This window comes from Klebsiella sp. ZJOU C1 (assembly GCF_035620215.1).
Lineage (GTDB): Bacteria > Pseudomonadota > Gammaproteobacteria > Enterobacterales > Enterobacteriaceae > Klebsiella > Klebsiella variicola.
In genome coordinates, this window is the sequence record NZ_CP141644.1 from 5,307,682 (window position 1) to 5,420,894 (window position 113,213).

Here is a 113,213-nt window from a genome sequence, read left to right on the forward strand (position 1 = left end):
GATTTTCGCCATCATCGCCGCTGCGAAGAACAGCAGCGCGGTGATAAATTCCGGCAGCAGCGACGTCGCCCAGAGCACAATGGTGACGCCGACAATCAATGAAGGAAGGAACAGCGGGTGGGTAAGCCAGAGCGACATGCCTGTCTCCTGTCGTTTTTTTCAGCAAGAATACGACGACAGGTAAGACAGGTAAACGCCAGAACTAGTGGTTTGCGTTAAGGATGGCGCAACGATGATCCTGAATTTCTTCCGCTGAAGCCCGGTTCAGGGTCAGCAGGTTACGCTCCGTCGCCAGCAGCACCAGCGAGCCGTCGCTCTGCTGCGCCATCGCCAGCGCAAAGCGTCCCATATGTTCGCGCGCCTCCGGCACCTCTTCCGCCAGCATCAGGAACGGGCTGCGCTGGGCCAGTTCGGCCTCCGTCACCCGGCGCGCCAGGTATTCATGGCCCTGAAGCCCGCCCGGCAGCGGCAGCCAGCGGCTGCTGACCGCCGCCGCATCCTTATCTAACTGCGCGCGCACATCGGGGCGCAGGCAGGAGATATGAATATGGAAATGGTTTTGCGTGCGTCCGCTGCGCGAGTTAATCGCCAGCGATATCGCGTTATCGGGAACCGGCGCGCCGTGACGCTGACTCATGATTTCTCGTCCCTGCCAGGCCTGCCAGAAGAAGTTCGGCGTCAACGGGTCCAGCAGCAGCGGGCTTTCGGTGCCGTTAATGCGGTAGGTCGGCATCAGCAAATACTGCAGCGGGCCGTTACGGTCTTTAAACAGCACATAGCCGCCCTTGAGGTTCACTTCCGCGCACGGCGACGGGTTTTGCTGCTGTTGCTGATGGGGTACGCACTGCTGCAGGACAATCTTGCGTAATGCGTCCGGGTTGCCGGAGTGCAGCCAGTAGTAGCCGCCCGCCAGCGCCGCGAGGATCGCCACCAGCAGCGCCAGCAAAAAGTATCTTACTCTTCTCATTTTCATTCCCTGTTAAGCCTGAAGCGGAAGAGTAACGTAATTTGATGACTAAATGAAAACAGATGGCGGGCGGGGCGTTATCCCGGGTGGCGGCTGACGCCTTACCCGGGCTACGGACGGTGCAAATAGTAGCCCGGCTAAGCGCAGAGAAAGCCGGGGATTCCCCGGGTCGCGGCGTTCCGCCTTACCCGGGCTACCAGACGAAGCAGAACTGTAGCCCTGCTAAGCGTAGCGCAAGCAGGGCCAAGAGGATTAACGCTGGCTAATCTGGTCGAAGGTGCCGCCGTTGGAGAAGTGCTCTTTCTGCGCTTTCGTCCAGCCGCCGAACTCCTGATCGATAGTAAACAGCTTCAGTTTCGGGAACTCGTTAGCATATTTCTTCGCCACATTCGGATCGCGCGGGCGGTAGAAGTTCTTCGCCGCAATCTCCTGGCCTTCCGGCGAGTAGAGATACTTCAGGTACGCTTCCGCCACCTGGCGCGTGCCTTTTTTATCCACCACTTTGTCGACCACAGAGACGGTCGGCTCAGCCAGAATCGACTCACTCGGGGTCACGATTTCAAACTTGTCTTTGCCCAGTTCGTTGGTCGCCAGCAGCGCTTCGTTTTCCCAGGCAATCAGCACATCGCCGATGCCGCGTTCTACGAAGGTATTGGTCGAACCACGCGCGCCGGAGTCCAGCACTTCCACGTTTTTATACAGCGCCTTGACGAATTCCTGGGCTTTGGCCTGGTCGCCGTGATTCTGATGCAGAGCATAGCCCCAGGCTGCCAGATAGTTCCAGCGGGCGCCGCCGGAGCTTTTCGGGTTCGGGGTAATGACCGACACGCCCGGTTTGATCAGGTCGTTCCAGTCATGGATCTGTTTCGGGTTGCCCTTGCGGACGAGGAACACGATGGTTGAGGTATACGGTGCGGAGTTATCCGGCAGGCGTTTCAGCCAGTTTTTATCGATACGGCCGCGTTCAGCAATGGCGTCTACGTCGTAGGCCAGCGCCAGTGTGACCACATCCGCTTCAATACCGTTAATCACTGAGGTCGCCTGTTTGCCAGAACCACCGTGCGACTGGCGGATCACCACGTTGTCGCCGGTCTCCTGCTTCCAGTGCGCGCTAAACGCTTTGTTGTACTGTTCGTACAGCTCGCGCGTTGGATCATAAGAAACGTTTAAAAGCTGAATGTCTTTTGCCAGAACGCTGGCGGATGCCAGCAACAGAGTTAACCCTACGCCCCACTTATTCATCGCACCGCTCTCTTTATGTGTGTTGTGATGGGCTAAGCGTGCCAGAAAGCGATTCAATGATTAAAGAATAAAAAAAGATTGGCTATAACTTGTGGATATAAAGAGGTGAATAAGGATTGCCCCCTCCCGGGCGGGAGAGGGCGCGAAGCGATTAGACTTCTTCCATACGGCCCAGCAGCGCCTGCAGGCGATCCTGCCAGCCCTGCTGTTGCTCTTTCAGCTGGCTGTTTTCGCGCTCCAGCTCTTCACGACCATGCTGCGCGCTCTGAACTTCCTGAACCAGGGTGTTGTTCTTTTCTTTCAGCTCTTCGATTTCCATCTGCAACAGAGTGATGGTATCAATCGCCTGCTGAACTTTAGATTCTAATTTCTCAAACACTTCTAATGACATCGTCATACCTCTCCTGAACTTGCAAGGCGTTGATAGAAACTCGTGTTTCGTATACGCGGTCCCGCCTTAACGAAAATTAGCGCACATAGCGGTGTTATCGTCGATTGTATGAATCCCCGCCGCCCCTGTCCAGCGGCAAGCCGCGCAGATTGCGGTTTGCAACACTTTTCAGTCTTTACCTGGTGCTTTCAGCGCAGTTCGCTCGTACTTCATGAGTCATTGTTAATTTTATGGTTAACAAAATGCGAGGTGAAACGCTCCGGCACCGGTCTCAATGCGCGCGGATGGCGCGAAAACGCTCATTTTCTTGACGCGGTACACACATTTGAAGTTCGATATTTCTCGTTTTTGCTCGTTAACGATAAATTAACACTATGCCTACATGGCAATATGGTCGTCTGTGACCACCCTACATACAATAATCATCACCACGCTTCAGGATTCGATTATGAGCCAAACATCAACCTTAAAAGGCCAGTGCATCGCAGAGTTCCTCGGTACCGGGTTGTTGATCTTTTTCGGCGTTGGGTGCGTGGCTGCGCTCAAGGTCGCGGGAGCCAGCTTCGGGCAATGGGAAATCAGCATCATCTGGGGTCTGGGCGTCGCCATGGCGATCTACCTGACCGCTGGGGTCTCCGGTGCGCACCTTAACCCTGCGGTAACTATCGCACTCTGGCTGTTCGCCTGCTTCGATGGCCGCAAAGTGGTCCCTTTTATCATTTCGCAATTCGCTGGCGCCTTTTGCGCTGCGGCATTAGTTTACGGGCTTTACTACAATCTTTTCCTCGATTATGAAACCACCCACCATATGATCCGCGGCAGCGTAGAAAGCCTCGATCTGGCCGGCATCTTCTCCACCTATCCGAACCCGCATATCAATTTTGTGCAGGCCTTCGCGGTAGAGATGGTGATTACCGCTATCCTGATGGGCGTCATCCTGGCGCTGACCGACGATGGCAACGGCGTGCCGCGCGGCCCGCTTGCTCCGCTGCTGATCGGCCTGCTGATTGCGGTGATTGGCGCCTCCATGGGACCGCTGACCGGCTTCGCCATGAACCCGGCGCGTGATATCGGCCCGAAAGCTTTCGCCTGGCTGGCCGGCTGGGGCGACGTCGCCTTCACCGGCGGCAAAGATATTCCTTATTTCCTGGTGCCGCTGTGCGCACCGGTGGTCGGCGCGGCGCTGGGCGCATTCAGCTATCGTAAGCTGATTGGCCGTCACCTGCCTTGCGACACCTGCGTGGATGAAGAGCAACAGAGCCCCTCCTCTTCCACCACTCAACATAAAGCTTCGCTGTAATCTGACTACGGGACACCGACTATGACCGACAAAAAATATATCGTTGCGCTTGACCAGGGCACTACCAGCTCCCGGGCCGTTGTGATGGATCATGATGCCAATATCGTCAGCGTCTCCCAGCGAGAATTTGAACAAATTTATCCTAAGCCAGGCTGGGTCGAACATGACCCGATGGAAATCTGGGCTTCCCAAAGCTCAACGCTGGTCGAAGCGCTGGCCAAAGCGGATATCAACTCCGATCAGATCGCGGCCATCGGCATCACCAACCAACGTGAGACCGTGGTGGTGTGGGAGCGTGAGACCGGTAAACCCATCTACAACGCCATCGTCTGGCAGTGCCGCCGTACCGCGGAGATCTGCGAGCAGCTCAAGCGTGACGGGATGGAAGAGTATATCCGCAAGGCCACAGGCCTGGTGGTGGACCCCTACTTCTCCGGCACCAAGGTAAAATGGATCCTCGACCATGTCGAAGGTTCCCGTGAACGTGCGAAACGCGGCGAGCTGCTGTTCGGCACCGTTGACACCTGGCTTATCTGGAAGATGACCCAGGGCCGCGTGCACGTTACCGACTACACCAACGCCTCACGTACCATGCTATTCAACATCCACGAGCTGGACTGGGACGACAAAATGCTCGACGCGCTGGACATTCCGCGCGCCATGCTGCCGGAAGTGCGCAAGTCTTCCGAAGTGTACGGCCAGACCAACATCGGTGGTAAAGGCGGGACCCGTATTCCTATCGCCGGGATCGCCGGTGACCAGCAGGCGGCCCTGTTCGGCCAGCTGTGCGTCAAAGAAGGGATGGCGAAAAACACCTACGGCACCGGCTGCTTTATGCTGATGAATACCGGCGAAAAAGCGGTCACCTCCACCCACGGTCTGCTGACCACCATCGCCTGCGGCCCGCGCGGCGAGGTGAACTACGCGCTGGAAGGGGCGGTGTTTATGGCCGGCGCGTCTATTCAGTGGCTGCGCGACGAGATGAAGCTCATCAGCGATGCCTTCGATTCCGAGTACTTCGCCACCAAAGTGAAGGATACCAACGGCGTATACGTGGTACCCGCGTTCACTGGTCTTGGCGCACCATACTGGGACCCGTATGCCCGCGGCGCGATTTTCGGCCTCACCCGCGGCGTGAACTCCAACCACATTATCCGTGCGACGCTGGAGTCCATCGCCTATCAGACCCGCGATGTGCTGGAGGCGATGCAGGCAGACTCTGGCATTCGTCTGCACGCCCTGCGCGTGGACGGCGGCGCGGTGGCTAACAACTTCCTGATGCAGTTCCAGTCCGATATCCTCGGCACCCGTGTCGAGCGTCCGGAAGTACGCGAAGTGACGGCGCTGGGCGCAGCCTATCTGGCGGGTCTGGCGGTCGGTTTCTGGCAGAATCTGGACGAGCTGCAGGAGAAAGCGGTGATTGAGCGCGAATTCCGCCCGGGGATTGAAACCACTGAGCGTAACTATCGTTACAGCGGCTGGAAGAAAGCGGTGAAACGCGCGTTAGCGTGGGAAGAGCACGACGAAGCGTAAGATTGTGGAGGTATTCCCGGCTTGCGGCGTAAACGCCTTAGCCGGGCTACAAAACCCCAAACAGCACGATCTTGTAGCCCGGACAGGTGCGCAGCACCGCCTCCGGGTTTTTTATCAGCCAAATATTGGCAGCAGCAGGTATAGCTTAATCACCAGTGCGTTAACGATGTCGATAAAGAACGCTCCCACCATCGGCACCACCAGAAAGGCCATATGTGACGGGCCAAAGCGGTCGGTAATCGCCTGCATATTAGCAATCGCCGTCGGCGTTGCGCCCAGACCAAACCCGCAGTGGCCCGCCGCCAGCACCGCGGCATCGTAATTCTTGCCCATCATCCGGTAGGTAACGAACACCGCATACAGCGCCATCGCCAGCGCCTGCACCGCCAGGATAATAATCATCGGCAGCGCCAGCGAGGCCAGCTCCCACAGCTTGAGGCTCATCAGCGCCATGGCGAGGAACAGCGACAGGCTGACGTTGCCCAGCACCGATACCGCGCGATCGAACACCCGGTACAACCCCGCCAGCGCCAGGCTGTTGCTAAGGATCACGCCGATAAACAGCACGCAGACGAAGGTCGGCAGCTCGAAGACGCTGCCCGCCAGCAGTTGCGCAACCACCTTGCCCACCGTCAGACAGATAGCGATCAGGGCGATACTTTCGATCAGCACCAGCGAGGTGATCACCCGCCCCACGTCCGGTTTTTCAAAGGCGGTTGGCGCCACCTGATCGTCCGGTGTGCCGTCCGGAGAGGAAGAGTGCTTCACCAGGTAGCGAGCCACCGGACCGCCGATCAGGCCGCCCAGCACCAGGCCGAAAGTCGCGCAGGCCATCGCCACTTCGGTGGCGTTGGCAAAACCGTAGCGTTCAACGAACAGCTTGCTCCACGCCGCCCCGGTGCCGTGGCCGCCGGATAAGGTAATCGACCCGGCCAGCAGGCCCATCAGCGGATCCAGCCCCAGCAGCGTCGCCATGCCGATACCGAGGGCATTCTGCAGCAGCAGCAGGCCAACCACCACGATCAGGAAAGTGCCCAGCACCTTGCCGCCGGCCCGCAGGCTGGCGAGGTTGGCGTTAAGACCGATGGTGGCGAAGAACGCCAGCATCAGCGGGTCTTTCAGACTCATATCGAAATCAATTTCGATATCCATGCTTTTCTTCAACACCAGCAGCGCCAGCGCCACCAGCAAACCGCCGGCAACAGGTTCAGGAATGGTGTATTTCTTGAGGAAGGGAACGGTTTGCACGAGTTTTCTGCCGAGCAATAGCACAAGCGTTGCGGCAACGAGCGTCGATAAGGTATCGAGGTGAAACATAAAAAGCTCCTTATGGGCGCATGATCCATTCACACGCGACGTAATTCCTGGTGTCTTTAGCTTCTCATCATGAGGAGTCAGAAGGGGATTTTACGCAGAACGGCGGAAAAAATGACAGAAAAAGATATTTTGTATCCTTAATGATGCGATTTAGCATACAAAATGTTAATAACCTCGTTGCGCATATTCACGGCATAAATTTTTATGACCAAATGCTGGCAAACGTTTGCTTTTGGTCTACAGTCCGATAAAATTCCCGCTTTGCCACCTTGGGATTGCTTGTGATGTCCGTTAACACCGCAGAGTCAGAAAATGCGCAACCGGTTGCGCATAAATCAGCTAGCGAATTAATCTACCGCCTCGAAGATCGCCCACCGCTACCGCAAACCCTGTTCGCCGCCTTCCAGCACCTGCTGGCGATGTTTGTCGCGGTGATCACTCCAGCGCTGTTAATCTGCCAGGCTCTCGGTCTCCCGGCGCAAGATACCCAACATATCATCAGCATGTCGCTGTTCGCCTCCGGTGTCGCCTCTATTATTCAGATCAAAGCCTGGGGCCCGGTCGGCTCCGGATTGCTCTCCATCCAGGGCACCAGCTTTAACTTTGTCGCCCCGCTGATCATGGGCGGTACCGCGCTGAAAACCGGCGGCGCCGACGTCCCCACCATGATGGCCGCCCTGTTCGGCACCCTGATGCTGGCCAGCTGCACGGAAATGGTGCTCTCCCGCGTCCTGCACCTGGCGCGCCGCATCATTACCCCACTGGTCTCCGGCGTGGTGGTGATGATTATCGGCCTGTCGCTGATTCAGGTCGGACTGACTTCCATCGGCGGCGGCTACGCGGCGATGGCCGACCACACCTTCGGCGCGCCGAAGAACCTGCTGTTGGCGGGCATCGTGCTGGCGCTGATCATTATTCTCAACCGCCAGCGTAATCCCTATTTGCGCATTGCTTCGCTGGTGATTGCCATGGCGGCGGGCTATCTGGCGGCATGGTTCCTCGATATGCTGCCAGCCAATACCGCCCCGACCAACAGCAGCCTCATCACCGTGCCGACGCCGCTCTACTATGGTCTCGGCATCGACTGGAGCCTGCTGCTGCCGCTGATGCTGGTGTTTATGATCACCTCCCTGGAAACCATCGGCGATATCACCGCCACCTCAGACGTCTCCGAACAGCCGGTTTCCGGCCCGCTGTATATGAAACGCCTGAAAGGCGGCGTGCTGGCTAACGGCCTGAACTCCTTTGTTTCCGCGGTCTTCAACACCTTCCCGAACTCCTGCTTCGGCCAGAACAACGGCGTGATCCAGCTGACCGGCGTCGCCAGCCGCTACGTCGGCTTTGTGGTCGCCCTGATGCTGATCGTCCTCGGCCTGTTCCCGGCGGTGAGCGGCTTCGTGCAGCACATCCCTGAGCCGGTGCTCGGCGGCGCCACGCTGGTGATGTTCGGCACCATTGCCGCGTCCGGCGTGCGCATCGTCTCCCGTGAGCCGCTGAACCGTCGGGCGATCCTGATTATCGCCCTGTCGCTGGCAGTGGGCCTCGGCGTGTCGCAGCAGCCGTTGATCCTGCAGTTCGCCCCAGACTGGCTGAAAAACCTGCTCTCTTCGGGGATTGCCGCCGGTGGTATCACAGCGATTGTTCTGAATTTAATTTTCCCGCCAGAAAAAGCCTGATCTGACGCGCTCCCGGTCGTGCTATCGGCCGGGACGCTCTCCACGACCTGCCTCATCACGGAAATAAACCACGCCCGCCTTGAGAAGTGCGCCTAAATCGGGCATAACACGGTGATGTGCATCTCACAGAATGGAAGACCATGAAATTTCTTGGAAAGCTGATTCTCTGGCTGCTAGTCGCTCTGCTGCTCGTCATTGTTGGCGCGTGGTTCCTGCTGCAAACCCACTGGGGCGCCCGCCAGACCAGCGCCTGGCTCAGCAATGGCACCGGCTGGCAGGTCTCCTTCGATGCGATGGAACACGATTTCTCCTCCCCTCTTCATGTGCAGTTGCAAAACGTCACCTTTGGCCGGGAAGGCAAGCCGGCCACCCTGGTGGCAAAAACGGTCGATATTGGCTTCAGCACCCGCCAGTTTAGCGATCCGCTGCATGCGGATGAGATAGTCCTTAACGACGGCACTCTGAATCTGTCACCCCACTCTGCCGACCTGCCGTTCGCTGCCGACCGGCTGATGTTGCGCAATATGGCTTTCAACAGCCCGGAAACCGGCTGGGCGCTCAGCGCGCAGCGCGTCACCGGCGGCGTCAGCCCATGGACGCCGGAAGCGGGCAATGTGCTGGGGAAAACGGCGCAGATCCAGATGAGTGCGGGCTCGATGACGCTCAATGGCGTCGAAGCCAGCAACGTTCTGATTCAGGGCAGGATTGATCAGGGCGAAGTGACCCTCTCCACCCTCGGCGCCGATGTCGCCCGCGGCACCTTAACCGGCAATGCGAAACGCAGCGCCGACGGCAGCTGGCTGGTGGATAACCTCCAGCTCAATGAGATTCGACTGCAGAGCCCCGCCTCGCTGGCCGACTTTTTCGCGCCGTTAACCACGGTCCCCTCTCTGCAGATTGGCCGCCTGGATATCACCGACGCCCGCCTGCAGGGGCCGGACTGGGCGGTAACCGACCTCGACCTGAGCCTGCGCAACCTGACGCTCAGCCACGGCGGCTGGCAGAGCCAGGACGGCACGCTGTCGATGAACGCCAGCGAATTTATCTACGGCTCGCTGCACTTCTTCGACCCGATTCTGAATGCTGAATTCTCTCCCCAGGGCATTGCGCTGCGCCAGTTTACCTCACGCTGGGAGGGCGGCATGGTGCGCACCTCCGGCAACTGGCTGCGCGCTGGTAACGCGCTGGTGCTCGACGACACCGCCTTCGCCGGACTGGAGTACACGCTGCCGGCGAACTGGAAACAGCTGTGGATGGAGCCAATGCCGGCCTGGCTGCAAAGCCTGACGCTGAAAAAATTCAGCGCCAGCCGTAACCTGATCATTGATGTGGACCCGGCCTTCCCGTGGCAAATTACCGCCCTCGATGGCTATGGCGGCGAGCTACAGCTGGTGAAAAACGGCAGCTGGGGAGTATGGAACGGCAGCGCGACGCTGAACGCCGCGGCGGCGACTTTTAACCGGATAGACGTGCGCCGCCCGTCACTCAAGCTGAGCGCGACGGCGTCGACGGTCAATATCACTGAGCTTAGCGCCTTCACCGAGCGCGGCATTCTGCAGGCCACCGCAGCGGTATCGCAGCTACCCCAGCGCCAGGTTAATCTCAGCCTGAACGGCCGCGGCGTACCGCTGGGTATTCTGCAGGCCTGGGGCTGGCCTTCGCTTCCCATTAACGGGGACGGCAATCTCCAGCTGACCGCCAGCGGCAGCGTGCGGGCCGATGTCCCGCTCAAACCGACGGTTAACGGGCAGCTCAGCGCCGTGAATATGGAGAAACAGCAGGTGGCGCAAACGATGCGCAACGGCGAGGTCAGCCCCGCCCCCGCCGCGCCGCAGTAAAATCCCCCTTATCTGGCCCTCTCCTCACGGTGAGAGGGCATGCTTTCCGACAAACTCCGCTCTGGCCACTCCCTCTCCCTTTCAGGGAGGGGGTTAGGGTGCGAGTCCTGAAACCTGTGTGCAATACGCGGCTATCTGTACCTATTTAGCGCAACTGGTTCCTTTCAAATATCAGAATTGCTATAACCAAATTACTGGAAGTCGATAAAAAACCGCTCCCTGTACCTACAAAAATATAAAAGGATCAATCATGCCTGAAATACGTCAGCGTATTCTGGAGAATATGCAAAAATTCTCCCGGGCCATGATCGGCGCCGTATTGTTCTTGCCGGTCATTGGCTTAATTCTGGCCCTCAGTTCAGTATTAACTAATCCGACATTAATTGCTGAAACCAGTTTCTTACATCAGCTTGGGCAAATGCTCGGCGACACCTTTTGGCCCTTATTTGGCAACCTCGGCTTATTATTTTGCGTCGGCATTAGCTATGGCCTGGCAAAGGATAAAAAAACCGAAGTCGCGCTGGTTGCAGTGATGTGCTTCATTATGTTTCTTGGTGCCAACCACTCCTGGCTGGAACACACCCACGGACTCGCCGAAAAAATTAACGGTGAATATTATGGCACCGGGCAAACCCAGCTGCTGGGCTTTGTGGTGGTGGATATGGGCGTTTTCCTGGGCATTATTCTCGGCTGCACGATTGCGTGGGTGCACAATAAAGTCTCTGCCATTGAGCTGCCTGGCGCGCTGTCGATGTACGGCGGCGCCAAGCTGACGCTGGTGGCGATGACGCCGGTGGTTATCTTCTACGCCATCGCCTTTACCTGGATTTGGCCCTTTATGACCCACGGCATCTCCGCGCTCACCGGTTTTATGAAAAATGCCGGGGTCGCCGGGGTCTTCGTCTATGGTTTCTTTGAAAAATTCCTTATCCCCACCGGCCTGCACCATTTCGTCTGGTCCCCCTTCCAGCTCACCCAGATTGGCGGCACCCTGCACGTGGACGGTCAGGTGGTCTCCGGGACCCAGGCCATTTTCCTCGCCTATATGCGCCACCCCGACCTGACGCCGGTCATGAACGACGCATTACGTTTTTCGCAGCAAGGGATGACCACTATCTTTGGCCTGGCGGGCGCCTCGCTGGCGTTCTACCACACCGCGAAACCGGAGAAGAAAGTGATGGCGAAGGCGATCCTGCTGCCGGCGATCATCACCTCGATGCTGACCGGTATCACCGAACCGATCGAGTTCACCTTCTTGTTTGTCTCGCCGCTGCTGTGGGTGATCCACGCGACGTTAACCGCCGCCTCGCAGGCCATTTGCGACATTTTCACCGTACGTCCCTGGGGAGCATCGGGCCTGATCGAGTTTCTGATCTATAACCTGCCGCTGCCGGTCTCCTTAACGCGCTGGCCGGGCTATGTCCTTATTGGTATCGGCCAGTTCGCCGTTTACTACGTGATTTTCCGCACCCTGGTGGTGAAGCTGAATCTGAAAACGCCGGGCCGGGAAGATGACGAGAACGTGAAGCTTTACAGCAAAGCAGAGTACCGCCAGAAAGTCTCGCAACCGCAGTCGGTCACCGATGACATTATCCGCGGCCTCGGGGGCAAGGAGAATATTCTCTCCGTCGATAATTGTTTTACTCGTCTGCGCGTGGCCGTGCGCGATATGGCGCGGGTTGATGACGCGCAATTAAAAAATACCGGCGCCAACGGCGTCGTACGAAATCGTAATGAAGTTCAGGTTATTTATGGCGTCAAAGTGGGACAGGTACGTTCCCGGGTTGATAACTGGTTAGCAGAAAATTAATGAGGAGTTTGTATGAAATTAACCGTATTAGGCGGGGGCGGCGTTCGCTCTGCATTTTTAGCGAAATCTCTGGCCTATAACGCTCACCGCATTGGTTTAACAGAAGTGGTTTTTCTCGATAACTCTGCTGATAATCTGGCGATATTTGGCGAAATTGCCCGCTATGTATTTAATACTATTCGCCCGGATATTCAGTTTAGTACCACTACCGACCCGATCGCAGCGCTGCAGGATGCCAACTATATCATTACCACCCTGCGGGTTGGCGGTGACGAAAGCCGTATTCGCGACGAACGCATTGCGCTTCAGCATAACACCCTCGGCCAGGAGACCACCGGCGCCGGCGGTTTCGCGATGGCCATGCGTTCGATCCCGGCGATCCTTCGCTATTGCCGGCTGATCGAAGAACATGCCGCCGAAGACGCCATTCTGTTTAACTTTACCAACCCGTCAGGCCTGGTGACGGAAGCGATCATCAAGTCCGGTTTTAAGCGCCGGGTCTATGGGATCTGCGATGCTCCCTCCGAGCTGATTCGTGAACTGCCGGCGATCCTTGGTTGTGAAGAACGCGACCTCAGCGTGGAATGCTATGGGCTGAACCATTTCTCATGGTTTACCCACTTCACCGTACGCGGGGAAGAGGTAACCGAACGGCTGATCGCCAGCCCGGAACTGTACCAGAAGACGGCGATACAGTACTTCTCCCCGGAGCTGGTGCGGCTTTGCGATAATCAGCTCCTCAATGAATATCTCTATTATTACTACTATCGAGAGGTGGCGCTGAAGGCGATTCAGGAAGCCGGCGAGACGCGCGGAGAGCAGATCGCCCGTATCAATCAGGAGATGCGCGAAGCGCTGCGCACTGTGGATGCCAGAACGCAACCGGAAGCCGCTTTCACCATCTGGATGCAGCATTACCTGCGCCGGGAAAACAGCTATATGCAGAATGAGTCGCAGCAGGAAAAATTCCACACCCGCGAACCGCTGACGCTGCGCCAGTTTATCGAAGAGCCGGACACCGGCGGCTATGCCGGGGTGGCGCTGGATATCCTGGAAGCGGTGAACAGCACCACCACCAAGCGTATCGTGGTATCGATCCAGAATCACGACACGCTCGACTTTTTGCGCCCTGACGACGTGATCGAGATCAGCTGCGACCTGAGCCGGGATGGCCTCAAGCCGGTGACGCCGGTGAAGGTGCCGACGGCGCAGAAGAATATGATTTCCTGCGTGAAGGAGTATGAGCGGCTGGCGGTGGCGGCAATCCTGCAGCAGGATAAATCGCTGGCGGTGCGGGCGCTGATGGCGCACCCGCTGATCGGTTCCTATTCGCTGGCGAAAACCCTGGTCGAAGCCTATCTCGACGATGAGCAATTCGCCGCCTGGCAGTAACCCGCATTGCCGATGGGATTCCCCCCCGCTCGCGCTGCGCTTAGCGGGGCTACGAACGGAGCGGTTTGTGTTTTATGTAGGCCGGGTCAGGCGTAAGCCGCCTCCCGGCAAAATAGCCGTCTCACCCGGTAGCCCGGATAAGGCGCCAGCCGCCATCCGGGAACTCCCCCGCTCGCGCTGCGCTTAGCGGGGCTACGAACGGAGCGGTTTGTATTTGATGTAGGCCGGGTCAGGCGTAAGCCGACACCCGGCAAAATTGCCGTATCACCCGGTAGCCCGGATAAGGCGCCAGCCGCCATCCGGGAGCTCCCCCCGCCCGCACCGCGCTTAGCGGGGCTACGAACGGAGCGGTTTGTGTTTTATGTAGGCCGGGTCAGGCGTAAGCCGCCTCCCGGCAAAATTGCCGCATCACCCGGTAGCCCGGATAAGGCGCCAGCCGCCATCCGGGAACTCCCCCCGCTCGCGTCGCGCTTAGCGGGGGCTAACTATTACTACGTAGGCTGGTAAACCACATCTTCAACAGTCGCTCAAAGCCTAAGATGCAGTAGCCGAAAAACGGGTTGCTCCAGTAAATATCATCGTCGAACTTCTGCGGGTCGTGAATAATAAACGCCGTATCCGCAGCCTGCGCCAGCGGGCTTTGATAGTCGCCGGTAAAGCAGACCAGATTAATCTCCTTCCCCTCCAGGGCCTTCACCCAGTTAAGCGCCGAGCTGCTGCGCCCGGATTTAGAAACGATCCAGATGGAGTCGAAGCGGGCGGCGTTTTTCTGTTCGAGGATTTCATAATCGGGCCACAGCGCCAGGCTGGCATTCACGCCGGTGACGAGGAACTTGTTGTAAATATACTGGGCGATTAGCTGCGAAAAGCCGCTGCCGTGGATCAGGATGCGCTGCTGTTTAAGGCTTGCCAGCAGCGGCGTCAGCGCTTCTTCCGGCTGAACGCTCATGTAGTCGATATCGTTGGTGACATCGAGCTTCGGCATGGTGATATTGAACTTGATGAAATAGACCAGCTCCAGCCAGCCGCTGAACTTCAGTTTCTTCGCCAGCCGGACCAGCGAAGAGGGGTTGCTGTAGCACTGTTCGGCCACAGCGCGGACTCCCTGGCGGATACACTGCTCCGGGTCGTTCTGAATAAAGCGCAGCACGGTCATTTCCGTTTTGCTTAGCTTCACGTCACGAAAGATATTTTCTAAGTCCATGGCGGGCTCCTCTCAACGGCAGAATACGCTAACACCGTTCGGCGACAGCGTCTGCGGCCTGAGTCACCACTATGAAATGAACGTTACTTTTTGTACAAAAATGAAATAAAAAAACCCTCGCCGCTGGCGGAGAGGGTTGCAGCCGTTAAGATGGTGTTTTACAGGGTAATCGTCAGCGTATTGCCCTCGGCGCTCACTACCATACCCCATTCGCTGCCGGCCTGAGTCCCGCCCTGCACGCCCGCGACCTGCGGGATATTGCGCAGGCACAACGTCCAGCCGCGGGCCTCGCCTTCGCCGCTCACGGCGATGGTGTTGCCCTGGCGCCTGGCCTTCAGGGTGAAAATCGTCGAGCCGTCTGCCGCCGGAACGTCACAACGTGCCTCGCGTCCATCCTCGAGGTGGAACAGCTGGAAGGCGGTGCCCTCATGCCAGGCATAATCGGGTTTCTGGTCATTGTTGCCCAGCGCCAGCAGGGTGTTGTCACGAACGTAGACCGGCAGGCTAAGCGCATCGTGATGCTGCTTATGCCAGCGGCTACCCGGCAATTCATCGTTATGCCACAGATGCGTCCAGTGCCCTTCCGGCAGATAAAACTGCACTTCGCCGGCCTCGGAGAACACCGGCGCCACCAGGACCGAATCGCCCAGCATATACTGGCGGTCGAGATAGTCGCAGGCCGGATCGTCCGGAAACTCGAGCATCATCGCGCGCAGCATCGGCGTGCCGCACTCGTTGGCCAGCGCCGCCTGACGATAGAGATACGGCATCATGCGGCATTTCAGCTGCGTGAAGTGGCGCACCACGTCGCAGGACTCGTCATCGTAGGCCCATGGCACCCGATAGGATTTGCTGCCGTGCAGCCGGCTGTGGCTGGAGAGCAGGCCGAAGGCGCACCAGCGCTTGTAGACGTGGGCCGGCGCGGTGTTTTCGAAACCGCCGATATCGTGACTCCAGAAACCAAAGCCGGACATGCCGATCGACAGCCCGCCGCGCAGGCTTTCCGCCATCGATTCGTAGTTGGCGTAGCAGTCGCCGCCCCAGTGCACCGGGAACTGCTGCGCGCCCACCGAGGCGGAACGGGCGAACAGCACCGCCTCCTGCTCGCCGACGGTCTCTTTCAGCACCTTCCACACCAGCTCGTTATAGATGAAGGCGTAGTGGTTGTGCATTTTCTGCGGGTCGGAACCGTCAAACCACTGGACGTCGGTCGGGATACGCTCGCCGAAGTCGGTCTTGAAGCAATCGACCCCCATCGCCACCAGGCCTTTTAGTTTGTCAGCGTACCACTGGCAGGCTTCCGGGTTGGTGAAGTCATAAATCGCCAGCCCCGGCTGCCACTTATCCCACTGCCACAGCGAACCGTCCGGGCGCTTCAGCAGGTAGCCCTTCTCTTTCAGCTCCTTGAACACCGGCGAGCGCTGGCCGATGTACGGGTTGATCCACACGCAGACCTTCAGCCCTTTCGCCTTCAGGCGTTTGATCATCCCTTCCGGGTCCGGGAAAGTTAGCGGATCCCATTCAAAATCGCACCACTGGAAGGCCTTCATCCAGAAGCAGTCGAAGTGGAAGACGTGCAGCGGCAGATGGCGCTCAGCCATGCCGTCGATAAAGCTATTTACCGTCGCTTCGTCATAGTTGGTGGTGAACGAGGTCGTCAGCCACAGACCGAACGACCATGCCGGCGGCAGCGCCGGGCGGCCGGTGAACTGCGTATAGCGGTTAAGCACCGCTTTCGGCGTCGGGCCGTCGATCACGAAGTACTCAAGGTATTCGCCTTCAACGCTGAACTGGACTTTAGAGACCTTCTCCGAGCCCACCTCGAAGGAGACGCGCTGCGGATGGTTGACCAGCACGCCGTAGCCGTGGTTGGTCAGATAGAAGGGGATATTTTTGTAGGATTGCTCGGTGCTGGTACCGCCGTCTTCGTTCCAGGTTTCTACCGTCTGGCCGTTGCGCACCAGCGCGGTAAAGCGCTCGCCGAGGCCGTAGACGGTTTCGCCGACGCCGAGGTCGAGGCGCTCAAACATGTAGTTGCGCTGGGTCTTACTATCCTGCACGTAGCCGTTGTTTTTCAACTGGCTACCGGTGATGCGCACGCCGTCGCGCAGAAAATCCAGCGCCCAGAATTCACCTTTAGTGACGCGCACGCTGAGGTTGCCGCTTTTCAGCTCGGCGAACCCGGCCGTATTTTCTATTTCGACATGGATGTCTTTCTGCACGTTCAGCGGATAGTGCGGGCCGTTATCCAGCGCGCCCTGGAAGTGCGCCATGCGCACGCCGATTATCCCTTCCTGAGGCGAGAAAAAGCGCAGGGTGAACAATGGCGTATCCAGCTGCCAGGCACGTTCGCGAACATCGCGCGGCGCGGCATAGACCACCATTTCATTCCCCTGCTGTTCCACCTCGTAAACCTGTACGGGTTGGATCAGGTTGAGCCCTGGTTGAATGAGCCAGTTTCCATCACTGATTTTCATTAAAACGTCCTCTTAGTTTTGCCATTCTTTATCGATCGGGGCGGCGATGAAATCTTGTTCGTTGCGACGCGCGCCCTCGGCCAGCTCGGCCATCATTTTTTTCAGGAACGGCGTTTTCAGCGTGTAGTAGCGTTTGGCGATCACCGCGCTCAGCAGGTAGCACACCGCCGGAACGAGGGTGAACAAGGCGATAATGATGGTGAGGGTGGCGCTGTTCTGGGTTTTAGCGGCGGCGTCATAGCCGCCGCCGGCCAGCATCCAGCCGATCAGCGCGCCGCCCAGCGCCAGCCCTAACTTGAGCACAAACAGGGTGCCGGCGAAGCTAATGCCGGTCAGGCGTTTGCCGTTACACCATTCGCCGTAGTCGACGGTGTCGGACATCATCACCCACTGGATTGGCGTCACCAGCTGGTGCAGTACGCCAATGATGAAGATAAAGACGAACATGGTGATTTCGGCGTCCATCGGTACGAAGAACATCGCCACGCTGAGCACCGCCAGGAGGGCGTTGGTCCACCAGAAGACGCTGACTTTGCATTTCCAGTCGGTCAGCGGTTTCGCCAGCGCCGAGCCAATCAGGTTGCCGACGCAGTAGGTGGTGAGGAAGACGGTGAACAGCGCCGCCGAGCCCATGATCCAGGTGGTGTAGTACATCATCGCGCCGCCGCGAACGCAGACCGCGAGGATATTGAGGATGGTGAGCACGCCAACCACCCGCCACTGGTCATTGCGCCAGATATCGCGCAAGTCTTCACGCATCGAAGTGCTGCTCGGCGGCGCTTCGACACGCTCTTTAGTGGTGAAAAAACAGAAGGCCAGCATCAGGAAGGCGACCACCGACAGCACCGCGATGCCGCCCTGGAAGCCGAGCGCTTTATCTTCGCCGCCGATAAAGTTGACCAGCGGCATCATCAGCACGGTGGAGAGCATGCCCCCCGCCGTCGCCAGCACGAAGCGCCAGGACTGCAGCGAAATGCGCTGCGTGGGGTTGTCGGTGATCACGCCGCCCAGCGCGCAGTAGGGGATATTCACCACGGTGTAGAGCAGGGTCAGCAGCGTGTAGGTCACGGCGGCGTAGATCAGCTTGCCGTTGTGGCTTAAATCCGGCGAGCTGTAGGCCAGCACGCAGACGAGGCCGAACGGGATAGCGCCGAAGAGGATCCACGGGCGGAACTTACCCCAGCGGCTACGGGTGCGGTCGGCAAGCAGGCCCATGCACGGGTCGGAAATCGCGTCCAGCGCGCGCGCCAGCAGGAACATGGTGCCGACAAAGCCGGCGGGGATACCGAAAATATCAGTGTAGAAAAACATCATGTACAACATGACGTTATCAAAAATAATGTGGCTGGCGGCATCACCCATGCCGTAACCAATTTTCTCTTTGACGGACAAAATGTGATCTTTCATATGCGCACTATTCCCTTAGCGGCACCGCGGATTGGTACCGGTTACGATTTTTGTAAACCTTTGCCGCAGTAAGATGAATTGCGATATCTCGTTATCAGATTACGTTTCTTGTTTTCTGTGATCGTGGTAGGGAATCAGGGAGTGAAAAAGTGTAACTCACGGATTTTGTGAGGATTTGTCCAGGACTGTTCTGTAAAGTCCAGTTTTAACAGTAAAAAAGTGCGTTTAGGTATGTGGTAAACGGCTGAAAGTAGCTATAATGCGCCCCGCCTCCATGTAGCAATCGAGGCGCGGAAGATCGTCATCTCCGGTGAGGTGGCTGGACTTCAAATCCAGTTGGGGCCGCCAGCGGTCCCGGGCAGGTTCAACTCCTGTGATCTTCCGCCAGTTTGCCTCTGCTCCCCCAAAGCCACGCCATACCAACCTGAGCACCCCCAAACTCATCATCCCAGCCAATCATTTTCATCCAAACCCTGCGTTATTTTGTCTCTCGCAAACCCGTTACACTGGCGCGGTGGCCGCGTGCCGTTGCCAACCGAAACAGGAGAGCCATAATGACCCCCGAACTCAGACACTGTTTTTCCATTACCATCCAGGTTGATAAACCGATAATTGTCTCCCGCAGCCCGCAGACCGGTAAGCGCCAGCTGATCCCGATTATCGGCGGCAGCGTCTCGGGTCAACTTCGCGGCCACGTGCTGCCCGGCGGCGTCGACAGCCAGATAATCGAACCCAACGGCACCTGCAGGCTGTCCGCCCGCTATGCCCTGCAGGTGGCGGAAGGCACGGTCTATGTGGAAAACAATGGCATCCGCCGGGTGCCGGCCCAGTATCATGACCAGCTATTCGCCGACGATATGCGCTTTTTTAGCGATATTCCGCCAGAAGCCATCTATTTTCGCACCGTGCCCACCTTTGAGGTGGATGCTCCCGCGCTCAGCTGGCTAACCACCTCGCTGTTTATCTGCGCCGGTGGCCGGACCCAGGATGGGGTAATGCTCGATTTCTATCAGGTGGGCTGATTTTCACTTTCTGCATATAACTGTTATTGCCGTTAGCCCATTTTTCCCCTCCCGGCAGCGGTCTACTATCGCGTCATCTTTTCATTCACCCGAATCACAGACCGGAGCAGTTATGAAAGCTATCGCCATTACTCAAGCCGCCGCTGACGGCAACAACATCCCTTCTTTAACTGAGATCGACCTGCCGGTCCCCACCGCCCACGGGCGTGACCTGCTGGTCGCCGTGAAAGCCATCTCGGTCAACCCGGTGGACACCAAAGTGCGCGCCGGCTTCCAGGGCGACACACCGCGGGTGCTGGGCTGGGACGCCGTTGGCGTGGTGCAGTCCGTCGGTGAGGAGGTGACGTTGTTCGCCCCGGGTGATGAGGTCTGGTACGCCGGCGCGCTGGGCCGGGCCGGCAGCAACAGTGAATATCAGCTGGTGGACGAGCGCCTGGTGGCGCACAAACCGCGCACCCTCGATAACGCCGCTGCCGCCGCGCTGCCGTTGACGGCGATCACCGCCTGGGAGCTGCTGTTTCACCGTCTCGGCGTTAAGGAAGGCGGCAATGCGGGCGACACGCTGCTGATCGTCGGCGCGGCGGGCGGCGTGGGGTCAATCCTGACCCAGCTGGCCAGCAAACTGACCACCATGACGGTGATCGGCACCGCCTCGCGTCCGGAGAGCCAGCAGTGGGTCCGCGAGGCGGGCGCGCACCATGTGATCGATCACAGCAAGCCGCTCGCCAACGAGCTGGCGCGCATTGGCATCAGCGCGGTGACCCATGTCGCCAGCCTGACCAACACCGAGCAGCACTTCAACGCGCTGATCGACGCCCTCGCCCCGCAGGGCAAGCTGGCGCTGATTGATGACCCGGAGACCCTCGACGTGGTGCCGCTGAAAGCGAAAAGCCTGTCCCTGCACTGGGAATTTATGTTCACCCGTTCAATGTTTGAGACGGATGATATGATCGCCCAGCATCAGTTGCTCACCCGCGTGGCGGCGCTGATCGACAGCCACACGATCAAAACCACCCTCGGCGAACACTACGGCGCCATCACCGCCGCTAATCTGCAGAAAGCGCATCGCCAGCTGGAAACCGGGCGTGCCGTCGGCAAGATTGTGCTCGAGGGGTTTTAAGATGATATCGCTTATCGCCGTGCTCAAGGCGAAACCGGGCCAGACGGACGCCCTGCGCCAGGCCCTGCAGGCGCTGCTCCTGCCGACAAGACAGGAGCCGGGCAATCTCGACTACGCCCTGTTTCAGCTGCGCGACGCGCCGGACACCTTCTACATGCGCGAGGCGTGGCAGGGACAGGACGCCCTCGATGCGCATGTCGCGATGCCCTATTTTCAGGCGTTTATGACGCAGATGGAGTCCCTGCTGGCTGAGCCGCTGCGGCTGGACTACCTGACGGCGATTGAGCCTTAGCAGGTTCGATTCACGAGGGGTGGGAAAATCACGCCCCTCCGCCGCACGGGCTTAAAAGTGGGCGGGAAGCGGGTGAGCAATGGTCCTCAGCACACCGCGATGGATCGTAATATAATCACCTTTACGCAGCTCCGACAGAATCGACATAATGCGGCTACGCGACAAGTTGGTACGGCGCTGAATAAAGCTCAGGACGTTGATTTGGCGACGATATGCCTCCGGATAGTCCGCCAGCTCTGTTAGCAGGGTTCGCACCATCAGGTAAGAATCCACCCCCATCATCTCCTGCGAACGCATGCTCAACACCATCAGCCGCTGCGCCAGAACATGGGCCATCTCCTGCCACAAGTTTTGCGCATTGAGGATCTCGACCGCGGCCTGATGCGCTATCCAGTGTCCGCGCAAATCTGTCTCAGCAAACAGAGAGCAGTGGTGTTTTTCCGGAATACCGTTAAAGACGCCGTAACCATCGATTAATCCCAATAGCGAAGGGGAAAATATCGTTGATATCACCATGTTGTTTTCCGCATGGCATAGCGAGGCAATCCCCTCTTCGAGCAGAATTAATCCGGATTCAGCCTGGATCGGCGGAAAACGATAATAGGTCGATCGCGGCAGCGCAAAGGGTGAGCTGGCGGGCAGGAACGCAGATAACAGGGATTCCACCGCGAATAACGGCTTTGTCTGTCTTCCGTAATAAAAAGACGGTAACGCCTGGTCGGTAGAGAGGCTGGCTGCAGGTATCGACATGGTTTTATGCCATCGGTCAGGTTGAAAAAGTGATTCGTTGAGAATCATAGTATCAACAGGTGAAATAACGAATAAAAGACAAGACGTTACGGGGATAAAAAGAGTGTAAGCATCATTATCTGCAATAACTATTTATCTTTATTCTACAGGAATAAATAATACTATTTGCCGTAAATACCTATAAGGCTTAGCGGCGATAAAGATAAGGCCACCTTATTATTTACTGCGCTGGCTAACGCCGCGCCTGAGGGTTTCTCAACCGCTTTCCCCCTCGCATCTCGGCCAGTCCAGGCTACGCTTATCGATGCCACTGACCACCCGCATTCCCCTCCCGTTCTATTGAGTCCATTCATCAAGAAGAGGTTTCGCTATGCTGATCAATGCTATTGGTACCTACTCCGCCAGCCAGCCGCTGGAATCAATGGCCATCACCCGCCGCGAGCCGGGGCCACAGGATGTACAGATCGCCATCGCTTACTGCGGCGTCTGCCACTCCGATCTCCACCAGGCGCGATCGGAATGGGCGGGAACGCACTATCCCTGCGTGCCGGGGCATGAAATTGTGGGTCGGGTGACCGCGGTCGGCAACGCCGTCTCGCGCTACGCCGTCGGCGATCTGGTGGGCGTCGGCTGTATGGTCGATAGCTGTCAACAGTGCGAAGAGTGCGCTGAGGGGCTGGAAAACTACTGCGACCATATGGTGCTGACCTATAACGGGCCGACCCAGGACGCGCCGGGCCACACTCTGGGCGGCTATTCCCAGCAGATCGTGGTCAAAGAACACTACGTGCTGCGGATAACCCATCCCGAAGCGCAGCTGGCCGCCGTCGCGCCGCTGCTGTGCGCCGGGATCACGACATACTCGCCGCTGCGCCACTGGCACGTCGGGCCGGGTAAAAAAGTCGGCGTCGTCGGCATCGGCGGCCTCGGGCATATGGGGATCAAGTTGGCCCACGCCATGGGGGCCCACGTGGTGGCCTTTACCACCTCGGAATCCAAGCGTAATGCGGCCAGAGCGCTGGGCGCCGATGACGTAGTGGTGTCGCGCAATGAAGACGAAATGGCGGCCCACGTCAAAAGCTTCGATTTTATCCTCAACACCGTGGCGGCGCCGCACAATCTCGATGCCTTCACCACGCTGCTGAAACGTGATGGCACCATGACCCTCGTGGGCGCTCCGGCCACGCCGCATCCATCGCCGGAAGTGTTCAATCTGATCTTCCGCCGCCGGTCAATTGCCGGCTCGATGATCGGCGGTATCCCGGAAACCCAGGAGATGCTCGACTTCTGCGCCGAATACGGCATCGTCGCCGATATCGAGCTGATCCGCGGCGATGAGATCAACGAAGCCTGGGAAAGAATGGTCAAGGGTGACGTGAAATACCGCTTCGTGATCGACAGTGCGACCCTCGCCGGCTAAGCGCCGCGACGAAAGGTGCGCCGCCATTCCGTCGGGCTGACGCCAAAGCGCGCTTTAAACTGCTGGCGCCAGGTGACCGCTGAAAGATAGCCCACCGCCTCCGCCACCTGCTCGACCGGCAGATCGCCCGCCTCAAGCAGACTCTGGCTGCGGCGCAGACGTTCGGCGGTCAGCCAGTCGGTAATGCTCATCCCGGTCGCCCTGGCGAAGTGGCGGGTCAGGGTACGGCGGCTCATCGCCACCACCCGGGCCAGCGAATCGAGACTGTGCGGCTCGGCAATATGCTGCTGCAGATAATCCAGCAGGCAGTTGATTCGCGCATCGCGGGTGTTTTTCGGCACCGGCTGGGCGATAAACTGCGCCTGGCCGCCTTCGCGGTGCGGCGAAACAATCATCCGCCGGGCGATCTGGTTGGCCGCGAGGCTGCCGAAACGCTGGCGGATGAGGTACAGGCAACAGTCCAGCGCCGCCGCGGTGCCCGCCGAGGTGATCACCCGCTGGTCATCGACATACAGGGCATTGATATCCAGCTGCACCTGCGGAAACAGGCGCTGGAAATCCTGCTCGAACTCCCAGTGGGTCGCCGCTCGCCTGCCGTCCAGCAGCCCGGCGTAGCCGAGGACAAACGCGCCGAGACACAGGCCGACAATCTCCGCGCCGTTATCCCGCGCCCGCACCAGGCTATCAAGCAGCGCCTGCGGCGGACGCCGATCGACCTCGCCCCAGTAAGGCACCACCACGATATCCGCCTGTTCCAGCGCGGCGAAATCGCCGGTGGCGTACAGCGCAAAACCATCGCGGGCGCGCAGCAGCCCCGGCCGCTCGGCGCAAATGTGCAGATTAAAGCGTTTGATTTCAGAGACCGAATCGCCAAACAGCATGCAGGGGACGGCGTAGTGAAACGGGCTAAAGCCCTCTACAGCGACAATCGCCACGTCGGTGAGTTTCATCGTCCTTTCCCCTTGCGCATGTTAATAAACCACGGTTTCCCCATCCTGCGGGATACTCACCACATCGGCAATCTGATTATCCACCACATACTGGCGCATCTCTTCCCGGCTCACCAGACAGTGGTTGACCGCCTCGAGGTGGATAGCCATGATTTTCGCTTCCGGCAGGGCGAAGTGCACGTTCAGGAGATCTTCCTTGCCCATGATTATCGGGCCAAAGCCGATGACGTGGGCGTAGCCGGCGTTGAGGACCACCACGTCCGGGCGCAGCTTCAGCAGGTCGGCTGCAATGTCATCACGCCAGATGGTATCCCCCATCAGCCACAGCGTCTTCTCCTGCGGATGGCGAAACACCACGCCGCAGGCTTCTCCCAGGCGCTCAGCCATCGCCGGCACCGCGTAGGTACGGTCGCTGCCGTGTTGGCCGGAGGTGGTTTTCTGCAGGCGCACGCCGGCAAATTCGCTGTCTGCCGACAGCAGGCGCAGATCCTGAAATCCCTGGCTGCGCAGCAGCGCGGCGTCGGCCTCATGCTGGACGAACACCGGCAGGGTTTTCGGGATCGCGGCGATCGCCGCCGCGTCCCAGTGATCGTCATGGGTATGGGTGACGATCACCGCATCAACGTCGATAATTTTATCGCGGGAAAACGGCAGCTCAACCAGCGGATTGCGCAGCTCGCTGCGCGCAGTGCCAGGAAAACCTGGCCAGGCGCCCTTGTCAGCCAGCATCGGGTCGATGAGAAATCTTTTCCCGGCGTAGTCAATCCTCTGGGTCGCATTACGGATGTGGGTGATGTTCATGTTGGTGTTCCTCAGTGGGGTCATCTGACGAACATCGTACTGAGTACTAGCCTGGCTCAACAGGGGCATTTGGACAATGATCGATGAAATCGGGCCAACCTGCGGCAGTTGCCATCCGCCTCCGGCTATGTTGTTCTTAAGGCTCAATTTTTGACAGGAGTGGCACGATGAAAAAGAAACTGACCGCCGCCGATATGCACGACCCGCAGGTCATCGCCGAAACGCCGTGGTTCAGCATGCGTAAGGTGGGGATTGATGTCGCCTCCGGCGAGCGCCGCGACTTTTATTCCATTCATTACCCGCGCCCGGCGGTGGGGATTGTGGCTATCCAGGATGAGAAAGTACTGCTGATTCGCCACTACCGCTATCTGATCGATCAGGTGGTGTGGGCGATTCCCTCTGGCGGCGTCGATGAAGGGGAAGATCCGGCGGTCGCCGCGCTGCGCGAGCTGCGGGAAGAGACCGGCTGGCAGGCGCAACGCGTCGAGGAGATCATTCGCTTCAACCCCTCCTACGGCAGCAGCGATCAGCTGTTTATTACCTGGCTGGCTACCGGTTTACGCTGGGTGGGAATGGATGCAGATCAGGATGAGGTGATGGAGACCGGCTGGTTTACCTTCGAGGAGATAAACCAGCTGATCGCCCGCGGCGAAATGCCGGACGGGCTGTCGCTGGTGCCGCTGCTGCAGCTGATGGCGCAGCGGCGAAGCGGCCCGCTTACGGCTTAAGCATCCGCCAGCGGAACCACAGCTGGGCCACCAGGATCAGCACGCCGCCGATAATCTTCTGTAGCGGCAGCTGTTCGCCGTACCACAGCGCGGCGGCAATGACCGTCAGCAGCGGTTCGAGCACCATGATGATCGCCGCGCTGGCCACCGCCGCGTACTTTTGCCCCTTCATCTGCAGACCGAAGCGCAGGCTGGTGGCGATGACAATGCTGGCCACCAGCCAGCCGAGAGTCGGCAGGGTCATCGGCTGGTCCCAGCGTTCAACGGCAGCGGAGATGGTCAACCCGACGATACCGGTGATCGCCAGCTGCACGGTGGTCAGGGGGATCAGCGGTACTTCACGCGCGCAGCGGCTGGTGTAACAGAACCAGATCGACTGCACCAGCGCCGTCAGCAAAAACCAGCCCTGGCTGGGGTGGAAGGCTATCGGCATATGCAGACTGAGCAGCCCCAGGCCTACCACCGCGATCGGCAGGCACTCCCACCAGGCGCGAGGCGGGCGCACCTTCATCATCACCCACGCGGTCAGCGGGACGAACATCATCGACAGGCTCATGATAAACGCCCCTTCGCCGAGCGACGCCGTCGTGGAGACCGAATAGATCCACAGGCAGAGGTTGAGCGCAAACCAGAGTCCGCTGATGATGAGTTTTGGCCAGTGCTGCTTTTGCGGGCGAAAACCGCGGCAGAACGGCAGCAGAAGCAGCGCGGCGAAGAAAAAGCGCAGCCCAAGGAACGCGAATACCGGCATGCCGGCGATCGCCTCGCGGGAAAAAATCCAGCCGCAGGCGGCAATCACCGTCGCGGCAATCAGCAGCAGGTCAGCCTGCCGTTGGCGTACCATACGCGCCTCTCCCTGTGTGTAGGCTTACCAGCCCGGCACCGCGCCGCCGTTGAAGATAGTCTCTGCCGCCTTCGCCACCTCCGGCGACTGGTACGACTGCATAAACTCCTTCACGTTTTCCGCGTCTTTATTGTCTTCCCGGGTCACGATGATGTTCACGTAGGGCGAGTTTTTATCTTCGATAAAGATGCCGTCACGAACCGGCGACAGCCCGGTTTGCTGCAGGTAGGTGGTGCTGATGATAGCCACGTCGACTTTGGGATCGTCGAGCACGCGCGGCAGTTGCGCCCCTTCCAGCTCCATAATTTTCAGGTTACGCGGGTTATCGGTGATATCCACCGCCGTCGGCAGCAGGCCGGTCCCGGCTTTTAAGGTAATCAGCTTCTCTTTTTGCAGCAGCAGTAGCGCCCGCCCGAGATTGGTCGGATCGTTGGGGATAGCGATCGTCGCGCCGTCTTTCAGTTCGGCGACTGACTTGATCTTGCGCGAATAGCCGGCCATCGGGAAGACGAAGGTATTGCCGACCGCCACCAGATGATAGTTATGCGCTTTGTTGTCCTGCTCAAGGAAAGGCCGATGCTGGAAGACGTTGGCGTCCAGATCGCCGGCGTTGGTCGATTCGTTAGGCAGCAGCGAGCCGCTGAATCCCACCAGTTCGACGTCCAGACCGTACTTCTCTTTGGCCACCTTCTTCGCCACTTCCGCCACATCCTGCTCGGCGCCGTTAATCACACCGACCTTTATGTGTTTTGCGTCATTACCCTTTTGGTCGCAGCCGACCAGCGCCAGACCCGCCAGCATCACTGCGGCGGCGGCCCGTAAACGTAATCTCATCCTCTTCACCCTGTCTGTCCTGACTGTCATTGTTTTTTTCGTGCAAAACTATAGCGACTTTCGGGTCGGGTAATAAACAGCAAACCACGCAACTGGAAATAAAATCATCTTCGCGAAACGCGAGGCGCTAGCCCCGTCGCCACTCACCCGGCGTCACGCCATAGCGCATTTTGAAGCGCTTCGAGAAGGACGCCAGCGACTGAAAGCCGCAGCGTTCGGCAATGACCTCGAGGTTGGTCTGACGCTCCAGGCGCAGCAGCCGGGCGGCCAGCGCCATTCGCAGCTGCGACAGCCACGCCTGCGGCGTCAGGTGATAGACGCGGGCAAAATGACGGGCAAAGGTGGCCCGCGAAAGAAAGGCACGGGCGGCCATGGTTTCCAGCGTCCACGGCTGCTCCGGGGTCGCCATCACCGCCAGCACCGCCGGCATCAGGCGTTCATCGCTCATCAGACGCAGCAGTCCGCCGGGCGGCTGTTGCTCGCCAAGCAGCATGCGCAGCAGGAGCACCAGCAGCGTATCGCCGAGGCTACGCACGATAGCGCTGCCGCCGGGACGCTGCGCCAGGCTCTCGCGCACCAGTATATTAAGCAGCGCGTCCAGCTCCGGGCAGTCTTCACGCGCATCGGTATGGAGATGGATCAGCGTCGATGCTTCACTGAACAGCCAGCTGACGTGCGGACCAAAATAGAATTCGCCGCACAGCATCTCCAGCGCCCCCTCCGCCGGGCCGGCGCGCATTTCCGTCACCGTGCCGTTAAACCGGTGCGCTACCGGCAGCACCTGGCCCCACTCCACCAGGCTCTCCATCAGATGCGGCGAACCGTGCGGCAGGAGGACCACATCTCCCGCGCGCAGGTGATGAGTCTGGCCGCCGACGTTGAGCCGCCCCTCGCCGCGCAGCACCACGTGCCAGGGCACCACGCCGCTGCGCATTTGCTGGTGCCCGGCCTGCCAGCGGCCGCCGAAGCGACAGTGCAGGTTCACTTCGCAGCGCGGCGCCAGCAGCGCCAGCAGATGACTGAGACTGTCCATGCTTCTCCTGAGACGATAAGACAAAAAGGTGAGACGAAGACCGCCAGTCTAGCATGCGGCAAGCGCCTAAGATGACCCCATTGCCAACACACCCTCGATAACAACAGGAGTTAACCATGAGCCGTTTAGCAGATATCCGTGAACAAGACGCCACCGGCAAAGCCGCCGATATTTTCGCCGGGATCAAAAAAGCGATGGGCAAAGTGCCGAACGCCTATCTCACCATCGGCGGCCACTCGCCGGCGGCGCTGCAGCAGGCGCTGGCGCACAATGCGATGCTCCATAAAGGCAGCCTCAGCGCCCAACAGCTGGAAGCGATTAACCTGTCGGTCAGCGAAGCCACCGGCTGTGACTACTGTCTGGCCGCGCATACCCTGATGGCGAAAAAAGCCGGCTTCAGCAGCGAACAAATCCACGCCCTGCGCCGCGGGGAGTATGCGGAAGAGGCGCAGCTTGATGCGCTGGTGAAATTCGCGCAGACCCTGGTGACCACCACCGGTACGCTGCCGGAAGCCGACGTCGCCGCGCTGCGCAACGCCGGTTTTAGCGACCAGCAGGTGATTGAGATTATCAGCGCCATCAGCGCCATCCTGTTCACCAACATGGTGAACCGGGTTAACGACACGGTGGTCGACTTCCCGAAAGCCGATTAATCCGTTGCGCCGCGCCGGTTTTACAGCCCCAGATCGCTGAGCCCCGGATGATCGTCCGGGCGGCGCCCCTGGGGCCAGTGGAACAGGCGCTCGCTTTCGGCGATCGGCAGGTCGTTGATGCAGGCGTAGCGCGTCTGCATCAGTCCGTGCTTATCAAACTCCCAGTTCTCATTGCCATACGAGCGAAACCAGTTGCCGCTGTCGTCGCACCACTCATAGGCGAAGCGCACGGCAATGCGATTCTCCTGCCATGCCCACAGCTCCTTAATCAGCCGGTATTGCTGCTCCTTGCGCCATTTTCGCTGCAGGAACTCAACAATTTGCCCCCTGCCGTGGACAAATTCGCTGCGGTTGCGCCATTCGCTATCGACGGTGTAGGCCAGAGCGACTTTTTCGGCATCGCGACTGTTCCAGCCATCTTCCGCGGCGCGGACCTTCTGGATAGCGCTGTCGCGGGTAAACGGCGGTAACGGGGGACGTTGCTCATTCATCAGGAGTCTCCTTTTGAGGCTAATTGCTGCTGCAGGCGCTGATTCTCCTGCTCCAGGTCATGAATACGTTGCTGCAGGTTCTGGCTGTACTCCGCCACCTGCTGCGCGCTGTAGCGCGGCGTAATGTGCTGCGGGCAGTTCCAGTCAAACGCCTGCAAATGAAAAAGAAAAAGACGTTCAATGCGGGCGCGATAGTTGGCCGGCGCCACCTGCGCCAGCAGCTGCGGATGGTCCTCTGCCGCCAGGACTTCGACGGTGGCGTAGATTTTCAGCCTGGCACGGCGCGGATAATCCATCAAAAACAGGCAGGCCCGGTCGCTGCCGCGCAGATTGCCGGTAGTGATGTACTGGCGGTTACCGCCGAAATCGGCCATCGCCAGGGTGGTGTCATCCAGCAGATGCAGAAACCCCACCGGGCCGCCGCGATGCTGCATGTAGGGCCAGCCGCTCTGCGACACCGTCGCCAGATAAAAGCTGTCGCGGGTGGCGATCATCCCCGCTTCGCTGTCGCCGAAGCGGTCGGCCTGGCGGCGACTGTGCGGCGTTTGCCACAGCGAGTCGCTGCCCATTTCATGCTGCACATCCATCACGTCCGGGGTGATGGCGATATCGAGAAAGGTTGCTGCCATAGCGCCTCCTGTTGTCTGGCGCCATCATGGACTGTACTGTGAAGAATGATAATACGGGTAAAATGGCAATCATCTTTCCGAAAAACGGGAGAATAATGGATCGATTAAGCGCGATGGCGCTGCTGGTGAAAGTGACCGAGCTGGGGAGCATGTCGGCGGCGGCGCGGGCGCTGAATATGCCGTTGACCACCGTCAGCCGCCATATTGGTGAACTGGAGAGCGCGCTGGGCGTGCGCCTGCTGGCGCGAACCACCCGCAAACTGACGCTCACCGACGCCGGGGTCGATTATGTTGCCGCCGCGCAGCGGATCCTTGAGGAGGTGGAAAACGCCGAACGCCAGGCGACGGGCGAATATCAGGAGCCAAAGGGTGAGCTGGTGATCTCCGCGCCGACGATGTTTGGACGCCAGCACGTTCTTCCGGTAATCAGTGAATTTATCGCCCGCTACCCGCTAATTCGCGTCCGTTTGCTGCTCAGCGATCGCAATGCCGACCTGGTGAGCGACCATGTCGATCTGGCGGTGCGGATTGGCGACCTGGCGGACAGCAGCATGGTGGCCACCCGCCTCGGCACCATGCGGATTGTGGCCTGCGCCCATCCGGCGCTGCTGGCGAAATACGGCGAGCCGCAGCGGCCACGCGATCTGGCGGCGCTGCCGATCATCCGCATTGAATCGCCGATGCCCTATCGCGGCTGGCGCTTTCGCGCCGCTGAGCGCGAGGACCAGCTGATTAACCTGCCGCCGGTGCTATCCGTCACCACGCCAGAGAGCGCCGCCGATGCCGCGCGGCTGGGGGTGGGGGTGGCCCGCTTACTGCATTATCAGGCGCTGGATGGCCTGCGCCACGGGGAGCTCCGTCTGCTGCTGGAAAACGTCGAGCCGGATCCGGCGCCGGTCCATTTGCTGTATACCGCGCGGGATCTGGCGCCGCTTAAGCTGCGGAAATTTATCGATTTTGCCGCGCCGGCGCTGCGTCAGGCACTGCTGCGCATCGCCGGGGCCGCTTAATGCGTCGCGGTCTTCAGCGGTGCCTCCTTTAACAGCCATGAGAGGACAAACGCCACCGCCATAATGCCGGCCGCCATCAGAAACGCCGCGTGGATCGCCGCGCCGAAGGCGTCGAGGTAGTCGAGGCGGATATCCGCGGGCAGGTGCTGGACCGCCACCGGATTCATTCCCGGCGGCAGCACCGCGCCTTCCGGCAGCAGTTGTTGCAGGTTGCTCTGCAGCACGTGCGTGAACACCGCGCCAAACAGCGCCACGCCGATCGAGCCACCAATCGAGCGGAACAGGGTCACGCCGGAGGTGGCGACGCCGTACATCTGCGCTGGCATCGCGTTCTGCACCGCCAGCACCAGCACCTGCATCACCAGCCCCAGACCCGCTCCCAGCACGCCGGTAAACAGGTACAGCTGCCATAGCGGCGAGTGAATGGTGATGCGGGTCAGCAGTACCATGCCGGTCACGCCGAGCAGGGTGCCGAGGATCGGAAACAGGCGATATTTACCGGTACGGCTGATAATCCGCCCGCTGATAATCGAGGTCAGCAGCAGGCCGCCCATCAGGGGGATCAGCTGCAGCCCGGCCTCGGTGGGCGTCGCCTCCTTCACCACCTGCAGATAGAGCGGCAGGAAAGTGACTGACCCGAACAGCGACATGCCGATGACGAAGCCAATCAGGCTGCACAGCAGGAAGCTGCGGTTGCGGAACAGCGCCAGCGGAATAATCGGTTCGATGGCGATCCGCTCTTCGTACATAAAGCCGATGATCCCCACGATGCCGAAGGCCAGAATGCACCACAGCTGCGGGTCATTCCACGCATGGACGCTGCCCCCTTCCGAGGTAAACAGGATGATGCACAGCAGCGCCATGCTGAGATAAATCGCCCCCAGCCAGTCAATCTGATGCTGGCTGCGTTTATTGCTGCTGTGGAATACCGCGCCGATCACCAGCAGCGCGAACATGCCGAGCGGCAGGTTGATATAGAAGATCCAGCGCCAGGAGGCGTGCTGCACCAGAAAACCGCCGATCAGCGGGCCGATCACCGTCGCCAGGCCGAAAACGCCGCCGAACAGCCCCTGATAGCGGCCGCGGTTGGCGGGCGGGATGACGTCGGCGACCGCCGCCATGCTGATCACCATCAGGCCGCCGCCGCCGAGCCCCTGCAGGCCGCGCATCAGCACCAGTTGGGTCATATTCTGCGCCAGCCCGCAGAGCGCGGAGCCGACGAGAAACAGCCCAATCGCCACCTGCAGCACGATTTTGCGGCCGAACAGATCGCCAAATTTACCGTACAGCGGCACCGCGATGGTGGAGCTGAGGATATAGGCCGTGACCACCCAGGAAAGCTTGTCCAGCCCGCCCAGTTCGCCGACAATCGTCGGCAGCGCGGTGGAGACAATGGTCTGATCCAGCGCTGAAAGCAGCATCACCAGCAGCAATGCGCTGAACAGCAGGCGTATCGACTGCACCGGTGGGTTAGCGACTTGAGAAGTCATTGCAATGCTCGCTTGAAATTAATTAAATGCATAATTAATATTTAGTGAAAGAATGAGTCGGGTCAAGAGATCGCCTTATCATGACAGCACAAAAGGATCAGGATGCTCCCCGCCGCCCGGGTCGGCCGCGCGGTAAAAAACCGGGTACCGCCAACCGCGAACAGTTGATGGACATCGCCCTGACGCTGTTTGCCCGCGACGGGGCGGGCCGCGTATCGTTGAACGCCATCGCCAAAGAGGCCGGGGTGACGCCGGCGATGCTGCATTACTACTTCAGCTCGCGGGATGCGCTGGTGACTCAGCTGATTGAGGAGCGCTTTATGCCGCTGCGCAATCACATCAGCCGCATCTTTGTCGATCATCCACAGGACCCGGTGCTGGCGCTGACGATGATGGTCGAAACGCTGGGGCATATGGCGGAGAAAAACGCCTGGTTCGCGCCGCTGTGGATGCAGGAGATCATCGGCGAGATGCCGATTCTGCGCCAGCATATGGATGCCCGCTTCGGCGAGGAGCGTTTTCAGGTGATGCTGGAGACGGTGCGTCGCTGGCAGCAGGAGGGGAAAATTAACCCGGCGCTGGCGCCGGAACTGCTGTTTACCACGGTGATTAGCCTGGTGCTGGTGCCATTTTCACGCATTCACAGCGATCCGCGTTTACAGGCGGTCAACCGTCAGACCATCGTCAGCCACGCGCTGGCGTTAATGGGCCACGGCGTTGGAGGTTAAGGCGTGGTTTTGACGCTTTTGTAGTCCGGATAAGACACCACGCGCCGCCATCCGGGATTTTCCCTGCTCGCGCTACGCTTAGCAGGGCTACAGAAATAACGGCACAACCGGAAATGTCCCTGTTCGCACTATGTTTAGCAGGGCTACAACTTCTATGTTAATTCCCGGCAGATTGCGCTCCCGGTTGATCTTCTGCGTTATGTCTCTTATGCCGCAGGGAGCGCACAGGGGGCGGCCAGTCGCCGCCGCCCCCTGTCCCCCCGGGCTCCGGCCAGCAAAATCGCCGCTACGCGGTCCCTTCGACTTATCCCTGCAGGCTTCGGGTCGGGCCGAGGCAGCGTCCCTGCAAAACACGGCCCTCAGCCCGCATCCATGCGGGCTGCCCCGGCCTTCCGGGAACGTCTCAGCGATTTTGAGGCCGCCAGCACCGGCAGTTTCAGTCGCGCATGTGGTTAAATTAACAACAGGTCGCACGAACCGTAGGCCGGATAAGGCGCAGCCGCCATCCGGCACAACCACAGGTACGGTACCTGACCGCCCGGGGATACCAGGATCGTTACAGCGCCTTCGACAAATAGTGGCGCTGCATGCCTGCGTGCGGGAAGTCGGGCAGCGACATCTGCAGCTGATAGCCTAATTTCTGATAAAACGGCAGCGCCTGGAAGCTAAAGGTATCCACCAGCAGATGGCTGCAGCCTTGCGCCTGCGCCTGCTGTTCCGCCTCCTGCATCAGCTCGCTCCCCAGCCCGCGCCCGCGCGTCGTCTCGCTAACCCACAGATACTCAATGCACAGCCAGTTGCCCTTGCGTTTGGCAATCAGCCCGCCCTGCATTACCCCTTGCGCATCGCGCGAGTAAATCCCCAGATCGCCAAACTGCGCCGCATCGAGATACTGCTGATTATACTGCCGCAGACCGGCAAGCAATTCTTGTTGATCGTCGGGATTAATGCTTTTTGTAATGATTAGTGTCATTAACTATCTCCAGTATCGCGCTGCCGAATGGTTATTTTCCCTCTCCACTTTCACAAAATATTCTTATTTTCTCCATGATTATTTGCCTTAATTTTTTGCGTTCTAAAAGTAAGCAAAAAAACCTTTCCATTATCGCGACGGATCGTATAATGGGGAAAAATGAGAATGATCATTCTCACCACAAAACCAGAGGAGATGCGCTTTTCACCTCCTGAAGACCGAAGAGGTTGGCTTCAGCGGAGACACAATAACAATCACGTTCAGGAACATCTGTGTTCCTTTTTTGTCATTTTCGCTCACCCGAAAATGCCTCAGCGCCCAACCTATTCCCTCGTTTTTAAATAAACGGGGCGGACGTCTTATATCTTGAGAAAATATAATGAAATACATCATAGCTCCCATCGCGACAGCATTATTTCTCCTTAGCGGATGCGATAATGCGCAGAAATCTGCTCCGCAGCAACCCACGCCGGAAGTGGGCGTGGTCACCCTGCAAAGCCAGCCGGTGCCGGTAGTCAGCCAGCTCACCGGCCGCACCACCGCCTCGCTCAGCGCCGAAGTTCGCCCGCAGGTGGGCGGCATCATCCAGAAACGCCTGTTTACCGAAGGCGATATGGTGAAGGCCGGGCAGGCCCTTTACCAGATCGATCCCTCCAGCTATCGCGCGACCTGGAACGAAGCGGCGGCGGCGCTGAAACAGTCCCAGGCGCTGGTGGTCTCCGATTGCCAGAAGGCCCAGCGCTACGCGTCGCTGGTCAGGGATAACGGCGTTTCCCGCCAGGATGCTGACGACGCCGCCTCCACCTGCGCCCAGGACAAGGCCAGCGTGGAATCGAAGAAAGCAGCGCTGGAGAGCGCGCGCATTAACCTGAACTGGACCACCGTCACCGCGCCGATTGCCGGGCGCATCGGCATCTCGTCGGTTACGCCGGGGGCGCTGGTCTCCGCCGATCAGGATACCGCGCTGGCGACGATCCGCGGGCTCGACACCATGTATGTTGATCTGACGCGATCCAGCGTCGATCTCCTGCGTTTACGCAAGCAAAGCCTGGCCAGCAACAGCGACACCCTCAGCGTGACGTTAACCCTGGAAGATGGCAGTACCTATCCCGAAAAAGGGCGTCTGGCGCTCACCGAAGTCGCCGTCGATGAATCTACCGGCTCGGTGACCCTGCGCGCTATCTTCCCCAACCCGCAGCACGTCCTGCTGCCGGGGATGTTCGTCCGCGCGCGCATCGATGAAGGCATCATGAACGACGCGATCCTCGCCCCGCAGCAGGGGATCACCCGCGATGCCAAAGGCGACGCCACGGCGCTGGTGGTCGATGCCGCCAACAAAGTTGAGCAGCGTACCGTGGAAACCGGCGACACCTACGGCGATAAATGGCTGGTGCTGAGCGGCCTGAAAGCGGGCGACAAGCTGATTGTCGAAGGCACCGGTAAAGTGGCCCCCGGACAGACAGTGAAGGCCGTCGCCGTCAACAATAACGGAGGCAACGCCTAATGTTCTCCCGTTTCTTCGTGCGTCGCCCGGTCTTTGCCTGGGTGATCGCCATTCTGATTATGCTCGCCGGGGTGCTGGCGATCCGCACCCTGCCGGTAGGCCAGTACCCGGACGTCGCCCCGCCGGCGGTGAAAATCTCCGCCACCTATACCGGGGCGTCCGCCGAAACCCTGGAGAACAGCGTCACCCAGGTCATCGAGCAGCAGCTCACCGGCCTCGACCATCTGCTCTACTTCAGCTCCACCAGCAGCTCCGACGGCTCGGTCAGCATCACCGTCACCTTTGAGCAGGGAACCGACCCGGACACCGCCCAGGTGCAGGTACAAAACAAAGTGCAGCAGGCGGAATCGCGGCTGCCGAGCGAAGTCCAGCAGTCCGGCGTAACGGTGGAAAAATCGCAGAGCAGCTTCCTGCTGATCCTCGCGGTATATGACAAAACCGACCGCGCCACCAGCTCCGATATCTCCGACTGGCTGGTCAGCAATATGCAGGACCCGCTGGCGCGCGTGGAGGGCGTCGGCAGCCTGCAGGTATTCGGCGCCGAATACGCGATGCGCGTCTGGATGGACCCGACCAAACTCGCCTCCTACTCGCTGATGCCTTCCGACGTTCAGTCGGCGATTGAGGCGCAGAACGTGCAGGTTTCCGCGGGTAAAATCGGCGCGCTACCGTCGTCCAATGCCCAGCAATTGACCGCCACCGTGCGCGCGCAATCCCGGCTGCAAACCCCTGACCAGTTCAAAGCGATCATCGTGAAAAGCCAGGCCGACGGCTCGGTAGTGCGCCTGAGCGATGTCGCGCGGGTGGAGATGGGCAGCGAGGATTACACCGCTACCGCCAATCTGAACGGCCATCCGGCCGCCGGGATCGCGGTGATGATGGCCCCCGGCGCCAACGCGCTGGATACCGCTACCCTGGTGAAAAGCAAAATCGCCGAATTCCAGCGTCAGATGCCGCAGGGCTACGATATCGCCTATCCGAAGGACAGCACCGAGTTCATCAAAATCTCGGTCGAGGATGTGATTCAGACCCTGTTCGAAGCGATCATTCTCGTGGTCTGCGTGATGTATCTGTTCCTGCAGAACTTCCGCGCGACGCTCATTCCGGCGGTGGCGGTGCCGGTGGTGCTGCTTGGCACCTTTGGGGTGCTGGCGCTGTTCGGCTACTCGATTAACACCCTGACGCTGTTCGCCATGGTGCTGGCGATCGGCCTGCTGGTGGATGACGCCATCGTGGTGGTGGAAAACGTCGAGCGCATTATGCGCGACGAAGGGCTCCCCGCCCGCGAAGCCACCGAAAAATCGATGGGCGAAATCTCCGGCGCGCTGGTGGCGATAGCCCTGGTGCTGTCGGCGGTGTTCCTGCCGATGGCCTTCTTCGGCGGATCGACCGGGGTCATCTATCGCCAGTTCTCGGTAACCATTATTTCGGCAATGATGCTGTCGGTGGTGGTGGCGCTAACCCTCACCCCGGCGCTGTGCGGCGCGCTGCTCAGCCACTCCAAACCGCACACCAAAGGGTTCTTTGGCGCCTTTAACCGCCTGTGGGGGCGCACGGAAGCAGGCTACCAGCGCCGCGTACTCGGCGGCCTGCGCCGGGGCGCAGTGATGATGGGCGCTTACGCGTTGATTTGCGGGGCGATGGCGCTGGCGATGTGGAAGCTGCCGGGCAGCTTCCTGCCGGTGGAGGACCAGGGGGAGATCATGGTCCAGTACACCCTGCCCGCCGGGGCCACCGCGGTGCGTACCGCTGAGGTGCGCCGCCAGGTGACCGACTGGTTCCTCACCAAAGAGAAAGCCAATACCGACGTCATTTTCACCGTCGACGGCTTCAGCTTTAGCGGCAGCGGCCAGAACGCCGGGATGGCCTTCGTGTCGCTGAAAAACTGGTCGCAGCGCAAAGGGGACGACAATACCGCCCAGGCCATTGCCCTGCGCGCCACCAAAGAGCTGGGGACGATCCGCGACGCCACCCTGTTCGCCATGACCCCGCCGTCGGTGGACGGCCTCGGACAGAGCAACGGCTTCACCTTCGAGCTGATGGCCAGCGGCGGTACTGACCGCGACAGTCTGATGAAGCTGCGCAGCCAGCTGCTGGCGGCGGCCAACCAGAGCAGCGAGCTGCAGTCGGTGCGCGCTAACGATCTGCCGCAGATGCCGCAGCTGCAGGTGGATATCGATAACAACAAAGCCGTCTCGCTGGGGCTGTCGCTGAGCGACGTGACCGATACGCTCTCCAGCGCCTGGGGCGGTACCTACGTGAATGACTTTATCGATCGCGGCCGGGTGAAAAAGGTCTATATCCAGGGCGAAAGCGACGCGCGCGCGGTGCCGTCGGACCTCGGCAAATGGTTCGTTCGCGGCAGCGATAACAGCATGACGCCGTTCTCCGCCTTCGCCACCACCCACTGGCAATACGGCCCGGAAAGCCTGGTGCGCTACAACGGCTCCGCCGCCTTTGAGATCCAGGGCGAAAACGCCGCCGGCTTCAGCTCCGGCGCGGCGATGGACAAGATGGAAAAGCTGGCCGACAGCCTGCCGGCGGGCTCCACCTGGGCGTGGAGCGGCATTTCGCTGCAGGAAAAGCTCGCCAGCGGCCAGGCGATGAGCCTCTACGCCATCTCGATTCTGGTGGTGTTCCTGTGCCTGGCGGCGCTGTATGAGAGCTGGTCGGTGCCGTTCTCGGTGATCATGGTTATCCCGCTCGGCCTGCTCGGCGCGGCGCTGGCGGCGACGCTGCGCGGTTTAAGCAACGACGTCTACTTCCAGGTGGCGCTGCTGACCACCATCGGCCTGTCGTCGAAAAACGCCATCCTGATCGTGGAGTTCGCTGAATCCGCCGTGGATGAGGGGTATTCGCTCTCCCGGGCGGCGATCCGCGCCGCGCAGACCCGTCTGCGCCCGATTGTCATGACCTCGCTGGCGTTTATCGCCGGGGTACTGCCGCTGGCCATCGCCACCGGCGCCGGAGCCAACAGCCGCGTGGCGATCGGCACCGGCATCATCGGCGGCACCCTGACAGCCACCCTGCTGGCGGTGTTCTTCGTACCGCTGTTCTTCGTGCTGGTGAAACGTCTCTTCACCCGCCAACGTCCTTCTCAGGAGTAAGGTATGTTTCGTTTGAGTTTTATGTTTATCGCGCTCCTGACCGCGGGCTGCGTCTCGCTTGACCCGCATTATGATCGCCCGGCCGCGCCGGTGCCGGCCACCCTGCCCGGGGCGCACGGCGAATCGACGGCGGTGGTCGGCGACTGGCAGAAAGTGGTCAATGACGCGCGGCTGAAAAAAGTGGTCAGTCTCGCGCTGAACAGCAACCGCGATGTGCAAAAAGCGCTGGCCGATATCGAGGCCGCGCGCGCCCAGTACGGCGAGACGCGGGCGTCGCTGTTTCCCACTGTCGATGCCGAGCTGAGCCATACCCGCAGCAAAACGGTAGCCAGCGGCCTGAGCTCCGCTTCGCAGGCCGACGGCGCGGTCTCCAGCTTCGAACTGGACTTGTTCGGCAAGAACCAGAGCCTGTCGCGCGCGGCGCGCGAAACCTGGCTTGCCAGCGAATTCACCGCGCAGAATACCCGGCTGACGATGATTGCCGATTTGACCACCGCCTGGGTGACGCTGGCGACGGATAACAGCAATCTGGCGCTGGCGCAGCAGACCATGGACAGCGCAGCAAACTCGCGCAACATCGTCGCCCGCCAGATGGCGGTGGGTACCGCTTCCGCCGGCGATGTAAGCTCGGCGGAAAGCGTCTATCAGCAGGCGCGCGCCAGCGTCGCCAGCTATCGCACGCTGGTGGCGCAGGATAAAAACGCCATTAACCTGCTGGCGGGGGAAACCGTGCCGGAGAGCCTGTTGCCCGGCACCCTCGAGAGTCTCGGGGATAACAGCATCGCGCTGGTGCCGGCGGGCGTGTCGTCGTCGGTGCTGCTGCGCCGGCCGGACATTCAGGAAGCGGAGCACAATCTGAAGAGCGCCAATGCCGATATCGGCGCGGCGCGGGCGAACTTCTTCCCGTCGATTTCCCTGACCGCCAGCGCCGGGGTCGGCAGCGACTCGCTGTCGTCGCTGTTCAGCCACGGGATGCAGGTGTGGTCGTTCGCCCCCTCCATCAGCCTGCCGCTGTTCACCGGCGGCAGCAACCTGGCGCAGCTGCGCTATGCGGAAGCGGAGAAAAAGGGGCTGATCGCCACCTACGAGAAATCGATTCAGAGCGCCTTTAAGGACGTTGCCGATGCGCTGGCGCGCCGGGAAACGCTGAGCGAAGAGCTCGATGCCCAGCGGCAGTACGTCGCCGCCGAGCAGACATCGCTGGATATCGCCATGAAGAGCTATCAGGCCGGAGTCGGCGATTATCTGTCGGTGCTTACGGCCCAGCGCACGCTGTGGTCGGCGAAGACGACGCTGCTGTCCCTGCAGCAGACCGACCTCAATAACCGGATCACCCTCTGGCAGTCGCTGGGCGGCGGCGCCAGTTAATTTCACCCGCCGGGCGGCCGCGCCCGGCTTCTGTAAGGAATCGTTATGTCACGTGTTTCCCTCTCCTGGGCGCTGATCCTCGGCCTGCTGTCGGGTATCGGCCCGCTGTGCACGGATTTTTATCTGCCGGCGCTGCCGGAGATCACTCAGCAGCTGCAGGCCACCAGCACCCAGACCCAGCTGTCGCTGACCGCCGCGCTGATTGGCCTCGGCCTGGGTCAGCTGTTTTTCGGCCCGCTGAGCGATCGCATTGGCCGCCTGAAACCGCTGGTGCTGTCGCTGCTGCTGTTTATCTTTGCTTCGGCGATGTGCGCCCTGACCCGGGATATCAACATGCTGATTGTCTGGCGCTTTTTACAGGGCTTCGCCGGCGCCGGCGGCTCGGTGCTGTCGCGATCCATCGCCCGCGATAAATACCAGGGCACCCTGCTGACCCAATTTTTCGCCCTGCTGATGACCGTGAACGGCATTGCGCCGGTGCTGTCCCCGGTGCTGGGCGGCTACGTTATCACCGCCTTCGACTGGCGAATTCTCTTCTGGACGATGGCCGCCATCGGCGGCGTGCTGCTGGTGATGAGCCTGACGATCCTGCGGGAAACGCGCCCGGCCACAGCAACGCATGCCGCCCGCCAGCAACGCGGCCAGCCGGTGCTGAAAAATCGCCGCTTTCTGCGCTTCTGCCTGATTCAGGCCTTTATGATGGCCGGGCTGTTCTCTTACATCGGCTCCTCTTCCTTCGTGATGCAAAGCGAATACGGCATGAGCGCCATGCAGTTCAGCCTGCTGTTCGGTCTGAACGGTATCGGGCTGATTATCGCGGCGATGATCTTTTCCCGCCTGGCGCGCCGCTTTAGCGCCGAAAGCTTGCTGCGCGGCGGCCTGACGCTGGCGGTGAGCTGTGCGGCGATCATGCTGCTGTTTGCCTGGCTGCAGCTGCCGGTGCTGGCGCTGGTCGGCCTGTTCTTTACCGTGTCGCTGATGAGCGGCATCAGCACCGTCGCTGGCGCGGAGGCGATGAGCGCCGTCGATGCCGCGCAGTCCGGGACCGCGTCCGCGCTGATGGGCACCCTGATGTTTGTCTTCGGCGGCATCGCCGCGCCGCTGGCAGGCCTCGGCGGTGAAACGATGCTGAAAATGAGCCTCGCGATGGCCATCTGCTACCTGCTGGCGCTGCTGCTGGGCCTCAGCAAACCGCGCAGCGCGCGCTAATCTCCTGCTGCGGTAATAAAATATTCCAGATTTATTACCGCACTATTTCCCGCCATACCTACCATTCTCCTATTATTCTCCGCGTACTAATCGTGATACTCTTCACAGGAAAGGAATAAATAATTCCTTATACTGCGCGCCACTGAGAATAACGAGGTTTCTATGAGTATCGACCTGAGCAAACTGCTGACCGAGCGACGCAACGCCAACAGCGCCAACATTGACACCCTCTCCACCCTCGACATGCTGACGGTGATAAACCAGGAAGACCAGCAGGTAGCCCAAGCGATTACGCCCTATCTGCCGCAGATTGCCGAGGTGGTGGATAAGGTCGCGACGGCGCTGCAGGCCGGTGGCCGCTTGATTTATATCGGCGCGGGTACCTCAGGGCGTCTGGGGATCCTCGATGCCAGCGAATGCCCGCCAACCTTCGGCACCCGCCCGGAGCAGGTGGTGGGGATCATCGCCGGCGGACATAAAGCGATTCTCAGCGCCGTGGAAAACGTGGAAGACAACAAAGCGCAGGGGGCGATGGATCTGCAGAACCTGAACTTCAGCCACCGCGATGTGCTGGTGGGACTGGCGGCCAGCGGACGCACGCCGTACGTCATTGGCGCCATGGAATACGCCCATAGTCAGAATGCCTTTGTCGCCATCGTCAGCTGTAACCCGCATGGCGAAATGGCCCAGCTGGCGGACGTGGCGATCACCCCGGTGGTCGGCCCGGAAGTGGTCACTGGCTCTACCCGCCTGAAAGCCGGCACCGCGCAGAAGCTGGTGCTGAACATGATCTCCACCGGGGCGATGATCCGCGTCGGCAAGGTGTACAGCAACCTGATGGTCGACGTCGAAGCGACCAACGCCAAGCTGATTGAGCGCCAGGTCTCTATCGTGATGGAGGCTACCGACTGCGATCGCGCCACCGCCCAGAAGGCGCTGGAGGCCTGCGGCCGCCACTGTAAAACGGCGATCGTGATGGTGCTGGCGGACTTAAGCGCCGCAGAGGCGCAGTCGCTGCTGGCGAAAAACAACGGCTATATCCGCAAGGCGCTCAGCAACACCTGAGCGCCGACAGACAGGTAACGGGCAATGGCAAAAATAACGAAAGAGATGATAGCGCGGATCCTCGCCCACGTGGGCGGCGCCGCAAACGTCGCGCAGGCGGGCAACTGCATGACGCGCCTGCGCTTGACCCTGCGCGATGAAAGTCTGGCCGACAGCGCCGCCATCCGCCAGATTGACGGCGTGATGGGGGTGATCGTCAGCGACGAGCAGTTCCAGGTGGTGCTCGGCCCCGGCAAGGCGCAAACCGCCGCCGAAATGATGAACGGCCTGCTGGAGGCGGCGCCCGCCGCCGCGCCGACGCTGGCCGACGTCGCGGCGGAGAAAAAGCAGGCGCTGAAGGGCAGGCAGACCAGCGCGGTGCAGAAGTTTCTCGCCAAATTCGCCACCATCTTTACGCCGCTGATCCCCGGCTTTATCGCCGTCGGGCTGCTGCTGGGCTTCGCCACCCTGGCGGAACAGGTTTTCGTACTGGAGAACGCCCATCCGAACGCCAGCCTGGTGGCGCTGATTGGCTATATGAAGGTCTTCAGCAAAGGGATGTTCACCTTTCTGAGTATCCTGATTGGCTATAACGCGCAGAAGGCGTTCGGCGGCTCCGGCGTGAACGGCGCGATTATCGCCTCGCTGTTCGTGCTGGGCTACAACCCGGAGGCAACTAGCGGCTTCTACGCCGGCATTTCCACCTTCTTCGGCCATGGCATCGATCCGCGCGGCAATATCATCGGCGTACTGATCGCCGCTATCCTTGGCGCGTGGGTTGAACGCCAGGTGCGGCGGGTGATGCCGGCCAACCTCGATATGATCCTCACTTCGGCGGTGACGCTGCTGATCATGGGCGCGGTGACCTTTACGGTGATCATGCCGATTGGCGGCTGGTTGTTTACCGGCATGTCGTGGCTGTTCCTGCATCTTAACGGCAACCCGTTTGGCTCGGCGGTGCTGGCCGGCCTGTTCCTGCTGGCGGTGATGTTCGGCGTCCATCAGGGGTTTGTCCCGGTCTATTTTGCGCTGGTGGACGCCCAGGGCTTTAACTCGCTGTTCCCGATCCTGGCGATGGCCGGGGCCGGGCAGGTGGGGGCGGCGCTGGCGCTGTTCTGGCGGGCGAAGCGCGATTCGCTGCTGCGAACCCAGATTAAAGGGGCGATTATTCCGGGCTTCCTCGGGATTGGCGAGCCGCTGATCTACGGCGTCACCCTGCCGCGGATGAAGCCGTTTGTCACCGCCTGCCTCGGCGGCGCCTGCGGCGGGTTCTTCGTCGGACTGATCGCCTGGCTGGGGCTGCCGGTCGGCCTGAACACGGTGTTCGGCCCGTCCGGTCTGGTGGCGCTGCCGCTGATGACCTCCGGCAGCGGAATTTACGCCGGGATGGCGGTCTACGCCGGCGGGCTGGCCGTCTCCTACCTGTGTGGCTTTGTCCTCACCTGGCTGTTCGGCAGTAAAAATGTCGATTTAAGCTAGAACGCGACTATCGGTTAATGCCCGGCGGCGGCTTCGCCTTACCGGGCCTGCAACATCGTTACGCCGCCGCGCCCGACTACCATTTCCTGCCCCGCCGCCCGGGCTGGCGCATGCTATGATTCCCCTTTGTCATATTTCGCTTGAGGAAAAGATGGGCTCCAGCAAAAAAGGGATGCTGAACGTACTGATTGCCGCCGTGCTGTGGGGCAGTTCCGGGGTGTGTGCGCAATTTATTATGCAGGAAAGCCAGATGTCGTCGCCGTTTCTGACCATGACGCGTCTGCTGTTCGCCGGGCTGATCCTGCTGATGCTCGGCTTTGTTCACGGCGACCGCATTTTCCGCGTGCTGCAAAACCGCCACGACGCCCTAAGCCTGCTGTTTTTCTCGCTGTTTGGCGCGCTAACCGTGCAGTTCACCTTTCTGATGACCATTGAAAAATCCAATGCCGCCACGGCCACGGTGCTTCAGTTTCTGTCGCCTACGATCATCGTCGCCTGGTTCGCCCTCGCCCGCAAAGCGCGTCCCACTCCGCTGGTGCTGGGAGCTATCTGCACCTCGCTGGCGGGCACCTTTCTGCTGGTGACCCACGGCAACCCAACGACGCTGTCGATTTCGCCGGCGGCGCTGTTCTGGGGGATCGCCTCGGCGTTTGCCGCCGCGTTTTATACCACCTATCCCTCGACGTTGATTGCCCGCTACGGGACGCTGCCGATCGTCGGCTGGAGCATGCTGTTCGGCGGCGCGATGCTGCTGCCGTTTTACGGCGGCCAGGGCACCGATTTTGTGGTGAACGGTAGCCTGCTGTTAGCCTTTTTCTACCTGGTGGTGATCGGTACTTCGCTGACCTTCAGCCTTTATCTTAACGGCGCGCAGAAAATTGGCGGCGCGAAGGCCGGGATCCTCAGCTGCGCCGAACCGCTGAGCAGCGCCCTGCTGTCGCTCCTGCTGCTGGGGATCACCTTCACGCTGCCGGACTGGCTGGGCACTCTGCTGATCCTCGCGTCGGTGGTGCTGATCGCCATCGACTCGCGGCGGCGGGTGAGAGCCGCCTGAGCAGGCGATAAAAATTGCATTTTCAATAAGTTAAACTGACCACTATTTGCGTGTTTTCGCGCCTGCGCATATAGTTGACGGAAGCGATTACGGAAGGAGAAGCCTGATGAAAGCATGTTGGATGGTATGCCTGGTCACCGCCCTGAGCGCCACGTCGGCGTGGGCCGAATCACCGCTGCAAAGCCTGCAGTTCGAGCAGCAAAAACAGCAGGTGCTCAAAGCGGTGAAGGAAAAATGCGCGCCAGCAAGCCACCTCAGCGATAACGATTTTGCCAATAAAGTGCTGGCGACCGACGGTAACAAGAACGCGGTCCGCGAAGCAACGCTGGCGAAAGAGCGCAATAACCAAAAAAGCTACCAGGCCGCAATCGACAAAATCGTCTGTCCGGCCAAATAGCGGTTATTTCAGCCTGGCGACCAGCGTTTTCCAGTCAAACGGCGTCAGCTGCCTGTAGCTCAGGCTACGGGCGGCCATCTGCTCCGGCAGCTGGCGCTGGCTTTTCGCGATCGCCTCGCTCATTATCCCGGCGCTCCCCACGTCACGCAGGGTTTTCACCACCTCTTCCATCTCTTCGCTGCGCCGAATGCCATGTTCCGCCACCCGGCTGATCAGATAGTCGGGGAACGCTCCTGTCCAGCCCAGAGAGGGGAAACTATGATGCAAGGAACTAAGCACCTCCTCCTCGACGCCATATTCACGGGCCGCGAACAGGCATTCTGTGGTGAGCGCTTCAAGACCTTTGATTATCACGCTACGGCACATTTTTATCGCCGACACCTGGCCCACCGTACTGGCGCCATAGCGGGCATTCAGCCCCAGCCCCTGCAGACGCGGCGCGATCGCCTCCGCCTGCGGCCCGCCGATCAATAACGGTGTCTGCAATCGGGCCGGCGGTACCGGCGCCATCACCGCGACATCGATGTAGGCGCCGGGCAGAAAATGTTCAGCCGCCTGCCGTTTCGTCTCCGGCGCCACGGAGTTGAGATCGAGGAAGTATTGCCCCGGCTGCAGCAGCGCGGCGGCCTGCTGCGCCACCTTTAGCGCCTCACCCGCGGTCACAGTAGAAAAAACCAGCGTGGCGCTCTCCAGCGCCTGCGCCAGCGAATTCCCCACCTGAACGCGCGAATCACGGGCTTTTTTGCCCATCGCCTCTCGCGCCGGGCCATTGAGCTTGCAATCCCAAATGGTCACCGCATGCTCACGGGCCAGATCCGCCGCCAGAATGCCACCCGCCTCGCCAAAACCAATAAACGCGATCGTCATCATTACTCCTCACGCGGCCAGACGCGGGCCGGAATAAAAACCTCGCCAGCAAACAGCAATCGCGCCGTGCGTAACAGGCCGCAGCCAGCCAGGGCGCCGTCAGCATCAAGCTGAAGCGTTACGCTAAATTCGCCTGTCGGATGCTCAACGCTGAGCAGCGGCGTATCGCCTGGCGCTACCTGCGCCAGGCCCTGCGCGACAGAGCCGGGGAGCAGACAAGCGCTGGCCACGCTCACCGCGCCAAACACGCCGATTGACGCGTGGCAGCGGTGCGGGATAAAGGTGCGGCTGCTGATGGCGCCGCCGTGTCGCGGTTCGGCGATCAGGGTCATCTTGGGCACCGTGCGCTGGCTGACGTCGCCAAGCTGCATCAGCGGCCCGGCCTGCAGGCGAATCGACTCCAGGCGACGTTTAAGCGCATCGTCATTATCCAGCTGTTCGCGCGTCTCATAGCCGGTGCAACCGAGGTCGCAAGCGCGCAGCAGGATCACCGGCATACCGTTATCGATGCAGGTCACCTCAACGCTGTCAAAACGGTCACGAACCCGGCCGGTCGGCAGCAGCGCCCCGCAGCTGGAGCCCGCCACATCAAGAAAATGGAGCAGGATCGGGCTGGCGCTGCCCGGCACGCCATCGATACGACTCTCGCCGGCGTAGTCGACCCCGTCGGCATCGCAGGGGATCTCTGCCACCGCCAGTTGCCCCGTGTTCTCCATATAAATACGCACCCGAGTGAGCGGCGCATCGTGGCGAACCAGACCACGCTCGATGGCGAAAGGGCCAACGGCGGCAAGAATATTGCCGCAGTTTTGGCCGTAATCCACGGTGGCCGCCGCCACGTTCACCTGGGCAAACAGATAGTCCACATCGGCGTCAGACCGTGCGGAGCGGCGGATAATCGCCACTTTACTGGTCAGCGGATCGGCGCCGCCGATCCCGTCAATTTGCCGGGGATCAGGCGAGCCCATCACCGCCAGCAGCACCGCATCACGTTGCACCGGATCGGCAGGCAGATCGTCGGCCAGAAAACAGGCTGCCTTCGAGGTGCCGCCGCGCATCCATAGACAGGGGATTCCGCGTTGCGCCATTTATTCCTCCACCTCGTCTGCGCGGTCATAATACCGCAGGCCCTTTTCCGCCAGACGCGGGCGCATCGCGTAAATATCCAGCCCCAGCTCGCCATGGCGCATCCGCTCACGCTTCGCAAGCTCATTGCTCATGCGGGCTTCCGCTTTATCGAGCACATCACGGACCTGCGCGTGAGGCAGCACCACGACGCCATCGTCGTCGGCCACCACGACATCGCCCGGCTGCACAAGCTGGCCTGCGCAAATCACCGGGACGTTAACCGAACCGAGGCTCTCTTTCACCGTTCCCTGGGCATAAACCTGACGGGACCAGACGGCGAATCCCATCTCCCGCAAAGTCTGCGAATCACGAATGCCGATATCGCCCACCAGACCGACCACGCCGCGCGATTGGAGAGACGTCGCCAGCAGATCGCCGAAGAAGCCATCGCCGCACGGCGACGTCGGGGCCACCACCAGAATATCGCCGGCGCGGCACTGCTCGACCGCCACATGAAACATCCAGTTGTCGCCTGGCGTCACCAGCACGGTTACCGCGTTGCCCGCCCGGCTGACGCCCTGCTGAATCGGACGGATTGCCGGCCCCATCAGCCCCTGACGATCCCAGGCTTCATGGAGCGTCGCCACCCCGGCCGCCTCACAGCGGCGCAAAACCGCCTCGTCATGGCGCGGCAGGTGGCGGATCACAAGGCCTTTTTTATTTAACAGGTTCATGCCAGGTTCTCCGTTACGCGGGGGAAGATGCTCTGGAAGGCTTCGCCGTGAACGATATCGCGCGCGGCCGTGATGCCGATATTGCGTTTGGCCTGCACTCCGCGCTGCAGCGCCACGCGGGTGTAGTATTCCCACAGATGCTCCTGACCCTGCATGCACTGAATGGCCTGATACTTTTTCTCCCAGACGGCGGTGATGTCCAGTAACACATCGGGTTTCCAGTTGCACTGCTCCGGCTGGTGCGGTTCGAAACAGTAAACCGGGGGAGCAGCGACAATTTTCTCGCCGGGGCGATAGCCCTCTGCCTGGGCGATAATCCGTGCTTCCTGCGCCAGATGGGAGGCCAGCGGATGATCGTAGTTATAGGGATCGTGCAGGGAGTGCGTCAGGACAAAGTGGGGCTGGATACGGCGATACACATCCGCCAGACGAAATAACGTCTCTTTATCGGCGCGCAGCGGATAGTCGCCGATATCAAAGAATTCGACGCTGGCGCCCAGGATCTCAGCGGCGGCCTGCGCCTCTTCGCGACGCACCTGCTTCACCGCCTCCTCGGTCATGTTGCCTTTGCGCCACAGTTTGGCGGACTCGCCGCGCTCGCCAAAGGATAAACAGACCACATGGACCTGATAGCCCTGCAGGGCATGCAGCGCTATCGCACCGCCCGCGCGCCAGACGAAATCGGCCGAGTGGGCGCTGACGACAAGGGCACTTTTTTCGCTAACCGGATGAGACATGATGGCTTCCTCTGTTGTTTTTTTCAGCTTGTCATGTCCCGTCGCAGGGAGGTAATTCGTTAACTTGCGAAGGCTATGATTTTTATTTATGTTGTCGACTCACTCACTGTTTCAGGCCTGACGAACCATGCTGAAGAAAAAGCACGATAAAATCATAAATATCATGCAGCTGCGCTTTTTCTGTCAGGTCGCGCTGCGCGGCAGCGTCTCGCGTGCGGCCGATGACTTATTCCGCACGCAGTCAGCGATAACCCGGGCGATCCGCGACCTTGAAGCCGCGTTGAACGTCACGCTGTTCGAACGCCATTACAGCGGCATGGTGCCCACCGAGTATGGCAAGTGCATCCTGCCGCGCGCCCGGCGGGCGATTGACGACCTGCAGGCCATCCCGGCGCTGTTGCAGAAACACCATACCCGCAGCAGCGGCCCGCTGGCGGACGCCGGCTGGCTGTTCAATACCCGCCGGTTAGCCATATTTATTCAGCTCTATCACGTCAACCATACCCAAACCGTCGCGCAACAGTTGGGGATCACCCAGCCGGCGGTCAGCGCCGCGCTGAAGGTCCTGGAGAAAGGGGCGGATTCGGCGCTATTTCGCCGGACGCCAGAAGGGGTGCGCCCCACGCCCGCCGCGGAGCTACTCTATCCCCCGGTAAGCAGAGCGCTCAACGAGCTGGAAAACATCTGGAGCGATCTCGCCGCCCGTCGCGGGGTGCTGGAGGGCACCGTGCGCATTGGCGCCCTGCCGCTGAGCCGGACCCGGCTACTGCCCTCCGCCATCGCCGCCTTTCTGGCCCAGCACCCGGGCATTACCCTCATGACCAATGAAAGCCCGTATGAGTCGCTGGTCGCCGATATGCGGGCAGGTAATATCGATTTTATTATCGGCGCCCTGCGTCAGGATGAAGATCTTCCGGACCTCTGTAGCGAGGCGTTATTTGAAGAGGATATGTTGATTTTACTGCGTAATAACCACCCGCTGCTGCGCCATCCGGATCCGCGCAGCCAGCTGGCGACCGCGCAATGGGTGCTGCCGCGCGCCAACGCGCCGGCGCGCCATTTGCTGGATAAGGCGTTTATCACCCTGGGGCTGCCGCTGCCCCAACCGACGGTGGAGACCGGGGATGCGGCGATGGTGAGAGGATTGCTGCAGGACTCCGACATGCTGGCGGCAGTCTCCGCCAGCCAGATGCGTTTTGAAACTGACAATGGGCTGCTCAGCGTGTTGCCGGTCCCCCTGCCCGATACCACCCGGCGTATCGGGCTGACGTTTCGCGCCGGCAGCCTGCCCTCCCCGGCGACGCAGGCGCTGTTGCGTTTTATCTATCAGCAGGTTCAGGACGGGACCGTTTAACGTTTACCCGCCACCGAATAGGTTACCTGTTGGTTGCGCGTTTGCTGAAACGCCTCCAGCGTCTGCCCGCGCATCGCGGCGTAAATATGCAGGTTGGATACACCGACCACCGCGCCCATTTTCTCCAGCAGGAAGAAACTGGCGCCATACTGAATCAATCCCCGCCAGTCACGTGCGTTGAGCAACTGCTGTTCCTCCTCACTCAGTCCGGCTTCGGCATAAAGCGACTGAGGCGACTGCAGAAAACGTTCGCGCCAGGCAGGCTCAATCAGCCGATGCAGGAAACGGTTAAGCCGCAAGCCATTCAGGCTGCGCTCGTGGGTAAAAGGATAGGTTCCCGGCAGTTTCTCCACCCCGGCCAGCTGCTGCGCCATATGCTGGCGATGGCGCGTCAGGGTATCGACGGGGGGCAGGCGCGCATTGTTCTCAAGGATCAGCGTGGCGATACCGGTCATCGACGGCAGGTAATAGTCGCGCCAGGTTTCGGTGACATTGGCTGATAGCGCGCCGCGCATCACCAGCCACATGATTACTTCGGACCCCTCCATCCCCCCCAGCTCGGCATATTCGCCAAGGGTCATTTCGGTGAGCTTTTCCGGGTCATTAACCAGCATGTCAACAAACTGGGCATCCCAGTCGGGATTATTAAATCCGCAACGCTCGCCATGAACCTGATGCGAGAGGCCGCCGGTCGCGACAATCGCCACATTGATATCTTCCGGGAAGCTTTCAATTGCCCGGCGCAGCGCCTGGCCGAGTTTGTAACAACGGCGCGCGCTCGGTACCGGAAATTGCAGCACGCCGATCTGTAACGGGATCACCGCCGTCGGCCACCCCTGCGCTTCATCCCAGGGCAGCAGCGCCGAAAGCGGCGAGAAAAGGCCGTGGTCGAGCTTTTTATCCATAAAGAACGACATATCAAACTCATCGGCCATCAGGCTGGCGCCAATGTGCCTTGAGAGCGCCGCATTGCCCTGGACCGGCGGCAGACAGCGTGGTCCGCCGCCTTCATCGGCAACGTCATATTGACTGTCGATTCCCAGCGTAAAAGTCGAATAGTGATCGAAGAAAAAGGCGGTCACATGATCATTAAAGATGTACACCAGCGCATCCGGTTTTTTCTCCTCCAGCCAGCGCTGCAGCGGTTCGAAGCTCTGGAAGATCGGCGACCACGCCGGGTCCTGCTGTTTATGATGATCGACCGCGAAGCCGATAGTCGGGGTATGAGAGACGGCGATACCGCCGAGAATGTTAGCCATCAGATAACTCCACTTATCGGTGTTCCAGGGGGGATGACAAAGCGTCCAGTTCTGCCTCTGTGAGTCGAGGCTTAGCGTGATTCATACGGTGCAACAAAATACAGATCCCCGCCAGGCAGGCCGGCAGCGCAAGCACCAAAAAGATCGACGAGTGTCCCGGTACGGCCAGCATCAGCATCCCGCCCAGCGTGGAGCTGAGAATAGCCCCGGTACGGCCGATACCATGCATCCAGCTGACGCCGGTAGCACGGATCTCGGTTTGATAATAGGCTGGCGAATAGGCCTGCAGACCGTTCTGCGCGCCGTTAATGCACATCCCGCTGATAAAAATCAGCACCGACAGCGCCGCCGATCCGAAATCCATCAACCCCTGGGACAACAGGCACAGGCAGCCGAGGAAATAGGTTGCCGCAATCACGGCTTTCGCCGAAGCGCGATCCATCAGCATACCGACAAGGATCCCGCCCAGCGGGCCGCCGAGCTGGAACAAGCCGGTCATCATCGCCGCCTGCTGCAGCGACAGCCCGCCGGAGCGGAGAATGGTTGGCAGCCAGCCGTTCAGCAGATATATCACGAACAGCCCCATAAAATAGGTCAGCCACAGCGCTATCGTGCCGCGGGCATAGCCATGCCGAAACAGCTGCGCCACTTTGCTGCTCCGCGTGATGGGCGGCGCATTCAACTGAAAAACGGTTTCCGCCGTAAACTGGCCCCCAAGCCGGTTAAGCGCCCTGGCGATCTGCTCGCCCGGTAGCCGGCGCGCCACCATGTTCATCGCCGACTCCGGCAACATCACGATCATAAAGGGGAGCACCACGAGCGGCAGCACGCCGCCAAAAATCAGCGCCGAGTGCCAGCTGTAATGCGATAACAAACCGGCGGCGATAAAGCCGCCGAGGCCGGAACCCACGTTAAAACCGCTGTACATCAGGGTGATCATCACCCCTTTACGCCGCTCCGGCATATATTCCGCCACCAGCGTGACGCAGTTGGGCATCACCGAGCCAAGGCCAAGGCCAGTAAGAAAACGCATCAGCGCCAGTTGCGATGGGCTTTGCGCCACGGCGCCGGCCAGGCTGAACAGCGCAAACAGCGCCACCGACCAGAGTAAAATGCGTTTTCGGCCGTAGCGGTCAGAAAGCGGGCCCGCCACCAGGGCGCCAATGGCGACGCCGAACATGGCCGCCCCAAGAATCGGCCCCATTTCAGCCCGGCTGATGCCCCAGTCCTCAATGAGCGCCGGGGCGACAAAGCCCATCACCGCGGCGTCATACCCATCCAGCATAATGATGATGAAACAGAGCAGCAGCACGTTCCATTGAAAACGCGAGACCGGACGGGCATCTATCCACGCTTTCACATCGACAACGTTCATGTGATTCATAGGGTCACTTCCTTAAGCAGGCGGTACGAATGTTCTGGTTAGTGTTTTTTGAGTGGAACTTTCGTACTCAACTTAAGGCAGGTCACGCAGGCTGTCCGGTTCGAAAACCCGGCGTCAGATATGAGTTTTATTTATAATGTGAGGGATACGACAAAAACCAGCCAGCAAAAAACCCGCAGCCAACGGCGGCGGGTCAGGGCAAGAGCGGTGTTCAGTGCTTCGGAATAATTAAATCGCCGCGCAGCGGGCTGCCGCCCGGGTTGTCCGTTTTCTCGGTCAGCCAGTTGACGATCCGCGACGCCATCGCGTCCATGGAATATTCAATGGCCGGAATGGTGGGGATACCGGGCAGCTGTAACGATCCGGCGAGGCTAAACACCATCACATTTTGCGGAACGGCGCGGTTAAACGCCTGCAGCTGCGGCACCACGCGCTGCGCCTGCTGTTCATCGCTCACCAACAGCGCGTTAAAGTTCAGCGTCGTGGCATTATTGACCAGCTCCTGCACCGCCACCGACGGCGAGGTGTTATCCAGAAACACCAGGTTGCGATTAAACGGCAAAAAGTTTTTTTCCAGCGCGTGCTTGTAGCCCAGCAGCACCTGATCGGCAAAGCCGCTGCTCTGCGGATGAATCAGCGCAATCTGCCGTCTGCCCTGGCTAATCAGATAGTGGCAGGCGGTTTCGGCAGCGAAGGCATGATCGAACTGAATGCTGTTGTCGCCCTCGCTGTCGAGGCAGTCCACCAGCACCACGTCCGGGCGGTTAATATTCAGGGGAAAACGCGCGCCGATGATCAGCACGTTATCGCACAACCCGCAGGTCAACTCCTCCAGCGAGCTCATCACGCCGTTGCTGGTGTTGGCGAAGCGCAGCAGCAGGTGCTTCTGGTGCTGGCTGAGCTGTTTTTCCAGGGCGTAGAGATAGCTGGTGGTTTGGTTGATGTTGTCCTGGGCGCAGATGACGCCGATACAGCCGGTGGACTGGCTGAGCAACGACTGGGCTATCATGTTTGGCCGGTAATTGAGCGCTTCCGCCGCCTGCAGCACCGCCTGACGACTGGCTTCCTTCACGCCACGTGAGCCGCTCAACACTCGCGACACCGTGGCTTTGGAAACCCCGGCAAGTCGTGAAACATCATTGATTGTCGACATCATTTTCCCCTGCGCGGGCGCCGCGTCCCGCCAAAATCCTGTAAACCTGAATCGCTTCAATTGTGACCAGCGCAGTATATCCATTTCACCATTTGTTTGGAAACCGATTTTCCATTTCAGCGCAAAACATCGCCAAATCGACAGAATAATGTGAGCGAAATCCAATAAATCCGCCCCATAAGCAGGAGATCTTGACCACTATCACAGTTCTGCTTTTTATGAATGGAAACCGGTTTCCGTCTGATATCAAATCATCCACGCAATAACTTTTTACATTTTGAGGATGGTCGTCGATGTACAAGATTATGCTGTGCTGCTCTGCCGGGATGTCCACCAGTCTGCTGGTCAGAAAGATGGTGGAGGCGGCGAATGAACGTGACCTGCCGGTGCAGATTGATGCCTATGGCGTTTCCGAATTTGACATGCAGTTTCCGCAGTATCAGGTGGTGTTGCTTGGCCCCCAGGTGAAATACATGTTGAAAACCCTGTCTGACAAAGCGGCTTCCCTGAACATTCCTGTTCAGCCCATCGATACGATGGACTACGGTATGCAGCGGGGAGACAACGTCCTGAATTATGCTCTGTCGCTGATCCCAGCGGCGCACTGAGAGGTGTTGAAATGAGTTCTCTGTATCAGTCCATGATTGCCGTGATCGAGCAATCTATTACTCCGCTGGCAGGACGCCTTGGGCAGCAGAAATACGTTATCGCTATCCGCGATGGCTTCACTGCCGCCTTGCCGTTTATGATCATCGGCTCTTTCATGCTGGTATTTATCTTTCCGCCGTTTTCACCCGATACCACCAACGGCTTTGCCCGCGGCTGGCTTGATTTCTCCCAGCACTACCGCGAACAGCTGATGCTGCCGTTTAACCTCAGCATGGGCGTGATGACCTTCTTTATCTCGGTCGGCATTGGCGCCAGCCTCGGTCGTCAGTTTCAGCTCGATCCGGTGATGTCCGGTCTGCTGGCGTTTATGGCCTTCCTGCTGGTCGCCGCGCCCTATGCCGATGGCAAAATTTCCACTCAGTATCTGTCCGGTCAGGGCATTTTCACCGCGCTGATCACCGCCATCTACTCCACCCGCGTTTATGCGTGGCTGAAGCAAAACAACATTACGATTCGTCTGCCGAAAGAGGTCCCCACCGGCGTCGCCCGTTCGTTTGAAATCCTGATCCCGGTGCTGGTGGTCATTGCGACTCTGCATCCGCTGAACCTGTTTATCGAAGCGCAGACCGGGATGATCCTGCCGCAGGCGATCATGCATCTGCTGGAGCCGCTGGTTTCCGCCTCCGACTCGCTGCCGGCGATTTTGCTCTCTGTTCTGATGTGCCAGATTTTCTGGTTCGCCGGGATCCACGGCTCACTGATTGTTACCGGCATTATGAACCCGTTCTGGATGGCCAACCTGTCGGCAAACCAGGCGGCGCTGGCGGCGGGTACGGTGCTGCCGCACGTCTATCTGCAGGGCTTCTGGGATCACTATCTGCTGATTGGCGGCGTCGGTTCGACCCTGCCGCTGGCTTTCCTGCTGCTGCGTAGCCGGGCCACGCATCTGCGCACCATCGGCAAGATGGGCATTGTGCCGAGCTTCTTTAATATCAACGAGCCGATTCTGTTCGGGGCGCCAATCATCATGAACCCGATGATGTTTATCCCCTTCGTCTGCGTGCCGATGGTCAACGCGGTGCTGGCTTACGGCGCGACGCGTCTTGGCTGGCTGAGCCAGGTGGTGTCGCTGACGCCGTGGACCACGCCGGCACCAATTGGCGCGTCATGGGCGGCCAACTGGACCCTGAGTCCGGTGGTGATGTGTCTCATCTGCATGGTGATGTCGGCGGTCATTTACCTGCCGTTCTTGCGCGCCTATGAACGTTCCTTAATGAAAACCGAAGTTGAGAAAGCCAAAAATAGCGTTCCAGTGGCAGAAACCGTTAGCTAATCCCTCTCCTTCCGGAGAGATAATAAGATGACAGCGTAATAATGCAGAAAATGGACTTTCACTGCATTATTAAATAATAAATACCTCAGGAATACACATGATTGAATTAGAAGATGCGGTAATGGAAATTATCGTTAATGCGGGACAGTCACGCTCATTATGTTTTGAAGCGTTGCATGCGGCCCGAACCGGAAATATCGACGAAGCGCGCTTACTCTTAAATGAGGCCGACGGCTACGCCCGCCGGGCGCATCAGATGCAGACCCAGCTCATCGAGCAGGATGCCGGTGAAGCGCGTCAGCCTATGACGCTGATTATGGTACATGCCCAGGATCATCTGATGAATTCGCTGCTGGCCCGCGAGTTCTCAGAAGAATTAATCCATCTGTACCAGCGTTAATTAATATGGAATAACGTCAGCGAGAATATTATTCTCCGGCGTCGCTGTACCCTAAAAAACAAATCAGCTTATTTTGGTTATTTATTTTAGCCAGAATGGGATGGTTATTATCTGAAATATATTAATTATTAAAGCGAGATAACCATGAATACTGTGAAAAAACTGCCTTTAGCCATGGCGGTTGTCGCCGCGCTGTGCCCAATTTCTGTCATGGCGCAAGAATTTACTCAGGAACAGATCGACGCCATCGTCGCCAAAGCCGTTGATAAAGCGCTGGCCGACCGCCAGGCGAAAATCGACGCCGCGGCCAACAAAAAGGTCGACGTGATCACCAACCCGCAGACCACCGCCGCCTCGCCGGATATGGCCATTCCGTTCGGCCTCAAGTTCAGCGGCTATGCCCGCTATGGCGCCCACTTCCAGACCGGCGACCAGAAATATGTCGGCGTCGACGGCTCCTATAACGGCGCCTCGGCGATCGGCCGTCTCGGCAACGAAAGCAACGGCGGCGAATTCCAGATCAGCAAGGCCTTCAAAAGCGCGCAGGGGGCTATCTGGGATCTCAACGTGATGTTCGACCACTGGAGCGACGAAGTTAACCTGAAGAAGGCCTACGTCGGCGTCACCAACGTGCTGGAATCCAACCCCAACGCCTATATCTGGGCCGGCCGCGACTTCCACCAGCGTCCGCAACAGGGGATCAACGACTACTTCTGGATGAACCACGACGGCCAGGGCGCCGGGGTGAAGAACTTTGATATCGGCGGCGTGCAGTTTGACGTGGCGACGGTGTCGCAGGTGAAATCCTGTAGTCCGGAAGTGATGGCAGACGAGACCAACCCGTCGCGTATCACCTGTACCGGCAGCTCCGACACCGGCGACAACGGCCACTACGCGCTGACCACCAAAACCCACAACATCAAGGCCGGGCCGATCGACGTCGAGGTGTACGCCAACTACGGCTTTGACTCAAAGGCGGTGGACAGCGACGCGCGCCTCGAAGCCTGGCAGGGCGGCCTGGTGCTGAGCCACACCAACGACAGCGGGGTGAACAAGGTGATCCTGCGCTACTCCGACAACTCGGATAACAGCGTCTATAACAAAACCGACGACCTGACCACGGTCTACGCCAGCTTCGAGGGCAGCCATAAGTTCACCCAGCAGGCGCAGATCGAATACCTGCTGGCCTTCCACGACTACGACAACGGCAAGGACAACACCGACAACCGTAAAAACTACGGCGCCATCGTCCGGCCGATGTACTTCTGGAACGACGTGCACTCCACCTGGCTGGAAGCGGGCTACCAGCGCGTGGATTACGACCAGGGCGGGGATAACCACGGCTGGAAGCTGACGCTGTCGCAGAACATCGCCATCGGCATGGGGCCGGAGTTCCGTCCGATGCTGCGCTTCTATGTGACCGGCGGTCAGGTGGACAACGAGCATACCGCGAAGGTTAACGGCACCCAGGACCAGCAGCTGGATTCACTGAACGTCGGTGGAATGTTTGAGGCGTGGTTCTGATGCGATAGCGTTGTCGAAGGAGCGTTCCCGGCTGGCGCTACGCTTAGCCGGGCTACGACTGAGGAGGCCTGCGGGATACCACCCCCAGGCCCGCGCAAGCGCAGCGCCGCCGGGCGGTCAGGCGCCGTACCCGCGGTAGTGCCGGCTGGCAAAAGGCGAGCGGCCTTAAGCGGGTGGATTCACCTTCACTTTGGTCGCCACCAGCAACCCGGTAAACAGCATTAATATTCCTGACAACACCAGCGGCGACAGCAGCCCTAAGTGGTCGAGCGCCACGCCGCCGACCGCGGCGCCGCAGGTGTTGGCCAGCTGGATCACCGCCACCTGAATCGACCCGGCTTTTTCCGCCTGATCGGAGAGCGAACGGGTGATCCACGTTGACCACCCCACCGGGATCAGCGCAAACGCGAAGCCCCAGATAATCGCCACCGTCGAGGCGACGATTTTGCTTTCTCCCCACAGCACCAGCGCCACCGCGCAGGCGGTCAGCACCAGCGGCGAGATCGCCAGCGCCGCTTTTACCGAACGCTTGAGAAGCACCGAGGAGAGCGAGGTGCCGATAAAGCTGGCGATACCAAAGCTCAACAGCACCAGCGTCAGGCCGTCGACGTCAAAACCGGCGAGGGTCATGTAAACCGGGCGAATATAGGTAAAGAAGGCGAACTGCCCGGCAAAGGCCATGAAAATGGCGCACATCCCGGCCATCACCCCCGGACGCTTCAGCAGACCAAACATATTTTGCTGCTGAGAAGCCGATTCACCGGGCAGCGACGGCAGCGCTTTCAGCACCCAGAGCGTACACAGCACGCCCATCACCGCCGCGCCGTTAAAGACGTTGCGCCAGCCGATAAGCCCGCCAAGGAAACTGCCCAATGGGGCGGCGATCACCAGCGCGATTGATACCGCGCCGAAGATAATCGATAGCGCTTTCGGCACCACGCGCATCGGCACCAGCCGCATGGTCAGCGAGGCCGACATCGCCCAGAAACCGCCGAGCGCCAGGCCCAGACAGGCTCGTCCCAGCAGCAGCAGGGTGAAGCTATCGGCAAACGATACCAGCAGGCAGGAAAGGGTCAGCAGCAGCGAAAACAGGATCACCACGTAGCGGCGATCGGTTTTGCCAATGATGGAGGTGATAAACAGGCTGGAGAACATCGCTACGAATGCCGTCGTCGTCACCGACTGCCCGGCCATCCCTTCGGAGATGCCTAAATCCAGCGCCATCGGCGTCAGCAGACTGACCGGTAGAAATTCGACGGTAATCAGGCAGGCAACGCAGAAAGCAACCGCGAAAACCGCCGACCAGTTTGGTCGCGCCAGCTCGCGTGCATGGGGTTTGGCTTCATTTGAATGACTCATGAGTGACCTGCGAAGAAAGTGGCTGAAAGCCGCGCAGTGTAACATTTTGTTTGTGACGAATTTAACGTTTTCGCAACTCTTCTCGCTTTTCACGGCATGATACAAAGGGATAGCCTGAGAATATAGCCTTCGCCATTCTGCCGGATGGCGCTTACGCTTATCCGGCCTACAAGGGACGAGTGCGTAAACCGTAGGCCGGATAAGGCGCAGCCGCCATCCGGCACTCGGATTTACTCGCCGCGAGCCGATTTCACCAGCCCGCAGATCCACTCCTGGTGACCGTTAATCATCGGATTGGGCAAGGTACGCGCCAACTCCTGCGCCGGAACGCCTTTTTGCGACTCCTGGGTGAGGATACGTACGCGCCCGCCGGGCAAATCTTCAAATAGCCACGCGTGGATCACATCAAGACGCGTCGTTGCATCCCCTTCCGCCCAGCCGTGCCAGGCTACGCGCGCCGCCTGCCCGGCAGCGGGAGGTACATACTCTGTAATCTGCGCCTCAATCGGGAAGCCGAAGGTGCTGAAGCGGAAACGGGCGTTGGCGCTGAGGGTCGGGCCGCTGCCGTCATGGAAATGGATATCGGCAACGTTGCTGTAATAGCCCGGCCACAGCGTGGTGTCATCGAGCTGCGCCCATATCTGAGCTGCCGTCAGGCCGCTGACGATAATTTCATTAGAGGCAAAATTGTCGGTCGTGCCTGGCAGATACTCTTCCGGCCAGACGATGGCGCTTTGCAGCAGGGGCTGTTTCATGATTAACCTCGTGAACGATTGTTTTAACGAGGTTAATCATGCGTCGGTGAGTGATATAAATCGAATCACCATCCTTGATAATACACATAAGCAATTATGATATCAGTGCAGCCAGTGCACGCCGTCTTCCGGCAGAAACAGCGCGTTATAACGCTGCTGTAGGTTATGCAAATCGCTTGCATCCGGATCCAGCTCGCGCAGAAACCCTTGCGCAAGACGAATTTGCGCGTCGGTAATCGGCGCCGCTAAACGCGCTTTTTGCATCAGGCGATACCAGTAATGCAGGTTTTTTTCGCTGGCATCGACGATAGCGGTCTGCCAGATCAGCAGTACCTGTGCGGCGTTCTGCAGATGCGCTTCATTCGGCCGCTCCAGGTAGCGCAAATACTCATTACCGGCGGTTTTTCCCAACTGATCGATCATCGATTCCAGCGGAACAGGCGTTATGCCAAGGCGTTCGCTCAGGCGACGAATCGCGCGGCGTGAATCAGAGGTAAGCACCCGAAATCCCACAACAAATACCACTACCAGGGTGGCCAGTCCTATCCAGATCATGCATCCTCTCATCCAATCGCAGCCTCACTATCATAATGGGAATTTGCCTGCTGTCGACTACCGGGCATACCATAATGTGACTTATCGCGTTTGCGGATAGCTATCATGAAATCTGATATCAGAAACCTCGATCTCAACCTGCTGAAAGCCCTGGATGCGCTGCTCGATGAGCGCAGCGTCACCCGGGCGGCAGCGCGGCTGGCGCTCACCCAGCCGGCGGTCAGCGGCATGCTCACCCGCCTGCGCGACGCCTTTAATGACCCGCTGTTTATCCGCGCCCCGCACGGTATGGTGCCGACGCTGCGCGCTCAGGCGCTGGCGGCTCCGGTAAAGCAGCTGCTGATCGATGCTGAAACCCTGCTGCAACCCGCCATCTTCGAGCCGCTGGAAGCCAATTTTACCTGGACCATCGCCGCGACGGATTATGCGTTGAAAGCAGTGATCGTGCCATTTATCGCCGCGCTGAAGCCACTGGCGCCGGGTATCCGCGTGCGCATCATTCCCGAATCACCGGCCACGCTGCTGGCACAGTCCGAACGTGGTGAAGTGGATATTGCGCTATTGACGCCCCACGATACGCCGCCGGCGCTGCACAGCCGGGCGCTGTATCAGGAAGACTATGTCTGTCTGATGCGCGAAGACCATCCGCAGGCCAGCCAGCCGCTGACGCTCGACCGCTTCTGTGCGCTGGAACATGTGCTGGTTTCATGGCAGGGCGATAGCTTTCGCGGCGTGACCGACGACGCGCTGGCGGCGCTTGGTCGAACCCGGCGGGTGGGATTGTCGGTGAGCAGTTTCCTGGTGTTGCCGGAAATACTGGCGGTGAGCGACATGATCGCCGTGGTACCGCGCCGGCTGGCGAAAAGAGCCAGCGGCATGAAAATAGCCACACCGCCGCTGACGATCCCGGGTTTCACCAAAAGCATGGCCTGGCACGAGCGTAACCATCATGACCCGGCGCAGCAGTGGCTGCGGGAGCTACTCCTGCAATCCAGCCAGCAAGAACAATAAAAAAGCCCGGCGCAATGGCCGGGCAAGGTTACCAAATACCTGGTGAATCAGGCAGTCTGCAAAATACGGTTCTTTTTCTCGCGGCGAATTTTACGCTCTTCAAAGATAGCCACAATGGCCATCAGGCAGATACAGCCGATGGCGGCGGCGTCCAGCGCCGCAAAGGTGCCGGCCCAGCCGGTCAGGCCGAAGACCGGCGTGCCGTCGGCGATCATCCCAAGACCCAGCTTGGCGAAGCTATCGCCAATCAGATAGGCGAAAGTGCCCTTGATTCCATCGGCGGCGCCGATCGCTTTTTTCGGCACAAAGCCGACAGCGGCGACGCCGATCAACAGCTGCGGACCAAACACCAGGAAGCCCAGCGCAAACAACGAGGCCAGATAGACGTACTGGTTGCTGGCATGTTGGTAAACCCCGAGGGTGGCGATAATCAGCGCCAGCGCGATGCAAGCCACCAGCGCGCGGCGGCCGTTGGCCAGATCCGACAACCAGCCCCACAGCAGCGTGCCGACCAGCGCGCCGACCTCAAACAGGGTAAAGCCCTGAATCGCCACCTCTTTAGACAGCTTCAGCTCCTGGAAGGCGTACACGGTGGACCACTGATCGATACCGATACGCACCACGTAGAGGAAGATGTTGGAGAAGCACAGCAGCCAGATCACTTTGTTTTTCAGCACGTACTCAACAAAGATCTGCCACTTGGTCATCGCATTTTCTTCGGTCTCTTTGTCCTCTTCGCTGATCGCTTCACCAAACAGCTCTTCCGCCGTGCCGAGGCCATAGGATTCCGGCGAGTCGCTACCGTAGCGCAGGCCAATAAAGCCGACGATCAGCGCAATAATCGACGGGAAGATAAACATGCCGATCACATGGCCGTCGAACAGATAGTTGGCGCCAAACAGCGCCACGCCCGCCGCGCCCGCGCCGCCGAGGTTGTGGGAGATATTCCAGAAGCCGAGGAAGGTGCCGCGTTTGCGTCTGGGCGTCCACTTGGTGATGGTGGAATAGCTGCACGAGCCGCCGGTGCTCTGGAAGAAGCCGCTCAGCGCATAGAAGGCGATCATCAGGAACAAGCTGGTGGAGCCCGCGCCCATGCTGGCGCTAAAGCCCAGCATACAGATGGCGGAGAGGATCAGCATAAACGGCAGGAACTGCTTGGTGTTTTTACCGTCGGCATAATAAGACACGAGCGTCTTGCCCACGCCGTAGGTGATGGAGAAGCCCAGGCCAATCATCCCCAGCTGCGTCATGCTCAACCCATAGGTGGAGATCATGTCATTCTGCGCGATGTTAAAGTTCTTGCGGATCAGGTACATGGTCAGGTAGCCAATGAAGACCACCAGATAGGACTGCATGAAAGGTTTGAACCACATTTTGCGCCGCACATCGAGCGGCAGATCCAGGGTCGGCTTGCGCACCTGATTCAGAAAGGCCAGCATGGGTATCTCCTGAGCTGATTTTTTATGCCTGCGTCATAACCAGGCATTGTAAAAACCAGCGCGCCGTCTGGCCTGAGACGGCGTCCAGGTGAAACCGGGAAAATTTCTTAGTTTTGCTCCGTTCGCGGCCAAAGGGTGAGCTACATCACGCTTCGCTGGCGGTACGCGGCGCCTGCGCGTTTAAAAACGGCAGCAGCAGCAGCGCGGAAATGCCGGCGGCAATCGCAATCACCACGAAGAATCCGGTCCAGTGCCAGATATCCATCACCTGCGCCAGCGGCCAGCCGGAAAGCGAGGCGCCAAGATAAGCGAACAGGCCGACAAACCCGGTTGCCGCCCCGGCGGCTTCTTTATGCGAACATTCCGCCGCCGCCATGCCGATCAGCATCTGCGGGCCGAAGACGAAGAACCCGGTGGTGAAGAAGCAAGCCGCCTGCATGACGTAGCTGGCAAACGGCATCAGCCACAGCCCGCCAACCGACAACAAAATTCCGGCGGCGAAAATCAGATTCATCGGCCCACGGTTGCCGTTAAACAGCTTATCCGAGCCCCAGCCCGCCACCAGCGCGCCGATAAAACCGCCCAGCTCAAACATGGTCACCGCCGAGTTAGCGGTCACCAGATCGACGCCGAGCGTCTCCGACATATACAGATTACCCCAGTCGTTAATCGCCGCCCGCACCACGTACACCAGCACATAGCACAGCGACAGCAGCCAGATATAGGGATTGGCCAGCACGTAGCGGGTCAGGATCGCTTTGCGCGTCAGCCCGGCCCCCTCCTGCTGCTGGGCGATTTCCAGCGCATCGTGACGCCAGTCGCCCACGGCGGGTAACCCCACCGCCTGCGGGCGATCGCGCAGCCGCCAGCACAGATACAGCCCGGCGAGGATCGCCAGACAGCCGGCAATCGTCATCCCTGCACGCCAGCCGTAGTGCAGCGCCGCCGCCCCCACCACCATCGGGATCAGCGCGCCGCCGACGTTATGCGCGGTATTCCATAGCGCCCACCAGCCGCCGCGTTCGGTCCGCGAATACCAGGCCGTCAGCAGCCGGGCGCAGACCGGAGAGCCCCAGCCCTGGAAGAAGGCATTCAACGCCCACAGCAGCGCAAAAGCCCACAGCGAGGTGGAAAAACCGAACAGAATATTCACCACCCCGGTAGCGATAAGCCCCAGGCCCATAAAATAGCGGGCGTCGGAGCGGTCGCTAACGATACCGGAGAAAAATTTCGACAGCCCGTACGTGATATAGAACAGCGTGGCCAGCAGGCCAATATCGCTACGAGTCAGCACATTGCTGGCAAGAATTTCAGGCACCGCGGCATTAAAGCTTTTGCGGGTGAAATAAAACAGCGCGTAGCCAAGCCAGATAGTGAGCAGAATATGTCGACGCCAGTAACGATAACGCTCGTCCAGCTCGCGTTTATCGCTAACTGGCGCGGCGTCCGGCGGCGCTTTTAAAAAGGCAAACATCGGCGCTCCTCTCAGGCGTAACGCAGCGGTAGATTGACGCACACGCGGGTACCGTGTGTGCAGGAGATAGTTAACGTACCGCCCAGCGCGGTCACACGTTCGCGCATGCCGGTCAGGCCGAACCCCTGCAGATTCGACCCCGGCGGCAGGCCGCAACCGTCATCTTCCAGCACCAGCATTAGTCGCTCATCCTGCTGCCAGCCCTGCAGGGTAACAGCGCTGGCGCTGGCGTGCTTGACGATATTATTCAGCCCCTCCTGGCAAACGCGAAACAGCGTCACACGCTGGTTCTCGCTCAGTCCCGCCTCGTTAATCCGCCAGTCGAGATGGCTGACAATGCCGCGGTCCTCCAGCTCCATCTCGCGCATCAACGAACGTACTGCCTGCTCCAGCGGCAGGTCGTCGAGCTGACGCGGACGCAGACGGCCTAGCAGTCTACGCACCGAGTCGTAAACTCCCAGCGACAGCTGTTCTATCAGCTGGCCGCTCTGGCGCACGCTGGCGTTATTCGGCGCCAGCCGTTGCACGATCCCCGCCTGGGTGCGAATTGCCGTGATAGTCTGGCCAATATCATCATGGAGCTCGCGCGCCACGTCGCGCCGCACGCTCTCTTCCGTTTCCAGCAGACGTTCCGCCAGCCGCCGATTTCGCGCCAGCTCGTTCTGTAGCGACAGGTTAAGCTCGCGCAATCGCTGGATCCCCGCCCCCAGCAGCAGCCCGGTGAGGCTCTGCGCCAGCAGCGAAAGCAATAGATCGACCGGGTGATCGTGCCAGGTCTGGCTGGCAATCAGCGCAATGGCGTTCATCAGGGTGGCGATCAGCGCCCCCTGCCAGCCGTAGTGCCAGGCGAGAGCGATAATCGGCAGCGCGAGGCAAAACGGGGTAAAGCGGGAGAGCTCGGCGGGCAGCCCAAGCTGCAGCCACAGGCTAATGGTGAATAACAGCAGGTACCAGATCAGATGCCGGCCGCGCCAGTTAATCGGCTGCGAGACCAGCGCGGGCCCCAGTGGCCGCCAGACGGTACTGGTAAGATAGTGCCAGATAACCAGGCAGGTCGGCGCCAGCGTCAGGCCGCCGGTTAGCGTTAACAGCAGGGCGGTCAATCCTTCGCTCCCTTGCGCCAGCCACGACAGCGATTGCAGCAGCGAGGCGGCGATCAGCGCCCCGCCCTGGCGCAGCAGCGTCAGCCAGTCGCGCTGATGGCGATAGCGAGAGATCAACGCCACCGGCAGCAGGGTCAGCAGACTTCCGGTCATCAAAATTATCGGGTGCGCCAGCGCCACTTCCTGCGCCAGCCAGAAGATAAGCAGCCACTCGGCTCCCAGCAGCACCGGCCAGTAGCCACGCGGGCATTGCAGCATCAGCCCTAAACGCAGGCCAAAGGGAAACAGCAGCACCGCTAAATCCGCACGCTCCACCAGATGCAGACTGATGCTCCACAGGCAGAACCAGGCTGCGGAGAAGATAAAGGCGCAGCCGATGACCGACAGCAATCGTGAGACGACAGCCTTCATTGCCAGCTATCGAACATGCGGCGCGCCAGCTCAACGTCGTTGCTGACGCCCAGTTTTTCCAGCAGGTTGGCGCGGTGAACGTGAACGGTTTTCGGCGACAGGCCGAGCTCGGCGGCAATCTCTTTCACCGCCATGCCCTGCGCCAGCTTTTCCGCCACCTGGCGTTCGCGTTTGGTGAGCGGATCCTGGCGCCCGGCGGCCAGCTTCATGGCGATATCCGGCGTGAGATAGCAACCACCCGCCGCCACCGTGCGGACCGCGGCGATAAGTTCATCCGGACTGCAGCGTTTCGACAGGAAGCCGCGCGCGCCGGCGTTCAGCGCCTGCTCGATCAGCGCCGGGCTGTCGTGTACCGACAGCATGATGGTCGCCATCCCCTTCGGCAACTGGCTGAGCAGCTCCAGCCCGGAAATATCCGGCATGGAGATATCGCAGATACAGACCTGCACGCCGCGCCCCGGTAGCCCCGCCAGCGCCTCGCGGCCGCTACCAAATTCAGCGACAACCTGAAAATCAGCTTCCAGCCCCAGTAGCTGAGCAAAACCGGAGCGGACAATCAAATGATCGTCAATAAGGGCGATGGTAGTCATGGTGTTTCCTGGTGCCTGAAAGCGCCGGATGGCGGCGTAAACGCCTTATCCGGCCTACGGATCCACTCCCTGTAGGCCGGATAAGCGCAGCGCCATCCGGCAAAGGCGCTTACCTTAACCATAAGCACCTTACCGTTCAAGCCTTGCGCGATTTACTCGAAGAACACCGCAATTTTGTTAAACATGGTGGGATCGGACTGGTTACGCGCCACTTTGGTGACATCTTCCAGCTTTTCAATCTGGCTAATCATCTGCCCCAATCGCTGGTCATCATTTACCAGCAGCCAGATGCGGCTGTGTTCGCTGCCCTGAATTGGCAGACAGAGAATGCCTTCGACGTTAAACGCCCGACGGGCAAATAGCCCGCAAACGTGGGTCATGACGCCGGGATGGTTACGGACGGTGAGTTCCAGAATGACGTTATCACATTGTTTTTGCATGGCTTATTCCCCCACCATTTCAGTATTGGCCGCACCCGGCGGTACCATCGGATACACTTTCTGCTGCGCGTCGATACGCACGTGGATCAACGCCGGACCTGGGCGGTCGATAATCGCCTGCAGCGCCGCCTGCGGATCGGCTTCGTTATTTAAATCACAGGTTTGCAGGCCAAAACCGGCAGCAATCTGCATAAAGTTAATCATCCCCGGATAGGTGGCGGCGAACACGCCCTGCTGATAAAACAGGCTCTGCTGCTGGTGCACCAGCCCCAGCGCTTCGTTGTTCAGCAGGATAATTTTGACATCCAGCTGATTTTCGGCGGCGGTAGCCATCTCCTGAATATTCATCATCAGGCTGCCGTCGCCGGAGAAGCAGATAACCTTGCGCTGCGGATTCGCCAGCGCCGCGCCGATCGCCGCCGGCAGGCCGAAGCCCATGGTGCCGAGGCCGCCGGAAGTCAGCCACTGGCGCGGACGGTTGAGCGGGTAGGCCTGCGCTGTCCACATCTGATGCTGACCCACATCGGTGGTGATGATCGCCTCATCGTCAACGCAGGCGGCCACGGCGTTAATCAGGCCGTAATGGGAGAGCGGGTCGCTTTCCTGCGGGATGGCGCAGGGGAATTCACGCTGCAAATCGGCCACCAGCTGGCGCCACTCATCGCGCGGCTGCGCCTCAATCTGCGGGATCAGCTGGGCTAAGACTTCCGCCACATCGCCCTGAATCGCGACGTGCGGTTGCTTAATTTTACCCAGCTCAGAGCGGTCGATATCGACGTGAATAATCTTCGCGTTCGGGCAGAACTGCTCGGTCTTGCCAATCGCCCGGTCATCAAAACGGGCGCCTAAAACAATCAGTAAATCCGCTTCCTGCAAAATGAAGTTGGTGCTGCGCGCACCATGCATGCCCAGCATCCCCAGCGACAACGGATGCGCCTTCGGCAGCATCCCCAGCGCCATCAAGGTCATGGTGGTCGGCAGGTTGGCTTTTTCCGCCAGGTCCCGAATCGGCTGCGGCGCGTTAATCACCCCGCCGCCCAGATACAGCACCGGCCGTTTCGCCGCGTTAATCATTGCCGCCGCCTCACGCACGCTTTCAGGCGTGAAGGCCGGTGCCGGGGCGCGCTCGCCCGGCTCTGGCAACGTTTCCAGCTCAATGGTCGCCGCCTGTACGTCCTTAGGAATGTCTATCCACACCGGCCCGGGACGCCCGGACTGGGCAATACGGAAGGCGTCGCTGATCACCTGCGGCAGCTCGGCGATGTCGCGCACCAGGTAGTTATGCTTGGTGATGGGGATAGAGATGCCGTAGGTGTCCACTTCCTGGAAAGCGTCGGTGCCGATCATGGAGGCCGGCACCTGGCCGGTGATGCAGACCAGCGGGATTGAATCGAGGCGGGCATCGGCGATGGCGGTAATCAGGTTGGTGGCGCCAGGGCCGCTACAGGCCATACAAACCGCCGGTTTGCCTTCGGTTCGCGCCATCCCCTGAGCGATAAAACCCGCGCCCTGCTCGTGGCGCGCCAGGATGTGGCGGATCTGCGTGCTCTGGCTCAAGGCATCGTAGATGGGCAGGATAGAACCGCCCGGGATGCCGCTGACCATAGTGATGCCCTGGCGTTCCAGTAAATGAACAACCAGCTGCGCGCCGGTAAAGCGCATTGTGTTTGATGTGGTGCCCGAACTTGCCATGCTCCAGTCCTTTTATTCTGGGCCGACTTTACCGGGGGGCTCGCCAACAAAAAACCCCGCTCGGTTTGCGCCGGCGGGGTTTGGAATTCGTGTTGTTCCGGACCCTACGGCGCGTTGCCGACGACGACCACCACAGACACGACGACCACCGCGGCTGGCGCGGTTTTTAGTAGGGTCGAAGCGATCAGGGTTGCGTTCATTAGGGACCTGTTGTGTCGAAAAATAAGCTGAATTTATACAAACACAGGTTTTGCGATTTCACAATGGATTTATTTTCATCCACGATAATTTGCGTGAAAGATCACAATTCGGCGCAAAAGGGCAGAAAACAAAAAACCCCGCCGGAGCGAGGTTTTTATCAGCATGGTTACAGGTGGTAGCCGCAAGCACACTGTATTACGTCAACGCCAAAAGTATACGCGATCGCTGCAGTTCGCGCAATTTAAGGTCGGTTTTTCTCTGTCATAGAGTATGGATGAGAGGGGCGTATTTGTCCAAAAAATACTGTTCATCCATACAGTATTTATCTATACTGGGTGTGTTCACTTTGTGCCATTCGGGGGCCGCAAGTTTGACCGGCGCAACGAAGTCCTGGCTGAAACGGGTGGTGCCGTCAGTGCCTTAACCCCGATAGAGCACACTGTGTTACGTCAACAACGTGCAGTCACTGGCCCGCGTGGCTCAGCGCTGCGCACCCCTGTCGTTGCAGGCGGCGGGCCGGGAAGCCGTTCATGGAAAGGATGAACTATCGGCCAGGGCAGACGCCGCCGGCGACAGGCAGGGATAAGCTGGCAACGGGCAGCGGAAAGGTACGTCAGCTTATTGTGCTCCTTAACCACAGGAGACGCGCGTATGGGCGGAATGGATATTATTATTTTAATCCTGAAACTCATGGTTGCTGTGTTGCAACTACTTGATGCAGTCCTGAAACAGTTCCGCTGATTCAGGTTCAAGTCGCACCTGAGGGGGGCGGGAAACCGCCCCCCTGCAGGCGCCCGCCGGGCGTCCCGGGATGACTTGATGGAGGAAGCTATGCCACCCCTGTTAATTACCACCACAACGCCGGACGATCCGGGGTTCGTTGCGCTGCGCACCGAAAGCCTTGAACAGCATTTCAACATGCTGCGCCGCCTGGCGGAAAACTGGCAGAGCGGCAAAAACCGCTTTAACGCGCCGGGCGAAACGCTGCTGGGCGCCTTCGTCAACCACCAGCTGGTAGGGGTATGCGGCATCAATAGCGATCCCTTCAGTCCGCAGCCGCGGGTTGGGCGCATTCGCCATCTCTACATTAGCGAACGTTACCGTCGCCGGGGCATCGGCCAGCAGCTGCTGGTCTCGGTCATTACCCACTCCAGCGCCTGGTTCGATTTTCTTAACACCCATGCCCCGGCGCAGGCCTGGCCCTTTTATGAAAGGCTTGGTTTTCGCCCGGTGTACGATGAACCGCGGGTGACACATCGCCTGTTTTGTTCGCTTTAACCCCCCCGCTGGCAGGCAGCGCGGGCGCGTGTTACATTCCGGTGACCTTCACTGTTGAACCTGTCTGCGATGACCCTCACCGTATTCTGCATTTTGCTGTTCGCCGCCCTGCTGCACGCCAGCTGGAACGCTATCGTCAAAGCCAGCGGCGATAAAATGTACGCGGCGATCGGCGTCAGCGGCTCGGCCGCGCTGATCGCCCTGGTGATGCTGCCCTTTGCCCCGCAGCCCGCGCTTGCCAGCGCCCCCTATCTGCTGGCGTCGTGCGCGTTACAGGTGGTGTATACGGTGCTGGTGGCGAAGACCTATCAGGTGTCGGATATGAGCCAGACCTACCCGCTGATGCGCGGCACCGCGCCGCTGCTGGTCGCGGCGATAAGCGTGCTGTTCCTAGGCGATCGTCTGTCGCCGCTGGCCTGGCTGGGCATCGGCGTTATCTGCCTGGCGATTCTGGCGATGGCCTTTCACGGCAGCGTTAGCTCCCGCAAAGGCATCGTGCTGGCGCTGATCAACGCCTGCTTTATCGCGGGATATACACTGGTGGACGGCACCGGCGTCCGGCTGGCGGGCTCGGCGCTAGGCTACACCCTGTGGACCTTTTTTATGAACGGTTTCTGCCTGCTGTGCTGGGCCATGGTGGCGCGACGGCGAGAGGCCAGTCGTTATTTACGTCAGCACTGGAAAAAGGGCATCCTCGGCGGTGTCGGCACCATGGGCTCCTACGGCCTGGCACTATGGGCGATGACCCAGGCCCCGCTGGCGGTGGTCGCCGCGCTACGTGAAACCTCCATTCTGTTCGGCGCGCTGATCGCCTTTATCGTTCTGAAAGAACAACTGATGCCGCTGCGCATCGTGGCCGCCTGCGGGATTGCCGCCGGGGCGATCCTCCTGCGCCTGGCGTAGCCTGAAATGGCAACATTAGTTGCCGTTCCTGTTTACATAATCTGCCTGGAATTCCCTCAAAAATGGGCACTTTGTAGTTGTCCTGTCATTTTAATATGGTAGATTCCTCCATCATTTACGGGATGTGCCAGTCACATATTCTTTATTTCTCTTTACTCGCAAAGTATTCATCGACATGAAACGGCATAAGAACTTCAATTTGTTGTTGATGCTGGTACTGCTGGTGGCCGTCGGCCAGATGGCGCAGACCATTTATATTCCGGCCATCGCCGACATGGCGGTCGCGCTGAACGTCCGCGAAGGAGCGGTACAAAGCGTGATGGCGGCCTATCTGCTGACCTATGGTATTTCACAGCTGTTCTACGGCCCGCTCTCGGACCGCGTCGGTCGCCGTCCGGTGATCCTCGTCGGGATGTCGATTTTTATGCTGGCGACGCTGGTAGCTATTACCACCCATAGCCTGCCGGTGCTGATCGCCGCCAGCGCCATGCAGGGGATGGGCACCGGGGTCGGCGGCGTAATGGCGCGCACCCTGCCCCGCGACCTGTACGAAGGCGCGCAGCTGCGTCATGCCAATAGCCTGTTAAATATGGGTATTCTGGTCAGCCCGCTGATTGCGCCGCTGCTCGGCGGCATCCTCGACACTCTGTGGAGCTGGCGCGCCTGCTACGCCTTCTTGCTGGTGCTGTGCGCGGGCGTGACCTTCAGCATGGCGAAGTGGATGCCGGAAACGCGCCCGGAAGGGGCGCCACGCACCAAACTCCTGACCAGCTACAAAACGCTGTTCGGTACCGGGGCGTTTAACTGCTATCTGCTGATGCTGATCGGCGGCCTGGCCGGGATTGCGGTGTTCGAAGCCTGTTCCGGGGTGCTGATGGGCGCGGTGCTCGGCCTGAGCAGCATGGCGGTGAGTATTCTGTTTATTCTGCCGATCCCGGCGGCGTTCTTCGGCGCGTGGTTTGCCGGCCGGCCGAACAAGCGTTTCCCGACGCTGATGTGGCAGTCGGTGATCTGCTGCCTGCTGGCAGGTTTGATGATGTGGATCCCTGGACTGCTGGGCATCATGACCGTCTGGACCCTGCTGGTGCCGGCGGCGCTGTTCTTCTTCGGCGCCGGGATGTTATTCCCGCTGGCCACCAGCGGCGCGATGGAGCCGTTCCCGTTTCTCGCCGGAACCGCCGGGGCCCTGGTGGGCGGCTTGCAGAATATCGGCTCCGGCGTGCTGGCCTGGTTGTCGGCGATGATGCCGCAAACTGGTCAGGGCAGCCTCGGCCTGCTGATGATGCTGATGGGCCTGTTGATTCTGCTGTGCTGGCTGCCGCTGGCCTCGCGCTTCACCCACCATCAGCAGCCGGTATAAGCGCGGCGGTCGTTCCCCGGATGGCGGCTGACGCCTTATCCGGGCTACCGGACTGTAGGCCCGCGCAAGCGCAGCGCCGCCGGGCGATTATCAGGCACCGAGCCGTTGCTCACCTCTTTTCAGGTCAGGCTGTGCAGCCATTCGATAAAGGCGTCGATTTTCGGCCACTGACGGCCCGGCAGGGTCGTCACGTAATAATGCTGATGGCATTTCAGCGTCATGTCGCCAAAAGGCGCAATCAGCTCGCCGCTCTCCAGCCGCTTCTGCACCAGCCGTTTACGTCCCATCGCCACCCCTACATGGTTCATCGCCGCAATAACCGCTAAATCGGATCGATCGAAGCCGATGCCCGACGATGGCGGCAGTTCCACCGCAAATTTCTGCGCCCAGCTATACCACTCATCGGTCCCCGAGTCGTTGCTCCATGCCTGGCGATCGTGGAGCAGCGTACAGTGGCGCAGACTGGCAGGATTTGACGTTAACTGCAGCTGGCGGGCGTAATTCGGCGTACATACCGGCACGATCGCCTCATCCATCAGAAAATGATGGCTCAGCTGCGACGACGGCGCATCATCAAAATAGATTGCCAGATCGATACCCGCCCGCTGCAGGTTGACGTTATCGTTGCCGGTCAGCACAGTCAGCGAGATGGCCGGGTAGCGGTGAGTGAAATCCCCCAGCGCCGGCACCAGCCAGCATTGGGCTATCGACGGGCGCGAATAGACCGTCAGGCTGCCAGAGAGCTCCTGGTTTTTGATGTCCAGAATCTCCTGATTGAGGCCATCCAGCGACGACTTCAGCGCCCAGTAAACGCGCTTCCCTTCTCGCGTCAGCTCCACTTTGCGGTGCGAGCGGACAAAGAGCTGGATCCCCAGCTCCTCTTCCAGCTGATTAATCCGGTGACTGACGGCGCTTGGGGTGAGCGCAAGCTCGTCTGCGGCCAGGGCGAACGACTCGTGCCGCGCCGCCACCTCAAACGTCGACAGCCTGGAGAGTTGCCAGCCGTTGAGCAACCGGGTACCTAAGGTTTTGAGTACATCCATTATGCGCTCCTGGCAAAAAAGGGGATCTGGATGATAAAAAAATAACGCCAGAACTTCCGCTCAAGGATGAATTAATTTGACCCATAGCATATTCATAGGTCGATTTTAGAGCTAAATCACCTTTTTGATTCAATTTGGCTCACCTGAAAGGCCATTTATATCGTTTGTCAGCCCATGCCGAGTTTCTGTTCAATAACCACACGTTACTTACGGCGAGGTGGGGTATGGAATCGCAAATCTGGGTTGTGAGCACGCTGCTGATTAGCATCGTGTTAATCGTCTTAACGATCGTCAAACTGAAGTTTCATCCGTTTCTGGCGCTGCTGCTGGCGAGCTTTTTCGTCGGGGCGATGATGGGGATGGGCCCGCTGGAGATGGTCAACGCCATTGAGAGTGGGATCGGCGGCACGCTGGGCTTCCTGGCGGCGGTGATCGGTCTCGGTACCATCCTCGGCAAGATGATGGAAGTCTCCGGCGCGGCGGAGCGCATCGGCCTGACGCTGCAGCGCTGCCGCTGGCTGTCGGCGGACGTGATTATGGTGCTGGTCGGCCTGATCTGCGGTATTACCCTGTTTGTCGAAGTCGGCGTGGTGCTGCTGATCCCGCTGGCGTTCTCCATCGCTAAAAAAACCAATACCTCGCTGCTGAAGCTGGCTATTCCGCTGTGTACGGCCCTGATGGCGGTGCATTGCGTGGTGCCGCCGCATCCGGCTGCGCTGTTCGTGGCGAATAAACTGGGCGCCGATATCGGGACGGTTATCGTCTATGGCCTGCTGGTCGGTCTGATCGCCTCGCTGGTCGGCGGCCCGCTGTTCCTCAGGCTGCTCGGCAACCGCCTGCCGTTTAAACCTGTGCCAGCCGAGTTTTCCAACCTCGACGTTCGCGAAGAATCGACGCTGCCCTCGCTCGGCGCTACGCTATTTACCGTGTTGTTACCGATTGGGCTGATGCTGGTGAAAACCGTCGCTGAACTGAATATGGCGCAAGGCGGCACGCTGTATACAGTGCTGGAATTTATCGGCAACCCCATCACCGCGATGTTTATTGCCGTCTTTGTCGCTTATTACATTCTCGGTATTCGTCGGCAGATGGGGATGGGCGTCCTGCTGACTCATACTGAAAACGGCTTTGGGTCGATCGCCAACATTCTGCTGATTATCGGCGCCGGCGGCGCGTTCAACGCGATTTTGAAATCCAGCGGCCTGGCCGATAGCCTGGCGGTGATCCTCTCGAATCTGCATATGCATCCGATTTTGCTGGCCTGGCTGGTGGCGCTTATCCTGCACGCCGCCGTCGGCTCCGCTACCGTGGCGATGATGGGCGCTACCGCCATCGTTGCGCCGATGCTGCCGCTTTATCCTGGCGTAAGCCCGGAGATCATCGCCATTGCCATCGGTTCCGGCGCCATTGGCTGCACGATCGTCACCGATTCCCTGTTCTGGCTGGTAAAACAGTACTGCGGCGCCAGCCTCAGCGAAACGTTCAAGTACTACACGACAGCGACATTTATCGCGTCACTACTTGCACTGGCCGCCACCTTCCTGCTTTCTTTCATTATCTGAGCGCAAAGAGACGTATGATGAAACACGCTGACCTGACCACCTTAACCGCGACCTTCCCGCTTGTGCAGGATCTGATCGCCCTGAAAGAAACCACCTGGTTTAACCCGGCCACCACCACCCTGGCGCAAGGGTTACCTTACGTCGGTCTGACCGCCGACGATGTGCAAGACGCCCATGCCCGCCTTCAGCGCTTCGCGCCCTATCTGGCGGAAGCTTTCCCGGAAACGGCCGCCAGCGGCGGGATTATCGAATCGGAAGTGGTTGCCATTCCGGCAATGAAACGCAGCCTTGAGCAAAAGTTCGGCCAGCCGATTAGCGGCGATCTGCTGCTGAAAAAAGACAGCCACCTGCCGATTTCGGGTTCCATTAAGGCGCGTGGCGGGATTTATGAAGTGCTGACCCATGCGGAAAAGCTGGCGCTGGAGGCCGGACTGCTCACCACCGCAGATGATTATCGCAAATTGCTGACACCGGAATTTAAACAGTTCTTCAGCCAGTACAGCATCGCTGTCGGCTCCACCGGCAACCTCGGGATGTCGATCGGCATCATGAGCGCGCGCATCGGCTTTAAGGTTACGGTACATATGTCGGCGGATGCCCGGGCGTGGAAAAAAGCCAAACTGCGCAGCCACGGCGTGACGGTCGTTGAGTACGAAGAGGACTACGGCGTCGCCGTCGAACAGGGGCGCAAGGCAGCGGAATCCGACCCGAACTGCTTTTTCATTGATGATGAAAACTCGCGCACGCTGTTCCTCGGCTATGCCGTAGCCGGCGAGCGCCTGAAGGCGCAGTTTGCCAAAGCAGGGCGCGTGGTCGATGCCGATCACCCGCTGTTCGTCTACCTGCCGTGCGGCGTTGGCGGCGGCCCCGGCGGCGTGGCATTCGGCCTGAAGCTGGCCTTCGGCGACCACGTTCACTGCCTGTTCGCCGAACCGACCCACTCGCCCTGCATGCTGCTCGGCGTCTATACCGGGCTCCACGACCAGATAGCGGTGCAGGATTTAGGCATTGATAACCTGACCGCCGCCGACGGTCTGGCGGTCGGCCGGGCGTCCGGGTTCGTTGGCCGGGCAATGGAGCGCCTGCTCGACGGGTTCTATACCCTTGATGATCAGACGATGTACGACATGCTGGGCTGGCTGGCGACAGCGGAAAACATTCGCCTTGAACCGTCCGCGCTGGCCGGAATGGCCGGGCCGCAGCGGGTCTGCGCCAGCCAGGCGTACCATCAGCTACAAGGTCTGAGTGAACAACAGCTGCAGCAGGCCACCCACCTGGTGTGGGCCACCGGCGGCGGCATGGTGCCGGAAGAGGAGATGGCGCAATATCTGGCGAAGGGGCGCTAATCTTCAGCGCAGCAGCGGCATCAGCGCCTCTGGCGGCCGCTGCTGTCGGCGCAGGTCCCGCATCACTCGCATATAGGGCCCGCTAAGATCGTAGAACTGCCGGTAACCCGCGCACAGCGGGTCTTCCTGTTCGCCGCAGCGGCACAGGCGCAACCACGGGCAGCCGTAGCAGGTACTGTTGGCCGCTGGCGCGCCTGGCTGGGTCAGCGTCTCGCCGCACCAGGCGCTCAGCGTCTCACTAAACAGCAAAATATGGATGCGCCCAATATCTTCCCGCACCCAGCGGTGAAAGACAGCACAGAGAAACTCCCCCCAGAGCGCGGCGTCGCCGGCCGCCAGCTGCGGAATAAAATGGATAGCGGTGAGCCCCTGTTGACGCAGTTGTGCATAGAACGCCTGCGGCTGATGGCAATGATGCGCCTCCACCACGACAGCCTGAAAGGGTGTGTCATGTTGCTGGCCGGGGGCATGAGTGAGAGGCAAATTCGCCGGACATCCTGTCATGACATATCCCTAATGAATAAAACGATCGGTTGAAGGTGAGTAACAGCAAACAGGAATGCCAGAGAAAGTACTGCGAGTGCGATCAAAAATTTGTCACGAACCGCCCGCGGCTGTAAAAAATCGCTATCGTCGACGTCCATCAGATGACGACGGCGGGTATAGCCCCAGAGGATCACCGCCACTATCGCCAACACGCCGATCGACAGCCAGAACGGCAGGCCGGCGCGGTGCCAGCTGTGTTTAATCGCCAGCGCCATCAGCGCGCCATAGCCCAACAGAGTGCGAAACCAGGCCAGCGAGGTGCGCTCTGGCTGTAGTCCCGGATCGCCTTCCCGCCGCGCCCGGCGTTTATCCGCCATACACCACCAGCAGCATCACCGCGGCCACCACCGCCAACAGCAGGATGCTAATCACCAGCAGCGTGCGGGTATAGGGAAGGTCCTGTTTCAGACGCATCGCTTTCTCGTTATTCAGCCAGCGCAGATAGCCATAGATGGCCATGCCGCCGGCAAAGAGACACAGCAGCAGGGCAAGAATTTCACGGATCAGCGGCGTGGCAAAGTCCGGCGCTAACTGGTCAAGGCCGACGCCGGCGGCGAGAAAACCGAGCGCCGTGCGGATCCACGCCAGAAAGGTGCGTTCGTTAGCCAGCGAAAAGCGGTAATCCGGCGCTTCGCCGAGGCGGGAGATTTTCATTACAGTTCCTTGTTCATCGCGCTGCAGGCTTCAGCATAGCGTAAATCAGGAACCGGGGAGAAGAACCGGCGCCCCGCGGGCGCCGGTCAAACAGCGGGGATTAATGCAGCTCAGGCCAGTAATCTTTGTTGGCAGCAATCAGGTCGTCGAGGATCGCTTTCGCCACCGAGGCGCTCGGTACGGTTTTCGACAGGGTAATCGCCTGCCACAGCTTGTGGTAAGAGCGCTGTTCCCAGGCATCGACCACCAGTTTTTCCACTGCTACCTGCTGGCTCATCATCCCTTTCTGGAAGTGCGGGATGTCGCCAACCGTCAGCGGTTCCGGTCCGTTGTGACCCACCAGACAAGGGATCTCCACCATCGCGTCAGCGTCAAAGTTATGGATCGCGCCGTTGTTTGGCACAATCAGCAGCATCCTTTCCTGCGTGTTAAAGGCGATGGCCGTCGCCAGATCGACGATATACGACGCATGCTCGTCAATCTCCAGATCGCCAGCGGTGGATTTCCCGGCGGCAATAATCGCCCGGCAGGCGCTGAAGACGTTTTTCTCCCGATGATCCATCACCTCATTGGCGCGAGTACGCTCCGGGTTGGAGTGAGCCACCACGTAGTCCGGGAACAGGTAATATTTCAGGTAGGTGTTCGGCATGGTCTGCGGATCCAGCGCCTGCACGTCTTTCGCTTTAGCAAAGGTATCGTTCCAGCTGGCCTCGGTGTGCGGATCGTTAGAGGGCGGCACATAGCCATATTTCGCCACATATTCACGCAGTTTCGGCATCAAATCGTTGCCGTCGAGGTCCTCAATCGATGTCCACCAGCCGAAGTGATTGAGGCCGTAGTAGCGCACGCGCATCTGTTTGCGATCTTTGAGGCCGACAATCTGTGCCATCCGCCCTTCAATGCCGATCGGCATATCGCAGATATTGAGGATTTTGGCGTTCGGCCGCAGACGTCGGGTGGCTTCCGCCACAATCGCCGCCGGGTTGGAGTAGTTAAGCATCCAGGCGTTCGGCGAATATTTTTCCATATAATCCACCAGCTCCAGCACGCCGCCGATAGAGCGCATACCGTAGGCGATCCCCCCCGGACCGCAGGTCTCCTGGCCCAGCACGCCGTGGCGCAGCGGGATTTTCTCATCCTGTTCACGCATCGGATATTTACCGACGCGGATATGTGCCATGACGAAATCAACATCGGTAAACGCCGCCTGCGGATCGGTGGTATAGCTGAATTCAATCTCCGGCGCCTGCTCTTTGAGGATCACTTTGCACGCCTCGGCGATGGTCTCCTGACGCGCGCCGTCGTTGTCGTAAAATTTCAGCGACCGCAACGGAAAACGATCCTGGTTTGCCAGCAGCATCAGAACAATGCCCGGGGTGAAGGTGCTGCCGCCGCCTGCGATAACAACTGAGAATTTTTTCATGATACTGCCTCCGTCATGGTGGTATGTTCGGTCGAAAGAGAATCTTTCATCAGGTTTTCCAGCTGGTCGCGCACCTGGGGAACGTGCAGGCCGACGATGACCTGAATCCCGTTGCCGCGGCGTACTACCCCGTGGGCGCCCAGCGCTTTAAAGACGTCGTCACTTTGCGTTTTCGCCATATCGACCAGCGCGATGCGCAGTCGGGTGGCGCAGTTGTTGATGCTTTCAATGTTGTCGGCGCCGCCGAGGGCCTGCAGGAAGCCAGCGGCCTGACCCAGCCGGGTCTCTGGCGCGGCGGCGGCCGTGGTTTTACCTCGTGCCGCCTGGTAATCGGCCTTGCTGTAGAGCTTGATTTCGCTCTCTTCCCGGCCAGGCGTCTTCAGGTTCAGACGCAGGATCAGGGTGCGGAAGACCACGAAGTAGAGGGCGGTGAAACAGAGGCCGATGCCTATCTGAATGAACATCATCGAGGCGTGGTGATGGAACATCGGGATCCAGTTTTGCGGCAAGAATTGATCGAGCAGACCGCCGCCGAAATTGCCTACCACGCCGCAGATGTACATCACCGTCGCCATGGTCGCCGCCAGCACCGCGTGAACGGCGAACAGCAGCGGCGAGATGAACAGGAAGGTGAACTCCAGCGGTTCGGTGATCCCGACCAGCATCGCGGTCAGGGTGGCGGGGATCAGCAGGCCGGCGACCTTGACGCGATTTTCCGGCGCGGCAGTGAAGTAGAGCGCCAGCGCAATCCCCACCGAACCAAACACTTTCGAGTTACCGTGCAGAGCAAAGCCGCCCTCCGGGAACAACGTCTTCAGCGGTTCCGTACTCTGACTGAACGCCTGCAGATGCTCCGCCCAGTAGACCTGCAGACCGCCCTCCACCACCGCCGGGCCAAAGATGAACGGGCCATAGACGAAGTGGTGCAGGCCGGTGGGGATCAGAATGCGCTCAAGGAAGATGTAGACCCACACCCCAAGCGCCCCGGCTGAGCGCAGGAAGGCCTGCAGCGATTCAATGCCCAGCTGAACCTTTGGCCAGCCGAGCAGGGTCAACCAGGCACAGGGGATCATCGCGAGGAAAGCGACAATGACCACAAACGATGATCCCTGAAAGATGCCGAGGAACACCGGCAGGGGTTTATCGAAATAGCGATTGTGCAGGGCCGTCACCAGACCGGAGATGACGATGGCGCCGATAATGCTGGTGTCGAGGGTTTTGATCCCGGCAATCATCGTCAGGCCGCTGCCTGCAGTGGGTTCAACGGAAAAGTCGACGCCGAAGAAGTGGCCCCAGGTCATCCCCATGGCGTTGATAAAGTAGTTCCAGGTGAGAAAACTCACCAGCACCGCCAGACAGGCCCGGCCCTGGGCCTGTTTCGCCAGACCGATCGGCAGACCGACGGCGAAAATCAGCGGCATATTACGAAAGACGGTCCAGCCGCCCTCTTCAATGATGTGAACGATCTGGGCAAACAGGCTGTCGGGTGCGGTCAGCGCTTCGCCGACGAACATCGGGTTGCGCAGCATGATGGCGATACCGACCACGATCCCGGCAAAAGGAAACAACAAAACCGGGGTAAACATGGCGCCGCCAAAGCGTTGTATTTGACTGAGCATTTGAAAATCCTCATGTAACAACTCGTAGGGTGAGTGGCCTTCTTTTTCTTGATTACCGGCCTGACTCGAGAATAGAAATTTGCCCGTCCGACAACATGTCGCGCCGTTGCGATTCGTGATCCCATTCATGGTTTTAATTTGGCCAAAGTTGTCTACTTCGATAACCAAAGTTAGACATCGATAAGTCAGACAGTGGAATTAACGAAATGAATGAGTACTAATTACTTGTAATAAATCTATTTTTTTAACGAAAAGAGAAGACAGCGACATTCCACTTTCCTGCACAAGAGGACTACTGGTGATCTACAAATCCATTGCTGACCGCCTGCGGCTGCGGCTGAATTCCGCCGACTTCGCCATCGGTAGCCCGCTACCGGGAGAGAAAAAACTGGCCGAGGAGTTCGGGGTGGCGCGCATGACTATCCGCAAAGCCATCGACCTGCTGGTGGACTGGGGATTGGTTGTGCGTCGCCACGGCTCGGGGACGTTCGTGGCGCGTAAGGACGTCCATCATGAAACCAGCAATCTCACTGGCCTGGCGGAAGTGCTGCGCAAGCAGGGTAAAGAGGTGGTGAGTCAGGTGCTGGCCTTTGAGGTGATGCCTGCTCCGCCGGCCATCGCCAGCCTGCTGCGGATTAAAATTGATGAACGGATCTACTTCTCACGGCGGGTGCGCTACGTCGATGGCAAGCCGCTGATGCTGGAGGATAGCTATATGCCAGTGAAGCTGTTCCGCAACCTGTCGCTGAGCCATCTGGAGGGTTCGAAATTTGATTATATTGAGAAGGAGTGCGGGATCATCATCAGCGGGAATTATGAAACGCTGACGCCAGTGCTGGCGGACAAGCAGCTGGCGCGCTCAATGAATGTCCCTGAGCAGACGCCGCTGCTGCGTATTACCTCCCTTTCCTACAGCGACAGCGGCGAGTTTCTTAACTATTCCGTCATGTTCCGCAACGCCAGCGAGTATCAGGTGGATTACCACCTGCGCCGCGTCCAGGCGCAAAGCCCGCTAGCTCAGCCCCCAGAACAGCACGGCGAGTAGCTGCGGGGTGATAATCCGCAGGAACATCACCAGCGGATAGACGGTGGCGTAAGAGAGCGCCGCCGCGCCGCTGGTGGCGTGCAGATTGTTGGCGAAGGCCAGCGCCGGTGGGTCAGTCATGGAGCCGGCCAGCATGCCGCACAGCGTCAGATAGTTCATTTTCGCCAGCATGCGCGCGAGAATGCCTACCGTTAGCAGCGGAATGGCGGTGATGAAAATGCCGTAGGCGATCCAGCTCAGGCCCTCGCCCTGGGTCAGAGTGGCGACAAAGTCGCCCCCCGATTTTAGCCCGACCACCGCCAGAAACAGCACGATCCCCAGCTCGCGCAGCGCCAGGTTGGCGCTCGGCGGCATAAACCAGTACAGCTTGCCGATGCTGCCGATACGCCCGAGGATCAGCGCCATAATCAGCGGCCCACCGGCCAGCCCCAGCTTCAGTGCGGCAGGAAAGCCGGGAATAAACAACGGGATAGACCCCAGCAGTACCCCGAGTCCGATGCCGATAAACACCGGCAGCATCTGGACCTGCTGCAGCTTCTGCTGAGCGTTACCCAGTTCGGCGGCCACGGCGTCAATCGCCTCCTGACGACCGACCAGGTTGAGGATGTCACCAAACTGCAGGCTGGCGCTGCTGCTGGCCACCAGCTCGACGCCAGCGCGATTCAGCCGGGAGATCACCACGTCATAGCGCTGTTTGACGTGCAGATCGCGTATTTTCTTCCCCAGCACTTTTTCGTTAGTGACCACCACCCGCTCGACTTTCAGATCGGTGCCGCGCGTCGACAGCGAGGTGGCCACCTCCTGGCCAATCACCAGCTGCGCATTGTGCAGATCCTCCGGTCGCCCCACCAGGTGCAACAGGTCGCCCGCCTGAATAAGGGTGCCCGGAGCAGGTACCATCAACAGCTCACCGCGCTTCAGCCGCGAACAGACGATGTTGTCGCTATTGAGCATCGGCACATCCTGAATCGCCATCTGGTTGAGGTTGGGGTTCTCCACCCGCACGTTAATGGTGTGCAAATGAGCGTGGCCGTTGCCGCTGCTCTCCTCAAACCGCTGGGCCTCTTTCTCCACATTGATTCGGAAGAACAGGCGCACCAGCCACATGGTCAGCAGAATGCCGCAGATGCCGAACGGATACGCCATCGCGTAACTCATCCCCATCTGATCGACCACCTCGAACGGTACGCCGAGATCGCGGAGAATTTGCTGCCCGGCCCCCAGCGCTGGCGTGTTGGTCACCGCACCGGAGAAGATACCGAGCACCACCGGGAGAGGAATATCGAACAGTTTATGCAGCACCGCGGTCACCAGGCCGCCGAGGATAACAATAAGGATAGCGAACAGATTGAGCCGCAGGCCTGAGACCCGCAGCGAGGCGAAAAAGCCCGACCCCACCTGAATACCGATGGTGTAGACGAACAGGATCAAGCCGAATTCCTGAATAAAATGCAGCATCGGGCTGCTGAGGGCGACACCCGCCTGATCGACAAAGTGGCCGACAATAATCCCGCCAAACAGGACACCGCCAATGCCAAAGCCGACGCCGCGGATTTTGACATTGCCGATCCACAACCCCACTACCGCCACCAGCGCCAGCACGCTGACCGTCAATGCTATCTCACTCATGGTATCGTCCCTGAGAATAACACCATTAACTACAGGGATTATGACCGCTGCCAGACGGGTTGTATGCCGCCTGGCGCACAATACCAGCAAACAGACCGGCACAAAAAAGCCCCGAAAAACGGGGCCTTATCAGTAGGTTACTTTATTAGCTATTTAGCGCCGGTCGTTCGCTGATGGCGATACGCTGCGGGGCAATCTGCTCAGGCTCATTGCGGGTCAGATCGATATGCAGCAGGCCATTGGTGAAGGTCGCGCCAGAGACCTCCATGTTGTCGGCGAGGGTGAAGCTCAGGCTGAAGGCCTGGCTCACCAGCCCCTGGTGCAGCCATGTGGTCTCTTTTTCCGGCTGCTGCGGCGTGCCTTTCACCACCAGACGGGTGCCTTCCAGTTGAATATCCAAATCTTCCTGACGGAAACCGGCCAGCGCAAGGGTAATGCGATAGTGGTTATCGTCGCTTTTTTCGATGTTATAGGGCGGGAAGCTCTGGCTTTCACCGGCGGTTTGCAGGGCGTTGGCCAGTTTGTCAAAACCGATCCATTGACGCAGCAGGGGGGATAAATCGTAGTTACGCATAGTGTTTTCTCCTTCTAAGAAGCGAGTGAATACCTGCGAATTCTGTCAATTCGCATCTGCTCCCTGACGGCGAGCAGGTTGTTACATCAGGCCGCCACGCGGCCTGAAACGGACAATTAGTTGATTTCGATGCGGCGCGGCTTGTTCGCTTCCGGGATCACGCGTTCCAGATCGATATACAGCAGGCCGTTCACCAGGTTGGCGCCGCGGACGTGAATATTTTCCGCCAGCTGGAATTTGCGCTCGAAGTTGCGCTCGGCGATCCCCTGATACAGGTAGGTCCGCTCTTTCTGCTCGGCGGCGTGGGCGCCTTTGACGATCAGCAGATTGTCCTGGGCCGTGATCTCCAGCTCGCTTTCAGCAAAGCCAGCCACCGCGATAGCGATGCGATAGTGGTTTTCGTCTACCAGCTCGACGTTATACGGAGGGTAGCCGCCGTTGCTCTGGCTTTGATTGTTTTCCAGCAGGTTGAACAGGCGGTCGAAACCAATGGCTGAACGATATAGCGGGGAAAGATCGAAGTTACGCATAGTAAATAGCTCCTGAAAATCAGCGAGAATCAAATGACCTTCCATCGTGGACAGGCCGCGGTAATCCGGAATACCCCTCAGGCGTATTCTCAGTGGGTTACACCTATAAAATGGGTTTCTCCCCGTGCTTTTCAAGGGATTGAGGGCGAATTTTTTTGCAGTTTGCCGATGATTGCTTAGACTGGGGGGAGGAGCACAAAAAGCAAAGTGCGATGCCCGCCACAGTGCGGCGCAATAACGCTATGCATTCACGGGTTGGCCCGATATAACCGCTGGAAGGTTATCTCAACGCCCGAAACGACGATGGAAGAACAATGAAAAGCAGACGACTGTTAAAGCTGGTCCTGTTCAGCGGGATAATAAGCCTGAGCGGTTGCTCCAGCGTAATGTCACATACCGGTGGCAAAGAGGGAACCTATCCGGGCACGCGATCCAGTGCGCAAACGCTGGGAGACAGCGATACCAACTGGGGTGTGAAATCACTGGTGGCGCTGGACATGCCGTTCACCGCCGTCATGGATACCCTGCTGCTGCCGTGGGATATGTTCCGCACCGACAGCTCAATCAAATCACGGGTCGAAAAAAGCGAGAAGGCCACGCTGGCGACCAACTCGGTGATACCGCCAGCGCCGATGCCTGCCCAGTAAGTTATCGTCCGGTCTGTGAAACCCACAGCTGGCGATAACCGTCCACCTCCTCCATCCAGGCAATCTGTTTACCGTCTGGCGAAAAGACGATCGCATCAGCCGAGGGCGCATGCGCATGCACCTTGGTTAAAAAGGTGATATCGCCTGTGCCGGCATGGCAGCAGGCAATCCGATCCTCCAGCACAAAGCCCAGCCACTCTCCTGATGGATGCCAGTTAAACGCCGACTGGATACCCGACGCATGATACGTCAACTGACGCGGCTCGCCCCCCTGCGGTGAAATAAGCCACAGCTGCACCACGCCGGCGTCATCGCACATCAGAAAGGCTATCGCCGTCGCCTGGGGATTGGCGCGCACCCAGTGGCGCGGGACGTTCACCAGTCCCGGGTAGCGGCGATGGTGGGTGAAGGTCAAACGACGCTGACTGACGCCCGCCGGCGGCGCCGGCATTGTGGTTGCGGTACCGGCCAGCGGCGCCCCGCCAGGCTGCTTCCAGCCGGCTTCATCCTGCGGCAGATCGACAATAAACAGCTCAGGCACTTTATCGCCATTTTCCGCCAGGGTATCGCCAATAAACGCCAGCGCATGGTTCCCGACCCAGCCCTCTTCATAGGCGCGATTAATCTCATCGCTGCCCGGCACGGGAGTCGGTGTCGTGCGGCTTACCAGCACGCACCAGTGGCTGCCGCTATATTCGCGCGGATGCTTTCCCTGCGGCGTCACCGGCCCATATGGCGCCGCCACGCCGACGTTGCGCAAGTCCAGCGCCGGGTCGCGCTCGTGCAGCACGTGGTCGTTATAGGTAAAGCTGACGAACTGACCATTGGGGCTATAGACATGGACGTGGCTGCCGCCGCGCAGCGCGCCGGGCGTGTAAGGGGCGGTAATGTCCATGGCGTCCAGATTCTCGACGGCCCCCTGAAAGGCCACCACCCCGCGGCGATGATGAAAATCATACTGCCACTGCGCATCCGGCTGCTCGGGGCCATGAATAAACACATAGCGCTCCTGGGTTGGATGCACGGTCACCACGCCGACATGCGCGCCTTGCGTGGCATGATAGACGGTCTCCACAGTACCGCTGTTTACGTTCACTCGCTCAATGGTTTCGCCGGTAAACGACGCGCCGGACGGGCGGACGTCGAACACCAGCCACTGGCTGTCGGGGGTCCAGGTGCGGGTGTTAGTGAGCTGGTGGTTGCGAGGGGCAAAGGTAACTTGTTTCATGGCGTGCTGACCTGGCCGATATAAGAGTGGCGTTAGCATACCGCAATCCGCGCGGGGTTGAATGCCCGACAATGTGCTTAAAACGCTTCTCCAACCTGGAAATAGAACCCGCTGCTGCCTTTGCCGATGCCGTAATCAAGACGGATATTGACCCGCGGCTTGAACTCGAAACGATAGCCAACGCCGCCGGTAGGCAGCCAGCGGCCATTGTTCAGCGATGACAGCGACGGCCCCATGGTTCCCGCCCCGACCCAGGCCACAATCCCGTGCCGCCAGGTGAGCTGCCGACGGTATTCCAGTTGGCTGCTAACGACGTTTTTATCCCGGTAGCGCCCCTGATAGTAGCCGCGCATCCGCTCATCGCTGCCCAGCAGAGGCATCATGCTCCACGGTACATCCCCTTGGGTGAAGGCGCCATCGGCCTCCCAGGCGAGCACGCTTTTCTCGCTCAGGGCATGATAATGGCTATAGTGCAGCTGAAATTCATCAAAACGGGTATCGCTGCCTAACCCGGGGGCGTAATGGGTGTAGCGGAAGTTGGCATACTGGCCCCGGCGCGGGTTGGGGACAAAGTCGCGATCGTCCCAGTTGATATCGATGCTGGCGCCAGAGCTGAATACCGACGGTCCCTGTGGGGTACTTTCTATTTTCGGTAAATCGTCGTGGTCCATCTCATCGGCATTCTGCGCCGCCAGCGACCACCCCGCGCCCAGATAAACATTGTCGATCAGTTGCCGGTAGATTGTCGGGCGCAAGGTCAGCACCTGGGCGGTATATTTTTCCTTCTCGTTGTCTTTATCTCCGGCGTGAAAACCCTGCCCCCAGTAGTAAGTCGGGGTATTGGCCATCGACCCTTCAACAAATACGCGCCACAGATCGTTATCGAAAAAGGCGTAGTTTTTCACGCTGAGGCCAAACGCGCCGGTGGAGCTGGCGTAGCCGCTGAGCGTCAGGGTGGAATTCTGGCTGGTGGTATCCTGCGGATCGGGGCGATACATGCCGACGACCGCGGTGCCGATGCCCAGCCCCAGCTCCGGCGTATAGAACGGACCGGGCATCACGCCCCAGTCGATGCCTTTGCTGGCGTCGAACTTATCGCTGGCGCCGAGATGCTGCAGCCAGCCGTCGATTTTCTCGCGGCTGAGCGTCTCGGCCTGGCTGCCTGTCGGGTAGGCCATCAGCAGCAGAAAAAGGATAAACAGTCGGCTCAAAAGCGATACTCACCGGCGATAAAAAAACTGTTACGTCCGGCAAAGCCAAACTCGGTAGTAATATTGAAATGCTGCGTCAGCTCGTACTGCGCGCCCACCAGTACGTTCCACGGCGACTGTAAATGCTGTTTCACATCGAAGCGGCCGTTATTGTCCTGATTGGCCAGATTGACCATATTTTGCAGCATCGGCGACGGCATTGAGAGATCGTTAAGGCTGCCCTTAAACTCCTGCTGCACATCCTGATACATGCTGCCGACCCACAGGTTCAGCTTTCCGGAGGGGAGATGCAGCGCATCGACCGATGGCGTAGTGAAACGATAGCCTACGCGCGGCGAAAAGGTAAACGCGTCGATGCTACCGTCGAGGATATCAAAGCGCGTCTGGGTGTAGTTGGCGTCGAACACCGTAAACCAGTTGCCGACGCCACCCACCAGGGTGGTGCCCATCCCGTAGGTGGTACCCTTAAAATCGAGGCGAAAGTCGAGATCCTGCATCCCCGGCAGGGGCACTACTTTACCGTTTGGCCCCTTCAGACCAACGGTAATCTGCGAAATCGAATGCCCTTCGGTGTGTCCGACGAGGCCATAAACGTTCATAAATGGCAGCAGCCAGGCATCCAGCTTAAGCGTCTCAGTTTTGCTGCTTTCCCGCGTATTACCGACGCCAATCTGGAAGGCGTTATCCAGCGAGACCGGCCCATTAGCGAAAATGTTATTCACGGCGTGTTTGCAGACAGGATCCTTACCGCAATCGATGTTACGGCCATGCAGCGACAGCCCGGTGAAGTTAATGCTGTCGACATTAATATTCTGCCGCATATCCATATAGTTCATGCTGGCGCCAAACGGCAGCGGCAGGACGTAGCCGCGCTTTCTGGCCTCATCGCCTAAAAAAGGCAATATCGCGGTTGGTTCCGCTACTGCGGTCTCGGTTTTTACCGGCGCAGGCAGATCCGCCGGTTCTGCGCCGTGATAGGCGTATACCGGCTCAAGCGGCGCCGTTGATTCCGCGGCCACGCAAATCTGTACAGAGGCGAATGGCAGCGCAACCAACATCAAACGGTGGTATATATTCATGAAAATTATGATGTTAGTGAAGCATGGCGAAAAAGAGGGCGGGTAGCTTATAGAATCCCCTGTACGGAATAAGGGATTTAAATGCGGATTAACATCTGTTCATGAAAAAAGAGAAGATCGGCCCGGACAACGCCGGGCCTGAAGAACGCTTACGCTAAAACGTATTTTTCAATGGCGAAGGCGACGCCATCTTCGAGGTTAGATTTGGTGATGAAGTTCGCCGCTTCTTTGACCGCGGGAATGGCGTTATCCATCGCCACGCCGACGCCGGCAAACTCAATCATCGCGATATCATTTTCCTGATCGCCAATCGCCATAATCTCTTCCGGTTTGATACCCAGCGCATCGGCCAGGGACTTCACGCCAGTGCCTTTATTGACGCGTTTATCCAGAATTTCGAGGAAGTACGGCGCACTTTTCAGCACGGTGTACTTCTCTTTCACTTCCGCCGGGATACGGGCGATGGCCTTATCCAGGATCGCCGGCTCATCGATCATCATCACCTTCAGCAGCTGGATCTCAGGGTCCATTTTTTCCGCTTCACAGAACACCAGCGGGATGGTCGCCACGTAGGATTCGTGGACGGTGTAGTAGCTGATATCGCGGTTCGCGGTGTAGAGCGTGTTGCGATCGAGCGCGTGGAAGTGAGAGCCAACCTCGCGGGAGAGCTGCTCGAGGAAACGATAGTCGTCATAGCTTAGCGCGGTTTGCGCAACGGTACTGCCGTCACCGGCCTTCTGCACCAGCGCGCCATTGTAGGTAATGCAGTAATCACCCGGCTGCTCCATATGCAGCTCTTTCAGATAGCTGTGGACGCCAGCGTAAGGGCGACCGGTGGTCAGCACCACGTTGACACCCCGCTCGCGCGCCGCGGCAATGGCGGCTTTCACCGCAGGAGAGATGGTATGGTCTGGCAGCAGCAGCGTGCCGTCCATATCGATTGCAATCAGTTTAATAGCCATAGGATCCCCGGGTAAGATGAGTCTTCCCTCATGCTAACGCGATTCCGCTCAAAAAACAGTAAAAGTGTCGGGCAGAAAGGGGGATGGAAGCGGGGGCGAAGAATCCCCTTTTAGCAGCAAAAAAAAGCCCGGTCACGCGATGCGACCGGGCTTACACATCCTGTTGCCCCGGTAAAACGCGTTACCGGGAAATACGCGGCTTAAATATCGATATTCGCCGCTTTCAGGGCGTTCTCTTCGATAAAGGCGCGACGCGGCTCAACGGCATCGCCCATCAGGGTGGTGAACAGCTGGTCGGCAGCGATCGCATCCTTAACGGTTACGCGCAGCATGCGGCGGCTGTCCGGATCCATGGTGGTTTCCCACAGCTGATCCGGGTTCATCTCGCCCAGACCTTTATAGCGCTGGATGGAGAGACCGCGACGGGACTCCTTCACCAGCCAGTCGAGAGCCTGCTCGAAGCTGGCTACCGGCTGACGGCGTTCGCCGCGCTCGATGTAGGCATCTTCTTCCATCAGGCCGCGCAGTTTCTCGCCCAGGGTGCAGATACGGCGATATTCCGGCCCCATGATGAACTCGTTATCCAGCGGATAGTCGGTATCCACCCCGTGGGTACGGACGCGGATAATCGGCTCAAACTGCTGCAATTCACCGTTCTCGCGGACATCAAATTTCCACTGGCTGCCGTGCTGCTCTTTCTCATTCAGCTCGGAAACCAGGGTGTTCACCCAGCGGGTTACCTTCTGCTCGTCAGCCAGATCGGCCTCGGTCAGGGTCGGCTGATAGATAAGCTCTTTCAGCATCGCTTTCGGGAAGCGGCGCTCCATGCGGCCAATCATTTTCTGGGTGGCGTTGAACTCGGCAACCAGTTTTTCCAGCGGTTCGCCCGCCAGCGCCGGCGCATTGGCGTTGGTATGCAGGGTCGCACCGTCAAGAGCGATAGCGATCTGATACTGATCCATCGCTTCGTCGTCTTTAATGTACTGTTCCTGCTTGCCTTTCTTCACTTTGTACAGCGGCGGCTGGGCAATGTAGACATGGCCGCGTTCGACGATTTCCGGCATCTGACGGTAGAAGAAGGTCAACAGCAGGGTACGAATGTGCGAGCCGTCGACGTCCGCATCGGTCATGATGATGATGCTGTGATAGCGCAGTTTATCCGGGTTGTACTCATCGCGGCCGATGCCGCAGCCAAGGGCGGTGATCAGCGTCGCCACTTCCTGGGAAGAGAGCATTTTATCGAAGCGGGCTTTCTCAACGTTGAGGATTTTACCCTTCAGCGGCAGGATCGCCTGGTTCTTACGGTTACGACCCTGTTTAGCAGAGCCGCCCGCGGAGTCCCCTTCCACGAGGTACAGTTCAGACAGCGCCGGGTCGCGTTCCTGGCAATCCGCCAGTTTGCCCGGCAGGCCTGCCAGATCCAGCGCGCCTTTACGGCGGGTCATTTCACGGGCGCGACGTGCGGCCTCACGGGCGCGCGCGGCGTCAATAATTTTGCCGACCACGATTTTGGCATCGGATGGGTTTTCCAGCAGGTATTCGCTCAGCAGTTCGTTCATCTGCTGTTCTACCGCCGACTTCACCTCAGAGGAAACCAGCTTGTCTTTGGTCTGTGAGGAGAATTTCGGATCCGGCACTTTCACCGATACTACGGCAATCAGACCTTCACGCGCGTCGTCGCCGGTGGCGCTGACTTTCGCTTTTTTGCTGTAGCCTTCTTTATCCATGTAGGCGTTGAGGGTACGGGTCATCGCCGCGCGGAAGCCCGCCAGGTGAGTACCGCCGTCACGCTGTGGAATGTTGTTGGTAAAGCAGTAGATGTTTTCCTGGAAACCGTCGTTCCACTGCAGCGCCACTTCCACGCCGATACCGTCTTTTTCGGTGGAGAAATAGAAGATATTCGGATGGATCGGCGTTTTGTTCTTGTTGAGATACTCAACGAACGCCTTGATGCCGCCTTCGTAGTGGAAATGATCTTCTTTGCCGTCGCGCTTATCGCGCAGGCGGATAGAGACCCCTGAGTTCAGGAACGACAGCTCGCGCAGACGTTTTGCCAGGATGTCATATTCGAATTCAGTAACGTTGGTGAAGGTTTCATGGCTCGGCCAGAAACGCACCATGGTGCCGGTTTTATCGGTCTCGCCGGTCACCGCCAGCGGCGCCTGCGGTACACCGTGCACATAAATCTGTTTGTGGACTTTGTTATCGCGCTGGATAACCAGCTCCAGCTTCTGCGACAGGGCGTTAACCACCGAGACGCCTACGCCGTGCAGACCGCCGGACACTTTATAGGAGTTATCATCAAATTTACCGCCGGCGTGCAGGACGGTCATGATAACTTCCGCTGCGGAGACGCCCTCTTCCGGGTGAATGCCGGTTGGGATGCCGCGACCGTCATCCTGTACGGAGACGGAGTTATCGCTGTGGATGGTGACAACGATATCTTTGCAGTAACCCGCGAGCGCTTCGTCGATAGCGTTATCCACAACCTCGAATACCATGTGGTGCAGACCGGTGCCGTCATCCGTGTCGCCGATATACATACCCGGGCGCTTACGCACCGCATCCAGCCCTTTCAGGACTTTGATACTGGAGGAGTCATAAGAATTCGACATCAACGTTTCTCGCTCATTTAATCTTGGGTTAATCCGTTATTTTACCTTTTTCCACGCGGAACATCTTCGAATTTTTGTCCGACATGTCCATAACGTGTTCAGCGCTGATCGCGCTGACGAAAACCTGCGACTGCGTCGCTTTCAGGCGGCTGGATAACAGACCGCGGCGGGCATCATCAAGTTCCGAGGCAAAATCATCTATCAGGTACAGGCAGCGCCGCCCGCTGACGCGGGTGAGGAACTCTCCTTGCGCCAGACGCAGGGCGCACATCAGCAGCTTAAGCTGCCCGCGCGACAAGGTATCTTCCACCGGCGCCCCGTCGGCGCGAATACGGAAATCCGCTTTATGCGGGCCGTGGGCGGTGTAGGTTAACATTCTGTCGCGCTCGAAATTCCGCTCCAGCACCTCCGCGTAGTCGGTCTCTTTTTCCCAACCGCGCTGGAAAGAGAAGGTGAGCGTGAATTCCGGTAAAAATTGCTGACAAGTATCCGCCATGTCTTCGACGATAGCGGCGCTGTATTCGGCACGCCAGCGGCTGATTTGTTCCGCCAGCGGAATGAGTTCCAGATCCCACGGTCGCAGCTGAGCATAGCGGCTGACCTGACGCAGCGCGGCGTTGCGCTGCTTGACCAGGCGCTTCAGGTTGCTCCAGGCGGTGAAGAATCCGGCTTCGTTATGAAAACATCCCCAATCGAGGAATGCTCTTCTGTATTTGGGGCCGCCATTGAGTAAAGTAAACCCCTCCGGCGTGATCAGCTGCATCGGCATCAGGTGCGCCAGCTCCGCCACTTTGTGGCCGTCGGTGCCGTCGATGCGCACCTTGCTGTCGCCCTGTTTGTCTTTGGTCAGGCCGATGGCGGTTTCCCGCTCTTCGCCCTGCAGGCGGCCGTGCAGGACAAAAGCCTCCTGCTCGTGGCGGATCACCCGGCCAATTTGCAAACTACGAAACGCCCGGCCATGACCGAGCGTATAGATAGCTTCCAGCACGCTGGTTTTGCCGCTGCCGTTCGCGCCAACCAGGAAGTTAAAGCCGGGAGATAAAGCGAGATCCGCGCTTTCAATATTGCGGAAGTCTTTGATGAGCAAGCGCGTCAGTGACATATCAGCGTTCTTTGGGCCAGGGCGTTATCGGCGCAGCCAGTTTCAACGCGGACTGCGCGCAGACCCTGGAGCGTACACGAAGTACGTGACAGGGGCGAGCACAGCCCAGGTTGAAAATGGCAAGTAAGATAGCCCGATATTTTCCACTACAATCTCATAGGCATGACGACATAGGCTGCGGATTGCGAAGCCGCATCCTCAATCTGCACGCTCGACACCGAATCCGTCAGCAGAATGCGCACATTCTCGCATTTCAGCGCATTGAGCACATCCAGCACGTAGCTAACGTTGAAGCCAATCTCCATCTCCGTTCCGGCGTAGGTCACGTCAAGGATCTCTTCCGCCTCTTCCTGCTCCGGGTTGTTAGCGGTGATTTTCAGCTGATTTTCGCTGACGTACAGCCGCACGCCGCGGAATTTCTCGTTCGAGAGGATTGCCGCGCGGGCGAAGGCCTGCTTGAGAATGTCACAGCCAGCATCGAGATGTTTATCCGGATTTTTCGGCAATACGCGGCGATAATCCGGGAAACGGCCATCAACCAGCTTCGACGTAAAGATAAAATCGCCCACATGAGCGCGGATATTGTTGCTGCCAATCTGCACGCGCAGCGGGGTATCGCCGCCGTCGAGCATCCGCATCAACTCAATCACCCCTTTACGCGGCACGATCACCGAATGGTTCGGCAGCGACGTTTCCAGCGGCATCGAACAGACCGCCAGGCGGTGACCATCGGTGGCCACCGTGCGCAGTTCGCTGCCTTCGGTTTCAAACAGCATGCCGTTTAAGTAATAACGAACATCCTGGTGCGCCATCGAGAACTGAGTGGCTTCGATCAGACGCTTCATGGTCGCCTGCGGCAGGGTAAATTCCACTTCGCTCTGCCAGTCATCCAGATTCGGGAAATCGGCAGCAGGCAGCGTCGACAGCGAGAAGCGGCTGCGGCCGGAACGCACCAGCATCCGATCGCCTTCCAGCTGAACCGCGATCTCCGCGCCTTCCGGCAGGCCGCGGCAGATATCAAAGAATTTCCGTGCCGGAACGGTCGTTGCGCCCGCTTCGTGCGGCTGAACCAGCGCCACGCGCGCCACCATCTCCATTTCAAGATCGGTACCGGTCAGCGACAGCGCGCCGTCCGCGACCTGAAGCAGCAGGTTACCGAGAATGGGCAGCGTCGGACGACCACCTAACGGACCGCTCACCTGTTGCAGCGGTTTTAATAAATGTTCACGTTCTACGGTAAATTTCATAGCGTCACGAGGATAATGTTCTGATTAAATTGGAAAAATCTTCTTTAATGTCGTGGCTTTCTTCACGCAACTGCTCAATCTTACGGCAGGCGTGCAGCACGGTGGTATGGTCGCGGCCGCCAAACGCATCGCCGATTTCCGGCAGGCTGTGGTTGGTCAGCTCTTTGGCCAGCGCCATCGCCATCTGGCGAGGACGCGCCACCGAACGGGAGCGGCGCTTGGACAGCAGATCCGCTACCTTAATCTTGTAGTACTCCGCCACCGTCTTTTGAATATTGTCGATGGTGACCAGTTTTTCCTGCAGCGCCAACAGATCGCGCAGCGCTTCGCGCACGAAATCGATGGTGATCGCCCGGCCGGTGAAGTTGGCGTTGGCGATAACGCGGTTCAGCGCCCCCTCCAGCTCACGCACGTTTGAGCGCAGTCGCTTGGCAATAAAGAACGCCACTTCGCCCGGCAGGCGAATGTCGTTTTCATCGGCTTTTTTCATCAGGATCGCGACGCGGGTTTCCAGCTCCGGCGGCTCGATCGCCACCGTCAGACCCCAGCCGAAGCGGGATTTCAGACGATCTTCTACGCCGTTGATCTCTTTTGGATAACGATCCGACGTCAGGATGATCTGCTGATTACCTTCCAGCAGGGCATTGAAGGTGTGGAAAAACTCTTCCTGGGATCGCTCTTTATTAGCAAAGAACTGAATGTCATCGATCAGCAGGGCGTCAACGGATCGGTAGTAGCGTTTAAACTCTTCGATGGCGTTGTTTTGCAGCGCTTTGACCATGTCCTGGACGAAACGCTCGGAGTGCATATAGACCACTTTGGCGTTCGGCTTACGCGCCACAATGCCGTTACCCACCGCGTGCAACAGGTGGGTTTTCCCCAGACCGGTGCCGCCATAAAGGAACAGTGGGTTGTAGGCCCCGCCCGGGTTATCCGCCACCTGACGCGCCGCCGCGCGGGCCAGCTGGTTAGATTTACCTTCGACGAAGTTATCAAACGTGTGTTTCACGTTAACGTTAGAGCGGTAGGTCGGCTCCGCTGGCGCCGGGACATTATCCCAGCCTGGGCGCACGATCGTCGGCGCCACGCGCGCGGTCTGCACCTGCGCCGCCGGAATGGCCGCCGCAGCCGGGCTTACCGCTCCTTTCTGCAGCGAGCTGGCTGGCTTAGCACCCACCTCAAAACGCAGCTGCGGGGCATCAGCACCGCAAAAGTCATTGAGGAGTCCATTGATATTATTGAGGTATTTGTCCCTTACCCAGTCGAGCACAAAACGGTTTGGCGCATACAGTGCCAGCGTGTTATCGCTCAGTTCCGCCTGCAATGGGCGGATCCACATGCTGAATTCTGTGGCTGGTAACTCATCCTGCAATCGGGCAAGACACTGCTGCCAAAGCGAAAGTGACACGGCGGACTCCACTCGAACATAAAATCGATATCAAAGAAAAACAGAAACAATCATGATTGTTGGCACACGTCGACAAGACCCTGCATTAGCCGAAAAGCCCCTGCACAAAAGGGGTGACGTGCGAACCGCTATCTGCGATTATTACCCGTTGCGGATCCGTGGATCGCGATCGGGACCGGGGATCATAGCCTAAACTGAGAAAGAGATCTTGTGTTTCTCAACAGATTCTTCCCGATTTATCCACAGGAAGGATCGAAACCGGGTAAGTGTAATCGATCCTGGGGAGAGTGAAGCACGATTTCCGCCGCATATTGGAAAAATTAATGAGCTATGCTGGTTTTGGGCGGAAACGATCTAACAAAGATCCTTCAGGATCCTTGCGCTTTACTGGCCAGGCCGTATAATCCCCCACCCGGCGCGTAATGCCCGTTTTCGTCACGCGTCTCAGCTTATTTTTTGTGCGACGAGGTGCGAGAAATAAGGAAAGAGAATTGACTCCGGAGTGTACAATTATTACAATCCGGCCTCTTTAATCACCCACGCTGAGGCGTAAGTCGTTCGAAGTTCGTTCGGGTCTACGCAAAAGTCAGTGAATTTATTCAAGTTTAGGTAGAAATCGCCATGAAACGCACTTTTCAACCGTCTGTACTGAAGCGCAACCGTTCTCACGGCTTCCGTGCTCGTATGGCTACTAAAAATGGTCGTCAGGTTCTGGCACGTCGTCGTGCTAAAGGCCGCGCTCGTCTGACCGTTTCCAAGTAATAAAGCTAACCCTGCGTGGTTAAGCTCGCATTTCCCAGGGAGTTACGCTTGTTAACTCCCAGTCATTTCACTTTCGTCTTCCAGCAGCCACAACGGGCTGGCACGCCGCAAATCACCATCCTCGGCCGCCTGAATTCGCTGGGGCATCCCCGCATCGGTCTCACCGTCGCCAAGAAAAACGTGAAACGCGCACATGAACGCAATCGGATTAAACGTCTGACGCGTGAAAGTTTTCGTTTGCGTCAACATGAACTCCCGCCAATGGATTTCGTGGTGGTGGCGAAAAGAGGGGTTGCCGACCTCGATAACCGTGCTCTCTCGGAAGCGTTGGAAAAATTATGGCGCCGCCATTGTCGCCTGGCTCGCGGGTCCTGATCGGCCTGATTAGAGTTTATCAGCGCCTGATTAGTCCGCTACTCGGGCCGCATTGTCGTTTCACCCCAACCTGTTCTCAATACGGAATTGAGGCCTTACGCAGGTTTGGTGTGATAAAAGGCAGTTGGTTGACAATGAAACGCGTATTAAAATGCCACCCTTTACACCCTGGTGGTGACGATCCCGTCCCGCCTGGACCATTTGATACCAGAGAACACTAACGATGGATTCGCAACGCAATCTTCTTATCATCGCTTTGTTGTTCGTGTCTTTCATGATCTGGCAAGCCTGGGAGCAGGACAAAAATCCGCAGCCCCAGCAGCAGACCACGCAGACTACGACCACAGCAGCGGGTAGCGCCGCCGACCAGGGCGTACCGGCCAGTGGCCAGGGGAAACTGATTACGGTTAAAACCGACGTGCTTGAACTGACTATCAACACCAACGGTGGCGATATTGAGCAGGCGCTGCTTCTGGCGTATCCAAAAACGCTGAAGTCGACCGAACCGTTCCAGTTACTGGAAACCACGCCGCAGTTTGTCTACCAGGCGCAGAGCGGCTTAACCGGCCGTGACGGTCCGGATAACCCGGCGAATGGCCCGCGTCCGCTGTACAGCGTCGATAAAGAGGCGTTTGTGCTGGCAGATGGCCAGGATGAAATCGTCATTCCGCTGACCTACACCGACAAAGCCGGCAACGTCTTCACCAAAACCTTCACCCTGAAACGTGGCGGCTATGCGGTGAACGTCGGTTACAGCGTGCAGAACGCCAGCGAGAAGCCTCTGGAAGTCTCGACCTTCGGTCAGTTGAAGCAGACCGCGGCGCTGCCGACCAGTCGCGATACGCAGACCGGCGGCCTGTCCACGATGCATACTTTCCGTGGCGCAGCGTTCTCGACTTCAGATACGAAATACGAAAAATATAAATTCGATACCATTCTGGACAACGAAAACCTGAACGTCAGCACCAAGAACGGTTGGGTTGCCATGCTGCAGCAGTACTTCACCACCGCGTGGGTGCCGCAGAATAATGGAACGAATAACTTCTACACCGCTAACCTCGGCAACGGCATTGTGGCTATTGGCTACAAATCGCAGCCGGTACTGGTGCAGCCTGGTCAAACCGACAAACTGCAGAGCGTGCTGTGGGTCGGCCCGGCTATTCAGGACAAAATGGCTGCCGTTGCGCCGCACCTGGATCTGACCGTCGACTACGGCTGGCTGTGGTTCATCTCCCAACCGCTGTTTAAGCTGCTGAAATTCATCCACAGCTTCCTCGGCAACTGGGGCTTCTCGATCATCGTTATCACCTTTATCGTTCGTGGCATCATGTACCCGCTGACCAAAGCGCAGTACACCTCCATGGCGAAGATGCGTATGCTGCAGCCGAAGATTCAGGCCATGCGTGAGCGTCTGGGCGACGATAAACAACGTCAAAGCCAGGAAATGATGGCGCTATATAAAGCGGAAAAAGTGAACCCACTGGGTGGCTGCTTCCCGCTGATTATTCAGATGCCGATCTTCCTTGCGCTGTACTACATGCTGAGCGCCTCGGTTGAACTGCGTCATGCGCCGTTTATCCTGTGGATCCACGACCTGTCTGCACAAGACCCGTACTACATCCTGCCGATCATCATGGGCGCGACCATGTTCTTCATCCAGAAGATGTCGCCAACCACCGTGACCGACCCGATGCAGCAGAAGATCATGACCTTTATGCCGGTCATCTTCACGGTGTTCTTCCTGTGGTTCCCGTCTGGCCTGGTGGTGTACTACATCGTCAGCAACCTGGTCACCATTATTCAGCAGCAGCTGATTTACCGTGGTCTGGAGAAACGTGGCCTGCATAGCCGCGAGAAGAAGAAATCCTGATACTCTTCATTCTTCAAGCCAACGCATCTGCGACTTGGATAATTTAGAGTAGTTACGGTAACGTTAATGCCAGAGAAGGCGGTCAATGGACCGCCTTTTTTACATCTACATAGAGAGTCACCATGAGCCATAACGACACTATCGTCGCCCAGGCAACCCCTCCGGGACGCGGTGGGGTGGGCATCCTGCGTATCTCCGGCCTTAAGGCGCGCGATGTCGCGCAGGCGGTACTCGGCAAGCTGCCGAAGCCGCGCTATGCCGACTACCTGCCGTTCAACGACGTTGACGGTACGCCGCTGGATCAGGGAATTGCGCTGTGGTTCCCCGGGCCGAACTCCTTTACCGGGGAGGATGTGCTTGAGCTGCAGGGCCACGGCGGCCCGGTCATTCTCGATCTGCTGCTCAAACGTATTCTGACGTTGCCCGGCGTACGCATCGCCAGGCCGGGCGAGTTTTCCGAGCGCGCGTTCCTCAACGACAAGCTCGACCTGGCGCAGGCAGAAGCCATCGCCGACCTCATCGACGCCAGTTCAGAACAGGCGGCGCGCTCGGCGTTGAACTCCTTGCAAGGGGCCTTCTCCGCGCGGGTTAACCACCTCGTGGAAGCGCTCACTCACCTGCGCATCTACGTGGAAGCGGCGATCGATTTCCCGGATGAAGAAATTGATTTCCTCTCCGACGGCAAAATTGAAGCCCAGCTGAACGGCGTGATGGCCGACCTCGACGCCGTCCGCGCGGAAGCTCGCCAGGGCAGTCTGCTGCGCGAAGGGATGAAAGTGGTGATCGCCGGGCGACCTAATGCCGGTAAATCGAGCCTGCTCAACGCCCTGGCGGGCCGCGAAGCGGCGATCGTCACCGACATTGCGGGCACCACCCGCGACGTGCTGCGCGAGCATATCCATATCGACGGCATGCCGCTGCATATCATCGATACCGCGGGCCTGCGCGACGCCAGTGACGAAGTGGAGCGTATCGGCATCGAGCGCGCCTGGCAGGAGATTGAGCAGGCGGATCGGGTGCTGTTTATGGTCGACGGCACCACCACCAGCGCCGTTGATCCGGCGGAGATCTGGCCAGACTTTATCGAGCGCCTGCCCGCTAAACTGCCGATTACCGTGGTGCGCAATAAAGCCGACGTCACTGGCGAAGCGCTGGGTCTCAGCGAAGTCAATGGCCACTCACTGATCCGCCTGTCGGCGCGAACCGGCGAAGGCGTGGAGGTGCTGCGGAACCACCTTAAGCAGAGCATGGGCTTCGATACCAGCATGGAAGGCGGCTTCCTCGCCCGCCGCCGTCACCTGCAGGCGCTGGAAGAGGCGGCGAACCATCTGCAGCAGGGCAAAGCCCAGCTGCTGGGCGCCTGGGCCGGGGAGCTGCTGGCGGAAGAGCTGCGCCTCGCGCAGCAGGCGCTGAGCGAGATCACCGGGGAGTTCACCTCCGACGACCTGCTGGGCCGCATCTTCTCCAGCTTCTGTATCGGCAAATAACGTTTAGTCCGTAAACGTTCACTCACCCGCATTAACGCCGCGTTAATGCGGGTTTTTTCTTGCCCTTTGCGGCGCAACGTTCTCTACTTTTATCTCCCCTTTTACCACGAGACTAAAGCATGACCGTTGAATATACCGTGATCGAGAAGGTGCCCTCCGCCGAAGCGTTTTGCCACCTGCGGGTGGCGGCCGGCATGTCGCCGCGCCCCCTGGAAGGCGCCAGAGCCGGACTGCCGCGTAGCTGTTACGGCGTACATATCCTCTGGCAGGAGACGCCGATCGCGATGGGACGTATCGTCGGCGACGGCGCGATTAATTTCGATATTGGTGACGTCGCCGTCGATCCGGCTCACCAGGGAAAAGGCCTTGGCCGGCTGGTGATGGAGAAGCTGATCGCCTGGCTGGACGCTAACGCCTTTGACGGGGCCTACGTTACGCTGGTGGCGGATGTGCCGGAGCTGTATGCGAAGTTCGGCTTTGAAAGCGTTCGGCCGGAAAGCGAAGGGATGGCCCGCGTCTGGCATACCCGGAGTCGTTAACTCGCGTTTCCTGCCAGGAAAAGAGCGTTGTCCAAATGGCAACTCGTCTTGTGGCGCGTTCCTCACTATGCTGAACGCCATTCACATCGCGAGGATCCCATGACACGCTTTCTTCTCTGCAGTTTCGCCCTGGTTCTGCTCTATCCCTCTGGCATCGATATGTATCTGGTCGGCCTGCCGCGTATTGCTCAGGACCTGGGGGCCAGCGAGGCACAATTACATATCGCCTTTTCAGTCTATCTGGCCGGTATGGCTTCCGCGATGCTGTTTGCTGGTCGCATCGCCGACCGGTCAGGACGTAAGCCTGTCGCCATTGTGGGCGCGGTGATCTTTGTTGTCGCCTCCCTGCTCTGCGCCCAGGCGCACGCCAGCAGCCACTTCCTCGCCGGACGCTTTATCCAGGGGATCGGCGCCGGCAGCTGCTACGTGGTGGCTTTCGCTATCCTGCGCGATACGCTGGACGATCGCCGCCGCGCCAAGGTGCTGTCGTTGCTCAACGGCATTACCTGCATTATCCCCGTCCTGGCGCCGGTGCTTGGCCACCTGATTATGCTGAAATATCCGTGGCAGAGCCTGTTCTACACCATGACCGGCATGGGCGTCATGGTCGGTTTGCTGTCGGTCTTTATCCTGCGCGAGACGCGCCCGACGGCACACCCGCAGACTGCGACACCGCAGCATGGCGGCAGTGAGTCGCTGCTGAACCGCTTTTTTCTCAGCCGCATTCTCATTACCACCCTCAGCGTGACGGCGATCCTGACCTACGTGAACGTCTCTCCGGTTCTGATGATGGAAGAGATGGGGTTCGACCGGGGAACTTACTCAATGGCGATGGCCCTGATGGCGATGATCAGCATGGCGGTCTCCTTCTCGACGCCGTTCGCCCTGTCGCTGTTTACCCCCCGCACCTTAATGCTGACTTCGCAGGTACTGTTCCTGGCGGCAGGCCTGGCGCTGAGCCTCGCCACCCGCCAGACCCTCACCCTGATCGGGTTGGGCATGATTTGCGCCGGCTTCTCCGTTGGATTCGGCGTCGCAATGAGCCAGGCGCTGGGGCCGTTCACGCTGCGCGCGGGCGTCGCCAGTTCGGTCCTCGGCATCGCGCAGGTGTGCGGTTCATCGCTGTGGATTTGGCTCGCCGCCATCATCGGACTCAGCGCAATGAATATGCTGATCGGGATACTCATTGCCTGTAGCATAGTGAGCCTTGTTTTATTACTGGTCGTCACCCCGCCGCGGGTTGCGCAATACGATGAAGAAGCCGCTGTCGAGTCTTGATCTTAATTTACTCCTCTGCCTGCAGCTCCTGACCCAGGAGCTCAGCGTTACCCGTACGGCGAAGCGGATGAACGTTTCGCCGTCAGCGGTGAGCAAGTCGCTGGCCAAACTGCGCGCCTGGTTTGACGACCCGCTGTTTGTGAAAACCCCGCTGGGTCTGGCGCCTACGCCGCTGGTCAGCAGCATGGAGCAGGATCTGGCGGACTGGATGCAGATGGGCAACCAGATCCTCGATAAACCACACCACACCATGCCCAGCGGCCTCAAATTCGAGCTGGCGGCGGAAACGCCGCTGCTGATGATCCTGTTTAATACCCTCTCCCAGCGCATCTATCAGCGCTATCCGCAGGCATTGATTCGTTTGCGCAACTGGGACTACGACTCGCTGGACGCCATCATTCGCGGCGAGGTGGATATCGGCTTCTGCGGGCGTGAAAGCCATCCACAGTCGCGGGAGCTGCTGAGCCTGCTGCCGTGGTATATCGATTTTGAGGTACTGTTCACCGACCTGCCGCAGGTCTGGCTGCGCGCCGATCATCCAGCGCTCAGGGAAGAGTGGGATCTGGCGGCATTCTTACGCTATCCGCATATCACTATCTGCTGGGAACAACGCGATACCTGGGCGCTGGACGATGTGCTGCAGGAGCTGGGGTATAAGCGTAACGTGGCGCTGACCGTGCCAGGGTTTGAACAATCGCTTTTTATGGCCGCTCAACCGCAACACACCATGCTGGCTACCGCGCCGCGCTACTGCCAGCACTATAATCAGCAGCACCAGCTGCCGCTAGTCTCCCGGCCGCTACCGCTGGAGGCGCAGCATCTGGAAAAGCTGCGCGTTCCCTTCACCCTGCTATGGCATAAGCGCAACAGCTACAACCCGAAGCTCGTCTGGCTTAGAGATACGCTGAAAGCACTCTATTCCGGTACGCTGTAAGCCTTGTTTCGTGTCTATCGCCCCTTATTTGCGCAAGAATTTGTAAAATTCAAACAAATTCCCTTTTCAAGGGGGGATTTCGGCATTAAAACCTGTTAATACCAGGCGATAATAGCGCCCGCAATTTTATCCAGACCATTACTCACGGAGCGACGTATGGCAACGCATTTTGCAAGAGGGATACTTAGTACCGGGGAGCCGCTATCGACACGTTTGTCAGCGGCCTGTCATCAATCCGCACGCCTACTCCCTGAATACCGCCAGGCTCGCTTTCGCGCTTCGCGTTCGCTACTCGCCGAACTGCTGTTTATGCTTTACGGTATCAGCGAGCTGCCTGAAATCATCAATGAAGCCAATGGCCGACCGGTTTTTAGCGATCGTCATCTTCCTCGCTTCTCTATCTCTTATACTGGCAATATTGTTGGCGTCGCGCTGACCACCGAGGGGGATTGTGGCCTCGACATGGAACTGCAGCGCACGGTGCGTGGTCACGACGCCGACCGGCACAATTTCAGTAACAATGAAAATCTGTGGATTAACATTCAGCATGACCCGGATGAAGCGCGTAGCCAGCTGGTGGCCCTGCGGCGAAGCGTGTTGAAACTGACCGGCGAAGCATCAACGCAGCTGCTGCCGGGTTCTGGCCGCCTGCGCACCGCCGGTAGCCAGCCGATCGAAGCCGTCTGTGATGCCGAATCGCTGCTGGTGTGGTCGATTGCCGCCAGCCCAAATATCGGCTCGCTGAAGGTCTGGGAATATGATGCTAAGGGGGGCGAATGGCGCAGCCTGCCGGATGCTCAGCAGCGCGCACGCGAACCGTCGGCCCGTCTGATGCGTTTTACCAGCTTACCGATGGAAAAAACCTTATCCCTCAATTGACCGGTTTTGCCGGCATCATGATACAAAGGAGCAATCATGTCAGATACCTTAAAAGTGGTTACGTTACTCGGCAGCCTGCGCAAAGGGTCGTTTAATGGAATGGTCGCGCGCACCCTGCCCGGCATCGCGCCAGCGGGCATGGATATCTCCGCGCTGCCGTCGATCGGTGATATCCCGCTGTACGATGCTGATATGCAGGAGGAAGAGGGGTTCCCACAGCGCGTGCAGGATATTGCGCAACAGATCCGCGAAGCGGATGGCGTGGTGATCGTCACTCCCGAGTATAACTATTCCGTGCCTGGCGGCCTGAAAAACGCCATCGACTGGCTGTCACGCCTGCCCGAGCAGCCGCTGTCCGGCAAACCGGTACTGATTCAGACCAGCTCAATGGGCGCCATCGGCGGTGCGCGCTGCCAGTATCATTTGCGCCAGATTCTGGTCTTCCTTGATGCGATGGTAATGAATAAACCGGAATTTATGGGCGGCGTCATCCAGAACAAAGTGGATCCGCAGTCGGGTGAAGTAGTCGATCAGAGCACCCTCGACCATCTGCGTGGCCAGCTGACCGCCTTTGGCGACTATATTCGGCGGGTTAAAGCATAAAAAAAGCCCGGCAGCGATGCCGGGCTTTTTCATCATGCGTGCGGATTAATGTGCATCGATAAAGACAATTTTCAGCACGAACAGCAGCGAGACGATAATCACGCACGGGCTGAGCTCGCGCAGACGGCCGGTACCGATCTTCATCACGCAGTAAGAGATAAAGCCTAAGGCGATACCTTCGGTGATTGAGAAGCTAAACGGCATCATCACCGCGGTGATAAACGCCGGTACCGCTTCCGTCAGGTCATCCCACTTCACGCGCGCCAGGCTTGAGGTCATCAGCACGCCAACGTAAATCAGCGCGCCGGCGGCCGCATAGGCCGGAACCATCCCTGCCAACGGTGACAGGAAGATAACCAGCAGGAACAGGATCCCAACGACAACGGCGGTCAGGCCGGTGCGTCCGCCCACGGAAACGCCGGAGGAGGATTCGATATAGGCGGTCACCGAAGAGGTACCAATAAAGGAACCGGCAACGGACGAGACGCTGTCGACAAACAGCGCTTGCTTCATGCGCGGGAATTTACCCTGTGCATCAGCCAGACCCGCTTTATCGGTGACGCCAATCAGCGTCCCGGAGGAGTCAAACAGGTTGACCAGCATAAACGAGAAGATCACGCCGGCCAGGCCCAGGTTCAGGGAGCCCGCCAGATCGACATGACCAATCACCGACGTCACGCTCGGCGGCGCGGAGACGATGCCGGTGTAGTGCACATCGCCCAGCATCCAGCCCAGCAGGGTGGTGACCACAATAGACACCAGGACCGCGGCATGAATGTTACGTGATGCCAGAATCGCGATGATAAAGAAGCCCAGTATGCCCAGCAGCACACTGTGGGAGGTCAGATGACCAATGCTGACCAGCGTTTCCGGATTAGCGACGATAACCCCGGCATTTTTCAGACCCATCATGCCGATAAACAGGCCGATACCGCTGGTGATACCGACGCGCAGGCTCACCGGAATATTGGCGATCATCCAGTAGCGTACACGGAAAATCGTCAGCAGCAGCAGACCGACGGCGCCCCAGAAAATCGCGCCCATGCCTACCTGCCACGGCAGGCCCATCGCCTGCACCACCACAAAGGCGAAGAAGGCGTTCAGACCCATCGCCGGCGCAAGAGCCACCGGCAGGTTCGCGAACAGGCCCATCAGGATACTGCCGAACGCAGCAATCAGACAGGTAGTCACAAACACGGCGCTGGTATCCATGCCCGCTACGCCAAGAATTTGTGGGTTAACAAAAACGATATACACCATCGTCAGGAACGTGGTGAAACCGGCGATCGCTTCCGTACGCACTGTGGTGCCGTGCTCGCGCAGCTTAAATACGCGCTCCAGCAGACCCTGGCCAGAAGACTGGCTGGTTTGTTGTTGACTCATTATCGGTTTCCGAACGTAAAGGAGGGAAAATTCGAGGCTATCCTATACCAAAACAGGGCACCCGGCGCAGTTGTATGGTAATTTTTTTCATTTATTTTGCTTATACGGCAACGATTGCGTCGCGGCATTGGGCATGACGAAAACGTTAAACTTGTTAATACGGAAAGACTATGACTCAACCAGAAGCAGTATTTTTTGACTGTGACGGCACACTGGTCGACAGTGAGGTGATTTGCTCCCGCGCCTACGTTCACATGTTCCAGGAATTCGGCATTACGCTGGACCTTGCCGAGATTTTTAAGCGCTTCAAAGGGGTGAAGCTGTACGAAATTATCGACACCATCAACGCTGAGCATGGCGTTAACCTGCAAAAAGCGACGCTGGAGCCAATTTACCGTGCGGAGGTCGCTCGCCTGTTTGATAGCGAACTGGAGGTGATTGCCGGAGCCCAGGCGCTGCTGGATGCGGTAAGCGTCCCGATGTGCGTGGTTTCCAATGGCCCGGTCAGTAAAATGCAGCACTCTCTTGGCCGCACCGGCCTGCTGCACCATTTCGCTGACCGCTTGTACAGCGGCTATGATATTCAGCGCTGGAAGCCTGACCCGGCGCTGATGTTTCATGCGGCAGAGGCCATGCAGGTAAAAGCCGAAAACTGTATCCTGGTGGATGACTCCAGCGCCGGTGCTCAGTCGGGGATTGCCGCCGGCATGGAGGTGTTTTATTTCTGCGCCGATCCGCATAACCAGCCGATCGATCATCCCAAAGTGACGACCTTTACCGATCTGGCAGAGCTGCCGGCATTGTGGCAAGCGCGCGGCTGGGATATCACGCGTTAAGGGCCTGGTGAGCGGCACGTTGGCATCGATGTAGCCCCGCTAAGCGTCTGTGCAAGCGGGGAATAGAATCAGCGACTGGTTATGGCTGCAATTCAGTGACTGCCGCTTTATCGGCAATAATCACCAGTGAAGGGTGTAATTTGAGCACCGACGCCGGCACCTGCTCGCTGACCGGGCCTTCAACCACCTGCTTAAGGGCTTGCGCCTTCGCCGCGCCGCTCACGATCAACAGCAGATTTTTTGCCGCCATCACGCTTCTCGGCCCCATGGTGACATAGCTATCGGGCACGACGGAAAAATCCCCGCCCATCTCGCCGTTAGCGACAATACCAATCATTTCCCCATGAATCGGCACTTCGACCGTCTGATCATGAAAGCGGGTGATATTCGGCAGGTTGCCGCAAAAATGGCCGTCAGCCCCCAGCCCCAGCACCATCAGATCAAGGCCGCCAGCCTCTTCCAGCTGGCGATCGTGCTGAGCGGCGTTGTCCAGCGTCAGCTTGTGAATGTTCTCTTCTTTGATCTGCGCCGGGGTAAAAAACAGCTGGCGCAGATTAGATATCGTGACGCCTTCTCGCGACTGGCCGCGAAAGGGGATCTCATCGAAGTTGTAATAGTGCACCCGATCATAGAATGCTTTGCCTTTCACGGCGGCGGTTAGATGCTCATACATCCGCTTTGGCGTGCTGCCGGCCGTCACGGCGAGATTCACCCGCCGCGGTGCCGTGATATAGCCCAGAACATGATGGCTGGCGACCAGGCTCATCTCTTCATAATCTTCGGTCACAATCATTTTCATCTTGTCGTCCTTCACAAGCACAAAACGGGGGCTGAAGGCCCCCCTAACGGTTATTTAAACAGTTTCTGCACAAACTCGGCGTAGGCCGGGCGCCAGACGTCCATTTCATGGTTCAGGCCAGGATACGAGTGATAGTCGAAGTTGATCTTCTGTTTTTCCAGCTCGCGTTTCAGACCCGCGATATCGTTGCCGGTGACGGAATCTTTTTCCCCGACGACCACGGTAAAGTTGCGCAGCTGCTTATTGATCGCGTCAGGCTGCTTCAGCTGCGCTTCCACGCCGGCATTCGGCACTGTCGTGGTCGTGACGCCGCTAAAGGTGGCGAGCCAGCCAAAGCTATCCAGATGGTTCATTCCGGAAACCAGCGCCTGATAACCGCCCTGTGACAGGCCAGCCAGCGCCCGGCCGTCGGCATCTTTACGCACGTTAAACCGGGTATCGATCAGCGGAATGATATCCTGCATCAACTCGTTATCCGCCGCCTGCGCATTGAGCGGATAGAAGTTTTTGCGCCGCTCCTGCGGCGGAAAGTTTTCCGCTATCGCTTCCGGGGTATCGGTTTCGGTATCCGGGACCACCACCAGCATCGGCTTGATTTTGCCCTCCGCCAGCAGGTTATCCATGATCTGCGGGATACGCCCCTGATCGATAGCCGACAGACCGCTGTCGCCAAAGCCATGATAGAAATAGAGCACCGGCAGCGGATCGCCGGTTCCGCTATAGCCCGGCGGCGTCCAGACATAGAGACGACGTTCGGCGTTCAGTGCCTTCGAGTGATAGGTGAGGGTGCGCAGATCGCCATGCGCGACCGCCCGATCGTCGAGAATACTACCAGGTACCAGAATCAAACTGGTATTCACCTGGCGCTGCGGCTTCTGATAGCGGCTGCCGGTATCCACCGAGCGGAAGCCATCCACATCGAAATAGTATTCATAGAGATTGGGTTTCATCGGCTCACTTTTCCATGTCCACACCCCCTGAGCCTCTTTGGTCATGTCGTGTGAGACAAAGGAGTCCGGCGTGGCGCCGGTCACTACCGACACCCGCCGGGCATCAGGAGCAAACAGGCGATAAGTGATACTCTTATCCGCGTTAACCTGGGTAATAAAGTGGCTCACCGGCAGGGTGGGATCCGGCATCGCGGGTAATGGCGCCGCCTGGAGGGTAAATGCCGCGCCCGCCAGCGCCAGTGCGAAATACATTGCATGTCGTTTCATCGTTAGTCCTCTTCCGTTGTGTCCGTTCTGTTATCGTCTTACCACCAGATTTCCGCCTGCGCCCCCACGGCAAACTGATCGTTTTTACCGTCTTCAAAAATGCTGGTGGTATTATTCGCTGCCTTATCCAGGTCGATATCCTTCGCTTTAATATAGGTGGCATAGAAGCGAATTTCCGGGCGCGAGGTCAGCATACTGGTATTGACTTTGAAGGTGTGGAACAGCGTGGTCTTGTAGCCGGACTCGTTATATTTCTTGCCGGTAACATCTTTGTTTTGCTGTTTGAAGTATCCCAGCTCAACGCCGGTCTGGTTATATTTATCCCAGATATAAGCCGGTCGCAGGACCGTGCGAATGGATTCAAAATCGGAGTGGGCCCCGGTTTCGTAGCTATAGACATCGTTACCAAAGGAGTAGACGATGGCATTCGCCATAATAACGTCATCGCGTAAATAGGTTTCCCCCTGCGAGGTTAAGCGCACGGCGGTGCCATTGGTATGATCGCCATAATAGCGGCCGTTAAAGGTGGTATAGGGGCTGGATCCGGCATAGCGCGAGAAGCTGCTGGCAATAGAATTATTCGCCAGTAAGAAAGAGAATTCATTAAAGCCGCCGTTTGCCCATTTCTGTGTTAACGAAGTGCCTGCCATCCAGGTATCTTTCCACGGATAATAACCTTCATTGCCCTCTTTATATTTCTCTGAGGAACTTTGATTCGCGGCGACATAGCGTCCGCTGACCATCAGGCTGGCTTTATCCCACAGCGGAATCTCTTTGTAGCGAACGTCCAGAGTATTGGTGTTAATTTGCTGCTTATTGCTCAAAGAACGATCGTAATCATCGACATCTTCGCGGACCAATGCGATATCGAATTTCCCGGCGCCCACCTGCCAGTTTTCCAGCCCCACGCCGGCCGCCGCATCGGTTCTCTGCGTTTTCCAGTCCAGCATCTGGATTTCGATTTTTGGCGCCCCGTGTTTGCCGACCCAGAAATCGGCTTCCGGGGCAAACGGCAGGAACCCTTTGGTGTTAACGTACATATCCGAGAACTGGATGTAGTTTTCGCCGCCGGCATTGTCACCAAACCAGCCTGAGGAGTACTGCTGGCCGACGTTCCCGTCGAGCATCACGATGGCATCAACGCGTTTATCACCTTCCTGAAACACCCGCTGCTTCAGCTGCAGATCGAACCAGCCGGAATATTCATTGCCCAGGCGGCCAAGCGAACCGATCGCCCACGATTTTGGCGAGCCGTGCGAGGCGGTGCCCCAGCCGGAACGGAAGTAGCCGTTATAGCTGAAGCCAATTTCATCTTTCACGAACGTGCTAAAATCTTTCAGCGTCATCGCGCTGTAGGCTGGCGCGCCATCCGTGGCAGGTTGTTGATTTTTAACCAGCACCGCATCCGGTTTAACCGCCGTTTTCGGACCGGCGGCCGCCACCCCTGTCTTACGCTTCTGACCTTCCGCAGGAGGAGACCATGAGGCCCAAATCTGGTCTCTTTTTCTCTCCTGGTCCTGATATTTTTTGAGCTCTTTTTGCGTGTCTTTGAGCGCTTTCTCCAGCAGCTCAAGTCGTTGCTCCACCGTCAACGGGCTTGCTATCAGAGTGGTGGAATAACAAAGAGGCGCCAGCAAGACTATCGCCGAAGCGATCCTGTTTTTTCTCATCATAATATTCCTTTATATAAGCATTGGCGTAAATAAAACACGACAGCAACAACCATCCCGCGCAGGTTCTAATAGCCCTATCCATACCGTTTGAGGTCGCGGCGGCTGTTATTTTTGCAGTTAGACAAAAGCAAAAAAAAACCTGAAGAAGACCATCTGCCTTAACAGATAATCCTCTTCAGGTTTTGCCCGCACATCGCGGTAGCAACCCTCATTCAGCCATTATTGGCCCGCATAAAACAAAAAAACCTGATACCGCCGCCGTAGGGGCAATATCAGGTTTTGCCTGCTGTCGCAGTCACAATCCGTTTAAACCACCCTGAGCGTTTAAGCTCAGGAGTGGGCGTTGATTGTTACGCGATAAAATGAATAACTCAAACGGGCAGATTGTTAATTGTGACGATAATCTCAGCAATCTCGCTGCCACGAGATAAATCATATCTAATTCTGATAAAGCCATTTACCAGAATTAGACAGAATGATTATTACTCTTTCGGATCTTTGCCGGCGAGCAGTTTATCCAGCTCATCGCCGCCAACGTGACGGAAATCCTGACCTTTGACGAAGTAGAAAATATATTCGCAGATATTCTGGCAGCGGTCGCCAATACGCTCGATGGAGCGCGCGCAGAACAGCGCGGTCAGGACGCTGGGGATAGTGCGCGAGTCTTCCATCATGTAGGTCATCAGCTGGCGCACAATGCCTTCATACTCCTGGTCGACTTTCTTATCTTCGCGATAGATACGTACCGCTTCGTCGAGATCCATACGCGCAAACGCATCCAGTACGTCATGCAGCATCTGCACCGTGTGACGGCCCAGCGATTCGAGGCTCACCAGCAGCGGCTGGTGCTGCTGGGAAAACTTCTCCAGCGCGGTGCGGCAGATTTTATCCGCCACGTCGCCGATGCGTTCCAGCTCAGCGATAGTCTTGATGATCGCCATCACCAGGCGCAGGTCGCTGGCGGTCGGCTGGCGCTTGGCGATGATGCGCACGCAGGCCTCGTCGATCGCCACTTCCATCATGTTGACCTGCTTGTCGCCGTCGATGACGCGTTTCGCCAGATCGCTGTCCTGGTTATGCATAGCGGTGATCGCATCAGAAAGCTGTTGCTCCACCAGCCCACCCATGGTCATCACCTGGGTGCGGATATACTCCAGTTCAGCGTTGAACTGGCCGGAAATATGTTTGTTAAGATTTAGGTTGTCCATGGTGTCTCCTGATTGCCCAACTGGTGAGAGCCTGAAAGCACAAGGGCAAATCAACCGTAGCGGCCAGTAATATAATCTTCAGTTTGTTTCTTTGCGGGCTTGGTGAACAGGTCGTCCGTGTTGCTGAACTCAATCAGCTCGCCAAGATACATAAATGCCGTATGGTCGGAGCAACGCGCAGCCTGCTGCATGTTGTGAGTCACGATAACGACGGTGTAGTCCTGTTTCAGCTCGGTGATCAGCTCTTCGATACGCCCGGTGGAGATCGGGTCCAGCGCGGAGCACGGCTCATCAAGCAGCAGGACTTCCGGACGGATCGCGATACCGCGCGCGATGCACAGGCGCTGTTGCTGGCCACCGGAGAGAGAATACCCGCTCTGGTGCAGTTTATCTTTGGTTTCGTTCCATAATGCGGCTTTGGTCAGCGCCCACTGCACGCGCTCGTCCATATCGGCACGGGACAGCTTTTCAAACAGGCGCACGCCGAAGGCGATATTGTCATAAATGGACATCGGGAACGGCGTTGGTTTCTGGAACACCATGCCAACCTTAGCGCGCAGCAGGGCGATATCCTGGGTGTTGGTCAGAATGTTGTCGCCATCCAGCAGGATCTCGCCTTCCGCACGCTGCTCCGGATACAGTTCGAACATTTTGTTGAACGTGCGCAGCAGGGTGGATTTACCACAGCCTGACGGACCGATAAACGCCGTCACCTGGTTTTTGGTGATATCCAGGTTGATGTTCTTCAGGGCATGGAATTTGCCGTAGTAGAAGTTCAGGTTACGAACTGAAATCTTACCCGGAGCTGTATTCACCATACTCATCTCTATCTCTTCCTCATTCAGCGCAGCAGTCGCTGCGCCGCAAAAAATTAACCGTGTTTCTTCTTGGCGAAGATAACGCGCGCCAGGATGTTCAGCAGCAAGACGCACAGGGTGATAATCAATACCCCGGCCCATGCCAGTTGCTGCCACTCCGCAAACGGACTCATGGCAAATTTGAAAATGGTCACCGGCAGGTTAGCAATCGGCTGCATCATGTCGGTGCTCCAGAACTGGTTGGACAGCGCAGTGAACAGCAGCGGCGCCGTTTCCCCGGCGATACGGGCGATAGCCAGCAGGATCCCGGTCATAATCCCTGAGACGGACGCTTTCAGGGTGATCGCCGAGATCATCTTCCACTTCGGCGTCCCCAGCGCATAGGCCGCTTCACGCAGGCTATCCGGCACCAGCTTCAGCATGTTTTCGGTGGTACGAATAACGATAGGCACCTGCAGCAGCGCCAGCGCGATAACGCCCGCCCAGCCCGAGAAGTGCTGCATCTGCGCCACCACGATGGTGTAGACGAACAGGCCGACCACGATAGACGGCGCGGAAAGCAGAATATCGTTGATAAAACGGATGATTTCCGCCAGCACCGATTT

The 113,213-nt window shown here is 58.7% G+C and carries 109 protein-coding genes, 1 tRNA gene, 1 pseudogene and 1 other annotated feature (2 of these 112 only partly in view); of the genes and pseudogenes, 50 read left to right on the top strand and 61 right to left on the bottom strand.

The features are described from left to right. From SPE70_RS25475 to zapB, 4 genes are all read right to left on the bottom strand, one after another. Positions 1-138 carry the 5' end (the start) of an SLC13 family permease gene (locus SPE70_RS25475; RefSeq protein ID WP_008806814.1) on the bottom strand. Its footprint begins 1,167 nt before the window's first position, so the window shows 138 of its 1,305 coding nt (coding positions 1-138); its start codon is at positions 136-138; the stop codon falls past the left edge of the window. A 64-nt stretch (positions 139-202) separates the two neighbouring features. Then, complete coding sequence (locus SPE70_RS25480) at positions 203-973, bottom strand: CDP-diacylglycerol diphosphatase (RefSeq protein ID WP_162493227.1); 771 nt, start codon at positions 971-973, stop codon at positions 203-205. Between the two features lie 246 nt (positions 974-1,219). Beyond that, positions 1,220-2,209, bottom strand: coding sequence for a sulfate ABC transporter substrate-binding protein (locus SPE70_RS25485; RefSeq protein ID WP_002922936.1), 990 nt, complete (start codon positions 2,207-2,209; stop codon positions 1,220-1,222). A gap of 151 nt (positions 2,210-2,360) precedes the next feature. Beyond that, the gene (gene zapB / locus SPE70_RS25490) at positions 2,361-2,606 is read right to left on the bottom strand and encodes a septal ring assembly protein ZapB (protein ID WP_008806812.1); all 246 of its coding nucleotides are present in this window, start codon (positions 2,604-2,606) and stop codon (positions 2,361-2,363) included. 442 nt (positions 2,607-3,048) lie between these two features. Between zapB and SPE70_RS25495 the strand changes: the two genes are divergently transcribed. Further along, positions 3,049-3,900: an MIP/aquaporin family protein gene (locus SPE70_RS25495; RefSeq protein ID WP_064170604.1), complete on the top strand. Its 852-nt coding sequence runs from the start codon at positions 3,049-3,051 to the stop codon at positions 3,898-3,900. Positions 3,901-3,921: 21 nt separating this feature from the next. Further along, positions 3,922-5,433 (top strand): glycerol kinase GlpK, encoded by a 1,512-nt coding sequence (gene glpK / locus SPE70_RS25500; protein ID WP_008806810.1) that lies wholly within the window; start codon positions 3,922-3,924, stop codon positions 5,431-5,433. Positions 5,434-5,547: 114 nt separating this feature from the next. On the opposite strand, the gene gltS is transcribed toward glpK, so the two are convergent. After that, positions 5,548-6,750, bottom strand: a complete 1,203-nt coding sequence (gltS, locus tag SPE70_RS25505) for a sodium/glutamate symporter (RefSeq protein ID WP_012967046.1) — start codon at positions 6,748-6,750, stop codon at positions 5,548-5,550. Between the two features lie 284 nt (positions 6,751-7,034). Here gltS and SPE70_RS25510 point away from each other — a divergent pair, with 284 nt between their 5' ends. The 4 genes from SPE70_RS25510 to SPE70_RS25525 all read left to right on the top strand — a co-directional run bounded on the left by SPE70_RS25510 (position 7,035) and on the right by SPE70_RS25525 (position 13,466). Next, positions 7,035-8,426 (top strand): nucleobase:cation symporter-2 family protein, encoded by a 1,392-nt coding sequence (locus tag SPE70_RS25510; RefSeq protein ID WP_008806808.1) that lies wholly within the window; start codon positions 7,035-7,037, stop codon positions 8,424-8,426. 140 nt (positions 8,427-8,566) lie between these two features. Then, positions 8,567-10,264, top strand: a complete 1,698-nt coding sequence (locus SPE70_RS25515) for an AsmA family protein (RefSeq protein ID WP_064170605.1) — start codon at positions 8,567-8,569, stop codon at positions 10,262-10,264. 250 nt (positions 10,265-10,514) lie between these two features. Next, positions 10,515-12,074 carry a PTS transporter subunit EIIC gene (locus tag SPE70_RS25520; protein WP_023298351.1) on the top strand — a complete coding sequence of 520 codons (1,560 nt, stop codon included), beginning with the start codon at positions 10,515-10,517 and terminating at the stop codon, positions 12,072-12,074. A 12-nt stretch (positions 12,075-12,086) separates the two neighbouring features. Then, positions 12,087-13,466, top strand: coding sequence for a family 4 glycosyl hydrolase (locus SPE70_RS25525; protein WP_064170606.1), 1,380 nt, complete (start codon positions 12,087-12,089; stop codon positions 13,464-13,466). A gap of 481 nt (positions 13,467-13,947) precedes the next feature. Here SPE70_RS25525 and SPE70_RS25530 read toward each other — a convergent pair whose 3' ends face one another. The 3 genes from SPE70_RS25530 to SPE70_RS25540 all read right to left on the bottom strand — a co-directional run bounded on the left by SPE70_RS25530 (position 13,948) and on the right by SPE70_RS25540 (position 18,554). Next, on the bottom strand, positions 13,948-14,670 hold the full coding sequence (locus SPE70_RS25530) for a MurR/RpiR family transcriptional regulator (protein WP_012967042.1): 723 nt from the start codon (positions 14,668-14,670) through the stop codon (positions 13,948-13,950). A 158-nt stretch (positions 14,671-14,828) separates the two neighbouring features. Then, entirely contained in the window at positions 14,829-17,147 is a 2,319-nt protein-coding gene (gene yicI / locus SPE70_RS25535; protein ID WP_032736550.1) for an alpha-xylosidase, read from the bottom strand. Between the two features lie 12 nt (positions 17,148-17,159). Continuing rightward, the gene (locus tag SPE70_RS25540) at positions 17,160-18,554 is read right to left on the bottom strand and encodes a glycoside-pentoside-hexuronide family transporter (RefSeq protein ID WP_023340842.1); all 1,395 of its coding nucleotides are present in this window, start codon (positions 18,552-18,554) and stop codon (positions 17,160-17,162) included. Between the two features lie 292 nt (positions 18,555-18,846). Between SPE70_RS25540 and SPE70_RS25545 the strand changes: the two genes are divergently transcribed. The 4 genes from SPE70_RS25545 (at position 18,847) to SPE70_RS25560 (ending at position 20,988) form a co-directional block, all read left to right on the top strand. Beyond that, positions 18,847-18,941 (top strand) — tRNA-Sec (locus SPE70_RS25545). Positions 18,942-19,108: 167 nt separating this feature from the next. Beyond that, positions 19,109-19,576, top strand: coding sequence for a DUF3237 domain-containing protein (locus SPE70_RS25550; RefSeq protein WP_060876260.1), 468 nt, complete (start codon positions 19,109-19,111; stop codon positions 19,574-19,576). Positions 19,577-19,688: 112 nt separating this feature from the next. Continuing rightward, a complete protein-coding gene (locus SPE70_RS25555) occupies positions 19,689-20,696 on the top strand; it encodes a zinc-binding alcohol dehydrogenase family protein (RefSeq protein WP_023323393.1) in 1,008 nt (335 codons plus the stop codon). A 1-nt stretch (position 20,697) separates the two neighbouring features. Beyond that, positions 20,698-20,988, top strand: coding sequence for a putative quinol monooxygenase (locus tag SPE70_RS25560; protein ID WP_008806799.1), 291 nt, complete (start codon positions 20,698-20,700; stop codon positions 20,986-20,988). A 51-nt stretch (positions 20,989-21,039) separates the two neighbouring features. On the opposite strand, the gene SPE70_RS25565 is transcribed toward SPE70_RS25560, so the two are convergent. Next, positions 21,040-21,738: a winged helix-turn-helix transcriptional regulator gene (locus SPE70_RS25565; RefSeq protein ID WP_032731502.1), complete on the bottom strand. Its 699-nt coding sequence runs from the start codon at positions 21,736-21,738 to the stop codon at positions 21,040-21,042. Positions 21,739-22,108: 370 nt separating this feature from the next. Here SPE70_RS25565 and SPE70_RS25570 point away from each other — a divergent pair, with 370 nt between their 5' ends. Then, positions 22,109-23,158 (top strand): NAD(P)-dependent alcohol dehydrogenase, encoded by a 1,050-nt coding sequence (locus tag SPE70_RS25570; RefSeq protein ID WP_109849152.1) that lies wholly within the window; start codon positions 22,109-22,111, stop codon positions 23,156-23,158. On the opposite strand, the gene SPE70_RS25575 is transcribed toward SPE70_RS25570, so the two are convergent. Next, positions 23,155-24,108, bottom strand: a complete 954-nt coding sequence (locus SPE70_RS25575; protein WP_008806796.1) for a GlxA family transcriptional regulator — start codon at positions 24,106-24,108, stop codon at positions 23,155-23,157. The two genes, SPE70_RS25570 and SPE70_RS25575, sit on opposite strands and share 4 nt — an antisense overlap. A 21-nt stretch (positions 24,109-24,129) precedes the next feature. Beyond that, complete coding sequence (locus SPE70_RS25580) at positions 24,130-24,909, bottom strand: MBL fold metallo-hydrolase (protein ID WP_109849151.1); 780 nt, start codon at positions 24,907-24,909, stop codon at positions 24,130-24,132. 167 nt (positions 24,910-25,076) lie between these two features. Here SPE70_RS25580 and SPE70_RS25585 point away from each other — a divergent pair, with 167 nt between their 5' ends. Next, positions 25,077-25,637, top strand: a complete 561-nt coding sequence (locus tag SPE70_RS25585; RefSeq protein WP_064166937.1) for an NUDIX domain-containing protein — start codon at positions 25,077-25,079, stop codon at positions 25,635-25,637. On the opposite strand, the gene SPE70_RS25590 is transcribed toward SPE70_RS25585, so the two are convergent. The 3 genes from SPE70_RS25590 to SPE70_RS25600 all read right to left on the bottom strand — a co-directional run bounded on the left by SPE70_RS25590 (position 25,627) and on the right by SPE70_RS25600 (position 28,348). Continuing rightward, on the bottom strand, positions 25,627-26,481 hold the full coding sequence (locus SPE70_RS25590; protein ID WP_002922972.1) for a DMT family transporter: 855 nt from the start codon (positions 26,479-26,481) through the stop codon (positions 25,627-25,629). The genes SPE70_RS25585 and SPE70_RS25590 overlap by 11 nt on opposite strands. 24 nt (positions 26,482-26,505) lie before the next feature. Continuing rightward, positions 26,506-27,315: a lipoprotein NlpA gene (gene nlpA / locus SPE70_RS25595; RefSeq protein ID WP_136047378.1), complete on the bottom strand. Its 810-nt coding sequence runs from the start codon at positions 27,313-27,315 to the stop codon at positions 26,506-26,508. 127 nt (positions 27,316-27,442) lie between these two features. Beyond that, entirely contained in the window at positions 27,443-28,348 is a 906-nt protein-coding gene (locus SPE70_RS25600) for an AraC family transcriptional regulator (RefSeq protein WP_008806791.1), read from the bottom strand. 116 nt (positions 28,349-28,464) lie between these two features. Between SPE70_RS25600 and SPE70_RS25605 the strand changes: the two genes are divergently transcribed. Continuing rightward, a complete protein-coding gene (locus tag SPE70_RS25605) occupies positions 28,465-29,001 on the top strand; it encodes a carboxymuconolactone decarboxylase family protein (protein WP_004145017.1) in 537 nt (178 codons plus the stop codon). Positions 29,002-29,021: 20 nt separating this feature from the next. Here SPE70_RS25605 and SPE70_RS25610 read toward each other — a convergent pair whose 3' ends face one another. Both SPE70_RS25610 and SPE70_RS25615 read right to left on the bottom strand, forming a co-directional pair. After that, entirely contained in the window at positions 29,022-29,492 is a 471-nt protein-coding gene (locus SPE70_RS25610) for a nuclear transport factor 2 family protein (protein WP_016946126.1), read from the bottom strand. Further along, positions 29,492-30,121 carry a pyridoxamine 5'-phosphate oxidase family protein gene (locus SPE70_RS25615; RefSeq protein ID WP_016946127.1) on the bottom strand — a complete coding sequence of 210 codons (630 nt, stop codon included), beginning with the start codon at positions 30,119-30,121 and terminating at the stop codon, positions 29,492-29,494. Before SPE70_RS25615 ends, SPE70_RS25610 begins: the two co-directional genes overlap by 1 nt. Positions 30,122-30,159: 38 nt before the next feature. On the opposite strand from SPE70_RS25615, the gene SPE70_RS25620 reads away from it, so the two are divergent. Next, a complete protein-coding gene (locus SPE70_RS25620; RefSeq protein WP_168443352.1) occupies positions 30,160-31,131 on the top strand; it encodes a LysR family transcriptional regulator in 972 nt (323 codons plus the stop codon). Here SPE70_RS25620 and SPE70_RS25625 read toward each other — a convergent pair. After that, positions 31,128-32,621: an MDR family MFS transporter gene (locus SPE70_RS25625; protein WP_136047377.1), complete on the bottom strand. Its 1,494-nt coding sequence runs from the start codon at positions 32,619-32,621 to the stop codon at positions 31,128-31,130. The two genes, SPE70_RS25620 and SPE70_RS25625, sit on opposite strands and share 4 nt — an antisense overlap. An 80-nt stretch (positions 32,622-32,701) precedes the next feature. Between SPE70_RS25625 and SPE70_RS25630 the strand changes: the two genes are divergently transcribed. After that, on the top strand, positions 32,702-33,349 hold the full coding sequence (locus tag SPE70_RS25630; protein WP_019705075.1) for a TetR/AcrR family transcriptional regulator: 648 nt from the start codon (positions 32,702-32,704) through the stop codon (positions 33,347-33,349). 556 nt (positions 33,350-33,905) lie between these two features. Here SPE70_RS25630 and SPE70_RS25635 read toward each other — a convergent pair. Next, positions 33,906-34,322 carry a GNAT family N-acetyltransferase gene (locus tag SPE70_RS25635; protein WP_136047272.1) on the bottom strand — a complete coding sequence of 139 codons (417 nt, stop codon included), beginning with the start codon at positions 34,320-34,322 and terminating at the stop codon, positions 33,906-33,908. Between SPE70_RS25635 and SPE70_RS25640 the strand changes: the two genes are divergently transcribed. Beyond that, positions 34,297-34,413 (top strand): hypothetical protein, encoded by a 117-nt coding sequence (locus tag SPE70_RS25640; protein ID WP_014343452.1) that lies wholly within the window; start codon positions 34,297-34,299, stop codon positions 34,411-34,413. The two genes, SPE70_RS25635 and SPE70_RS25640, sit on opposite strands and share 26 nt — an antisense overlap. Here SPE70_RS25640 and SPE70_RS25645 read toward each other — a convergent pair. Next, complete coding sequence (locus SPE70_RS25645; protein ID WP_004150240.1) at positions 34,373-34,495, bottom strand: hypothetical protein; 123 nt, start codon at positions 34,493-34,495, stop codon at positions 34,373-34,375. The genes SPE70_RS25640 and SPE70_RS25645 overlap by 41 nt on opposite strands. Before the next feature lie 206 nt (positions 34,496-34,701). Between SPE70_RS25645 and eefA the strand changes: the two genes are divergently transcribed. From eefA to SPE70_RS25685, 8 genes are all read left to right on the top strand, one after another. Then, on the top strand, positions 34,702-35,826 hold the full coding sequence (eefA, locus tag SPE70_RS25650) for a multidrug efflux RND transporter periplasmic adaptor subunit EefA (RefSeq protein WP_136047270.1): 1,125 nt from the start codon (positions 34,702-34,704) through the stop codon (positions 35,824-35,826). Beyond that, positions 35,826-38,933, top strand: a complete 3,108-nt coding sequence (gene eefB / locus SPE70_RS25655; protein ID WP_023323401.1) for a multidrug efflux RND transporter permease subunit EefB — start codon at positions 35,826-35,828, stop codon at positions 38,931-38,933. The genes eefA and eefB overlap by 1 nt, the downstream gene beginning before the upstream one ends. A gap of 3 nt (positions 38,934-38,936) precedes the next feature. Then, the gene (gene eefC / locus SPE70_RS25660) at positions 38,937-40,301 is read left to right on the top strand and encodes a multidrug efflux RND transporter outer membrane subunit EefC (protein WP_012967026.1); all 1,365 of its coding nucleotides are present in this window, start codon (positions 38,937-38,939) and stop codon (positions 40,299-40,301) included. A 45-nt stretch (positions 40,302-40,346) separates the two neighbouring features. Beyond that, positions 40,347-41,510: a multidrug effflux MFS transporter gene (locus tag SPE70_RS25665; protein WP_086512130.1), complete on the top strand. Its 1,164-nt coding sequence runs from the start codon at positions 40,347-40,349 to the stop codon at positions 41,508-41,510. Positions 41,511-41,672: 162 nt separating this feature from the next. After that, positions 41,673-42,575 carry an N-acetylmuramic acid 6-phosphate etherase gene (murQ, locus tag SPE70_RS25670; protein ID WP_136047268.1) on the top strand — a complete coding sequence of 301 codons (903 nt, stop codon included), beginning with the start codon at positions 41,673-41,675 and terminating at the stop codon, positions 42,573-42,575. A gap of 24 nt (positions 42,576-42,599) precedes the next feature. Then, entirely contained in the window at positions 42,600-44,033 is a 1,434-nt protein-coding gene (gene murP, locus SPE70_RS25675) for a PTS N-acetylmuramic acid transporter subunit IIBC (protein ID WP_004150245.1), read from the top strand. Between the two features lie 151 nt (positions 44,034-44,184). Beyond that, positions 44,185-45,087 (top strand): DMT family transporter, encoded by a 903-nt coding sequence (locus SPE70_RS25680; RefSeq protein ID WP_032731513.1) that lies wholly within the window; start codon positions 44,185-44,187, stop codon positions 45,085-45,087. A 106-nt stretch (positions 45,088-45,193) separates the two neighbouring features. After that, positions 45,194-45,484, top strand: coding sequence for a YicS family protein (locus tag SPE70_RS25685; RefSeq protein ID WP_002923120.1), 291 nt, complete (start codon positions 45,194-45,196; stop codon positions 45,482-45,484). A 3-nt stretch (positions 45,485-45,487) separates the two neighbouring features. On the opposite strand, the gene SPE70_RS25690 is transcribed toward SPE70_RS25685, so the two are convergent. Genes SPE70_RS25690 through galB form a run of 4 tightly spaced genes read right to left on the bottom strand, consistent with a single transcriptional unit; the run spans position 45,488 to position 48,890 of the window. Next, positions 45,488-46,351 (bottom strand): NAD(P)-dependent oxidoreductase, encoded by an 864-nt coding sequence (locus tag SPE70_RS25690; protein ID WP_032736565.1) that lies wholly within the window; start codon positions 46,349-46,351, stop codon positions 45,488-45,490. 2 nt (positions 46,352-46,353) lie between these two features. After that, a complete protein-coding gene (locus SPE70_RS25695) occupies positions 46,354-47,439 on the bottom strand; it encodes a 4-oxalomesaconate tautomerase (protein ID WP_047667191.1) in 1,086 nt (361 codons plus the stop codon). Then, positions 47,440-48,153: a 4-carboxy-4-hydroxy-2-oxoadipate aldolase/oxaloacetate decarboxylase gene (locus SPE70_RS25700; protein ID WP_008806775.1), complete on the bottom strand. Its 714-nt coding sequence runs from the start codon at positions 48,151-48,153 to the stop codon at positions 47,440-47,442. Then, positions 48,150-48,890 carry a 4-oxalmesaconate hydratase gene (galB, locus tag SPE70_RS25705; protein WP_008806774.1) on the bottom strand — a complete coding sequence of 247 codons (741 nt, stop codon included), beginning with the start codon at positions 48,888-48,890 and terminating at the stop codon, positions 48,150-48,152. The genes SPE70_RS25700 and galB overlap by 4 nt, the downstream gene beginning before the upstream one ends. A gap of 127 nt (positions 48,891-49,017) precedes the next feature. Between galB and SPE70_RS25710 the strand changes: the two genes are divergently transcribed. Next, positions 49,018-50,244 carry a LysR family transcriptional regulator gene (locus SPE70_RS25710; protein WP_060876271.1) on the top strand — a complete coding sequence of 409 codons (1,227 nt, stop codon included), beginning with the start codon at positions 49,018-49,020 and terminating at the stop codon, positions 50,242-50,244. Here SPE70_RS25710 and SPE70_RS25715 read toward each other — a convergent pair. The 3 genes from SPE70_RS25715 to SPE70_RS25725 all read right to left on the bottom strand — a co-directional run bounded on the left by SPE70_RS25715 (position 50,241) and on the right by SPE70_RS25725 (position 54,040). Continuing rightward, positions 50,241-51,503 (bottom strand): gallate dioxygenase, encoded by a 1,263-nt coding sequence (locus tag SPE70_RS25715; RefSeq protein ID WP_008806772.1) that lies wholly within the window; start codon positions 51,501-51,503, stop codon positions 50,241-50,243. The two genes, SPE70_RS25710 and SPE70_RS25715, sit on opposite strands and share 4 nt — an antisense overlap. Positions 51,504-51,516: 13 nt before the next feature. Further along, entirely contained in the window at positions 51,517-52,887 is a 1,371-nt protein-coding gene (locus tag SPE70_RS25720; RefSeq protein ID WP_086512132.1) for an MFS transporter, read from the bottom strand. Between the two features lie 211 nt (positions 52,888-53,098). Continuing rightward, the gene (locus SPE70_RS25725) at positions 53,099-54,040 is read right to left on the bottom strand and encodes a LacI family DNA-binding transcriptional regulator (protein ID WP_032691298.1); all 942 of its coding nucleotides are present in this window, start codon (positions 54,038-54,040) and stop codon (positions 53,099-53,101) included. Positions 54,041-54,333: 293 nt separating this feature from the next. Here SPE70_RS25725 and SPE70_RS25730 point away from each other — a divergent pair, with 293 nt between their 5' ends. From SPE70_RS25730 to SPE70_RS25745, 4 genes are all read left to right on the top strand, one after another. Further along, entirely contained in the window at positions 54,334-54,648 is a 315-nt protein-coding gene (locus SPE70_RS25730; RefSeq protein ID WP_004145041.1) for a PTS sugar transporter subunit IIB, read from the top strand. 11 nt (positions 54,649-54,659) lie between these two features. After that, a complete protein-coding gene (locus tag SPE70_RS25735) occupies positions 54,660-55,982 on the top strand; it encodes a PTS cellobiose transporter subunit IIC (protein ID WP_002923156.1) in 1,323 nt (440 codons plus the stop codon). Between the two features lie 97 nt (positions 55,983-56,079). Beyond that, a complete protein-coding gene (locus tag SPE70_RS25740; RefSeq protein WP_004205145.1) occupies positions 56,080-56,382 on the top strand; it encodes a PTS lactose/cellobiose transporter subunit IIA in 303 nt (100 codons plus the stop codon). Positions 56,383-56,526: 144 nt separating this feature from the next. After that, positions 56,527-57,906 carry a carbohydrate porin gene (locus tag SPE70_RS25745; protein WP_012540271.1) on the top strand — a complete coding sequence of 460 codons (1,380 nt, stop codon included), beginning with the start codon at positions 56,527-56,529 and terminating at the stop codon, positions 57,904-57,906. A 165-nt stretch (positions 57,907-58,071) separates the two neighbouring features. On the opposite strand, the gene nepI is transcribed toward SPE70_RS25745, so the two are convergent. The 3 genes from nepI to SPE70_RS25760 form a co-directional block, all read right to left on the bottom strand. After that, positions 58,072-59,265 (bottom strand): purine ribonucleoside efflux pump NepI, encoded by a 1,194-nt coding sequence (nepI, locus tag SPE70_RS25750; protein ID WP_008806768.1) that lies wholly within the window; start codon positions 59,263-59,265, stop codon positions 58,072-58,074. A gap of 230 nt (positions 59,266-59,495) precedes the next feature. Then, positions 59,496-60,020, bottom strand: coding sequence for an SRPBCC family protein (locus tag SPE70_RS25755; RefSeq protein ID WP_016162009.1), 525 nt, complete (start codon positions 60,018-60,020; stop codon positions 59,496-59,498). Between the two features lie 102 nt (positions 60,021-60,122). Next, positions 60,123-60,575 carry a DUF1198 domain-containing protein gene (locus SPE70_RS25760; RefSeq protein ID WP_032691299.1) on the bottom strand — a complete coding sequence of 151 codons (453 nt, stop codon included), beginning with the start codon at positions 60,573-60,575 and terminating at the stop codon, positions 60,123-60,125. A 105-nt stretch (positions 60,576-60,680) separates the two neighbouring features. On the opposite strand from SPE70_RS25760, the gene SPE70_RS25765 reads away from it, so the two are divergent. Next, on the top strand, positions 60,681-61,586 hold the full coding sequence (locus SPE70_RS25765) for a LysR family transcriptional regulator (RefSeq protein WP_038421921.1): 906 nt from the start codon (positions 60,681-60,683) through the stop codon (positions 61,584-61,586). A 47-nt stretch (positions 61,587-61,633) separates the two neighbouring features. Here SPE70_RS25765 and uhpT read toward each other — a convergent pair whose 3' ends face one another. The 7 genes from uhpT to ivbL all read right to left on the bottom strand — a co-directional run bounded on the left by uhpT (position 61,634) and on the right by ivbL (position 68,935). Beyond that, the gene (gene uhpT / locus SPE70_RS25770) at positions 61,634-63,025 is read right to left on the bottom strand and encodes a hexose-6-phosphate:phosphate antiporter (protein ID WP_004202242.1); all 1,392 of its coding nucleotides are present in this window, start codon (positions 63,023-63,025) and stop codon (positions 61,634-61,636) included. 145 nt (positions 63,026-63,170) lie between these two features. Then, the gene (locus SPE70_RS25775; protein WP_012967017.1) at positions 63,171-64,499 is read right to left on the bottom strand and encodes an MFS transporter; all 1,329 of its coding nucleotides are present in this window, start codon (positions 64,497-64,499) and stop codon (positions 63,171-63,173) included. A gap of 11 nt (positions 64,500-64,510) precedes the next feature. Next, complete coding sequence (gene uhpB, locus SPE70_RS25780; RefSeq protein WP_162823418.1) at positions 64,511-65,992, bottom strand: signal transduction histidine-protein kinase/phosphatase UhpB; 1,482 nt, start codon at positions 65,990-65,992, stop codon at positions 64,511-64,513. A 17-nt stretch (positions 65,993-66,009) separates the two neighbouring features. After that, positions 66,010-66,603: a transcriptional regulator UhpA gene (gene uhpA / locus SPE70_RS25785; protein WP_008806764.1), complete on the bottom strand. Its 594-nt coding sequence runs from the start codon at positions 66,601-66,603 to the stop codon at positions 66,010-66,012. 152 nt (positions 66,604-66,755) lie between these two features. Next, positions 66,756-67,043: an acetolactate synthase small subunit gene (ilvN, locus tag SPE70_RS25790; protein ID WP_002923283.1), complete on the bottom strand. Its 288-nt coding sequence runs from the start codon at positions 67,041-67,043 to the stop codon at positions 66,756-66,758. A gap of 3 nt (positions 67,044-67,046) precedes the next feature. Further along, positions 67,047-68,735: an acetolactate synthase large subunit gene (ilvB, locus tag SPE70_RS25795; RefSeq protein WP_012540267.1), complete on the bottom strand. Its 1,689-nt coding sequence runs from the start codon at positions 68,733-68,735 to the stop codon at positions 67,047-67,049. Between the two features lie 104 nt (positions 68,736-68,839). After that, positions 68,840-68,935: an ilvB operon leader peptide IvbL gene (ivbL, locus tag SPE70_RS25800; RefSeq protein WP_002923286.1), complete on the bottom strand. Its 96-nt coding sequence runs from the start codon at positions 68,933-68,935 to the stop codon at positions 68,840-68,842. A gap of 12 nt (positions 68,936-68,947) precedes the next feature. Here ivbL and SPE70_RS25805 point away from each other — a divergent pair, with 12 nt between their 5' ends. The 5 genes from SPE70_RS25805 to emrD all read left to right on the top strand — a co-directional run bounded on the left by SPE70_RS25805 (position 68,948) and on the right by emrD (position 72,477). Next, the gene (locus SPE70_RS25805; protein WP_162550490.1) at positions 68,948-69,115 is read left to right on the top strand and encodes a hypothetical protein; all 168 of its coding nucleotides are present in this window, start codon (positions 68,948-68,950) and stop codon (positions 69,113-69,115) included. Between the two features lie 442 nt (positions 69,116-69,557). Continuing rightward, positions 69,558-69,677, top strand: a complete 120-nt coding sequence (gene tisB, locus SPE70_RS25810; RefSeq protein ID WP_004145059.1) for a type I toxin-antitoxin system toxin TisB — start codon at positions 69,558-69,560, stop codon at positions 69,675-69,677. Positions 69,678-69,767: 90 nt separating this feature from the next. Next, positions 69,768-70,214, top strand: a complete 447-nt coding sequence (locus SPE70_RS25815) for a GNAT family N-acetyltransferase (RefSeq protein ID WP_008806762.1) — start codon at positions 69,768-69,770, stop codon at positions 70,212-70,214. Between the two features lie 69 nt (positions 70,215-70,283). Continuing rightward, complete coding sequence (locus tag SPE70_RS25820; protein ID WP_012967016.1) at positions 70,284-71,117, top strand: DMT family transporter; 834 nt, start codon at positions 70,284-70,286, stop codon at positions 71,115-71,117. Between the two features lie 175 nt (positions 71,118-71,292). Continuing rightward, complete coding sequence (gene emrD / locus SPE70_RS25825; protein WP_012540264.1) at positions 71,293-72,477, top strand: multidrug efflux MFS transporter EmrD; 1,185 nt, start codon at positions 71,293-71,295, stop codon at positions 72,475-72,477. Between the two features lie 119 nt (positions 72,478-72,596). On the opposite strand, the gene dsdC is transcribed toward emrD, so the two are convergent. Further along, positions 72,597-73,520 carry a DNA-binding transcriptional regulator DsdC gene (gene dsdC, locus SPE70_RS25830; RefSeq protein ID WP_012967015.1) on the bottom strand — a complete coding sequence of 308 codons (924 nt, stop codon included), beginning with the start codon at positions 73,518-73,520 and terminating at the stop codon, positions 72,597-72,599. A gap of 13 nt (positions 73,521-73,533) precedes the next feature. After that, positions 73,534-73,653: pseudogene (locus tag SPE70_RS25835) on the bottom strand (hypothetical protein); the annotation flags it as partial. Positions 73,654-73,744: 91 nt separating this feature from the next. On the opposite strand from SPE70_RS25835, the gene dsdX reads away from it, so the two are divergent. Both dsdX and dsdA read left to right on the top strand, forming a co-directional pair. Then, a complete protein-coding gene (gene dsdX, locus SPE70_RS25840) occupies positions 73,745-75,082 on the top strand; it encodes a D-serine transporter DsdX (protein WP_022064564.1) in 1,338 nt (445 codons plus the stop codon). A gap of 17 nt (positions 75,083-75,099) precedes the next feature. Next, complete coding sequence (gene dsdA / locus SPE70_RS25845) at positions 75,100-76,428, top strand: D-serine ammonia-lyase (RefSeq protein ID WP_022064565.1); 1,329 nt, start codon at positions 75,100-75,102, stop codon at positions 76,426-76,428. 3 nt (positions 76,429-76,431) lie between these two features. Here the strand turns inward: dsdA and SPE70_RS25850 are convergent, their stop codons facing one another. The 5 genes from SPE70_RS25850 to SPE70_RS25870 all read right to left on the bottom strand — a co-directional run bounded on the left by SPE70_RS25850 (position 76,432) and on the right by SPE70_RS25870 (position 80,670). Beyond that, positions 76,432-76,854 (bottom strand): radical SAM protein, encoded by a 423-nt coding sequence (locus SPE70_RS25850; protein WP_032741475.1) that lies wholly within the window; start codon positions 76,852-76,854, stop codon positions 76,432-76,434. A gap of 74 nt (positions 76,855-76,928) precedes the next feature. Then, positions 76,929-77,291 carry a DUF202 domain-containing protein gene (locus SPE70_RS25855; RefSeq protein ID WP_008806755.1) on the bottom strand — a complete coding sequence of 121 codons (363 nt, stop codon included), beginning with the start codon at positions 77,289-77,291 and terminating at the stop codon, positions 76,929-76,931. Beyond that, positions 77,281-77,628: a YidH family protein gene (locus SPE70_RS25860; RefSeq protein WP_002923305.1), complete on the bottom strand. Its 348-nt coding sequence runs from the start codon at positions 77,626-77,628 to the stop codon at positions 77,281-77,283. Before SPE70_RS25860 ends, SPE70_RS25855 begins: the two co-directional genes overlap by 11 nt. 100 nt (positions 77,629-77,728) lie before the next feature. Then, positions 77,729-79,051 carry a 6-phospho-alpha-glucosidase gene (locus SPE70_RS25865; RefSeq protein ID WP_008806754.1) on the bottom strand — a complete coding sequence of 441 codons (1,323 nt, stop codon included), beginning with the start codon at positions 79,049-79,051 and terminating at the stop codon, positions 77,729-77,731. Further along, the gene (locus tag SPE70_RS25870; RefSeq protein ID WP_008806753.1) at positions 79,048-80,670 is read right to left on the bottom strand and encodes an alpha-glucoside-specific PTS transporter subunit IIBC; all 1,623 of its coding nucleotides are present in this window, start codon (positions 80,668-80,670) and stop codon (positions 79,048-79,050) included. Before SPE70_RS25870 ends, SPE70_RS25865 begins: the two co-directional genes overlap by 4 nt. A gap of 298 nt (positions 80,671-80,968) precedes the next feature. Here SPE70_RS25870 and SPE70_RS25875 point away from each other — a divergent pair, with 298 nt between their 5' ends. After that, complete coding sequence (locus SPE70_RS25875) at positions 80,969-81,715, top strand: GntR family transcriptional regulator (RefSeq protein WP_008806752.1); 747 nt, start codon at positions 80,969-80,971, stop codon at positions 81,713-81,715. On the opposite strand, the gene SPE70_RS25880 is transcribed toward SPE70_RS25875, so the two are convergent. From SPE70_RS25880 to ibpA, 3 genes are all read right to left on the bottom strand, one after another. Next, positions 81,683-83,344, bottom strand: coding sequence for a putative transporter (locus tag SPE70_RS25880; RefSeq protein ID WP_324726419.1), 1,662 nt, complete (start codon positions 83,342-83,344; stop codon positions 81,683-81,685). The two genes, SPE70_RS25875 and SPE70_RS25880, sit on opposite strands and share 33 nt — an antisense overlap. 145 nt (positions 83,345-83,489) lie before the next feature. Further along, the gene (gene ibpB, locus SPE70_RS25885; protein ID WP_008806750.1) at positions 83,490-83,918 is read right to left on the bottom strand and encodes a small heat shock chaperone IbpB; all 429 of its coding nucleotides are present in this window, start codon (positions 83,916-83,918) and stop codon (positions 83,490-83,492) included. A gap of 116 nt (positions 83,919-84,034) precedes the next feature. Continuing rightward, on the bottom strand, positions 84,035-84,448 hold the full coding sequence (ibpA, locus tag SPE70_RS25890) for a small heat shock chaperone IbpA (protein ID WP_004151523.1): 414 nt from the start codon (positions 84,446-84,448) through the stop codon (positions 84,035-84,037). After that, positions 84,442-84,517 (bottom strand) — a sequence feature (ROSE (Repression Of Heat Shock gene Expression) occurs in the 5'-region of heat shock genes and acts as an RNA thermometer to modulate expression.). Its footprint overlaps the gene before it by 7 nt. Before the next feature lie 245 nt (positions 84,518-84,762). Between ibpA and SPE70_RS25895 the strand changes: the two genes are divergently transcribed. Beyond that, a complete protein-coding gene (locus SPE70_RS25895) occupies positions 84,763-85,095 on the top strand; it encodes a YceK/YidQ family lipoprotein (RefSeq protein ID WP_004151524.1) in 333 nt (110 codons plus the stop codon). Position 85,096: 1 nt separating this feature from the next. Here SPE70_RS25895 and SPE70_RS25900 read toward each other — a convergent pair whose 3' ends face one another. The 8 genes from SPE70_RS25900 to dnaA form a co-directional block, all read right to left on the bottom strand. Further along, entirely contained in the window at positions 85,097-86,323 is a 1,227-nt protein-coding gene (locus SPE70_RS25900; protein WP_064170672.1) for a DUF3748 domain-containing protein, read from the bottom strand. Between the two features lie 77 nt (positions 86,324-86,400). Beyond that, entirely contained in the window at positions 86,401-87,534 is a 1,134-nt protein-coding gene (locus SPE70_RS25905; protein WP_023323415.1) for a BamA/TamA family outer membrane protein, read from the bottom strand. Beyond that, positions 87,531-88,613: a hypothetical protein gene (locus SPE70_RS25910; RefSeq protein WP_074188513.1), complete on the bottom strand. Its 1,083-nt coding sequence runs from the start codon at positions 88,611-88,613 to the stop codon at positions 87,531-87,533. The genes SPE70_RS25905 and SPE70_RS25910 overlap by 4 nt, the downstream gene beginning before the upstream one ends. Before the next feature lie 149 nt (positions 88,614-88,762). After that, entirely contained in the window at positions 88,763-89,575 is an 813-nt protein-coding gene (gene yidA / locus SPE70_RS25915; protein ID WP_008806746.1) for a sugar-phosphatase, read from the bottom strand. 200 nt (positions 89,576-89,775) lie between these two features. Beyond that, on the bottom strand, positions 89,776-92,190 hold the full coding sequence (gene gyrB, locus SPE70_RS25920) for a DNA topoisomerase (ATP-hydrolyzing) subunit B (RefSeq protein WP_012967008.1): 2,415 nt from the start codon (positions 92,188-92,190) through the stop codon (positions 89,776-89,778). Between the two features lie 28 nt (positions 92,191-92,218). Further along, positions 92,219-93,292, bottom strand: coding sequence for a DNA replication/repair protein RecF (gene recF, locus SPE70_RS25925; RefSeq protein ID WP_008806744.1), 1,074 nt, complete (start codon positions 93,290-93,292; stop codon positions 92,219-92,221). 146 nt (positions 93,293-93,438) lie between these two features. Next, the gene (gene dnaN / locus SPE70_RS25930; protein WP_042947093.1) at positions 93,439-94,539 is read right to left on the bottom strand and encodes a DNA polymerase III subunit beta; all 1,101 of its coding nucleotides are present in this window, start codon (positions 94,537-94,539) and stop codon (positions 93,439-93,441) included. Between the two features lie 4 nt (positions 94,540-94,543). After that, a complete protein-coding gene (gene dnaA, locus SPE70_RS25935) occupies positions 94,544-95,947 on the bottom strand; it encodes a chromosomal replication initiator protein DnaA (protein WP_012540254.1) in 1,404 nt (467 codons plus the stop codon). A 621-nt stretch (positions 95,948-96,568) separates the two neighbouring features. Here dnaA and rpmH point away from each other — a divergent pair. From rpmH to SPE70_RS25985, 10 genes are all read left to right on the top strand, one after another. Then, the gene (gene rpmH, locus SPE70_RS25940; protein ID WP_000831330.1) at positions 96,569-96,709 is read left to right on the top strand and encodes a 50S ribosomal protein L34; all 141 of its coding nucleotides are present in this window, start codon (positions 96,569-96,571) and stop codon (positions 96,707-96,709) included. 15 nt (positions 96,710-96,724) lie between these two features. Next, complete coding sequence (gene rnpA / locus SPE70_RS25945; RefSeq protein ID WP_004151535.1) at positions 96,725-97,084, top strand: ribonuclease P protein component; 360 nt, start codon at positions 96,725-96,727, stop codon at positions 97,082-97,084. Continuing rightward, positions 97,048-97,305: a membrane protein insertion efficiency factor YidD gene (gene yidD, locus SPE70_RS25950; RefSeq protein WP_004151536.1), complete on the top strand. Its 258-nt coding sequence runs from the start codon at positions 97,048-97,050 to the stop codon at positions 97,303-97,305. Before rnpA ends, yidD begins: the two co-directional genes overlap by 37 nt. A 2-nt stretch (positions 97,306-97,307) precedes the next feature. After that, complete coding sequence (yidC, locus tag SPE70_RS25955) at positions 97,308-98,954, top strand: membrane protein insertase YidC (RefSeq protein ID WP_008806741.1); 1,647 nt, start codon at positions 97,308-97,310, stop codon at positions 98,952-98,954. A 122-nt stretch (positions 98,955-99,076) separates the two neighbouring features. Beyond that, positions 99,077-100,441 (top strand): tRNA uridine-5-carboxymethylaminomethyl(34) synthesis GTPase MnmE, encoded by a 1,365-nt coding sequence (gene mnmE / locus SPE70_RS25960; protein ID WP_008806740.1) that lies wholly within the window; start codon positions 99,077-99,079, stop codon positions 100,439-100,441. A 119-nt stretch (positions 100,442-100,560) separates the two neighbouring features. Continuing rightward, positions 100,561-100,980 (top strand): GNAT family N-acetyltransferase, encoded by a 420-nt coding sequence (locus SPE70_RS25965; RefSeq protein ID WP_064170674.1) that lies wholly within the window; start codon positions 100,561-100,563, stop codon positions 100,978-100,980. A gap of 99 nt (positions 100,981-101,079) precedes the next feature. Next, positions 101,080-102,258 (top strand): MFS transporter, encoded by a 1,179-nt coding sequence (locus SPE70_RS25970; protein WP_048964909.1) that lies wholly within the window; start codon positions 101,080-101,082, stop codon positions 102,256-102,258. Next, complete coding sequence (yidZ, locus tag SPE70_RS25975; RefSeq protein ID WP_004151541.1) at positions 102,233-103,192, top strand: HTH-type transcriptional regulator YidZ; 960 nt, start codon at positions 102,233-102,235, stop codon at positions 103,190-103,192. Before SPE70_RS25970 ends, yidZ begins: the two co-directional genes overlap by 26 nt. Positions 103,193-103,501: 309 nt before the next feature. Next, a complete protein-coding gene (locus SPE70_RS25980) occupies positions 103,502-104,071 on the top strand; it encodes a 4'-phosphopantetheinyl transferase family protein (protein ID WP_162493349.1) in 570 nt (189 codons plus the stop codon). Positions 104,072-104,107: 36 nt separating this feature from the next. After that, on the top strand, positions 104,108-104,674 hold the full coding sequence (locus tag SPE70_RS25985; RefSeq protein WP_008806736.1) for an NADPH-dependent FMN reductase: 567 nt from the start codon (positions 104,108-104,110) through the stop codon (positions 104,672-104,674). Between the two features lie 45 nt (positions 104,675-104,719). Here the strand turns inward: SPE70_RS25985 and SPE70_RS25990 are convergent, their stop codons facing one another. Next, positions 104,720-106,057: an NCS2 family permease gene (locus SPE70_RS25990; protein WP_008806735.1), complete on the bottom strand. Its 1,338-nt coding sequence runs from the start codon at positions 106,055-106,057 to the stop codon at positions 104,720-104,722. A gap of 170 nt (positions 106,058-106,227) precedes the next feature. Between SPE70_RS25990 and yieH the strand changes: the two genes are divergently transcribed. Continuing rightward, positions 106,228-106,893 carry a 6-phosphogluconate phosphatase gene (gene yieH / locus SPE70_RS25995; RefSeq protein WP_008806734.1) on the top strand — a complete coding sequence of 222 codons (666 nt, stop codon included), beginning with the start codon at positions 106,228-106,230 and terminating at the stop codon, positions 106,891-106,893. Positions 106,894-106,972: 79 nt separating this feature from the next. Here the strand turns inward: yieH and SPE70_RS26000 are convergent, their stop codons facing one another. From SPE70_RS26000 to pstA, 6 genes are all read right to left on the bottom strand, one after another. After that, positions 106,973-107,692: a glucosamine-6-phosphate deaminase gene (locus tag SPE70_RS26000; protein WP_044649938.1), complete on the bottom strand. Its 720-nt coding sequence runs from the start codon at positions 107,690-107,692 to the stop codon at positions 106,973-106,975. Between the two features lie 50 nt (positions 107,693-107,742). After that, positions 107,743-108,909 (bottom strand): alpha/beta hydrolase-fold protein, encoded by a 1,167-nt coding sequence (locus SPE70_RS26005; RefSeq protein ID WP_012969244.1) that lies wholly within the window; start codon positions 108,907-108,909, stop codon positions 107,743-107,745. Between the two features lie 38 nt (positions 108,910-108,947). After that, positions 108,948-110,582 (bottom strand): carbohydrate porin, encoded by a 1,635-nt coding sequence (locus SPE70_RS26010; protein WP_008806731.1) that lies wholly within the window; start codon positions 110,580-110,582, stop codon positions 108,948-108,950. Positions 110,583-111,064: 482 nt separating this feature from the next. Beyond that, positions 111,065-111,790: a phosphate signaling complex protein PhoU gene (phoU, locus tag SPE70_RS26015; protein WP_004145007.1), complete on the bottom strand. Its 726-nt coding sequence runs from the start codon at positions 111,788-111,790 to the stop codon at positions 111,065-111,067. Between the two features lie 50 nt (positions 111,791-111,840). Next, positions 111,841-112,614, bottom strand: coding sequence for a phosphate ABC transporter ATP-binding protein PstB (gene pstB, locus SPE70_RS26020; RefSeq protein WP_004145006.1), 774 nt, complete (start codon positions 112,612-112,614; stop codon positions 111,841-111,843). A gap of 47 nt (positions 112,615-112,661) precedes the next feature. Continuing rightward, on the bottom strand, positions 112,662-113,213 hold the 3' portion of the coding sequence (gene pstA, locus SPE70_RS26025) for a phosphate ABC transporter permease PstA (RefSeq protein ID WP_008806730.1). Its footprint extends 339 nt past the window's final position; the window shows 552 of its 891 coding nt (coding positions 340-891); its start codon lies off the right edge, out of view — the gene reads right to left on this strand; the stop codon is at positions 112,662-112,664.

Bases quoted from the DNA above. Each gene is read 5' to 3' on its own strand.
- SPE70_RS25565 (WP_032731502.1), bottom strand. From the start codon at position 21,738: ATGTCGATACCTGCAGCCAGCCTCTCTACCGACCAGGCGTTACCGTCT.
- SPE70_RS26010 (WP_008806731.1), bottom strand. From the start codon at position 110,582: ATGATGAGAAAAAACAGGATCGCTTCGGCGATAGTCTTGCTGGCGCCT.
- SPE70_RS25625 (WP_136047377.1), bottom strand. From the start codon at position 32,621: ATGACTTCTCAAGTCGCTAACCCACCGGTGCAGTCGATACGCCTGCTG.
- yidZ (WP_004151541.1), top strand. From the start codon at position 102,233: ATGAAGAAGCCGCTGTCGAGTCTTGATCTTAATTTACTCCTCTGCCTG.
- SPE70_RS25525 (WP_064170606.1), top strand. From the start codon at position 12,087: ATGAAATTAACCGTATTAGGCGGGGGCGGCGTTCGCTCTGCATTTTTA.
- eefA (WP_136047270.1), top strand. From the start codon at position 34,702: ATGAAATACATCATAGCTCCCATCGCGACAGCATTATTTCTCCTTAGC.
- SPE70_RS25510 (WP_008806808.1), top strand. From the start codon at position 7,035: ATGTCCGTTAACACCGCAGAGTCAGAAAATGCGCAACCGGTTGCGCAT.
- ilvN (WP_002923283.1), bottom strand. From the start codon at position 67,043: ATGCAAAAACAATGTGATAACGTCATTCTGGAACTCACCGTCCGTAAC.
- SPE70_RS25615 (WP_016946127.1), bottom strand. From the start codon at position 30,121: ATGGCAGCAACCTTTCTCGATATCGCCATCACCCCGGACGTGATGGAT.
- phoU (WP_004145007.1), bottom strand. From the start codon at position 111,790: ATGGACAACCTAAATCTTAACAAACATATTTCCGGCCAGTTCAACGCT.
- SPE70_RS25765 (WP_038421921.1), top strand. From the start codon at position 60,681: ATGAAATCTGATATCAGAAACCTCGATCTCAACCTGCTGAAAGCCCTG.
- gyrB (WP_012967008.1), bottom strand. From the start codon at position 92,190: ATGTCGAATTCTTATGACTCCTCCAGTATCAAAGTCCTGAAAGGGCTG.
- SPE70_RS25590 (WP_002922972.1), bottom strand. From the start codon at position 26,481: ATGGTACGCCAACGGCAGGCTGACCTGCTGCTGATTGCCGCGACGGTG.
- dsdX (WP_022064564.1), top strand. From the start codon at position 73,745: ATGGAATCGCAAATCTGGGTTGTGAGCACGCTGCTGATTAGCATCGTG.
- yidA (WP_008806746.1), bottom strand. From the start codon at position 89,575: ATGGCTATTAAACTGATTGCAATCGATATGGACGGCACGCTGCTGCTG.
- SPE70_RS25550 (WP_060876260.1), top strand. From the start codon at position 19,109: ATGACCCCCGAACTCAGACACTGTTTTTCCATTACCATCCAGGTTGAT.
- ilvB (WP_012540267.1), bottom strand. From the start codon at position 68,735: ATGGCAAGTTCGGGCACCACATCAAACACAATGCGCTTTACCGGCGCG.
- SPE70_RS25605 (WP_004145017.1), top strand. From the start codon at position 28,465: ATGAGCCGTTTAGCAGATATCCGTGAACAAGACGCCACCGGCAAAGCC.
- SPE70_RS25970 (WP_048964909.1), top strand. From the start codon at position 101,080: ATGACACGCTTTCTTCTCTGCAGTTTCGCCCTGGTTCTGCTCTATCCC.
- galB (WP_008806774.1), bottom strand. From the start codon at position 48,890: ATGTCTCATCCGGTTAGCGAAAAAAGTGCCCTTGTCGTCAGCGCCCAC.
- SPE70_RS25865 (WP_008806754.1), bottom strand. From the start codon at position 79,051: ATGAAAAAATTCTCAGTTGTTATCGCAGGCGGCGGCAGCACCTTCACC.
- SPE70_RS25720 (WP_086512132.1), bottom strand. From the start codon at position 52,887: ATGAATCACATGAACGTTGTCGATGTGAAAGCGTGGATAGATGCCCGT.
- emrD (WP_012540264.1), top strand. From the start codon at position 71,293: ATGAAACGGCATAAGAACTTCAATTTGTTGTTGATGCTGGTACTGCTG.
- rpmH (WP_000831330.1), top strand. From the start codon at position 96,569: ATGAAACGCACTTTTCAACCGTCTGTACTGAAGCGCAACCGTTCTCAC.
- mnmE (WP_008806740.1), top strand. From the start codon at position 99,077: ATGAGCCATAACGACACTATCGTCGCCCAGGCAACCCCTCCGGGACGC.
- dsdA (WP_022064565.1), top strand. From the start codon at position 75,100: ATGAAACACGCTGACCTGACCACCTTAACCGCGACCTTCCCGCTTGTG.
- SPE70_RS25540 (WP_023340842.1), bottom strand. From the start codon at position 18,554: ATGAAAGATCACATTTTGTCCGTCAAAGAGAAAATTGGTTACGGCATG.
- SPE70_RS25755 (WP_016162009.1), bottom strand. From the start codon at position 60,020: ATGAAACAGCCCCTGCTGCAAAGCGCCATCGTCTGGCCGGAAGAGTAT.
- SPE70_RS25700 (WP_008806775.1), bottom strand. From the start codon at position 48,153: ATGAACCTGTTAAATAAAAAAGGCCTTGTGATCCGCCACCTGCCGCGC.
- SPE70_RS25485 (WP_002922936.1), bottom strand. From the start codon at position 2,209: ATGAATAAGTGGGGCGTAGGGTTAACTCTGTTGCTGGCATCCGCCAGC.
- murQ (WP_136047268.1), top strand. From the start codon at position 41,673: ATGAGTATCGACCTGAGCAAACTGCTGACCGAGCGACGCAACGCCAAC.
- SPE70_RS25760 (WP_032691299.1), bottom strand. From the start codon at position 60,575: ATGATCTGGATAGGACTGGCCACCCTGGTAGTGGTATTTGTTGTGGGA.
- SPE70_RS25495 (WP_064170604.1), top strand. From the start codon at position 3,049: ATGAGCCAAACATCAACCTTAAAAGGCCAGTGCATCGCAGAGTTCCTC.
- SPE70_RS25685 (WP_002923120.1), top strand. From the start codon at position 45,194: ATGAAAGCATGTTGGATGGTATGCCTGGTCACCGCCCTGAGCGCCACG.
- SPE70_RS25730 (WP_004145041.1), top strand. From the start codon at position 54,334: ATGTACAAGATTATGCTGTGCTGCTCTGCCGGGATGTCCACCAGTCTG.
- glpK (WP_008806810.1), top strand. From the start codon at position 3,922: ATGACCGACAAAAAATATATCGTTGCGCTTGACCAGGGCACTACCAGC.
- SPE70_RS25480 (WP_162493227.1), bottom strand. From the start codon at position 973: ATGAAAATGAGAAGAGTAAGATACTTTTTGCTGGCGCTGCTGGTGGCG.
- SPE70_RS25515 (WP_064170605.1), top strand. From the start codon at position 8,567: ATGAAATTTCTTGGAAAGCTGATTCTCTGGCTGCTAGTCGCTCTGCTG.
- SPE70_RS25870 (WP_008806753.1), bottom strand. From the start codon at position 80,670: ATGCTCAGTCAAATACAACGCTTTGGCGGCGCCATGTTTACCCCGGTT.
- ivbL (WP_002923286.1), bottom strand. From the start codon at position 68,935: ATGAACGCAACCCTGATCGCTTCGACCCTACTAAAAACCGCGCCAGCC.
- SPE70_RS25735 (WP_002923156.1), top strand. From the start codon at position 54,660: ATGAGTTCTCTGTATCAGTCCATGATTGCCGTGATCGAGCAATCTATT.
- yidC (WP_008806741.1), top strand. From the start codon at position 97,308: ATGGATTCGCAACGCAATCTTCTTATCATCGCTTTGTTGTTCGTGTCT.
- SPE70_RS25965 (WP_064170674.1), top strand. From the start codon at position 100,561: ATGACCGTTGAATATACCGTGATCGAGAAGGTGCCCTCCGCCGAAGCG.
- SPE70_RS25820 (WP_012967016.1), top strand. From the start codon at position 70,284: ATGACCCTCACCGTATTCTGCATTTTGCTGTTCGCCGCCCTGCTGCAC.
- uhpT (WP_004202242.1), bottom strand. From the start codon at position 63,025: ATGCTGGCCTTTCTGAATCAGGTGCGCAAGCCGACCCTGGATCTGCCG.
- SPE70_RS25880 (WP_324726419.1), bottom strand. From the start codon at position 83,344: ATGAGTGAGATAGCATTGACGGTCAGCGTGCTGGCGCTGGTGGCGGTA.
- SPE70_RS25900 (WP_064170672.1), bottom strand. From the start codon at position 86,323: ATGAAACAAGTTACCTTTGCCCCTCGCAACCACCAGCTCACTAACACC.
- SPE70_RS25860 (WP_002923305.1), bottom strand. From the start codon at position 77,628: ATGAAAATCTCCCGCCTCGGCGAAGCGCCGGATTACCGCTTTTCGCTG.
- uhpA (WP_008806764.1), bottom strand. From the start codon at position 66,603: ATGACTACCATCGCCCTTATTGACGATCATTTGATTGTCCGCTCCGGT.
- SPE70_RS25775 (WP_012967017.1), bottom strand. From the start codon at position 64,499: ATGTTTGCCTTTTTAAAAGCGCCGCCGGACGCCGCGCCAGTTAGCGAT.
- SPE70_RS25630 (WP_019705075.1), top strand. From the start codon at position 32,702: ATGACAGCACAAAAGGATCAGGATGCTCCCCGCCGCCCGGGTCGGCCG.
- murP (WP_004150245.1), top strand. From the start codon at position 42,600: ATGGCAAAAATAACGAAAGAGATGATAGCGCGGATCCTCGCCCACGTG.
- SPE70_RS25895 (WP_004151524.1), top strand. From the start codon at position 84,763: ATGAAAAGCAGACGACTGTTAAAGCTGGTCCTGTTCAGCGGGATAATA.
- SPE70_RS25570 (WP_109849152.1), top strand. From the start codon at position 22,109: ATGCTGATCAATGCTATTGGTACCTACTCCGCCAGCCAGCCGCTGGAA.
- SPE70_RS25575 (WP_008806796.1), bottom strand. From the start codon at position 24,108: ATGAAACTCACCGACGTGGCGATTGTCGCTGTAGAGGGCTTTAGCCCG.
- SPE70_RS25585 (WP_064166937.1), top strand. From the start codon at position 25,077: ATGAAAAAGAAACTGACCGCCGCCGATATGCACGACCCGCAGGTCATC.
- SPE70_RS25695 (WP_047667191.1), bottom strand. From the start codon at position 47,439: ATGGCGCAACGCGGAATCCCCTGTCTATGGATGCGCGGCGGCACCTCG.
- pstB (WP_004145006.1), bottom strand. From the start codon at position 112,614: ATGAGTATGGTGAATACAGCTCCGGGTAAGATTTCAGTTCGTAACCTG.
- SPE70_RS25725 (WP_032691298.1), bottom strand. From the start codon at position 54,040: ATGTCGACAATCAATGATGTTTCACGACTTGCCGGGGTTTCCAAAGCC.
- eefC (WP_012967026.1), top strand. From the start codon at position 38,937: ATGTTTCGTTTGAGTTTTATGTTTATCGCGCTCCTGACCGCGGGCTGC.
- SPE70_RS25555 (WP_023323393.1), top strand. From the start codon at position 19,689: ATGAAAGCTATCGCCATTACTCAAGCCGCCGCTGACGGCAACAACATC.
- dnaN (WP_042947093.1), bottom strand. From the start codon at position 94,539: ATGAAATTTACCGTAGAACGTGAACATTTATTAAAACCGCTGCAACAG.
- SPE70_RS25740 (WP_004205145.1), top strand. From the start codon at position 56,080: ATGATTGAATTAGAAGATGCGGTAATGGAAATTATCGTTAATGCGGGA.
- nlpA (WP_136047378.1), bottom strand. From the start codon at position 27,315: ATGAGATTACGTTTACGGGCCGCCGCCGCAGTGATGCTGGCGGGTCTG.
- nepI (WP_008806768.1), bottom strand. From the start codon at position 59,265: ATGAGTCATTCAAATGAAGCCAAACCCCATGCACGCGAGCTGGCGCGA.
- SPE70_RS25580 (WP_109849151.1), bottom strand. From the start codon at position 24,909: ATGAACATCACCCACATCCGTAATGCGACCCAGAGGATTGACTACGCC.
- ibpA (WP_004151523.1), bottom strand. From the start codon at position 84,448: ATGCGTAACTTCGATCTTTCCCCGCTATATCGTTCAGCCATTGGTTTC.
- SPE70_RS25690 (WP_032736565.1), bottom strand. From the start codon at position 46,351: ATGACGATCGCGTTTATTGGTTTTGGCGAGGCGGGTGGCATTCTGGCG.
- SPE70_RS25600 (WP_008806791.1), bottom strand. From the start codon at position 28,348: ATGGACAGTCTCAGTCATCTGCTGGCGCTGCTGGCGCCGCGCTGCGAA.
- SPE70_RS25635 (WP_136047272.1), bottom strand. From the start codon at position 34,322: ATGACACTAATCATTACAAAAAGCATTAATCCCGACGATCAACAAGAA.
- SPE70_RS25980 (WP_162493349.1), top strand. From the start codon at position 103,502: ATGCTTTACGGTATCAGCGAGCTGCCTGAAATCATCAATGAAGCCAAT.
- SPE70_RS25665 (WP_086512130.1), top strand. From the start codon at position 40,347: ATGTCACGTGTTTCCCTCTCCTGGGCGCTGATCCTCGGCCTGCTGTCG.
- yidD (WP_004151536.1), top strand. From the start codon at position 97,048: ATGGCGCCGCCATTGTCGCCTGGCTCGCGGGTCCTGATCGGCCTGATT.
- ibpB (WP_008806750.1), bottom strand. From the start codon at position 83,918: ATGCGTAACTACGATTTATCCCCCCTGCTGCGTCAATGGATCGGTTTT.
- SPE70_RS25680 (WP_032731513.1), top strand. From the start codon at position 44,185: ATGGGCTCCAGCAAAAAAGGGATGCTGAACGTACTGATTGCCGCCGTG.
- SPE70_RS26000 (WP_044649938.1), bottom strand. From the start codon at position 107,692: ATGAAAATGATTGTGACCGAAGATTATGAAGAGATGAGCCTGGTCGCC.
- SPE70_RS25985 (WP_008806736.1), top strand. From the start codon at position 104,108: ATGTCAGATACCTTAAAAGTGGTTACGTTACTCGGCAGCCTGCGCAAA.
- SPE70_RS25640 (WP_014343452.1), top strand. From the start codon at position 34,297: ATGCTTTTTGTAATGATTAGTGTCATTAACTATCTCCAGTATCGCGCT.
- SPE70_RS25715 (WP_008806772.1), bottom strand. From the start codon at position 51,503: ATGGCTAACATTCTCGGCGGTATCGCCGTCTCTCATACCCCGACTATC.
- SPE70_RS25520 (WP_023298351.1), top strand. From the start codon at position 10,515: ATGCCTGAAATACGTCAGCGTATTCTGGAGAATATGCAAAAATTCTCC.
- dsdC (WP_012967015.1), bottom strand. From the start codon at position 73,520: ATGGATGTACTCAAAACCTTAGGTACCCGGTTGCTCAACGGCTGGCAA.
- yicI (WP_032736550.1), bottom strand. From the start codon at position 17,147: ATGAAAATCAGTGATGGAAACTGGCTCATTCAACCAGGGCTCAACCTG.
- SPE70_RS25990 (WP_008806735.1), bottom strand. From the start codon at position 106,057: ATGAGTCAACAACAAACCAGCCAGTCTTCTGGCCAGGGTCTGCTGGAG.
- SPE70_RS25645 (WP_004150240.1), bottom strand. From the start codon at position 34,495: ATGATCATTCTCATTTTTCCCCATTATACGATCCGTCGCGATAATGGA.
- SPE70_RS25530 (WP_012967042.1), bottom strand. From the start codon at position 14,670: ATGGACTTAGAAAATATCTTTCGTGACGTGAAGCTAAGCAAAACGGAA.
- SPE70_RS25610 (WP_016946126.1), bottom strand. From the start codon at position 29,492: ATGAATGAGCAACGTCCCCCGTTACCGCCGTTTACCCGCGACAGCGCT.
- SPE70_RS25745 (WP_012540271.1), top strand. From the start codon at position 56,527: ATGAATACTGTGAAAAAACTGCCTTTAGCCATGGCGGTTGTCGCCGCG.
- SPE70_RS25560 (WP_008806799.1), top strand. From the start codon at position 20,698: ATGATATCGCTTATCGCCGTGCTCAAGGCGAAACCGGGCCAGACGGAC.
- SPE70_RS25855 (WP_008806755.1), bottom strand. From the start codon at position 77,291: ATGGCGGATAAACGCCGGGCGCGGCGGGAAGGCGATCCGGGACTACAG.
- SPE70_RS25815 (WP_008806762.1), top strand. From the start codon at position 69,768: ATGCCACCCCTGTTAATTACCACCACAACGCCGGACGATCCGGGGTTC.
- eefB (WP_023323401.1), top strand. From the start codon at position 35,826: ATGTTCTCCCGTTTCTTCGTGCGTCGCCCGGTCTTTGCCTGGGTGATC.
- SPE70_RS26005 (WP_012969244.1), bottom strand. From the start codon at position 108,909: ATGAAACGACATGCAATGTATTTCGCACTGGCGCTGGCGGGCGCGGCA.
- recF (WP_008806744.1), bottom strand. From the start codon at position 93,292: ATGTCACTGACGCGCTTGCTCATCAAAGACTTCCGCAATATTGAAAGC.
- zapB (WP_008806812.1), bottom strand. From the start codon at position 2,606: ATGACGATGTCATTAGAAGTGTTTGAGAAATTAGAATCTAAAGTTCAG.
- SPE70_RS25710 (WP_060876271.1), top strand. From the start codon at position 49,018: ATGCTGAAGAAAAAGCACGATAAAATCATAAATATCATGCAGCTGCGC.
- yieH (WP_008806734.1), top strand. From the start codon at position 106,228: ATGACTCAACCAGAAGCAGTATTTTTTGACTGTGACGGCACACTGGTC.
- gltS (WP_012967046.1), bottom strand. From the start codon at position 6,750: ATGTTTCACCTCGATACCTTATCGACGCTCGTTGCCGCAACGCTTGTG.
- SPE70_RS25910 (WP_074188513.1), bottom strand. From the start codon at position 88,613: ATGAATATATACCACCGTTTGATGTTGGTTGCGCTGCCATTCGCCTCT.